The organism is Ruegeria sp. G7 (assembly GCF_056535465.1).
Genome location: NZ_JBQFIL010000001.1, coordinates 1,250,001 through 1,361,612 on the forward strand (window position 1 = coordinate 1,250,001; position 111,612 = coordinate 1,361,612).

A 111,612-nucleotide genomic window follows, 5' to 3' on the forward strand; every position below is an offset into this window, starting at 1 on the left:
AGGGTTCCTGCTTAAAGCTAATCTGAGCAGGGTAAGCCGGCCCCTAAGCCGAGGCCGAAAGGCGTAGGCGATGGGAACCAGGTTAATATTCCTGGGCCAGGAGGATGTGACGGATCACAGGTGTAGTTCAATCTTATCGGATTGATTGGGCTGCTGAGTGGTTCCTGGAAATAGCCCTCCATGAGACCGTACCCTAAACCGACACAGGTGGACTGGTAGAGCATACCAAGGCGCTTGAGAGAACGATGTTGAAGGAACTCGGCAAAATACCTCCGTAAGTTCGCGAGAAGGAGGCCCGGTTCCTAGGCAACTAGGGGCTGGGGGCACAAACCAGGGGGTGGCGACTGTTTATTAAAAACACAGGGCTCTGCGAAGTCGCAAGACGACGTATAGGGTCTGACGCCTGCCCGGTGCCTGAAGGTTAAAAGGAGAGGTGAGAGCCTTGAATTGAAGCCCAGGTAAACGGCGGCCGTAACTATAACGGTCCTAAGGTAGCGAAATTCCTTGTCGGGTAAGTTCCGACCTGCACGAATGGCGTAACGACTTCCCCGCTGTCTCCAACATCGACTCAGCGAAATTGAATTGCCTGTCAAGATGCAGGCTTCCCGCGGTTAGACGGAAAGACCCCGTGCACCTTTACTACAGCTTCGCACTGGCATCAGGATTGTGATGTGCAGGATAGGTGGTAGGCTTTGAAGCGGAAACGCAAGTATCCGTGGAGCCTCCCTTGAGATACCACCCTTCGCACTCTTGATGTCTAACCGCGGTCCGTTATCCGGATCCGGGACCCTGCGTGGCGGGTAGTTTGACTGGGGCGGTCGCCTCCTAAAGCGTAACGGAGGCGCGCGAAGGTTGGCTCAGAGCGGTCGGAAATCGCTCGTTGAGTGCAATGGCAGAAGCCAGCCTGACTGCAAGACTGACAAGTCGAGCAGAGTCGAAAGACGGCCATAGTGATCCGGTGGTCCCGAGTGGAAGGGCCATCGCTCAACGGATAAAAGGTACGCCGGGGATAACAGGCTGATACTGCCCAAGAGTCCATATCGACGGCAGTGTTTGGCACCTCGATGTCGGCTCATCTCATCCTGGGGCTGGAGCAGGTCCCAAGGGTACGGCTGTTCGCCGTTTAAAGAGGTACGTGAGCTGGGTTTAGAACGTCGTGAGACAGTTCGGTCCCTATCTGCCGTGGGTGTAGGAGACTTGAGAGGAGTTGCCCCTAGTACGAGAGGACCGGGGTGAACGATCCACTGGTGGACCAGTTGTCGTGCCAACGGCAGTGCTGGGTAGCTATGATCGGACAGGATAACCGCTGAAGGCATCTAAGCGGGAAGCCCCCCTCAAAACAAGGTCTCCCTGAGGGCCGTGGAAGACCACCACGTCAATAGGCCGGAGATGTAAGCGCAGTAATGCGTTCAGTTGACCGGTACTAATCGCCCGATAGGCTTGATTTGATCCAGTAATGGAAAGACAAATCACCAAAAGCATACACACCTTGAACATGGATGACGTCGCAGCGCCAAGCCGCGATGTTGATTGAAACACAACCGAGTGGCAACGCGTATTCGCAAGCGAATACGCTGCCTGCCACCGTCGCTTTTTGCTCCGCAAAAACAGCGACGTGGGCTTTTCCTCGGTTTGGTGGTCATAGCGCAAGTGAAACACCCGGTCCCATCCCGAACCCGGAAGTTAAGCACTGCCGCGCCAATGGTACTTGGGCTTAAGCCCCGGGAGAGTAGGTCACCGCCAAACCTAGTAAAAGCCCAACAGTCTCTCTAAACGATCAGCAGAATACGACCCGGCCTCAAGTAGCCGAATAGGCGGTAGGCCACAAAAAAGTGTCGCGGGATGGAGCAGCCCGGTAGCTCGTCAGGCTCATAACCTGAAGGTCGTAGGTTCAAATCCTACTCCCGCAACCAAAACTCTCAGAAATATATCAATAACTTAGCGCCCCAATGGGCGCTTCTTGTGTTCGGCGTGTTGGAGCGTTGTGCTAAAGCGGTGCTATGCTGCACATCAAACTATGGCACCCTATTAGAATCGAAACCTGCCGTCAGAATCGCCGCTTCACTTCTTCCTAGACGAAAACCAATCCGCAGTCTCCGTCTGCACCGTCAGCCAAGTGAAACTGCATTGCCCGCAGACCTATAAACAAGGATTTTCTCTCTACCCCAGGGCATACGCGGCCCCGCGTATACCCCGGGTGGGGAAATGCCAAGGCTCAAGATGATATCACGCATGGCGGCTCTGAACCCATTTCCTCACTTTTTGCAAAACAGGATTGCATCGCGGGCTTGATGGCAACGAGTCGCTGGTTGGTCTTGGTCTCTAGGATTGCTATGCAACCAGAAGAGTAAATTTTCGAAAAAGAATTTTGAAGGAGCGTGGCTTTGCGTATCGGAACTCTGTTGATCTTCGCGGTGGTATTGCCTTTGAAAGCATCTGCTCAGACGGCTACTCTTGGCCGCGGGATTTTCACAGTTCCTCCCGATAGCGAAGCTCTAGTTTTTGGCAAGGATGGGGGCACAAAGCGAAAGGTGCGCCCCGGTCGACCTACGTGTGTCCCATTTTTTGAAACCGTTTTGATCGAAAAAACAATACCTGAGAGACCTGAAGATATCGTAAGCCCGCAGTCTATTGACGGTTGCAATGCCACAGTTTCAGTAATCTGGAGGATATCCGATTTGGAATCATACCATATTGAGGGAAGCGAAACTGCCGCTGTCGCAAAAATACAGGGTTTGATACAAGAGACTCTGGGACTTCCAGAAGCAGCAATGATTGACCGGGAGACTATTTCTAGTCGCTTACACTCCGCCTTTCGTGAAAGAAACCAAGCGTTTGAACAAGTTGGGGTAAATTACTTTCGCTCATTCGTGCGCCTTGAAAACTGTGCCCATGAGTAGTTTATTGATATGAGAGAACGACGGCAAAGACCGCATATACGACCCGTTCTTGGATGTTTGGGTCCTCGTCTTTATCGGTAGTATCCAACACAGTTCTGCGCATCACGACTGTATCGTGTCCTAGGAATGATCGTGTTTGCTTGCCCGCTCTAAATGCGGTGCAAAAGCGTGCGACCCTCCCATTTCAGGTATGCTGCAAACACAGGTCAGCGCCTCCGTGATTATGACGTAAAAAGCGATATAATGACGGCGATTTCGACATAACCGTCAAGATACACCCTGCGCCACGAACAAAGCGCCATCCATACTTAGGCAAACTGAGGATGGAGGCATGTTTTGAGCTGGAACATATGCGTTGTTGGAGCAGGGAAGATCGGTCAGATGATTGCGACCCTGCTGAAATCATCGGCCCATTATTCGGTCACGGTTGCGGATCACGACCTGGTTGCTTTGGCGGCCTTCAAAAAGCGGGGCATTCCCACTCGGCAGATCGATGCAACGGACCCAAAAGGGCTTGAGCAAGGGCTTGCCGGGTTCGATGCGGTGATCTCTGCGGCTCCGTTTTTCTGACACCGGCGATTGCCGGGGTGGCTAAGGCCGTCGGGGCGCATTACTTCGATCTGACCGAGGACGTGGCGGCCACCAACGCCGTGCGCGATCTGGCGCAGGACAGCGCGACCGCGTTCATGCCGCAGTGTGGTCTGGCGCCCGGGTTTGTCGGTATTGCCGGTGCGGCTTTGGCGGCTGAGTTCGACGAGATCGACAGCTTGCATATGCGGGTGGGGGCCTTGCCGCTCTATCCGACCAATGCGTTGAAATACAATCTGACATGGTCGACCGATGGTCTGATCAATGAGTATTGCAACCCCTGCGATGCCATCGTGAACGGCGAGCGGATCAAGACCGCGCCTTTGGAAGATTACGAACTGATCGGCCATGACGGGGTGGAGTATGAATGTTTCAACACCTCGGGCGGGTTGGGTACGCTGCCCGAGACGTTGGATGGGAAGGCGCGGGCGGTGTCCTATCGCTCGATCCGGTATCCGGGGCATCGGGATATCCTGCGCCTGCTCTTGAACGATCTGGGGTTGGAACGTCGCCGCGATCTGCTGAAAGAGATTTTCGAGACTGCGTTGCCGCGCACCGATCAGGACGTCGTTCTGGTCTATTGCACCGCCAAAGGCATGGTTGATGGCACGCTGCGCGAGAAATCCCTGATCAACAAATCCTTCGCCCGTACCATCGACGGTCAGGTCTGGAGTGCGATTCAGATCACCACTGCAGCCGGTGTGCTGGGTGTTGTGGATCTGATGCGGACCGGGGCGCTGCCCTCGAAAGGGTTTGTCCGGCAAGAACAGGTGAAGCTTGCGGATTTCCTGAACACCGAATTTGGCCGGCTTTATCGCGCCGGTGACGTAACCGAACAGAACAAGGCGGCCTGAGATATGAAAGACACCGTGATGACTGCAGAAGCAACTCTGGCGAAACTGGACCTGACGGCGGCTGACCTGACCGGAGGCACGCTGTGCGTGACGTCTCCGATCGATGGTGGACTGCTGGCCGAGGTGCATGAGACACCCGTGGCTGAGATGGATGCCGTGTTCGCCCGCGCGCAGTCGGCATTCAAAGCGTGGCGGGTCGTGCCTGCGCCTCAGCGGGGCGAGCTGATCCGTCTGTTGGGCGAAGAACTGCGCGCCGCCAAGGATGAGCTGGGCGCGCTGGTCAGCTGGGAGGCGGGCAAGATCACCTCGGAAGGCCTGGGCGAAGTGCAGGAGATGATCGACATCTGCGACTTTGCCGTGGGTCTGTCGCGGCAATTGTATGGTCTGACCATTGCGTCTGAACGCCCCGGCCACCGGATGATGGAAACCTGGCACCCTGCGGGGCCGGTGGGCGTGATTTCGGCCTTCAACTTCCCCGTGGCGGTCTGGTCGTGGAACGCGGCGCTGGCGCTGGTCTGCGGCGATCCGGTGATCTGGAAGCCGTCCGAGAAGACGCCTCTGACCGCGATGGCTTGCCAGAAGATTTTCGAACGCGCACTGGCCCGGTTCGGCGATGCGCCCGAGGGGCTGCTGCAGACCCTGATCGGCGGCGCTGCGCTCGGTGAGGCGCTGGTCGCCAGCGAGGATGTACCGGTGATCTCGGCCACCGGGTCGACCCGCATGGGCCGCGCGGTTGCGCCGATCGTGGCGCAGCGGTTCGGCAAGTGCATTCTGGAACTGGGCGGCAACAACGCCATGATCGTTGGCCCCTCGGCGGACCTGGAAATGGCGGTGCGGGCGATTGTGTTCTCGGCCGTTGGCACAGCAGGTCAGCGCTGCACCACGCTGCGCCGTCTGATCGTGCATAACTCGATCCGCGAGGAACTGGTGGCGCGTCTGAAGAAGGCCTATGCAGGTCTACCCATCGGTGATCCGCTGGCCGAGGGCACGCTGGTCGGGCCTCTGGTGGATGAAGCCTCGGGCAATGCCATGACCGCCGCGCTTGAGGCGGCGAAGGCCGAGGGTGGCACCGTGTTCGGCGGCAATCGCGTGACCGAAGGCGTGCCGGGCGGTGTCTACATGGAGCCGGCCATCGTCGAGATGCCGGGCCAGACCGCGACCGTGAAGACTGAGACCTTTGCTCCGATCCTCTATGTCATGGGCTATGATGATTTCGCCGAGGCGATCGACATTCAGAATGATGTGCCACAGGGCCTGTCGTCCTGCGTGTTCACGCTGAACATGCGCGAGGCGGAACAGTTCCTGACCGCAGCTGGGTCGGATTGTGGTATTGCCAACGTCAATATTGGCCCCTCGGGGGCCGAGATTGGTGGTGCGTTTGGCGGTGAAAAGGAAACCGGTGGCGGGCGCGAAAGCGGTTCGGACGCATGGAAAGCCTATATGCGGCGTCAGACCAATACGGTGAACTACTCCGCCGAACTGCCGCTGGCGCAGGGTGTGAAATTCGACATCTAAGGCATCCCTCCGGCAGCGCCCAGCGCGCTGCCGGGTTCAATCGGCGAACAGGTAATCCAGTTGCATCACCGCGCGGGCCTGCTCGGCGCTGAGGTCCAGAAATTCAGAAATGGCTGCTTCGTTGTCTGCGCGCTCTGCGGCTTCGCGCAGGTGGAACAGCCCATCATGCCGAGTGCCCCGGATCAGTTCCGAGTCATAGGCCAACGCATTGCGCAGGGTTGGCAACAGCCGCGTGACTGACGCATCCGGGCTGTTTTGCCCCGCCAGCCCCACGCGATGGGCGTGGCCTTTCAGGTAGTCGTCGGAATAGTCGCACTCGATCTCAAGAATACGCGTCTGGGCCTGATCGGCGCAGAAATCCTCGATCACCTCCAGATTGGACGGATCAAGGCACAGCACCAGCCGGTCCGCGCCGAAGTGATCGAACAGCATCCGCACCACTGCGCGCCGGTGGCGCGAGCGTTTCTTCAGCGTGGTCTCGATACCGCCCAGATCGGGCAGGGGCGTGTCCTGTTCGTCAAAGATATATTCGATGCACGGAGTGTCGGTCTCGGACGCGATCTGATCCACCAGCCGCTTGGCCACGTGCCATTTCTTGCAGACGATCAGCAGCACCTGACGGTTCGGGCCCAGCGTATTGCCTGCCTCCCAGAACCGCTGCCCGAAACGCCGCCCGACCCGCCCGCGCCCGGTCAGGAAGTGATAGAGGTTGCGCCCCTCACCCGAGATGTCGAAGCTGACCCCTTCGCTGGCATAAAGTTGCCCCAGCCGTTGCTTTAGCTCATGCGCGCCGGGGCTGATTTTCCGCGCGAACAGGTAATCCTGCCCCAGCAGCATGTCATAGTGATCATTGTAGAAGGTGACCGGCATCCCGTAATCCGAGAACATCAGGAAGGTCAGTGTCCGGTTGTCGATCTCCTGTCTCGGGATCAGGTGGCGGACCAGGGTTTGAAAGAAGGTTTCATCCGGTATCCAAGTGGTCGAGAAGAACCGGATCACATCGCGGCGCTGGCGCAGCAGGTCCAGGATCATCTCGATGGTGCGGCGGCGCAGGCACCACCACTGGCTGCCGATCATGATCTGCAGGTCTGCCGGAATCTCGCGCGTCAGGCCAAAGCGCTTCTGGGCCTCGTAAGAGGTGTAGAACAGCCGCGATTGCGTGCGTTCGTTGAAATAGTGCCGATAGATCAGCCGGTCCTCTTTCATGCCGGTCTTGATCCAGTTGCTTTCAAAGAAGTCATGGCTTTCGATGAAATCCACGTCGTGCTCATCCAGAAAGCGATGCGCATATTCCGCCGTCTTGATCGCCATACAATCGCCTGACAGCATGTAGAAATGGGTGGCGCGCGGAAAGGCCTGAACCGCCGCCTGCAGCGCGTTCAGTGTGGCCTGAACCAGAGACCACTCACCCCAGCCGCATTTGACGCGCTTTTGGGCAAAGGTGACGTTCGGGTTGTCCTTCAAAGCCTCGCGGATGCGCGTATGGGCCGCCGCGCTGGCGCGGGCGTCGAAATGGATCGCCATGCAATCGCCCGCCGCGGTCAGTTGCCCGGCCTGTTCGATGATCGCGTCAGGGTCTTTGTGACACAACAGGATATAGGCAATCTTTGCCATCGGTGTTTCGCAATTTCCGTTTCTGCCCGTTTGCAACCGTGATACTGAGGATGAGCGATTGAATAAACAGAATATTTTTGGTTCTTTGAGCCAATGAGCCGGGGTATCACTCGGATACCGGGCCAAGGAGGCGCAGCAGATGGGTTTTCCCGGAACATGGATGACCGAAAGCGAAAGCATGGTGTACCGCGTGGTGCCGAAATGCGCCTGCTCGACCATTGGTCAGATCATGTATTACTCGGATCATGGCCAGTTTTTCGATGGCGATATTCATGACGCCACGGACGGGATGCACAAATGGGCCTTTGGGGCCAGTCAGGATCCGATCAGCCGCAACGTACGGTCGCATGGCTCGTACACCTTCACCTGTGTGCGCAATCCCTATACGCGGATTCTAAGCTCTTTTTTCGACAAGATCTGCGGCATCCAGCGTAACGGTAAACGCTATCGCGGAAATCTCGTGCCGACGCTGGTTTACAACTACGGGATCGAAGTTGGCGGAGACGACGGCAAGGGTGAGTTCGACCAGATTGCCAGTTTCCGCCGGTTTTTGCTGTTTGCGCGCGATACCATCCGCTGGCGGCGTCCGATGGACCCGGATATTCACTGGTCAGCCATGTCGGGGCATGTCTCGACCCTGATCGCGAATGGTGGCCAGTATGACCACATCTTCTGGACCGAGAAATTCAATGACGGGATGCAAGGTGTTCTGGACAGTCTTGAAACGGCGCATCCGGTGACCTTGTCCGAGATACCGCGGTTTAACGAATCCGAAGGCCACGGGCCAAAACGCGCGCATCCGGTCGAGGATTACTTCGACGATCTGTCGATGCATCTGGTCTATGAAATCTACAAACAGGATTTCGAGCTGTTCAAGTACGATTTCGAGAACCCGGCGAACAAGATGCCGATTGCCGAGATCGATCTGGACGAGATTCACGCCAAGCTGGGCGATTGAACAGGGGGGAGGGGCTCCCGCCCATCGTCAATGTTTCTTACGAAACATCTCCTCTGGTTGGGCCCGGCGCCGCGCTTGCGCGGCGCCGGGCCCAAAGCCGCAAGGGCTATCGGCGGAGCCGATGGCACGTAGCGGGTGCGGGTGTGCCCCGTTTTGGTTTTACACCTGACGAACCGCGCCTTTGGCTGCGCTTGTGGTCAGCTTGGCATAAGCTTTCAGCGCCGTGGACACTTTGCGTTTGCGCGGCGCGGCGGGATGCCAGCCTTTCTCGTCCTGCTCCTCGCGCCGGGCGGCCAGTTCCTCATCCGATACGGCCAGATGGATGGTGCGGTTGGGAATGTCGATCTCGATCCGGTCGCCGGTTTGCACCAGCCCGATCTCGCCACCTTCGGCCGCCTCGGGCGAGACATGGCCGATCGACAGCCCCGAGGTGCCGCCCGAGAACCGCCCATCGGTCAGCAGCGCGCAGGCTTTGCCCAGACCCTTGGATTTCAGATACGAGGTCGGGTAGAGCATTTCCTGCATCCCCGGCCCGCCGCGCGGGCCTTCATAGCGGATCACCACCACGTCGCCCTCTTTCACCTTGCCTGTCAGAATATCGCTGACCGCCTGATCCTGACTTTCGCAGACATAGGCCGAGCCGGTGAATTTCAGGATGTTCTCATCCACGCCTGCCGTTTTCACGATACAGCCGTCGCGCGCGATGTTGCCGAACAGAACCGCCAGACCGCCATCCTGACTGAACGCATGTTCTTTTGAACGGATCACGCCGCCCTTGCGATCCGTGTCCAGCTCTTTGTATCGGTTCGACTGACTAAATGCCTGTGTCGTGCGCACCCCACCCGGAGCGGCCTTAAACAGGTCCTGCGCGCGCGGATTATTGGCAACCTTGATGTCCCAGTTAGCGATCGCCTCGCCCATCGTGGCCGAGTGCACGCTTGCGCAATGGTCATGGAACAGGCCCGCACGGCTGAGTTCGCCCAGAATTGAGAAGATACCACCGGCGCGGTGCACGTCTTCCATATGCACGTTCTCGGTGTTGGGCGCGACCTTGCACAGGCAGGGTACGCGTCGGCTGAGGCGGTCCATGTCGGACATGGTGAAATCAACCTCGCCCTCATGCGCGATGGCCAACAGGTGCAGCACGGTGTTGGTTGAACCGCCCATGGCGATATCCAGTGACATGGCGTTTTCAAAGGCATCAAACGTCGCGATCTCGCGCGGCAGGAAACCTTTTTCGTCCAGATCATAGTGCCGCTTGGTGATCTCGACGATGCGGCGACCGGCCTCAAGGAACAGCTCTTTCCGGTCCGAATGCGTGGCCAAGGTCGAGCCGTTGCCCGGCAGGGCCAGACCCAGCGCCTCGGCCAGACAATTCATCGAGTTTGCGGTGAACATACCCGAACACGACCCGCAGGTGGGGCAGGCGTTTTCTTCGATATGCTGGACCTGTTCGTCGGTGAACTTGTCGTCGGCGGCGGCGACCATGGCGTCCACAAGGTCGATCTTCTTGGCGTCCAGATCGGCGATGTCGATCTTACCGGCCTCCATAGGACCGCCCGAGACAAAGATCGCAGGAATGTTCAGGCGCATGGCGGCCATCAGCATACCCGGCGTGATCTTGTCGCAGTTCGAGATACAGACCATCGCGTCGGCACAGTGCGCATTAACCATGTATTCGACCGAATCCGCGATGACCTCGCGCGAGGGCAGGGAATACAGCATCCCGTCATGGCCCATGGCGATACCGTCATCTACCGCAATGGTGTTAAACTCTTTGGCGACGCCACCAGCCTTTTCAACCTCGCGCGCGACCATCTGGCCAAGGTCCTTCAGGTGGACGTGACCGGGCACGAATTGGGTGAACGAATTGACGATGGCAATGATCGGCTTGCCGAAATCGTCGTCGCCCATACCGGTGGCGCGCCACAGGCCGCGGGCACCGGCCATGTTGCGGCCATGGGTTGAGGTTCTGGAACGGTAAAGTGGCATGATGCTGTTTCCCTTTTGCCCCGGTTGCGATATGCGGGAGATGTGCGTTATAGCGCACGTATCATATGTGCGTTATAACGCACAAGCGGATTCGGAAGATGACGACATGGCACCAGACGACATAACGCTGAAACTCCGGGATGTGCGCGCCGCCTCGGGGCTGAGCTTGTCGAAAGTGGCCGAGATGACCGGCGTCAGCAAAGCCATGCTGGGTCAGATTGAACGCGGCGAATCCAGCCCCACCATCGCCACGCTGTGGAAAATCGCGAAGGGCTTTCAACTGCCGCTTAGCGCGCTGATCGATACAACGTTCGGCGACCCGTCGGTGTTTCAGACGGTGACCTTCCCGGGCAGTATCGAGGTCAAGATCGTCTTTCCCTTCGATCCCGCACTGGGGGCCGAGACCTTTCACGTCAGCCTGCGCCCAAACCAGAGCCACGAGTCACCCGCCCATGCCGCAGGTGTGACCGAAGAGGTTTTCGTGCTGTCCGGAACGCTGGATATTCTGCGAGACGGCGAATGGGTGCCCCTGCAGGCCGGGCAGGGCTTGCGTTTTGCCGCCGACATACCCCATGGGTATCGCGCGGGCGCTCAGGGTGCAGTGTTTCTGAACATGCACCACTATGCCCAGAACAGTGACTACTCTGAAAACGGCACGGGGCATTCATGACGACATTCTTTGACAGCCTCACCATTGCGGACGCCATCGGCTCATTCGGGGCGCTGATTGTGGTTGCGGCCTATTTTGCCACGCAGATGCGGATGATGAATTCGGACGATCTGATTTTTCCGGTGGTGAACCTGCTGGGCTCGGTCCTGATAGTCTATTCTCTGGTGCATAATTTCAATCTGGCCTCGATGTTGATCGAAGGCTTCTGGATAGTGATCAGCATCGTCGGGATCATACAGCATTTCCGCCTGCGCCACAGATCGCAATAGCCGCATCCAGCCTTGAACCCCTATGCTGCCGGGTATAGTGAAAAATCAAGCTCGCTCAGGGGAGGCTTTGATGCAAGACGATCCAAAAACCCTCGTATCCACGGACTGGCTGGCCGCGCATATCAAGGATCCGGATCTGCGGATTCTGGACGGGTCGTGGTATCTGCCGCAGCAAGGGCGCGATGCGAAGTCAGAATATGATGCAGGCCATATCCCCGGTGCGCGGTTCTTTGATATCGATGATATCTCGGACCAACGCTCGGATCTGCCGCACATGGCCCCTCCGGTCGAGAAATTCATGTCACGCCTAAGGGCGATGGGCGTGGGGGATGGCCATCAGGTTGTGATCTATGACGGCGCGGGCCTGATGTCGGCGGCGCGTGTCTGGTGGCTGTTCCGGTTGATGGGGCAAGAGAATGTCGCGGTTCTGGATGGCGGTTTGCCGAAATGGCAGGCCGAAGGCCGCGAGATCGAGGACCTGCCACCAATTATCCGCGACCGCCACATGACCGTTCGGGTCCAGAACCATCTGGTACGCGACGTGACACAGGTGTCCGCCGCTGCCAAGCTGAACGATCATGAGATCATAGATGCGCGTTCCGCCGCGCGCTTTGCCGGAACCGAGGCCGAGCCGCGCGAGGGCTTGCGCTCGGGTCACATTCCGGGATCGCGCAATGTGCCGTTCGGGCAGTTGCTGAACGCCAACGGCACGATGAAATCGCCGGAGGAGTGCCGCGCTGTGTTCGAGGCCGCCGGAGTTGATCTGTCGAAGCCCGCGATCACCTCGTGTGGGTCGGGCGTCACGGCTGCGATCCTCAGCCTTGCGCTGGAACGCATCGGCAAGAAAGACCATTCGCTTTATGACGGCTCCTGGGCGGAATGGGGTGCATTCCCGACCCTGCCCGTCGCAACCGGAGAGACCTGATGTTCGAATTCCTCAAGCCGCAGCCTGCGGATAAAATCCTGATGCTGATGCAAATGTATCGCGAAGACCCGCGCGATCAGAAGATCGATTTGGGTGTTGGCGTCTACAAGAACGCCGAAGGCGTGACTCCGGTGATGCGGGCGGTCAAGACGGCCGAGCGGCGTCTGGTCGACGAGCAGGAGACCAAGGCCTATACCGGTCTGGCCGGTGATCCAGCCTTTGCTGACGCGATGATCGGGCTGATCCTGGGGTCGTCGGTTCCGCGCGCAAATATCGCTGCCGTGGCGACGCCCGGCGGTACCGGCGCATGTCGGCAAGCGTTCGAGATGATCCGCATGGCTAACCCTTCGGCGCGCGTGTTCGTATCGAACCCGACCTGGCCGAACCACCTGTCGATCCTGAACTATCTGGGCATGGAGACGGTCCAGTATCGTTATTTCGACGGCGACACACGCGGCGTTGATTTCGACGGCATGATTGCCGATCTGAAAACCGCCAATGCGGGCGATGTGGTTCTGCTGCATGGCTGCTGTCACAACCCGACTGGGGCCAACATGAACCTCGTGCAGTGGCAGGAGGTCGTGAAAGTGATCAATGACCGCGGCCTCGTGGCGATGATCGACATTGCCTATCAGGGCTTTGGCGACGGTCTTGAGGAAGACGCGCAGGCCACCCGCCTTGTGGCATCGTCCGTCAAGGAATGCCTGATTGCGGCGTCGTGTTCGAAGAATTTCGGGGTTTATCGCGAGCGCACCGGCCTGCTGATGGCGATCAGTGCGGATGCGGGTCAGACGGCGCTGAATCAAGGCACGCTGGCCTTCCTGAACCGCCAGAACTATTCCTTCCCGCCGGACCACGGCGCGCGCGTCGTGACCACGATCCTCAACGACGACGCCCTGCGCGCCGATTGGGCCGCAGAACTGGAAGAGGTCCGCCTGTCGATGCTGGGCTTGCGTCAGCAGCTTGCCGATGAGCTGCAGCGTCTCAGCGGTTCCGACCGGTTCGGCTTTGTCGCGCAGCACCGCGGCATGTTCTCGCGCCTTGGGGCTGCGCCGGAGCTGGTCGAAAAGCTGCGGGTTGATCACGGCATCTACATGGTTGGCGACAGCCGCTTGAATATCGCGGGCCTGAACGCGACCACCGTGCCAATCCTGGCCAAAGCGATTGTCGATGTAGGCGTCTGAGAAAACTGCAATCCGTTCCAAAAGCCGCGCTTTCTTGCGCGGCTTTTTTCTTCGGAGGGCCCGACACGAAAAAGGCCGGACGCGAGCGCCCGGCCTTTGTCTTTTTATCTCAGGCCTTAGCCCTTGGAGAACTCAGGGTACGCTTCCATACCCAGCTCGCCCATATCCAGGCCGTTGATCTCTTCTTCCTCGCCAACCCGCAGGCCGACGGTGGCCTTGAGGATCGAGAACAGGATGAAGCTGACGACGAATACGAAGGCACCGATCGCAGCAAAGCCGATGATCTGAGTGACAAAGGACGCGTCACCGTTGGTCCAGGCCACGATGAAGGTGCCCCAGAAACCGGCGATCAGGTGAACCGGGATCGCACCAACCACGTCGTCGATCTTCATACGGTCCAGCATCGGGACGGTGAACACAACGATCACACCACCGATTGCACCGATGATCAGCGCCTGGAACAGCGACGGAGCCAGCGGTTCAGCGGTGATCGAGACCAGACCGGCCAGCGCACCGTTCAGCACCATGGTCAGGTCGACCTTGCCATACATGACCTGCGTCAGGATCAGCGCGGCGACGGCACCGGCTGCTGCAGCCATGTTGGTGTTGGCAAAGATGCGGCTGATATCGGCCATGTCACCGATGGTGCCCATTGCCAGCTGCGAGCCGCCGTTGAAGCCGAACCAACCAAGCCACAGGATGAATGTACCCAGAGTGGCCAGCGCAAGGTTCGAGCCCGGGATCGGAACAACCTTGCCGTCCTTGTTGTACTTGCCAATACGTGGGCCCAGTACGATCGCACCTGCCAGCGCTGCAAAACCACCAGCGGCGTGGACCAGAGTCGAGCCAGCGAAATCGCTGAAGCCCATCTCGGACAGCCAGCCACCGCCCCACTGCCAGGACGCTTCAATCGGGTAGATCACACCAGTCAGGACGATAACGAAGATGAAGAAGGGCCACAGTTTGATACGCTCGGCGACGGTGCCCGACACGATCGAAGCGGTGGTGGCACAGAACATCAACTGGAAGAAAAAGTCCGACCCGACAGAGGCATAGGACAAATCGGTTTCCACGCCGTCCAGACCCACCGGCTCGAGCGAGGTGGGCGAGAATGCGCCGAGGATGCCGGGGATCGTCCAGCCATCGCCGGGATACATCAGGTTGAAGCCAACCAGCCAGTACATGATGGCGGCGAATGAAAACAGGCCCATGTTCTTGACCAGCTGCATGGCAACGTTCTTGGAACGCACCAGACCGGCTTCGAGCATGGCAAAGCCCGCCGCCATCCAGAACACCAGAAAACCGCCCATCAGGAACAGCAGCGAAGTCAGGATATATTGCGTATGCTGCGCGGTTTCGCCGCCAGCGGCCTCTTGCGCAAGGCCCATCTGCGGCAGCGCAACAAGTGCGGCAGCAGGGATGAGAGATTTCATCAGGTTCATGTGTCTTCCTCGAATTGAGTCTAAGTGGCGGCGCTTACAGCGCTTCCTCGTTGGTTTCCCCGGTCCGCACGCGCAGCGCCTGCTCGACATCGAGGACAAAGATTTTGCCGTCGCCGATCTTGCCGGTCTTGGCGGTGTTGGTAATGGTCTCAACGATCTGGTCGGCCATGGTTGCGGGCACCACGATTTCCAACTTGATCTTGGGTACAAAATTCACGGCATACTCTGCGCCGCGATAAATCTCGGTGTGACCGGATTGCGAGCCGAAGCCCTTGATTTCGGTCACCATCATGCCGCGCACGCCAGCCTGGGTCAGTGCTTCGCGCACCTCCTCGAGCTTGAACGGCTTGATTGTCGCAATGATCAGTTTCACGTCTGTCCCCTCTGTTACCCCGGCGAGGCCGGTATTTTGCACGTGCAGAAAAAAGCGTGACGCCGCTCGTTAGGGAACGATTCCGGGGCTGTCACGCAGCGGAAAAGACCCCGAAGTTGCACATTTTTTGCACAAATAGGGTGTGGTGATTAAAAAATAGGCACAAAAACGAGGGGAAATACCGGTATTTCACACCTCTACAGCGGGCTTTCACCAAGGTATGGTGACGCAAAAGCATAATCGGGCAGAGTTTGAGCATGACTGAGTCCAAGCGCCGCAAACCGACACTGGTCGCGGACAAAAGATACCCGTCCAAAGGGCGCAAACCCACGGCGACCAAACGCTCGGCCAAACCGGCAGGCAAAAAATCGACCGCGCGCAAAACCGCGCCACGCAAGACTGCGCGCAAGAAAACACGCCGCAGTTCGGGCGGTAAGGGCGGGGGTGTTTTCCGCCGTCTGTTCCGGTGGCTCTGGCGGCTGTTCTGGGGGATCACGTGGCGCGTGGGCGCTGTTGCGGGTCTGTTGCTGGCGCTGGCGATTGGTGTTGTCTATACCTCGTTGCCCGATGTCGACGCCCTGCTGGACGGGCGCGCGAAGGGTTCGGTGACGCTGTTGGATCGCGATGGCAAGGTGTTTGCATGGCGCGGCGACCAGTTTGGCGGGGTCATCACGGCGGATACGGTTTCACCCCATCTCAAGAATGCGGTGATCGCGACCGAGGACAAACGGTTCTACCGCCATTTCGGCGTCAGCCCCCGCGGGGTCGCCAGCGCCGTGCGCATCAACCTGAGCGAAGGGCGCGGGCCGTTGTCGGGCCACGGCGGGTCGACCATCACGCAGCAGACCGCAAAGCTGCTGTGTCTGGGTGTGCCTTATGATCCCGCCGCGTGGGAATCGGAGGCGGCATATGAGGCCGATTGCCGTCAGGGCTCGCTGTGGCGGAAAGCGAAAGAAGCGGTCTATGCGATGGCGATGGAGGTGAAATACTCCAAGGATGAAATCCTGACCATCTATCTGAACCGGGCCTTTCTGGGCGCAGGTGCGCGCGGGTTCGAGGCCGCCAGCCAGCGCTATTTCGGCATTTCCGCGGCCGAGGTCAGCCCGGCAGAGGCCGCTATGCTGGCCGGTCTTCTGGTTGCGCCGACGCGCTATGCCCCCACCAATAACCTGCAACGCTCGCAGGATCGGGCGCGCTTGGTCGTCGGTCTGATGGAGGATCAGGGTTATCTGAGTGCAGCGCAGGCCAGCGAGGCCCGCAGCCGTCCGGCAGAGCTGTCCGAGGCGGCAGCGGCACGCGCTGGCGGCTATTTCGCCGATTGGGTCATGGCCAGCGGGCCCGAATTCTTTACGCGCAACACCACCGAGGATGTGGTGATCCGCACAACGCTGGATCAACGGCTGCAGACATCGGCAGAAGAGGCGCTGCAGTATATTTTCCAGGAGAAGGTGCGCGAAGGATCAAAGGCGCAGGCCGCGATTGTGGTGATGTCTGCCGATGGCGCGGTGCGGGCCATGGTTGGCGGGCGCAAGACGCGGGTGTCGGGTGCCTTCAACCGGGCGACGCAGGCGCTGCGCCAGACCGGGTCTTCGTTCAAACCCTTTGTCTATGCCACCGCGCTTGAACTGGGCTATTCACCGCTGGATACGGTGATGGATGAACCCTATTGCGTGGATATACCGGGTTCGGGTCAGTGGTGCCCCAAGAACTATACGAACAAGTTCTATGGCCGGGTGACGCTGGCGGATGCGCTGAAGAACTCTTTGAACATTCCAGCCGTCAAGGTCGCTGAAATCTCGGGGTTGGAGAATGTGCGCACGGTTGCCGCCGGTTTCGGTATCGCCAATGATCTGGCCGAGGGGCCTGCGCTGGCGTTGGGCGCGTCCGAAAGCACATTGATCGAGATGACCGGAGCGTATGCGGGTATCCTGAACGGCGGCTCGTCGGTGGAACCTTATGGCCTGACCGAATTGAAGCTGCTGGGCGAGACTGAGCCGGTGATGGTGACAACAACCGGGATCGGCGAACGCGTGATCAATGACAAGGCCGCCAAGCAGCTGACGTGGATGATGGAACGTGTCGTGTCCGAAGGCACCGGTGGGCGCGCGAAGCTGCCGGGTTGGCAGGTGGCGGGCAAGACCGGTACTACGCAGGCCGCGCGCGATGCGTGGTTTATCGGTTTCACGGCGGATTACGTGGCAGGGGTCTGGATGGGGTATGATGACAATACGCCTCTGTCCGGTGTGACCGGTGGTGGGCTGCCTGCGGAAATCTGGAAAGAAACGATGGTGCGCGTGACCGAGGGAATGACACCAACGCCTCTGCCGATGCTGGCACCGGATCCACCGGTCAGAACCGCGCAACCGCAGCAGCAACGCCGCAAGAAGGAAACCGGTTTGGACCGGGCGATCAACAACCTGCTGAACAACATCTTCGGCAATTGACCCGGCAAAGAAAAAGGCGGTGCGCTGGGCACCGCCTTTGCTATTCCCATGGGCGCCGGATCAGAGGCTGTCGTCCAATGCCACCAGAATCGCGTCACCCATTTCCGCGGTCGAGACCGGCTGAACGCCCTCTTCAGCCAGCAGATCCGCGGTGCGGACACCATCGGCCAGAACCTTTTCGATCGCGGCTTCCAGACGGTCGGCCTCATCCCCCTGATCAAAGCTGTAGCGCAGCGCCATCGCAAAGCTGAGGATACAGGCAATGGGGTTGGCTTTGCCCTGACCTGCGATATCGGGGGCCGAGCCGTGCACCGGTTCATACATCGCCTTTGGACGGCCATTGGCCATTGGGGCACCCAGTGACGCGGACGGCAGCATCCCCAGCGAGCCGGTCAGCATCGCGGCGCAATCCGACAGCAGGTCGCCGAACAGGTTATCGGTGACGATAACATCGAATTGCTTGGGTGCGCGCACCAGCTGCATCGCGCCATTGTCGGCATACATATGGCTCAATTCGACCTCTGGGTAATCCTGCCCGACGCGGTCTACGACCTCGCGCCACAGAATGCCCGATTCCATGACGTTGGCCTTCTCCATCGAGCAAAGTTTCTTGTTCCGGCGCATCGCCAGTTCAAAGGCCGAACGCGCGGCGCGTTCGATCTCGGATTCGGTATAGCGCTGGGTGTTGATCCCGACGCGTTCGTTGCCTTCGTTGAAGATGCCGCGTGGCTCACCGAAATAGACGCCCGAGGTCAGCTCGCGCACAATCATGATGTCCAGCCCGGCCACAACGTCGGGTTTCAGAGACGAGAAATCGGCCAGCGCGTCAAAGCACTGCGCCGGGCGCAGGTTCGAGAACAAGTCCATTTCCTTGCGCAGGCGCAGCAACCCGCGTTCGGGCTTTACGCTGAAATCCAAGTCGTCGTATTTGGGGCCGCCAACAGCGCCCAGCAGAACCGCGTCGACCTCTTGCGCCTTGGCCATGGTTTCATCCGACAGCGGCTTGCCATGCGCGTCATAGGCCGCACCGCCGACCAGATCCTCGCTCACGTCAAAGTGAAGATCACGCTTGGCACCGAACCAATCGATAACTTTGCGCACTTCGGCCATGACTTCGGGGCCAATTCCGTCTCCGGGCAGGATGAGGAGCGAAGGGTTGGACATGAACGATCTCCTTGCGTTTCGTTGCACAGGCCCTAGCGTTTGCGGGACATCGGGTCAATGAGACGTACCCACCAAAACGTGAGGAATAGACATGCTGACACCGGGAAACCCGGCCCCATCGCTCAAAATTGAAACCGTGGGCCACGGTCTTTTCGATATCGAGCGCGACGCAGGCGAGAACGGCACGCTGGTCATCCAGTATCGGGGCCTGCATTGCCCGATCTGCATTCGCCAGATGGGCGAAGTCGAAGCGGCGCTGGATGACTTCGCCGAACTGGGTATCGAGGTGATCATGATCACCACGGATACAGGCGACCGTGCTGCGGAAACGGTCGAGAAAGCGGGGGTTTCGAAGCTGCGCGTCGGGTACGGTCTTGCGATGGCCGAGGCACGTGATCGCTGGGGGCTGAACATCTCGGTGGCACGCGAAGGCAGCGCAGAACCTGCGCTGTTTGCCGAGCCCGGGCATTTCTATATCAAGCCCGATCAGACGCTGCATTATGTCTGGCAGCAGACGACGCCTTTTGCTCGTCCACCAATGTCCGAGATTGTCGGTGGGTTGAAATTCACCCTCGCGAATGATTACCCCGCACGCGGCACATATACAGGCGCGCTTTAGGCGTATTGCAATCTGGCCTTTAACCCGTCGGCTAACAAGTCCCAGACTCTGCGAATGCGCGGGGTCTGGCGCATGGCCTGCGGCGCAGCCAGCCAGACCGGCAGAACCGGTATCTCGACATCAATATCCAGCACCTCAATCCCAGGGTCGGCTTTCGCGATGCTGAGCTGGCCGAAACCGATGCCGCAGCCGGCACGGATCAGCTGCCAATAGGTGGTCTGGTTATCGCACCGGGTGGCAAAGCTGTTACGGCTGGCGGGCCAGCCTTTGTCGCGCATGGCGGTGATGATGTCCTGATTGGCGTCAAATCCCACCAGATCATGCTGCATCAGATCCTCAGGCGTAGACGGAGACCCACGGCGTTGCAGATAGGATCGAGCAGCGCAGAAACATAGAGGAACCTCTCCGATGCGCCTGGCCACGATGTCGATCTGCGCGGGGCGATACATGCGCACGGCGATATCGGCTTCTCGGAACAGCAGGTTCTCGCTGGTGTCCGACGCGACCAGTTCAAGCTGAATCGCCGGTTCTGCCTGACGGATCAGGGCAAGGATCGGGGGCAGCAGATGATGAGATACAAAGACCGAGGCGGTGATGCGAACGGTCCCCTCAAGCCGCTGCGCCTGCCCCGCCGCTGTCAGCCCCAGCGCATTGACGGCGCTGTGCATCTGCTGAGCCATCGGTAATACCTGCTGTCCAACCTCGCTGAGCGTCAGCCCCCGCGCATGCCGCTCGAACAGGGGCACGCCCAGTTCTTCCTCAAGCGCGTGCACTTGCCGTCCCAGTGTCGGCTGGCTGCGCCCCAGCAGCCGGGCTGCCGCTGAAAGCGACCCGGTTTCGGCCACCGCCAGAAAGCTTTGGATCAGGGACCAGTCAGACAGTTGCAGAGGTTTAGTCATTCAAAAATGAATACATGATCTGCATTCTTCAGCAATTCCCCAATGTGTGCGAATGGCTATATTCGCAGATCAGGAGGGACAGATGCAACAGACAGCACTTATTCTTGGGGCCTCGGGGCGTTTTGGCCGCAATGCTGTTCAGGCGTTTTCCGATGCGGGCTGGGACGTGCGGCGTTTCAACCGCGCCGTGGATGATTTGAGAAGCGCGGCCAGCGGCATGGATGTAATCGTGAACGCTTGGAACCCGCCGTATCCGGATTGGGCGCGCCAAGTTCCCGCGCTGCACCGCGACGTGATTGCGGCCGCCGAGGACAGCGGGGCCACCGTTATTGTCCCGGGCAATGTTTACGTATTCAGCCCAGACACAGCGGCCCCGTGGTCCGCTGAAACACCGCAGCTGGCTGAAAACCCGCTGGGCCGTATTCGCATTGCGATGGAGGCGGCCTATCGGGCTTCGTCGGCGCAGACGATCTTGCTGCGGGCGGGGGATTTCATCGACACTGCGGCTTCGGGGAACTGGTTTGATCAGGTTCTGACCAAGCATCTGGACCGCGGTCGTTTGGTTTATCCGGGCAACCCCGATGTTGCACATGCCTGGGCCTATCTGCCTGATCTGACGCGCGCCGCCGTTGCATTGGCCGCGCGGCGGGCCGAGCTGCCGCGCTATAGCGATGTTGCATATGCTGGCTACACGCTGACGGGCAATCAGCTGGCACAGGCTTTGTCCCGTGTGACGGGGCAAACGATCAAGCTGCAGCAGATGGGGTGGTGGCCGCTGCGTCTGGCCCGTCCGTTCTGGCGCATGGCACCGCATTTGCTTGAGATGCGGTACCTTTGGAACACGCCGCACCACCTGGATGGCAGGTGCTTCGACACGCTGCTGCAGGGCTTTGCGCAGACAGACCTGGACACCGCATTGCGACGTGCCATTTCCGGGCGTGATACAGACCCCACCGGATAGGTCGGTGATACGCGAGTTCGATCGCGCGGCCCGGAGACTGGCGTGCTGTCACAAAGTTGCTGTTGAAAGCGGAGCGCACCCACTCAAAGAGTATTCGAATAGGTTTGGAACCCCGGTGTATCGGGGTTGGGGTGGTGATCCCACCGGCAGTTCAGCGGGGCAACAGATCGACCCAAACTAGCCGATGGCGGCTGGCGGCTTCTGCGGTCGCACGCTCTGACGGCGGGGGCCAGTAGACGCCCGATCCCTGGATCGCCCAATCTGCCGAAGGTAGAACATAGTCAACGCGCATTTCGCCAACCCCTTTCCAGAAAACCGTCGCTGACGATCCTGCGGCATCTGTCGGCACCGGGTCTTGCAGCAGAGGGTGGCTCAGCAGGCTATGGATCGCTTCTTTGCGGCCTTCGCCGCGGGATGGGTCGAGATTGGCGTCCCCCGCGATGATAAAGCGGTCTGAAGGGGCGGGCCCGAGGCTCTGGTCGAGCACCGCAGACCACAACCGAATCTCATCCCGGTTGCGCAATCCGTTTCGGTCTTCGGGGCCGTCGAACACCGGCGGGCTGGCATGGAAGGTCATTAAATCGACACGACCGGCAGGGGTGATGATGGGAATGATCCAATGCGCGGTCGAGGACAGGCGCTGTATCTTTTGCGCCCGATCCGAAGGGAAGGCGCCCTCCCGCGAAACAGGAAGTTCCGCGCCCGGTAGATCGCGCCAGAGCAGATCGGAATATGACTGCACCTGATCCGATACGATATCATAGCGCGACAGCACAGCCAGCCCTCCCTGACCTGTGAATCGCCCCCAACCCTGAGCGTCGCCCGGTCCGCCGGTTCGGCCATCTCCGTCCAGATCGATCGCGGTTTCAATCCCCGAATTGGGCTGTGCTGCAAAGCTATGGGTATAGCTCAGCCCGGCATCTCCCAACGCATCCTGTAGAGCCGACAGCGTCAGCCCCTCCAGATCCCAATCGATCCCCTGCAAGGCCACAATGTCCGGTCGCGTTTCAGCAAGCACCTCGATCACCGCATCGACCTGTGCATCGCCGCGCCGGATATCGCGCAGCAACAGGCCGGGGCCGTCTCGGCTGAGTTCCGTGTTGTAGGTGGCTACGCGCAATGGCTCTGCCTGTGCCGCAAGCGGCAGCAACAGCACAAAGAGGGCGCGGATCATGCGATCTGCGTGGTCTCGGACGTGGAGTATGCGCGGCGCTTTTCAACAATCAGGCTGGCGATGCGCAGCGTCGCCATTCCCCGCATAATCATGCTGGCGGGCAAGAACGCCCAGGCGCAAAGAGTCCAGATCAGGGTCTGCGGGTTGCTGAGCGCTATAGGCGTCGCAAAAGTGGCCAGCAGCTTGATCACGCCCGGGATCAGGAAGGGCAACAACGCACCAATGGCGATATTCAGCCGCCCGTCCCGCTGTAGGCGGGCGACAACATCGCCGCCCTTGGTCGGGTCGAACAGGGGCAGGTTGGTCCAGACATTGAATGCCCCGTTTCCGGTCGGCCAGCCCCGCAGTTTCACGGCGTAGGCAAAGCTGGCGATGGTCACCAAAGCGGCCACATAGGCGATGCTGGCAGAGATGCGGACCAGTTCGATCAGAGGCTGGCTGGCATTATCGGGAAGCATCAGAACCACGAGGCGCACGGGCGAGTAGGGGAAATCTGCCACATTCGCGACCATCAGGCCGGTCGAATAGAACAGGCTGGTCATCTGCGTTGGCGCATAGACGTTCTTGCAGATCATGGTCAGGAACGTGACCATCGAAACAAGCCCAACAAAGCGCAGGCGGTTCACGGGCGGGGCGTCACGGAATTCGATAAAGCTGGGAAAGGCCGAGTTGTATTCGGAGAACGTCAAAAGGAATGCTAGAATCGCAAGGAACACCACAATCTCGGTGCCGTTCGATGTCGAAGCTGGCAGGTACAACGCGGGGGTGAGCACCATCAGAGCCACCAAAATTCCACGTATCGCCGCCCCCGTGGTGCGTGCAATCACAATCCGAACCCTTTTTTCCAAACCGGAGCTGCCAATTCTAAAGTCGGCTTCGCTTCCAAGCTTGTGCTCACCGTTCTTTTTACTGACGGTTACCTCGTTATCGCTAAGATTGACGATAAGCGGTATTTCGCTCAAGCCGCTGTGCAGAAAACACGCAATTTCGGGCAAAATGATGGCGCAACTGGTGCGGGATTGCATCATTTTTGACGCAAATCGGGCGTGTATCTCAAAGTGAGACCTAAATCTGGTATGTTCTTAGATTTCAACCCCTAAAAGAAGATGGGGCCGCTCTTGCGACCCCATCAGGTTGAGTATCCACAGATTCGCCCACAAGAATCAGACCCAGGGGCGGGCCTGACTCGCGTGATCTTCGAATCTGTCGATGTGATGATCTTTCTCCATGGTCAGGCCGATATCGTCCAGACCGTTCAGCAGGCAGTGCTTGCGGTGTGGATCGATGTCGAATTCGATGACCACACCATCCGAGGTTGTGATCTGCTGATCTTCCAGATGCACGGTCATCCGGGCGTTCTCGCCCTTGTGCGCGTCTTCCATCAGGATCGCATGATGCTCTTCTTGGACGACAATGGGCAGGATGCCGTTTTTGAAGCAGTTGTTGAAGAAGATGTCGGCAAAGCTGGTCGAGATCACCACCTTGATGCCGAAATCCTTGATCGCCCAGGGCGCATGTTCGCGTGAGGATCCGCAGCCGAAATTGTCACCGGCCACCAAAATCTCGGTGTTGCGATAGGCGGGCTTGTTCAGAACGAAATCCTCGTTCTCGCCGCCATGATCGTGATAGCGCATCTCGTCAAACAGCACGACGCCAAGGCCGGACCGTTTGATGGTTTTTAGGTGCACTTTGGGGATGATCATATCGGTGTCGATATTGATCAGCGGCATCGGGGCGGCCACGCCGTGGACTTTTTCAAACTTTTCCATCTCTACACTCCTGCGGGGTAGGGCCGCGCCCGTGCCCCGCGTTTAAGCTTCTTTCGCTTCTGTTGTTTCGTCTTTGGGTGCGTTCTTGACGAAGAAGGCCATGAAGACCAGGCCGAACCCGTTGAACAGCATCTCGATGCCCAGGAAGATCCCCAGGATGCTCAGCAATGCCTGCGGTTCCTGTCCGACATAGCTCCAGATGATGCCTGCCAGAATGATCGACAGCACGCCCGAGATGATGGTCGGCCAGAAGAACTGTGTGCCCTTCATCTGGAATGACAGGATGATCCGCGCGATGCCGCCTGCCATGAACAGGATCAGCATCACGGTAGCCAGTGTCAGCGTGCCCTGCAGCGGATGATCCAGAAAGGACCAGCCCAGAAACAGCATGACCGCACCCATGATGAGTGACAGGATCTTGTTGCCAACGCCTTCGACGGTAAAGCCGCCGACGACCTGCAAGACGCCCGAGATCAGTAGCAACACACCAGTCACGACCGTGACGGCTACGGATGCCACCACAGGCGCGCCCAGCACAAAGATGCCGAACGCTATGGACAGAAGCCCCAGCAGGAGCCATTTGATCCAGTCACTCATTTGTTCAATCCCTCAAATATCTAGATATGAGCGGACCTTACATCAATTCACGAACGTCTGTAAGACGTCCCGTGATCGCCGCTGCGGCGGCCATCGCGGGGCTTAGCAGGTGGGTCCGTCCACCCCGTCCTTGACGCCCTTCGAAGTTGCGGTTCGAGGTCGCGGCGCAGCGCTCGCCCGGTTGCAACTGGTCGGGGTTCATCGCCAGACACATGGAACATCCAGCAAGACGCCATTCGAAACCGGCCTCTTTGAAGATGTCGGCCAGACCTTCTTCTTCGGCCTGAGCCCGAACAAGACCCGAACCGGGTACGACCATGGCCCGCATGCCTTCCTTGATCTTCTTGCCCTTCAGGATTTCAGCCGCAGCGCGCAGATCTTCGATCCGTCCATTGGTGCACGATCCGATGAAGACGGTGTCGACCTCAACTTCGCTCAGCTTCTGACCCGCTTCCAGACCCATATACTCAATCGAGCGACGGGCCGCATCGACCTTGCCACCTTCGAAATCTTCGGGGTGCGGCACGGTTGCGGTGATCGGCAGCACATCCTCGGGGCTGGTACCCCACGTGACAACAGGCGCAATGTCTTCACCGCGCAGGGTCACGACCTTGTCGAAATGCGCGCCTTCGTCGGTGTAAAGCGTTTTCCACCAATCCATCGCTGCTTCCCACTGGGCGCCTTTCGGGGCATGGGGGCGGCCTTTGACATATTCGAACGTGGTCTCATCCGGCGCGATCAGGCCCGCGCGTGCGCCGCCTTCGATGGCCATGTTGCAGACGGTCATACGACCTTCCATCGAAAGGTCGCGGATTGCTTCGCCGCAATATTCGATGACATAGCCAGTGCCGCCAGCGGTTCCGGTCTCACCGATCACGGCCAGAGTGATGTCTTTGGCGGTCACGCCCGGCTGCAGTTTGCCGGTGATCTCGACCTTCATGTTCTTGGACTTCTTCTGGATCAGGGTCTGGGTGGCCAGAACGTGCTCAACCTCGGACGTCCCGATGCCGTGGGCCAGAGCACCAAACGCGCCGTGGGTAGCGGTGTGGCTGTCGCCGCAAACAACGGTCATGCCGGGCAGGGTCCAGCCTTGCTCGGGGCCGACGATGTGAACGATACCCTGACGGACGTCGTGCACAGGATAGTAGTGGATGCCGAAATCTTTGGCGTTCTTGTCCAGCGCTTCGACCTGAATGCGCGATTCGGGGTTTTCGATCCCGTTCACGCGGTCCGGTGTGGTCGGCACGTTATGGTCCGGCACGGCGATGGTCTTTTCCGGCGCGCGTACCTTGCGGCCCGCCATGCGCAGGCCTTCGAACGCCTGCGGACTGGTCACTTCGTGCACCAGATGGCGGTCGATATACAGCAGGCAGGTGCCATCATCGGCTTCGTGCGCGACATGGGCATCCCAGATCTTGTCATAGAGTGTTTTGGGGGACATCTGTCCTCTCCCCGTATGTAAATGAGAAATAGCTGGCGAGGTGGCTTAGGCCGCGGATAGCCGGGCCAGAACCGTGCGGGCAGCCCCAAAGAACCGTTCGCGCAGGCGCGCGCGATCTTCCAGGTTCTGCTGTTGGGCCACATTGAGTCTCATGCGCACCAGATATAACGGGGTTTGCCGTCAATCAAGGTTCAATCCGGGTACGGGCTTGCATCCCCTCACACGGATGGCCAAGCTGATGGCCATGAACCAGGATCTGTTACCGGAAACGCTGTCCGAGCTTTTTGCCAATATGACGGCGGCCTTCTCAGCACAATTCTCAAATCTGATCGAACTGGTCGTTACGCCGGGGTGGCGGCAATACCAGCTGGTCATTATCCTGTTCCTCTGGCTGCTGGCTTTCTTGCTGAGGCTTCTGACCCAAAACCGGTGGGAGGCATGGGCCCGCGCCCGCATCGGCTGGCCGAAATGGCGGCTGCGCATTCTTATCCAACTGATGCGACGCCTGACGCTGGTCTATTTCGTGATGCTGTCCTGGGGTCTTTATTGGGTGATGCAGCAGACGACATGGCCCTCGCGCAGCTACATCATCGGTGTTTTCGCCACGCTGGCTGCGGCCTGGCTGGCGATTGCGCTGGTCTCGCGATTAGTCCGCAACCGCACGCTGAGGCAGATCTTCAAGTGGTCGATGTGGGTCTATGCCACGCTGATTGCGCTGAACCTGACCGATGACGTGGCCGGGTTTCTGGATGGTGTCGCGATTTCCATCGGGGATTTGCACATCTCGGCGCTGGGCATTCTCAAGGCGATTTTGCTGATCGGTATTCTGCTGACGCTGGCGCGGCTTGGAACGCGCGCCGCCGAGCGGGGTCTGAAAAACAATGACGACATCACGCCTTCGATGCAGGTGCTGTTGGCCAAAGGCATCCAGGTGCTGCTGTATGGCGCGGTTTTCATGGCCGCGATCCGAACGCTTGGGTTTGACCTGACCGGCATTGCACTGCTGTCCGGTGCGATAGGTGTGGGGATCGGGTTCGGGCTGCAGAAGGTGGTCTCGAACCTAATTTCTGGCATCATCATTCTGATGGACCGGTCGATCAAGCCCGGCGATGTGATCTCGCTGGGGGATACGTTCGGCTGGATCAACTCACTGGGCGCGCGCTATGTCTCGGTGGTGACGCGGGATGGGCGGGAATATCTGATCCCGAACGAAGACCTGATCACCAATCAGGTGGTGAACTGGTCGCATTCGGACAAGTTCGTGCGGCTGGATCTGAATTTCGGCACCAGTTACGGCGATGACCCGCACAAGGTTCGTGCCACGGCCATCCGGTCGGTGAAAACCGTGGGTCGGGTGCTGAGCGGAGGGTCACATGAGCCGGTCTGCCATATCATCGGGTTCGGCGACAGCAGCGTGGACTATGTCCTGCGGTTCTGGATCAGCGACCCGACCAAGGGGCTGACCAATATCCGGGGCAATGTCTACCTGGCCCTTTGGGATGCGTTTCAGGCCGAAAACATTTCGTTGCCGTTCCCGCAGCGCGAGGTGCGGCTGCTGCCGGACGACGCAGACGCGCAACAGCTCGCCAAAGAGTGAGGGGGCGTCACGGCCCAGCGCCGCCTGTTCATTGAAATGTTGCATTCCCCTTGTTACCTTAATAGGACCCCAGCGCCGGGGATTTGGCGGCGCGCAGCAAAGGAGGACTATGTCCTGTCTCTACATACACAGGCGGGTTTGCCCGCCGATGACGGGGCCAGTGTGATGGCCCACTCTCAGTCAATCAGCGACAAGCTGCTTGAACGTATCCTTTCCTCACTTTCCGATGACAAGGCCGAAGACGTTGTGCAGATCAACCTGCAGGGCAAGTCTTCTGTTGCGGATCACATGGTGATTGCCTCGGGTCGGTCGACCCGTCAGGTCGCAGCCATGGCGGAAAAGCTAACGGATCGCATCAAGCAGGAATTCGGTTTCACCTCGAAGGTCGAAGGCAAGGATGCCGGCGACTGGGTGTTGATCGATACGGGCGATGTCATCGTCCATATCTTCCGCCCCGAAGTGCGTGAATTCTATCAGCTGGAAAAGATGTGGCAGCCTCAGGGCGGCAGCGCCTCGGCGAACTGAGGCGCCATCCCGGTCCGTATTGAGGGGCCGGAGGCGAGAGAGATATGCGGATCAGCATAGTTGCGGTCGGGCGATTGCGCGCCGGACCGGAGAAGTCCCTGCTTGATGATTACCTGACCCGATTTGACCGGACCGGCCGCGGTCTGGGCCTTGGTCCCGCGCGGATGATTGAGGTCGAGGACAAGAAAAACGCAGGTATGGGGGCCGAGGCTGCGTTATTGCGCAAGGCGCTGCCCAAAGGAGCTGTGATCTGTACGCTGGACGAGCGCGGGCGGGTGCTGTCTTCGCCAGACTTTGCGAACAAGCTGGGCAAATGGCGCGACGCCGGTCGGCAGGATCTGGCGCTGATCATTGGCGGAGCAGACGGAATCGATCCCTCACTGCGCGCCGAGGCAGATTTTTCGATCTCGTTCGGGTCGATGGTCTGGCCCCATATGCTGGTCCGTGTGATGCTGGCCGAGCAACTGTATCGGGCTGCAACCATCCTCTCGGGCGGCCCTTATCACCGGGTCTGAGACATGGCGCAGCTTCTGATCGTTTACCATTCGCGCACGGGCGGGGCCCGGCAGATGGCCGAGGCCGCAGCCGAGGCCGCGCGAGATGAGGCCGATACGATCTTGAAAACCGCCGATCAAGCGAGGCCGGAGGATCTACTGGCCGCCGACGGCTATATCTTCTGCGCCCCCGAAAACCTCGCTGCGATTTCGGGCCTTATGAAAGAGTTCTTCGATCGCAGCTATTACCCCGTGCTGGGCAAGATCGAAGGTCGCCCCTATGCCCAGATGATCTGCGCCGGGTCCGACGGGCAGAACGCAGCCCGTCAGATCGCCCGCATCGCAACCGGCTGGCGGCTAAAAGAGGTGCAGCCGCCGCTGATCCTGTGCACCCACGCGCAAACGCCCGAGGCGATTCTGGCTGAAAAGACCATTCCGCAGCATCAACTGGATCAATGCCGCGAGATCGGCGCGGCGCTGGGCGCGGGTCTGACGATGGGCGTGTTCTAGTTCAAATCAACCACAAAGGTCTCTTTCGCCCAGCCATCCACATTGGTCCGGGCCTGAACCTGTACCTGAGACGTGCCTGCCGGGATCGCGACACCGCTGAGTGACCGGGTGAAGGGCTGTTCGTTCTCATGCGGGTGATGCAGCACGCGCATCCCCAGCTCGGTCCCCTCCATATCCAACACGCGCCAGCCGTCGGCATAGTCGTCCCAGCCGGTTTCGGGGTGTGACACGGTCACGTCGAATCGCCAGGTATCGCCGCTCTGGCTGGCGGTGACGTTCTCGATGACGGGATCATCGGCAAGGGCGGGGCTGGCCAGAAGGGCGGCAAGAATCACATATCGCATAGCGTGAATGTACGGGTTTGCAGGCCGAATTGGGATCACGACTGTGTGTGGGTGCCCTGTTTCATCAGGATCGACCGCGATTGCGAGGCAAATTCGCGGCGATAGAGAACACCAAAGGTGATCGCCGCGCCGATCATCAGGGCGACCGGGCCAAGGATCCACGCGAGCGAGGCCAGCGCGAAATAGGTCGCCCGCAAGGCGCGGTTGAAGCTGCGGGCGGCAGTGACGCAGATTTCGGCCGCCTGTGCGGCACGCGGATAAGCGGCGGGGTCTTCGGGTTCATTGGGCACCGCTGCCATCAGGATCGCGCAATATCCGAATAAACGATGGGCCCAGACATATTTGAGGAAGGCATTCGCGAGAAAAAGGATTACAATCAATATCTTGATCTCCCATACCACAGCGGGTGCGCTGCCGATGGCCAGATCGTTCGCGACACCGGCCAGACGTTCGGTGTTGCCCAACAGCGCCAAACCGCCCCCTATCGCGATCATGGTCGTCGAGGCGAAAAACGTGCTGCCCTGTCGCATCGCCGCAACGACCTGCGCGTCGAACATGCGGGGCTGCCGCGTTACCATTTCCCGCATCCAGCCACGCCGAAAATCATCCATCATCATCGCGACGGATTGTTTGTGGGGCGATGGGTTCTCGATCCGCCAACCGATCCCCAGCCACGCGCCAAGCAGCAGGGCGATGGCCAGGTAATCCAGCGGTGAGAACAGGGCTGCGCGGTCGATCCAGGTCATGGCGCGACAGTAGGCGGGCGGATGCGAACTTGCCAGATGGATAAATTGGTAATATTATTTTACCAAATTGGAGGTCAGCCATGGAAATGCCCACCCCAAACCCCGCCGTTTTGCGCCGCAAAGCCCAGCTTGTCACGCGTCTGTCGCGGGTTTTGCCCAAGGATGCGATCATTCATGATCCGGCCGAGACCCGTGCCTATGAGTGTGACGCTCTGACCGCCTATCGCTGCCCGCCGATGCTGGCTGTGCTGCCGTCGAATACGCAGGAGGTCTCGGACGTTCTGCGCATCTGTCATGACGAAGGGGTGCCGGTGGTGCCACGCGGGTCGGGCACCTCGCTGGCTGGGGGGGCCTTGCCCACCGCCGATTGCGTCATTCTGGGCGTGGCGCGGATGAATGAGGTGCTGGAGGTCGATTATGACAATCGCTTCATCAAGGTGCAGACCGGCCGGACCAACCTGAGCGTCACCGGCGCGGTGGAGGAACAGGATTTCTTTTACGCGCCCGACCCGTCCTCGCAACTCGCCTGCGCGATTGCAGGCAATATCGCAATGAACTCGGGCGGGGCGCATTGTCTGAAATACGGCGTGACGACGAACAACCTGCTGGGCGTGACTATGGTGATGATGGATGGTCGCGTGGTCGAGATCGGCGGTGCCCATCTGGATGCCCCGGGGCTGGACCTTCTGGGCGTGATCTGCGGGTCGGAAGGGCAACTGGGTGTCGTGACCGAGGCCACGCTGCGTATCCTGCGCAAGCCCGAGGGGGCGCGGCCCGTCCTGATGGGGTTTGATGACAATGAGGTCGCGGGGCAATGTGTCTCTGATATCATCAAATCGGGCATTCTGCCGGTCGCGATCGAGTTCATGGACCGGTTGTGCATTCAGGCCTGCGAAAACTTTGCCCATGCCGGATATCCTGATTGCGAGGCGTTGCTGATTGTCGAAGTCGAGGGGTCAGAGGCCGAGATCGACTATCAGTTGTCAAAGATCATCGAGATCGCGAAGCGGCACAATCCGGTGGAACTGCGCGAAAGCCAATCCGCTGAGGAGAGTGCGAAGATCTGGCTTGGCCGAAAATCGGCTTTTGGCGCGATGGGGCAGATGAACGATTACATGTGTCTGGACGGAACGATTCCCGTGTCCGCCCTGCCCGCCGTGCTGCGCCGGATCGGTGAGTTGAGCGAAGATTACGGTTTGCCTGTTGGCAATGTGTTCCATGCGGGCGACGGGAACATGCATCCTCTGATCCTGTTTGACGCCAACAAGCCCGGTGATCTTGAGAAATGCGAGGCGTTTGGGGCGGAGATTCTGAAACTCTGTGTGGATGAAGGCGGGTGTCTGACCGGCGAGCATGGGGTGGGGATCGAAAAGCGCGACCTGATGCATCATCAATATGCGCCCGCCGATCTTGAGGCGCAAATGGCGGTCAAGGATGTGTTCGATCCCGCATGGCTGCTGAACCCTGCGAAGGTGTTCCCGCTGGACGTTTCCGAAGGTCGACGGATGGCCGCAGAGTAGAGGGCCCTGCCTCTGTCGCACAGGCGCGGCTTCCCCCGAAGTAATCTTGAACAGAAGAAATGATATGGCACCAGAGACAGAAGCGGAACTGGCTGAACTTGTAACGGGCTTGAAGGCGCCTGTTTGCATTGTCGGGGGCGGGACACGCGGCGTAACCGGAGCAGCGCCATCGCTGAGCACTGCTGGCCTGAGTGGCATCACGCTTTATGAGCCGGGTGCATTGACGCTGGTGGCGCGGGCGGGCACGCCGCTGGCCGAGATCGAGGCTGCGTTGGAAGCGGAAGGTCAGCAATTGGCCTTTGAGCCGATGGACCATCGTGGCTTGCTGGGCTGCACGGGCGTGCCGACCATTGGCGGGGTTGTCGCGGCGAATGTTTCGGGGCCCCGGCGCATTCAGGCCGGGGCATGCCGGGATTTTCTGCTGGGTGTGCGCTTTGTTGATGGGCGCGGGCAGGTGGTCAAGAACGGTGGTCGCGTGATGAAGAACGTCACCGGCTACGATCTGGTCAAGCTGATGGCCGGGTCATGGGGCACGTTGGGCGTTTTGACCGAGGTTTCGTTGAAAGTGCTTCCCAAGCCTGATCGGGTTGCGACGCTGTCGCTTGCGGTGGGGGATGCCGAGACTGCGGTGCGTGTGCTCTCGCAGGCGTTGAAATCGCCGTTTGAGGTAAGCGGCGCAGCATATGACCCAGGTGATCAAAGGGCCTTTGTCAGAGTCGAGGGCTTTGCCGACTCGGTTGAATATCGATGTAGCAAACTGGCCGCTGACCTGCAGCAGTTCGGCCCGGTCTCGGAAGAGGCTGATCCCGCAGCGGTTTGGAACGCCATACGTGACGTGCGCGCCTTTCATGGCTCGCAAGGAGATATCTGGCGCGTGTCGGTCAAGCCAAGTGATGCGCCAGAGATTGCAACGCGCGCTCGTGCCGAGCAGCTGTTGTTCGACTGGGGGGGCGGATTGATCTGGATGCGTGTTGCAGCCGGTACGGATTTGAGGAACCGGCTGGGCGAATTCTCGGGTCACGCCACACTGGTGCGCGCAGAGCGTCAGACCTTCGAAACCCTGAGCCGCTTTCAGCCCGAGGCCCCGACAGTCTCGGCTCTGGCACAGGCTCTGCGCGCGAAATTCGATCCGCGCGGTTTGTTTAATCCGGGCCTGATGGGGTAGGCGATGCAAACAAGTTTTACGGAAGAGCAACTGCAGAATCCGGCAATCCAGCGCTCGAACGAGATTCTGAGGAGCTGCGTTCATTGCGGGTTTTGCACCGCGACCTGCCCCACCTATCAGGTGTTGGGCGACGAGTTGGATAGCCCGCGCGGGCGCATTTATCTGATCAAGGACATGCTGGAGAATGAGCGTGTTCCGGACGAAAAAACGGTCAAACATATCGACCGGTGTCTCTCGTGCCTGGCGTGCATGACAACCTGCCCTTCGGGCGTGCACTACATGCATCTGGTTGATCATGCGCGAGAATACATCGAAGCAAACTACAGGCGACCGCTGACAGATCGTATGCTGCGCTGGGTTCTGGCCCGGATATTGCCTTATCCGATGCGTTTCCGCTGGGCGCTGATCGGGGCTAAGCTTGGCCGTCCTTTCCGGTTTCTCATGCCGGACGCCAGGTTAAAAGCGATGTTGGACATGGCGCCGAAGCATATCCCGCCGGTCAGCCGCAACGATGATCCGCAGAGCTTTTTGCCCAAGGGACCCCGAAAGAAGCGTGTGGCCCTGATGACGGGGTGTGCGCAGAAGGCACTGAATACCGATATCAATGATGCCACGATTCGCCTGCTGACGCGTCTGGGATGTGAGGTCGTGATTGCTGACGGGGCAGGGTGCTGTGGCGCGCTGACCCATCACATGGGTAAGACCGTGGAAAGTCACCACGCGGCTGCCGCCAATATCAGGGCCTGGGTTGCCGAGATGGATGCGGACGGGCTGGACGCGATTGTCATAAACACATCCGGATGCGGTACGACGGTGAAAGACTATGGCCACATGTTCCGCAACGATCCTCTGGCGGCGGATGCCGCGCGTGTTGCAGGGATCGCGATGGATATCAGCGAGCTGCTGATGCAACTCGATCTGCCCGAACAGATGGATCAGAATTTGGTCGTCGCATATCATGCGGCCTGCTCTTTGCAACATGGCCAACAGATCAAGTCGCATCCCAAGACCCTGCTGAAAAAGGCCGGATTCACCGTAGTAGAGCCTGCTGACAGCCATCTGTGTTGTGGAAGTGCCGGGACATACAACCTGATGCAGCCCGAAATCTCGGCCAAGCTGAAACAGCGCAAGCTGCAGACGCTTGAGGCCAAGAAACCAGATGTGATTGCAGCCGGAAACATCGGCTGCATGATGCAGATCGGTTCCGGCACTGCGATACCTGTTGTGCATACGGTGGAATTGCTGGATTGGGCGACCGGCGGGCCACGCCCGCGCGCCATGGCTGCGGGGCAACCGGTGGTGCCTGTTCTGCGCTGATCTTTGAGACATCACAGGGTGCTGCGCATTTCTGATATTGCCCTAATTTTGCCGCACCTCACGCGTACGACTCGGCGCTGGACCCAATGACCGGAGGCCCCCGTGCGCAATTGGATTGCGGCTTTTGTAATCAGCCTGCTGCCCTTGGTCGTGCAGGCGCAGGATACCAGACTGGAGCGCCTCGAGACCTCGCATGCCGGGCGCGCTTGGATGGCGGTTGGCCGTCTGGATATCGACGGTACAGGCTTCTGCACGGGTGCCTTGATCTCTCCCACATTGGTGCTGACGGCGGCGCATTGTCTGTTCGATAAGGTCACCAAGCAGCCCATCGACCCCGCACGGATCGAGTTTCTGGCCGGCTGGCGATTGGGGCATGCGCTGGCGTATCGGGCCGCGCTGCGCACCGTGGTGCATCCTGATTATGAATTTGATGGCGGGGCGTCGGTCACGCGTGTACGCCACGACATCGCGTTGATCGAGCTCCGACAGCCGATCCGCATCACGTCGGTCGTCCCGTTCGAAACCGGCCACCGCCCCGCGCATGGGGAAGACGTGGGCGTTGTTTCTTACGCGCACGACCGGGCCGAGGCACCCTCGCTGCAAGAGGTGTGTTCGGTGATGGCGCGGCAGGCAGGCGTTCTGGTGATGTCCTGCGATGTTGATTTCGGCGCCTCGGGCGCACCTGTCTTTTCGTTTGAAGGGGACCGCCCGCGTATCGTTTCGGTCGTCGCCGCCAAGGCTGAAATGGACGGGCGTCGCGTCGCACTGGGAACGGCGCTTGAGCAATCGTTGGAATTGCTGCAGGCCGAGTTGTCGCAAGGGCGTGGATTGCGCGCGTCGACGGGCCCGGGGTCTACAAATCTGGGGGCGAAATTTCTGAAACCATGAGCCGCATATTCCTATCCATAGTCTTGCTTGTTTCCATTTGTCTTACCGCAGCGCAGGCGCAGAACAGCGGCAAACGCCGTCTGACCGATCGCGACGATCTGTATGGCTGGGAGGCGGTCGGACGATTGGATATCGGGAATGACGGTTTCTGCACCGGCACCCTGATCGCGAAGGATTTGGTGCTGACCGCTGCCCATTGCGCCTTGGATCGCGCGACCGGAAAACCATATGCGCCGGGGAAGGTGACCTTTCGCGCTGGCCTAAGCGATGGCCAAGCTTTGGCAGAGCGCAAGGTGATCCAGATTGCGGCCCATCAGGACTATGTCGCCAACGCGCCGGTTTCGGCCGAGAACGTCCGCGTTGATGTGGCTCTGATGCGTCTGGAAGAGCCTATTCCCTATGCCATTGCAAACCCGTTCGCTTTGTATTCCGGACGTGTTCTCAATAACGAGATCAGCGTCGCCTCTTATGGGCGTGGCCGCGCCGAGGCGATTACGCGTCAGCGGTCGTGCAACATCGTTGAACGTGGTCAGGGGCTGATCGCGTTCAATTGCGATGTGACCTTCGGGTCGTCAGGGTCTGCGATACTGGCCAGAAACGGGCCGCGCTGGCAGATCCTTTCGGTTGTCTCGGCCGTTGCCTGGAACGGACCACAGAAGGTGGGCTACGGGATGGAACTCGCGGGCATTGTGGCCGAGCTGAAGGGCGCCATGCGCCGGGATGCCCCGCGCCCGACGGCGACGATACGACGGCTGCAACCGGGCTCTGACAAGTCCAGTTCAGGTGCGAAGTTCATCAGCGCAGGCGGGTCTTGAACCCTGTCAACTCTCTTCCCATCTGAGGTGTATCGGGTCGCCTGAACAGGGGCCCGCGTAACCCAGTGCCCGTCCGTGACGGAGGGCCGTTTTGCACATCGCTCAGGAAAGAGGATATGACATATGCGTACATTTGATTTTGCACCGCTGCACCGCGCTACCATCGGGTTTGACCGCGTCGCAGACATGATGGATCGGGTTCTGACCAATGACGTGGCCCAGCCAAGCTATCCGCCATACAACATCGAAAAGACCGAGGCCGACACCTATCGCATCTCGGTAGCCGTCGCCGGTTTTTCCGAGGCCGATCTGTCGGTCGAAGTTAAGGAAAGCGCACTGATCGTTGCGGGCAAGAAAGCCGCCGACCAACCCGAGCGCAACTATTTGCATCGCGGTATCGCCACGCGCGCGTTCGAGCGTCGCTTTGCCCTTGCCGACCATGTTCGCGTCACCGGCGCAAGCCATGAGGATGGCATGTTGAACATCGATCTGAAGCGCGAAGTGCCCGAAGCGCTGAAACCGCGCCGGATCGAGATTTCGAATGGCAAAGCCATCGAAAAAGATGTGGTCGATGCCAAAGCCGTGAACTGAGGCACTTGATCACTTTGCGACGGCCCTGCCTCTGTGGCCTGTCGCAGACTGCACGCCCCGCGTACCTCCAGGCGCGGGGCGTTGTGTTTTAGCCAACAAAGCACTTTCTTGTTCTACCTGGCGCTTAGTAACCTCGTGAAATGCACGCTCTGGTTTCATGTCCCCTTGTTTCTTCCACACGGCCCTGCCAGATTTGAGGGATTGGCTGTCTCAGGTTGTTGATGTTTCGACATTTTGTTCCGCTCTTGCTTTTGTCCCTACCGGCTCTGAGCTCGGCTGAAGTTTTGCCTCCGGCCATGGCTGAAGACTATTCTGGCATGGTCGGTGATGGTCCAACGCTGAATATGGGGTTGGTAAGAAACGGAAATTCTGCAGACAATGATCTCGGGGGCACCAATCTGCGAGATGCGTTTCGGGGCGCGAAAGGGAACGACGTTCTGGTCGGATACGACTCTTACGACACCTATACTTTTGAGCTGGGTGATGGAGCGGACACTATTGTCGATCACAGTACCTCGGGCAATCGGATTAGATTTCGCGATGTGCCAGAGGAAATGGTTGAAAGGACAGAGGTACCCGGCTTCAACGGAGAAACGGATCTGCTACTCATTTACGGAGAAACAGATGCAATTCGTATCGTAGGGTGGTCTGAACTATCTGATGAGACGAAATCTGCTTGGACAATCGAACATGTTTTTGTTCCAAAAGCAGAACCTGCTTCGGAAAGGCCAAATCCCATAGTAAATCTACTAAATGATCCCCGGGCAGTGGGTATGATACTGCTTTTTTTGTTTATCAGTTGTTTCCCATTGGCACGGCTGCTTTGGCTTCGTTGGCGTAACCAATAGCGATCTGGACTGGATCTTCTAACCTGCATCACTTCCAATCCTGAATCGAAAAACCCTGCACAATTGCTGCGCAGGGTAGGTTTGGTATTCGGGAATGATCGTCAGTTCCCGGCGGTCACTGACCCAATCGACCAGAACATGGTCTCGCCTGAGGCATCGTCGACGCCGTCATTGTCAGTCATCACAAACGCCTCGCCCGAAGGCAGGATGGCCAGACCTTCGATCTTGTCCAGAACGTAGCCTCCGGTCGAGGTCAGGTCGGGCAGCAGGTCGCGGACCTCTTGCTTGCTGACCACGGGCAGGGGGCCGCCCAGCGGGGCCGGGGTCATTTCGGACAGCGGGATGCGGTAGACCTTTTTGGTCACGGCGCGGTGGTCATGCTGGTTGTCGCGTTCGATGACATAGATATGATCGCCGAAGGCTGCGATTTCCGACAGTCCGACCCAGCCGGTTTCGGGCTGGGCTTTGGGATAGTGCACGGCACCCCACTCGCCGCTTTCCAGATTGTAAGCCACCAGTTTGACATGGTTTGCCGGGTCGTCCTTCCATTCGCGCTGTACGGCCATCCACAAGGTGTCACCGACTTTGGTGATGCCTTCAAAGCCAAAGCGTTTCTCGACAGCCATCAACTCGGCAGGCAGGCCGATCTCGCCCTTGCGGTCCTTGATCAGACCATCCGCGCTGACATGGTAGATCGCATGCGGGATGACCCGGTCGGTGCGGCCTTCGGAGGCGACATAGAAGCCACCGTTGCCATCCAGCGTGATGCCCTCAAGGTCCAGCTTTTGTGCCGGGTTGCCGTCCTGGCGGTGGATGCGGATCACGTCCACGATGCGAGCGGGCTGCTGGCTTGGGTCGATCTTGAAGATCGAGGGCTGGAAACCGTAAAAGCTGTCATTGACCGCATAGATCATGCCGTCCGCGTCTGCCACCAGACCGGACAGAGCACCCCATCCGATCAGCTCATCCGCGCCCTCTGACGTGAGATGGGGATAGGTTGCGGGCGCATCCTGATATTCGAAAATCGAGATATGGGCGCGCGGGCCGCCATCTTCGATCAGGTCTTTTTCGTTGGCCGAGATCAGCAAGTTACGCTCGGGGATCGCTACATAGCCTTCAGGGCCGACGCCCGAGGGCAGCAGCTGTTTCAGCACCGGGTTTGCCGGATCGGTGGCGTCGTAGACACCCACGACCGAGGCACGCTCGGCCCCCACAAAGATCATCGGTGTACCGCCGAAGGTGGCTGCGGTCACGCTTTCGGGCTCGACCCCTTTGCTGTCCGAGCGTTTGTCGGGGTAGTGACCGATCTGGATAATGGCTTTCTCGAAATCGGTGCCGTTCTCGTAAACGACGGTGCCGTCCTTGTGGAAGATCGTCCAGCCGCGTGAGCCGCCCTCATAGTCGCCTTCATTGGCGGTGGCGAAGTGGTTATCGTCGATCCATTTCACCGCATCGGGTTCACGCAGGCGACCCGGTTGGTTTTCGGTGAAGATCAGTGCGCCGCGCTCATCGGTGGCGTCAATGCCCTCCAGATCCACGCTTCCGGCCGAGAAATGGCTTATCACGGTGCCATCCTTGCCCACAACTGCGATGTGGTTGTTTTCCTGCAGGGTGACGACGGTTTCACCAAGGCTGTTGATGTCTACGAATTCAGGTTCGGGGTCGGTCGGAGCAACCTCGGCCAGACCGGTTAGTGAGGCCATCTTCATACCCGCGCAATCCAGCGCGCCGTCTTTCAGCGGAACAAGTGCCAGCTCACCTGCGGGAAGCTGCGGGATGATGCCATCGTTCAGATCTTCGTCGCGCTCATTCTCGATCGCCACGGCGACAAAGCTGGCATCGGGCGAGATGGCGACGCTGTCGGGCTGACCGCCCAGATCACAGGCACCGGTTTCGGTCTTGCCCGCGATATCGACTGCGATCAGCTTGCCCGACGGCGCGGTATAGCTTTCCGAAGTGTTGACACCCACAAAGGCCGTTGCGCCAACGATCCCAACGGATGTCGGCTCGCCGCCCACCTCCATCGCACCCAAAGGCGCGGGTTTTGCAGGATCGGTGATGTCGACCATGCCGATCACGCCAAGCGGGCTGTCAGTATAGACCAATGTCATGCCATCTGCAGTGGCCGCGATAATTTCGGGCGAGGTTTCGCGGTTGGTATCCGCGCCCTCGGCCATGTTTTTTACGACGGGGAAAGACGCAATTCGGTTGAAATTCATCTCTGCCGCAGCCTGACCAGCAGTCAGGGCAAGGGCAGATGTCAGGCAGACAAAGCGCAACGACATCGGTTGGTATCCTCTCTCACTTGGGCCCAAGTGGGATGGACGCACATTGTTGCGCGATCGTGACGGTTTTGATTCAGTTTGATGACAAGTTGCACAGCTGCCGCGCCGGTTCTTTTACCTGTGCCGTTCGATTGACCCGCCTATCTTTTTGTCCCCGAGTTTGCCAATCTTTCACTGATTTTAGAGCCCGAGGGGATGTAAATAGGCGTAACATTCCCTATCTTATTGGGTATATAAGAAAAACAAGGATAGGACAGATGTCGAACCAGCAATTCGAAGCGCTCATTCAGGAAACTCAAGCCAAGGTGCGCGAAAGCCAATCGCAGATCGAAGGGCTGACCTCGCGGATCGAGGCCGCGCGCGCCAAGATCGGGACCGCCGAGGCGGATATCGACATCGAAAACGCCACGCTTGAGGATGTTCACGCCCATACCGAGGTGATGAATGCCAATATTGCCGAGCTGATCATGGGGTTGGACGATGTCACCAACGCGTTTTCCAAGGATTTTGACGAGATGCGGTCGAAAACCGGGTGGGAGTCGTTTGTGGGCATCTTCGCCAAGGCCAAATCCGAGTCCATGCGGCAGGAACGGATGCGCACGGCCAATATCGACGACAAGCTGCAGGACCTGATCGCTAAGTCCGACGTGATCGTCAAACTGCTGGAAGGTCAGTTGGCCGTGCTGGAGGAACAGCGCGTCAAGGTCGAGGACAACCTGACCGTCACGCTGGACGACCGTGAGGCGACCGTTGCAGAGCTTGAGGCCTTGCGCACCGAGATTCAGGGCATGGACCCGACGATCATCACGCTGGAAAACAAGATCAGCGTCGAACAGGATGCCGCTGCGCGCACCCAGCTGGAAACCGAACTGGCCGAATTGAACAAGCAATACAACGCCAAAGTTCAGGAGGAACAGGTCAAGCTGGCCAAAAGCCAGACGCTGGAGCGTTATATCGAAAAGGGCAAGACCTGGGTCGATTCACTGCAAAACCAGGCGGCGACGCAGATGGTGCTGATCAACAAGCTGCAGACAGACACGCAACAGCGCGTGGTGCTGTATGACGCCCTGACCAAATCGCTGAAAACCGCGCAGCAGCAGGACGTGGCCCACCGCATCAACGAGATCGGCGTGCAGACCGACCAAGAAGCGCAATCCGCCATGGCCGCCATCGGCACCGCGACCAACCAGAAAATGGCCGACATGCTTGAGGCGCATGAGGACCACATGGTCTTTGCTCGCGACGTGCTGGAGAAAAAGGCCAAAGCGGACGAACGCTTTGCTCGCCGCTTTGCCTCGATTGTCGAGAAGCATGATAAGAATTTGTATGGCGGATGAAGTGGTTTAGCCAAAAAGACTTTAGGCTGCTCAGAATTGGCCTCTTTCTCGTGGTTTGGCCGTTCCCTGTCTATGGCCTAACGGCCCTTCTGCATGAAATCGGTGTCGATGGCGGAGCTTATAAGCTGCTCGGCTTCCTCACTCTATATGTCGGGCCGGGTAGTGTAATCTTCGGGCTTATCATCTTCGCATTGTACCTGATCTCGGAAGTTCTTCTTTTGCCTTGGCGGCTTCATCAATGCCGCACAAACGGGTGTAATAAATCTGCCAATGACTAACCCCACCCAAGATCATGTCGGCCTGACCGACACTTTCGCCTCGCGTCGATACTTCCGCAAATTCGAGGTGATCACCGTCCACCTCCTGCGCGTGGCCGCGACGATGGAGGCTGAGGGCGCGATCAGCAAGCAAGAGGTGCGAATCGTGTCGCGCTACCTCTCGGGGTTGCTCTACACGTTCCGAGCGCTCAGCATGAAATATCTGCTGGTCGGGCGCGATACGGGGCGGTTCTTTGGTAGCCTTGCCATGGACAAGCGCGACAGCGGGTTTCCGGTGGCGGCCGAGCTGCTGACTATGGCCAATGACGCACAGCAGGCGCAGGTGCATCTGGCGAATATGCCCTCTGAAGATGATCTGAAAACCGACATGGTGCGGACGATCATCGGAGACCAGGAAATCCCCACCAAGCTGCAATTCGCGCTGTCCCAAAGGCTCTACTACGAGGAATTGCTGAAAGGACAGCTGTTCTGGGCCCGCAACGATCCAGAATGCCACTGGATCGGGAATGAGGGCGAGCGGCGCAAGTTCCTGATCCACTGGGCGGTCTATGACAGCCAGATCAATCTGCCGGTCATCTACCTGATGCAGTTGGAGGACAGCGGTCGGACGGCATTGCCCAAGGACCAGCGCCGCTGGCCCGAAGTGCAGGCGCATCTGATGGCGCAATCCTTGGGTGGTTTGAAGCTGGTGACTATCGCCAAGGGGTTCGATCAGGATTTCGACGACCTGCATCCCAAACATCTGCGACGTATTCATGTGGGTCCGATGTATTCCTCGGCCTTTACCGAGCAATCCGGCCCCTTGCGGCAGGTGCTGGAGGACGCGCAGGCCCCTCAGGGGCAGGATTGGGCGCTGGCCTGGACGACCGAAGAGTTGGAGAGCGAAGAGGTGATCGAGGAACGCGCCGGGTGGTTCTCGACGGTTGAGCGCGAGGTCTTCGCGCTGGATCCGTTTGGCGGGCAAGGGGCTGAAACCGGAGCGACGCGCACGCAGCGTTCAATCATTCTGCCTCAGCGTCCGTTTCAGGTGCTGGCCGAGCGCAACCCGCCGGGCTTTGCCGATGTGCGCAAGTTTGTGGTCAGCAATACGGGGCAGGTGTTGCGCTATTAGTTTCGCCTTTGGCGAGAGTATTTTTGAAAAGATGAAGCATGGGCGGTTTTTGAGATGAGTTTGACGTCAGATCAGATGGAATTGCGCGAAGACGATGTTCGCAAGCATTACCCGGCGGCGACGGCCCTGTTGAACGGGTTCGAACATGCGCCGCGGATTGCGAAACCGGTTGATGTGGCGGTTGAGCGGTCCCCGGGCGTGTCGACGGGGCGGCGGTTTCGATCCACCACGCCGGGATTGGTGACGCGGCGGAGCGTGCGAGCCGATGGAGTGCATCTGGTTGAGCGGATCGAGGCGTCGGACGATGGCGATACGCTGGTCTCACCCTCTCAGGCCGCGGCGCAGCAGGCCATTCGGCGCGCAATTGCCATCGCTTTGGCGGTGGCCGAGGCATATGCGGAGCGGACTCCGTTGGCCGATTTGAAGCGGGCCAATCTGGCGGGGGATTTGCCTGTTGCGCGCAAGACCGAGTTTTCGGAATTGCTGACGGCTGAGGCTTTGATCACATCTCATGTGCTGGGCAATGCGCTGGCTTATCTGATGTCGTCTCATCTGGGCGAAACCACGGTTGATCTGGGTGAGATCGAAGAGGTGTTGACGGACAATGGCCAGCTTGCCCTGCACGGCACCTTGTGGGAGCTGGATCAGGTGCTGGCGAAACATGCCCCCGACGATGCCCATCTGATCGCGGCGATCAGTGCCTATGCCGAGCAGTTGATGGACAAGGTCGCCCTGCGCGCGCAATCGGCTGACCATTTGGCCGCGTTCCAGAACGCCGCCTGGCATATTGAGGCCGACGATCTGACGATCCGGGGGTTTGCACCGGCCTCCAAAGCCAAATCCACCACCCTCACCATGACCTTCAAGAAACCGAATGAGGTCGTGGGCAACCATATCGCCAAGTATCAGGCAATGAAGCTGGCCAAGATGCTGATGGCCTATGACTTCGACCGCCGCCTGAACCCGTTCGCGGAACTCGGCGGGTTCATCTTTACCTTCATGGGCGACGGGAAGCCGGGCACCGGCAAGACCACTCTGATCCAGATGATGGCCGGGCTGATCAACGATTATTGCCAGAACGCGGGCTACCCGTTCCGCTATCAGAACCTGAGCACCGACAATATCGACAGCTATCAGGGCAAATCCGGCCAGAACGCCAAGGCGTTTATCAACACGATCATCGACCCCTCGGTCATCGGTTTTGGCACCGTCGACGATATCGACCAGCTGGCAGGCAAGCGCGGCGACCGGCAATCGTCAGCCGGGCAGTTGGAAATCACCGCCGTGCTGATGGAGAGCTTTGCGGGTGCCAACACCGTTGTGCGCGGCAACTGCACCTTTGGCATGTTCTCGAATTATCCCGAGAACGTGGACGACGCCCTGCGCCAGCGGGCGGGGGCGCGGTTCCTGGTCGACGGGCCGCAAACGCGCGAGGATTACATCGACATCCTGCACCTGCTGATGGGCCGCAACCACGACATCCCGCTGGGCGAGCACGACGCCTATGCCGCGCAGGAGATCAAAAAGGCCGTCGCCGCCAGTTTCGAAAGCCACTCCCGCCCGCATGAGGACGCGCTGTTGCAGGTCTATGACCGGGTCTCCGGCGAGGTCGGCCAGATGGACACGATCGCCAAGCTGGGCACCTACCTCAAGGCGATCCAGCAGGCGGATGAGCGGTTTACCGGTCGCGCGATCAAGAACATCACCGACGCGGTCAAGGTCCGCGCGATGGACTTCGAACTGCCCGACGAGTGGATGGAAAACCCAGACCTGTTCCTGTTCCGCGACTACGACACCAAGAAAGCGATGATCGAGGACCTGCGCCAGCCGATCACCGTTGAGATGGTGATGCAGGAAATCAACCGCTACGCCGACAGCGAGTTCCGCTATGCCGACAAGAGCGACGAGGTTGCCATCGAAAACGCCGTGCGTGAGATGGGCCGGATGGAAGAGGCCAAACGACGGTATCTGGAGGGCAAGGGGTGACAGGCGGCCCAATCCTGATCTTTGCAAGCCTGATCGGCGCTTGCATCTTCTTCGGCAGAGCCGCCGCGCGCCGTCGCCCGCCATCCGGTTGGGCCTTTGCCATGCTCACGCTGATCATCTTTGCGGTCACCTATATCTGGAGTTCCCTGTTCGAGATCTGGATGAACGGCGCATCCATCTTGCGCCCGGTCTCGCTGCTCCACGCCTTTGGTCCCGGTGAAATGCCTTCACATTTCCTTGGTCGCGCGTTGTTCTGGTTTGTCCCCGCAATGATCTTGGCCGGAGGCGCGTATGCAACAACGCGCCATTGGTCAAAGGAGGCAATGACATGACGTTGACACTTGCGATCACCGGTTTAGCACTCGTTCTGGGTTTCATCTTGCCCGTGCGCTGGGGCGTATTCGGCTTTCTGGGCGCAGTGGCGGTGCTGTTTCTGACCCAGTTCGGCGTGAACACAGGCGGTGGGTTTGAGGGCACGACATGGGAGGAAACGCTGATCCTGTTCGAAGGCAGTGTGGTATCTTACGTCGGGTTCAACTTGCAGATCACAGCGCGGGCGTTTGCGTTGCCGTTGTTTGTTTTGGCGACGATTGTTGTGCGTCGTGCAGCAGCGGGGCTTGTATAGTGGGTGTCAACTAAACCAGTGAGAAAGGAATAAGTCATTTGAAATCTAAGGGACTAAAAAGGGCCATTTACATTCTGGCGCTACCCTTGTTGGGCGCTTGGCTCATTACCTTTGTCGAGTTCGGAGAGATATCGCCGTTCTTTAACAATCCAACTACGGAGGGAGGTGAAACGCCCTGGATTTTATTCAAAAGGAACTTTTTGGGGCTGGCTGCTGTCGCGTTCACCATTGTGGATATACCGGACATACTAGGTTGGAATACCCGCCAAAAGCGACTGAACTCTTACTCAAATGACGACACGAAAAATGGCTGATTTTCTAGATAGCGGTTTTGAACTTGGAGAGCGCATTCAACATGCGAGAGCGTTCCCATGATCCGCCTCATCGAAAAAGGCCTTATGTTCGGCAATCTAGTCCACATCTCCAGCCCGGCTCTGGTCGAGCGCTATAACCGCGCATTGCAGCATCTGGCGGGCAAGGCCACTCAGCTTGCGGATTTCCATGTGGACATCTCGGGCTATTCCCCCGAGATCGGGCAGGAGTTTGACGATCCGCTCTACCTCAACCCCAATGGGGTCAACCGGCAGTTTATCCTGCTGACGACCGAGCAGAAACGCGCGCCTCTGCTGAACGTCAAGTTCTCGACCTCGCGCGAGATCCTGCGGGAATTCATCGAAATGAACGAGGCACAGCTGTTTGCCCTAACCGCCACCGACGCGGTGGCCGGAGAGCTGGTGAACTCGGTTTTCAAACTCAGCACGCCTGCCGACTTGCTGAACCTGCGCAAGATCGAGATCGAGGCAGACACGACCGGGGGTACCCTGCGCAAGGCGCAACAACTCGCAGGCATGGTGGAACGGTTCAAGACCGAAGAGGACGCCTGGTTTGACGATGTGCTGATCGCCGAGATGATCGAAACCGCCAGGGATACCGGAGACGTCACCCGCAACCCCGTCCGCCTGCGTCACACCGCGTTCGAGCAACGCAATTTCTGGACAGCGCATTTCGGCGGGCTCTATCTGTTCCCTGATCTGGACCATCCGGCGGCGATCTGTATGGGTGAAAAACCCGATGACCTGCCCGTCAAATTTGTGTTTGACCAGTCGCAGCGCAACCAGATCGCCAAGTTTCTTGACTACAACGATCTGGTCGAAACCATCATCGAGGCGCGCGGCTTGGACTCGGCCGCAATCCTGCAGCAAAAGATGGATTTTCTGACCATCGCCGCCGCTGCAGATGCCCAGGTCGATCTGACCGGTCTGGATCGTAGCGATATGCGCCGCCTTGCGCGCAGGCATTCAGATCGGCTGCCCGAGGCTTATCACGGGCTGGCCCAACTTTTGCGCTGGGCGACGGATGGCGGGCCGTGGCCTCGGATCACCTCGGATCACCCGGCCTATTTCTACACTCTGCGCGCCGCCGATACGCCACAGCGCGATTTGGTCAACATGCTGCTGGCCGAGCTTGCTCCGCTGGATCCGCGCCAGCTGTTTATCTGCCATAAAGAGCTGTTCTACAGCACTTACCGGACCTGGCCTGAGGCCAAGAAGGCCTATGTTGCCGACTTCCTTGCGCGCGAGTATCAGGTGGATAAATCCGGAGCCCGGGCCGCATTGTTTGGCCACGAGCCTGACATGAGCGGCAATGACCGCGTCAGCGACGCCGTGATCGCACGAGTCGGCCCCTGGGGTGCGGTGAGGAGGGACTGAAATGTTCGGAGCAATGCGCCTGTTCCTGATCCTGCTGGTTCTTCAGACGATTGCCTATTTTGCGCTGTCGCTGTACTCGCGTGGTGTGCGGCGGCGCAAGCTGGAAAGCTGGTGGGACGAAAAGGGTAAAACCGGCAACAAAGAGGCATTTGTGGCCCGCGGCCTGCATGTCTACGACAATTCGTTCCGGCGTAAATTGATTTTGGGCGTCTATATTGTGCCTTGGGTGGCAATTGGTGCGCTGATCTATATCGTGAATTATATGTGAGGTTACGGCATGGCCTATGTGAAATGGGCGTTCATCATCATCTTCTGGGTCACGATCGGAACGATCCTGCAATACGCGCTGCCGCAACAAGATGTCGTGCGGATTGTGAATACCTATGAAGAACGCCAGGATCTGACCGACTGGACGCGCATCTTCTGGTCCGAGCCAGAGGACCAATCGACCAGCCTGTCGAACCGCGATGTGCAGTTCATTCAGGCGGTTCGTGCCAATGGCAAACCGATTGTCTACCGAAATGAAGACACCGGCTGGGGCTGGCCGCCCTATTTCAAGTTCGACACCGCTAATCTGTATACCGAGGCGAATGATGCCAAATCGACCAAGGACAACCCGGATTGGGTGGTCGTCACCCACTATGGCTGGCGGAACGAGTTCATGTCGATCTTTCCAAACGCCGTGTTCATCCGGCATGTCGACGGACCGGACGTACGCATCATCCCATGGTTCAACATCATCTTCCTGACGGTGTTCGCTGCCTTGGTATGGGCGATCTGGGTTCGTTGGCGTCGCTTTCGGCAAAAACGTATCGATCCCGTGTTGGAGAACATGGAGGATGGCCTCTACGCTGCGGGCGATGCGATTGATGAAAAGCGCAAAGGTTTCCGTCGCTGGCTGGACAGTTGGAAGTCCAAATAGCGACGGCTGCCATTCACAGGTGCACATCTATCTGACGATGAATTCAGCATGAAGCGCCCCTGCGGCTTTGATGGTTTTCAGAATGTCGATCATATCGCGGGGCGAAACGCCCAAAGCATTCAGGCCCGCAACCACTTCGGACAGGGTCGTCGCCTCGGGGATTTCGGCCAGCCCGGTGCCCTCGTCTTCTTCGATCCCGGCGAAGGTGCGGGGAACCACCACTGTTTCTCCGCGTGCAAAAGGGTTGGGCTGTACGGCGATGGGCGCTTCCTCGACCGTCAGCGTCAGGTTGCCCTGCGACACCGCCACCCGAGAGATTCTGACATCCCGGCCCATAACGATGGTGCCGGACCGCTGATCCACGACGACCCGGGCCTTGCTTTCGGGTTCGACCAAAATGTTCTCGATCCGGCCAATCGCGTGCGCGGTCGAGACCGCCTGCGTCGCCGTAATACTCAACTCTACGGTCCCTGAATCCCGCATCAGCGCAACGGCGCGGTTGAACTCGGTATTGATAGCGGCCTCGATCCGCCCGGCGGTCGTGAAATCCGGTTCTCGCAATGCCAATCTAAGCTGCGTCAGATCCGCCAGCTCAAAGTCGATCTCTCGCTCTACCCGCGCGCCCGACGGGATAACGCCCGAGGTCGGGACCCCGCGCGTGACCGTGGCCGCCTCGCCCTCGGCCACCGCGCCACCCGCCAAAACGGTACCCTGCGCGACGGCATAAATCTGACCATCCGCCGCGTTGAGCGGCGTCATAACCAGTGTCCCACCCAGCAGGCTTTTCGAATCCCCGATGGCCGAGACCGTCACATCAATCTGCCCCCCAACCCGCGCAAAGGGCGGTAGAGTGGCTGTGACCAGCACAGCAGCCACGTTCTTGGGTCGAAAGTCCTCTCCATTCACGTTGACGCCCAGCCGTTCCAGGATGTTCGACATGATCTCTTCTGTGAATGGGGAATTGCGCAGGCCATCGCCGGTGCCGTTTAATCCGACGACAAGGCCATAGCCCACCAGATCATTGCCCCGCACGCCGTCGAAATCCACCAGATCCTTAAGGCGGATCGCCCCCGCAGAGACGAGGCCGGGCAGCAACATCAATATGAAAGCAAGAATCTTCATCTCAGGAAATTCACCAGCGACAGGTTGGCGTTGCGCACGGTTACCGAATAGAGGCTTTCCAGCTGGAACTGCACGGTCTGCAGGCGCGCGGCGGTCTCGTAGGGGTCCGCAGAAATCAGAGTGTTCCGTGCGCTTTCGGCGCTGGTTTTCGCGGCGGCGTTGCGTGTCGCGGCTTGCTCCACGCGCGCCTCTGCGGCGCCAACCTCGGCGCGCAGCTTGACGGTGGCATCCTGCGCATTGGCAAGATCAACGCCAAGCTGTGTAAACAATGCGGTCCGCAGCGTCGGGGCCCAGTTCAGCGCGTCCTCTGACGCCAGCGCGGCGACGGCAACATCGCGCAGCGCGGCTTTTAACGCCGGATCGGTTGCCGTGATCGGGATGTCGATCCGCTCGGTTTCCGAAATTTGCATCGGCGACAAAGGGGTTGCATTGCCGCGATAGATCACCGCGTCAAACCCGGTTGGATCGTTGAACCAATCTTCGGCCGCCTGTCTGATATCCGTTGCGGTGATCAGACCGGTCAGCTCTGTTTGTAACGCGGCCAGCAGCGTATCGGCGTCGAGCAAGGGCGAGACATCGGTCGCGGTGCCCGAAAACAGGCTACGCCCACCCGTCCGTCCGTTCAGCGCCGAGATCATGGTATCCAGCTCATTGCGCGCCTGAACCGAGGCTTGCTCATGCGTTACTGTCTGATTGGCGGTGCCGAAAGACAGCAACGACGACGAGATCTCGCTCACGGAGTCGCCAAAGGTTTTCAGGCTAAACTGCATTGCATCTGTGAACAAACCGGCCTCGGCCGTGGCGACAGAAAAAGCCTGCAGCCGTTCGAGATTTCGTTCCAGATCCAGCAGATGCGAATAATCGCCCGCCAATCGGCCCGAGATATCCTGCACCTTTCCTGAGGACATTTCATAGGACAGGGTTTCGATTTGCGATTTGATCTCGGTGCTGCGGGTGCGCAGGGTCAGGCCGCGTGCCAGATCGCCGATAGAATTCAGGGTCATGTTCAAAGCCTCAGCAGGGTATCCATCAGTTCGTCGACCACTGCGACGATACGGGCGTTGGCGGCATAGGCCTGTTCAATCTGCATCAGGTTCTGCAACTCGGTGTCGCTGTCGACCCCTTGTTCTGCCACCAGTTGCTCCATCTTCTGGTGCGCGCTCGCGGCGAAGGTGTTGCGTGTTTCTGCGGCATAGGCGTTCGCCCCTGCCTTCGAGATCAAGGTCTCGGTCAGTTCGGCAGCGCGCAGATCGCCGGTGCCCAGAGTTGACCCCGCTACCGATCGTGCCTGATTCAGTGCCGCACCAAACGCTTGCAATTGGCGCGCCTCTCCCGGAGCGCCAGGTGCCGTTGCGCCAAGGCCCGCGCGCAACTTCCAGCTGTCGCCTCCCGCGTCCGGGTCCACGATCGGATTGACCGCAATGCGCGAGGCCAGCCCGGTCTGCGCGGCTGGGTCAAACCGGTTGCCTGCATCGGTGAACAAGCCCGGATCGACCGCGGTGGTGGTTGGATCAAGGCCCGCAGCCTCGAACCGTTCGATAAGATCTCGGGCGACGGTGTCCAGATCGGCCTGCGCCTCGACCGCCAGGTTGTCGCGAATCTCGAATTGCGCGGTCAGCGCCCCACCGCGAATCTGGGCGAAATCCCCGGTGATGCGCACGGGCTGCCCGTTGGCCTCAAGCCCCGACAGCAGTCCGTTTCCAATCGTCATATGCGGCGCGGTCTCGCCGGTGATCGAGAACGCGAATTCAGCCGCAGAACCTTCCAGCAGGATCAGACCGCCATGCGCATAAAGCGAGACCTGATCGTTGTCGCGGGCTATCAGATTCACCGGCACCAGTGCGTTGACCTGATCAATCAGAACCTGCCGCTGATCCAGTAACGCACCGGTGTCACCGCCAGAATTGCGAATGGCCGGGATGCGGGCGTTCAGTTTTTCGATGTCCTTCAGGGTCCGGTTCAGGGTTTCGACCTGCTCGCCAATGGTCCGATCCGCATCCGAGCGCATTTTGCGCACACCCTCGGATGCCTGGTTGATTGCTGTGCTCAGCGCGCGGGCTGATCGGGCCACCTGATCCAGCCGCTGAGCCGAGCCGGGCAGGCTGGACGCTGTGGTCAAGCTGTTCTCGAACTCCGTTAACCGCGCCGCGATCGAGGTCGCATCATCGGCGGTGCCCACCAGCTTTTCAAAGCCAGCGTGGAAGGCCGATAGAGTCGTGGTGGTGGCCAAATCTGCATTGGTTGCGCGGCGATTGGCCAGCAAGACAGGGTCCTGATGACGGGTAACCCCAACGACCCGCACACCATTGCCCGAGATCGTGCTGGTCGCCAGTTCCAGTGATCGGCGGGCGTATCCCGGCGTCAGGGCGTTGGCGATGTTGCCTGAGATCACGGCCGCACCACGACTGGCGGCGTTCAGCCCGCCCAGGGCGTTGTTCAATGCTGTCGACATATTCATCGGACACCTCCTTTTTGGTGGTCAGCCGTTGGATCAGCGTTTGATATTGGTGGTTTCCTGCAGCATCTCATCGACGGTCTGAATGACTTTGGCGCTTGAGGAATAGGCTCGCTGTGTTTGGATCATCGAGGTCAGCTCGGTCGCGACATCTGTGGTCGATTCCTCGCGCGCGAAAGAGACCAGATCGCCGGTCGGCCCTTCACCTGCGTTCCACAAAAAGAACGTGCCGCTTTCACGAGAAGGGGCGTAGGTCTGGCTGTCCAACGCAGTCAGGCCATTTGGATTGGGCACGTCGGCCAGTGGAATCTGAAACACCCGGCGACTGACCCCGGTATCGTAGAACGCGTAGACATACCCGTTCTCATCCACCTGAACGCTGGTCATCGTACCCACTGCCGAGCCATCGCGCGTGATCGAAACCGGCGCAAAGGTATCGGACAACTGGGTTATCCCGTCAGAATCGCCGATCAGGCCGATGTTAATCTCCATCGGTCCGCCGGCCACATTGACCACGAAGCTGCCGGTTGCCGGGTCATAGGCACCCCCGGACACCGTCGCGACACTGGCCAGGGTACCCCCTGCGGATCGGCTGTCAGTAAAGGTCAGTGTGTATTCTCCGATCACTGCGCCACCCGATGCGGAATCGCGCAGGGTCAATGTCCATTCATTACTGGACCCCGCCGCCGGGACGGTGGGCACCAGTTCGATATCGACGCTTTCGGATTTGCCCAGATTGTCGAAGTACTCGACCGAGAGGGGCTGTGTATCACCCGGCGCGCCTGCGTCCGTTGCAGTTGCGGGCAGGTTCATACGCAAATTCATCGAGGTAGTCGGCGCGCCGGACAGTTGATTGACGCTTAGCTGGATGGGTTCCAGCGCCGCAGGCGTGTCGCGCGGCACGCTGGGGATGGACCCGTCCGCCGCAGCGCGCCAGCCTAGCAGGACAAGGCCGGATTCGGTGACCAGATACCCTTCCTCGTTGGTGCGGAATGATCCGGTGGTGGTCAGCAACATCTCATTCGAGCCAGACGCGATCTGAGAGCTGGGCCGCACTGGTAGCATGCCCCGTCCGCGCACCGCCAGATCGGTCGAGTTGTTGGTCGTCACCAGCGATCCACGCTGATCGATCAGGCGCTGGCTGGTGGTTCTGACGCCACCCGCCGAATAGCTGCCGCCCTGACCCGAAGTGACCATCGAATGAAAATCGGTCTCGACCCGCTTATAGCCGAATGTCGATGAATTCGCGATGTTGTCAGAGATTGTGGCCAGCCTGTTGGCGTTGGCCTTCAACGCCGCCACACCGGCATTCAGCGAAGAGGAAATGGTCATCGGCACGCCCTTTTATTGCTTCGGTCCTTGATGCAACACATACCGCACGGCCTCTTAACAGCGCGCTAACAGCTAAAATGCGTCCTAACTTTGCAAATCAGCCAGAGCGCAGGAAGATGATCTCGATCCGGTTGTTACGTCGTGCCATCGGATTTTCGACCGCCAGATGCCGGTCCGCATGACCGGTCACCCGATCCAGCCGCAGCGGCCCGACGCCTTTGTCCTGCAGCAATTGACGGATGGTCTGTGCCCGCGCAGTCGACAGGTCCCAGACCGGATTGTCTGCCAGCACGATGGGGGCAGAGCGGACATGCCCCTCGACCGCGATAGCGTTGGTCACCAGATCAGACGCGCGCGCAACCAGCAGCGTCAGTGCCCGCATCATCGGGGTCGGCTTGTCCGTGCCCGATTCGAACAAGGGCTGATCTTCGGTCGCAAACAGTTCCACCACCAGACCTTCATCGGTGACCCGAGTCACGATGTGCTTGAGCATCTTGTCCGACATCAGGCTTTCGCCGCTACGGCCCAATAGCTGGGCTTCCAGGGACGAGAAATCCTCAAACGCGCCCTTGCCGCCGCCTCGCGCGTCAACCCCGGTGGACCCGCGCGCCTGTTGCGCTTCGGTCGGGTTGCGGTTGCTGGCCCCGGTACCATCCATCACCAGCGTCTTTTCCGAGAACATGCTGTTGCCGCCAAAGGCCCCGTCACCCCCGCCCGAGACCGGATTGACCGGAATCGTCGGCGAGAAGTAATCCGCCAGCCCTTTGCGTTGTTTCTCGGTCGTTGCATTCAGCAGCCACATCAACATGAAGAAGGCCATCATGGCCGTGACGAAGTCCGCATACGCGACCTTCCACGCGCCGCCATGGTGGCCATCGCCGCCTGACACACGCTTCTTCTTGATGATGATTGGCGCCGCATTGGTTTGCGCACCCATCTCCACCACCTTTTATATCACCCGTCTATCGGGGTAGCAGCGCAGGTCTTAAGGCGGGCTTAACACTTAAAACTGTCTTGAATTCCTCAGCGGGGCAGGTTCGCCCCGGCCCTGCGCAGGATCAGTTGCAAATGGTTGAAACTGTTGGCGATACTGTCGGTCTCGCGCCTGGCAAAGAACCCGTCCAGTTCGTCATGAACGCGCACGGCCTGATCCAAAAGAGGGTCAGAACCCTCTGCATAAAGCCCCGCCTTGATCATGACTTCGGACTGTTCATAGCTGCCGACCAGTTTTCGGGTCTCGGCGATCAGCTGATTCTCGTCGGCACTGGCTGCTCCGGGCAGGCTGCGTGACACTGAGCGGCTGAGGTCAATGGCCGGAAAACGCCCGCGTTCGGCGATCTCGCGGCTCAGCACGATGTGACCGTCTAGCACTCCACGTAGGATGTCAGCCACGGGCTCGTCCATATCCGAGCCTGCGACCAGCACGCTGAAGACTGCCGTAATATCACCCTGTTCAGCCGTTCCGGGTCCCGCCCGTTCGCAGAGGTTGGCGATCATCGGAGTGACCGACGGTGGGAAGCCGCGCAGCGAGGCTGCCTCGCCCATGGCGACTGCGATCTCACGATGGGCCTCGGCAAAACGCGTGACCGAGTCGGCCAGAAACAGCACGTTCATCCCTTCGTCGCGCAGATGTTCGGCCACGGTCATCGCCGACCACGCGCACCGCCTGCGGGCCAACGCCGACTGGTCCGAGGTCGCCGCGACCACGACCGACCGCTTTATCCCCTCGGCACCAAGAGCGTTCTCGACGAACTCATTCACTTCGCGCCCGCGCTCACCAATCAGCGCAACCACTACCGCATCGGCCTGCATCGACCGCGCAAGCGTAGCCAGCAGGGTCGATTTGCCGACGCCTGAACCTGCAAACAGCCCCACACGCTGGCCCTGCACGATGGGCAGAACTGTGTTCAACATGGCCAACCCCGTCTCCATCCGCTCGCCCAGCGGCTTGCGTGTAACGGCGGCGGGTGGGGCCTGCATCAGATCCCGCGTGTGCGCCCCGGGCAGCAATGGTTTGCCGTCCAAAGGGTTTCCGAACGGGTCAATCACCCGGCCCAGCCAATGCTGGCCGGGGGCAAAGACCGGCGTGTGTTCCAGAATCACCTGATCGCCCAGACACACGCCGTCGGGGGCTGCGGCGGGCAGCATGTGGATCAGGTCTGCTTCCACATGCAGGACCTCTCCGGCCAGATCAGGGCCGGAACGGCGGCGCAGGGTCAGGTGATCTCCGATTCGGGCGCGCCCGGCCAGGCCATCAATCTCAATCACACCGCGCGCAACGCTGGTGACGCGGCCCATATGCCGTGTGGCAGACAGCCTGTCGAATGCGCCCTTCAAACGCGCCAGATCAAGATCGGTCATCGCGGATCCTCCAAAACTCTTTGCTGAAAACGGTTTCTAAAGGAATCGGGGTTAAGCCTTGATTGAAATCGATCGAGGGAGAAGCCCCGATGTTCTATGACCTGAACGTCTTTAAGACAGCGTACGCAATGGCAACCCATGCCGGTCAACGGCAGGCGGTTATCTCGCGCAATATGGCAAACGCGGATACGCCGGGCTATCAGCCCCGCGATATCGAGGCCTTCAAGACCGCTTTTGAGAAAACTAGGGGCACGGTAGCGATGGCCGCCACCCGCGCCGGCCACCTGCATGGCGGTTCGGGCGCTCAGCACTGGGCGGAATATACGGCCGATCCGTCTGGGGATCCCAACGGCAACGGCGTTTCGCTGGAAGAAGAGATGCTGAAAGCGGTCGATGTCAAACGGCAGCATGATCGCGCGCTTGCGATCTATCGTTCTTCGATTGGCATTCTACGCACCTCTCTGGGTCGGGCCTGAGGAGGATAGGATATGAGCGATTTTTCCCATTCCCTTACCGCCTCGGCCAGCGCCTTGCGTGCTCAGGCGGCTCGGCTACGGCATGTGTCCGAGAATATCTCGAACGCGGATACGCCGGGGTATCGGCGCAAGACGGTGCCGTTTGAAACCGTCGAGAAAGGCGGCCAGCAGATGGTGCAGGCCGGGCGGGTCAAACTGGATCGCCGGGACCTGACCCGTATCTACGATCCGGGCCATCCCATGGCGGATGCAACCGGGCATTACCGCGGCTCGAATGTCGATTTGATGATTGAAATCGCCGACGCCCGCGAGGCGCAGCGCAGCTATGAAGCCAACCTCAAAATGTTTGATCAGACCCGGCAAATGTCGTCGAGCCTGATGGATTTGCTCAGAAAATAAAGGAAAGCCAGAATGGATATCCGATCTTTGACCGCCGCGCAGAGCTATGCCGGTGCCCGCCCCGCAACACAGGCTGATCCCGATCATCAGGGCATTGGGCAGGGGCTGCAATCCACCTTTCGCGACTTCGCCGCGACGCTGAAACACAGTGAACAGGTCGCGCAATCGTCGATGGTGGGGCAAGCCGACCCGCATGCGCTGGTGCAGGCGCTGGCGCAGACCGAGCTTGCGGTTGAGACGGCGGTGATCGTCCGCAACAAGGTGGTCGAGGCCTATCAGGAAATCCTGCGGATGCCGGTCTGACCCGATGCTGAGCGAAGGTCTGTTCTATGACATCGTCCGTCAGGCGCTGTGGGTCGCGGTGATCACCTCGGTCCCGATTCTGGCGGTGGCGCTGATCTCGGGTCTGGCGGTCGGTCTGTTTCAGGCGCTGACCTCGGTGCAGGAGATGACGCTGACCTTCGTGCCCAAGCTGATCGCTATTGTCATCGTGTTCTGGATATCGATGGGGTTCATGACCCAGACCCTCGTTACCTTTTTCACCGGGACGCTGATCCCGCTTATTGCAGGAGGCCGCTGATGGACACAGCCTATGTCACTCTTTCTCGCCAATCCGGTCTGATGACTGAGATGCGGTTGGTTGCCAACAATATCGCCAATGCCAATACGACGGGCTATCGCCAGCAGGGCTTAGTGTTCTCAGAATTCGTTCGGGACATGCCGGGAAACCCGTCGCTATCGCTCAGTCGGGCGCAGGTGCGCAACACCTCTCTGCAACAGGGCGTGTTGACCGAGACTGGTGGGTCGTTTGACTTTGCTATCGAAGGCGATGGGTTCTTCATGATCGAGACCCCTGCAGGCAACCGCCTGACCCGCGCGGGCAGCTTTTCACCGAGTGCTGAAGGCGACCTGGTCACCATGGACGGGCACCGCGTTCTGGACAGCAATGGCGCACCGGTTTTTGTTCCTCCCGATGCAACGACAATTGATGTGGGCAGCGACGGTACGCTCAGTATCAACGGCCAGCTTCTGGGTCAGATTGGCATCTATTCCGTGGCGGACCCGGAAAATCTCGTCCGCGAGGGCAGCACCCATTTCCGCGCCGGCGGACAGGTCGACCCGGTGGATGAACCGGTCGTGCTGCATCGCTTCCTCGAAGGCTCGAATGTCAACGCCATCGGGCAGGTCACGCGAATGATCGAGATTCAGCGCGCCTATGAACTGGGCCAGAGTTTTCTGGAGGCCGAGGATGAACGGGTGCGCGGTGCCCTGAAGGCGCTGATGCGCTGATCTGACAAAGGAGATACCAATATGCGGGCTTTGAAAATTGCTGCGACGGGCATGACCGCGCAGCAGATGCGGGTTGAGACGATCTCGAACAACCTCGCGAATATGAACACCACCGGCTACAACGCGCGGCGGGCAGAATTCGCCGATCTGCATTATCAGCAGATGGCGCGGGCGGGGGCGGTGAATGCCTCGGACGGGACCGTGCTGCCGACCGGCATTCAGCTGGGTCTTGGCGTGCGGCCTTCGGCCGTAACGGTGCAGCTGGAACAGGGCGGTCTGTCGGCCACAGGCAGCGATCTGGACGTGGCCATCGAAGGGCGCGGTTATCTTGAGGTGACCTTGCCCAACGGCCAATCCGCCTTTACCCGTGATGGCAGTCTGAAACGCTCTGCCGAGGGGCTGATTGTCACCTCGGACGGGTTTGCCGTCGCGCCGGAAATCACCATCCCGGATGATGCAAGATCGATCTCGATCAATGCTGCGGGCGAGGTTTATGCCTATTTCGACGACACGGCCGAGGGGCAGTTGCTTGGCGAATTCACACTGGCCAGTTTCTCGAATGCCAAGGGGCTTGAGGCGGTGGGCAGCAACTTGTTCAAGGAAACCGAAGCCTCGGGCCCGCCGGTGGTCGGCACCCCGGGCGAGGATGGGTTGGGCACGCTGCGGCAGGGTTATCTCGAAGACAGCTCGGTCGATGCGGTGCGCGAGGTGACCGAACTGATCGAGGCGCAACGCGGTTATGAGATGAACGCCAAGGTTATTTCCGCCGTGGACCAGATGATGGGCGCCACCACACAGGTGCGGTGATGCGATTTCTCATTTGCCTTCTTGCCCTGACCCCCCTTGCGGCTTTGGCCGAGATCGTTGTCCCCACCCGAACGATCCGCGCGAAAGAGGTCATCGCCGCCTCGGATGTCGAGGTCAAAGCGATCGATGCAGCGGGTGCTGTGCAACAGCTTTCGGACCTGATCGGGCAAGAGGCCCGCGTCGTGCTCTATCCGGGCCGACCGATCCGCCCGTCCGATATCGGCCCGCCTGCAATTGTCGACCGCAATGATCTGGTGACGCTGATCTTTGATCGCACCGCGCTGTCGATCACCGCGGAGGGTCGCGCGCTGGGGCGTGGCGCCGCGGGAGAGCGTATCCGGGTGATGAACCTGTCGTCGCGCACAACGGTAACGGGCGTGGTCCGCGCCGATGGTCAAATCGAGGTCAAGTGATGTCAAACCTAACGAAATGCCTGCTTCTCTCTGTTCTGGGTATTGCCGCGTGCGGTCGGCTGGACCATCTGGGCAAACCGCCCAGCCTAACGCCCAATACGGAGTCGCCAGAGCATGTCGCGATGCTCTGGCCCGGTCTGCCCCTGCACAGTCAACCACAGCGCACCGTGGATCGTGCCTCACTCTGGAGCGGCGGCCAGCATTCGTTGCTGGGGGATCAGAGGGCAATGAAAAAGGGTGACATTCTGACCGTGGTGATTGAGCTAGATGAAAAGGCCGAGATTTCTAACGATACCAACCGCTCTCGGGCCGGGTCCGAAAGCCTGTCGGTGCCGGGCCTTTTCGGCTTGCCGCAACGGGCGGCGGAACGCCTGCCTGCGGGGGCCTCTCTGGATGAGGCTGTATCGATAGATTCGGCCTCGGTCAGCAAGGGCAAGGGGTCGGTCAAACGCAAAGAGAAACTGACGCTGCGCGTGGCCGCCACGGTTGTCGACGTGTTGCCCAATGGTGTGCTGTCGATCACCGGCTCTCAGGAGTTGAGGGTGAATTTCGAACTGCGCGAGCTGTTGGTCGCGGGCTATGTCCGCCCCGAGGATATCTCACGTCAGAACGAAATCACCTATGACAAGATCGCGTCTGCGCGTGTGTCCTACGGCGGTCGCGGTCAGATCACTGATGTGCAGCAACCGCGATACGGGCAGCAGGTTCTTGATACCGTTTTGCCGTTTTAAAGCGAGGATGTGATGGGAAAGCTGTTGCCAATCATTTGCCTGGTGGTGGGTCTTGCCGCAGGTGTTGGCGCCGGCGTTATGCTGGCGCCATCTGGGAGATCTGAGCAAACCGGGGACCAGGCCGAGACCAAGCCCGCCAAACCCAAACCTGAGAAGGGTAAGGAAAAGGCCAAGGAATCCGGCAAAAAGGATGAAGAGAAGACTCAGGAGTATCTGAAGCTTACCAAGCAATTTGTGGTGCCGGTGGTGTCTGAGGATGAGATTTCTGCGCTGGTGACCATGTCCCTCAGCCTCGAAGTGCGACCGGGCATCGAGGATATTTTCTATGAGATCGAACCCAAGCTGAGAGACCGGTTTCTGCAGGTCCTGTTCGATCACGCCAACAGTGGCGGTTTTGACGGGGCGTTTACCCGGTCGGACAATTTGGCGGTCCTGCGCAAGGCGCTGCTTGAGGTTGCGCAGAAGGATCTGGGGAAGGATGTCACAAAGGTTCTGATCATGGGCGTCAGTCGTCAGGATACCTGACCCGCTGTCTACTCAATTCACGTGCAGCGCTTGCTTTGCCGCAGGCGCTGCGTCAGCTCTGTGACGGCCTGTTTGCGCCCGAAGGCTTGACGTAGCTCGTCCATCGCGACCAGCTTTTGCGACCGCAACCGCGCCAGCTCGGTGTTCAACTGCCGCCGCGTGGCCGATTCCCAGCCCTGCCATAGCAGATCGGTGCCGGTGATCCGGTACCCTTCGGTCCGTGCAGATTGTGACTTGACCTCGGCCAGCTGGCTATCCAGTCGGGTCAGTTGCTGTAGCAGTTTTGCTTCTTGCTGCAGCAAGGGGCGCAGCTTGTGGTACTCGTGCTGATAAGCGGCTTCGGTCACGGTTTGCAGGTCTTTCAGCCGGTTACGCATCAGGTGACCTGTCCCTTAGCGCGCTTGCGCATGGCTTCGGCAAAGCGGATCGCGGCGGCGACCGGGCGGTAATACTCTTCGGCGATTTCGTGGCCGATCTCGACCGTGGCATGCAACGCCCGCGCGGTCGGTGGGTCTGAGTGGATGGGCACCCCGGCCTCGCCCGCCGCTGTGCGGATCGTTGCTGCCACCTCGTCGACCCCTTTGGCGACGCAGACCGGAGCGGTGCCGCTGGTGCGCGACCATTTCAGAGCAACCGCGTAATGGGTTGGGTTGACGATCACCACATCGGCCTTGGGCACATCCGCCATCATCTGGTTGGTGGCAATGTCCTGCGCGCGCTGGCGGCGCTGCTGTTTGACATGCGGGTCGCCTTCGGAGTCCTTGGTTTCATCCTGAATTTCCTTGCGGGACATGCGGTTCTTGCGCAGATGCTCGGCATGTTGCCACAGATAGTCGATCACACCGATGGCCAGCGCGATGGTGATGACGATGAACAGGAACCGAAGCAACAGGTTCATCATCAGCAGGATGGACGCGCGCGCGGGTGCCGCGCTGGCCGAGAGGATCTCGGGCAGGTTCGCGTGCAGAAACAGGGCCAGGCAGGCCCCGTAGATCAGCAGTTTCACAAAGCTCTTTGCGAATTCGAACAGGCCGCCCCGCCCAAATTTGTTCTTTGCATTCGAGGGGATCGAGATACGTGAGGTTTTGGGTTTTAGTTTGTCCGGGGCAAATATCAGGGCGCGTTGTGCGATCAGGCTGAGCACCACCGCGACCGCCGGCACCACGAACAGGGCAGCAACCGGCACCAGCGTAGAGCGCAGTATGCCAGCCACCGGGGCCGTCACCGGGCCTGTTGTCAGCAGGTCCGCCAGCCGATCCGATTGGTCGATCAGAACCACAAACAGGGTGCCAAGCCGTTCCGCCGTATACTGCCCAGCCAGCAGCAGCGCGATGAGCAGTCCGGAATAGGCGGCCACCACCGACAGATCGTTGGATTTGGCGACCTCGCCCTTCTTGCGGGCTTTCTCAAGCTTCTGCGGTGTCGCCTCGAAAGACTTGTCGCTGTCATCGTCCTGCCCGCTCATCTTGCGCTCTCAATCGGGTTCTGCAGAAACGCAAACAGTGCGTCGGACCAGACGGACAGGATCAGCGGCGTACCTGCGAACAGCAGAAACAGACCGGCGAAGGTGATCGCGGGGGCGCCCACAAACGCGACCATCAGCTGCGGCATGGCGCGGTTGATGACGCCCAGCGCCAGATTGTAGATCAGCGAGGCGATGACGAAGGGCATGGCTAGTGCGAACGCCAGCCCAAAGCTGCGTGAAACCTGCGTAACGACCCATTGTGTCAGGTCCGGGGCCAGCGGCAGCGTGCCGATCGGGAACAGCATATAGCTGTGGATCATGAATTGCGCGGCACGGACATGCAGGCCCAGCAAGGCCGCCAGCGCCAGCCCGGCCAGCGTCAGCATGTAGCCCATCGCGGGCACGGGCTCAGCTGCAGCGCCGCCCAGAATTTGCGATAGGGATGTCGCCTGCGCGGCGATGGAACCGGCGGTTTGTAGCGCCAGTACAAACATGCGCAGGCCGATGCCCAGCGCTATTCCGATCGCTATCTCGGTGCCGGTCAGAGCCACCATGCGCCCGAACCCGGGCACGGCTTCGGCATCTGGCACCGCAGGGGCCACGATCAGTGAAAACGCTACAGCCAAACCCAACTTGACGCGCACCGGGATGCTGCGCTCGCCAAAGGCGGGCAGCAGCGATACCATGGTCGAGACGCGCAGGAAAATGGCGAAGAGATGCCACAGGGTCTGCCCCAGATGGGGCAACAGCTCGGGCGGCAGGGTGATCACGCGGGCACCGTTCCCACCAGCGCTGGGCGCGCCTCGAGCCCAATTTCCTCGAAGGACAGAACCGGGTTGGCGATGCCGCGGGCGTGCATGATAGTGCGCAGCAACCGCCGCCGCCGGGTCGAGGTCACCACCGCCGGAAACAACCCGTGGTCGGCGGATTTGGCGACGCTTTCATTCACCCCGTCGGCAAGCTTGTTGAACAGGTTCGGCGGCAGCGCCACGTCCAGACCGGCATTGGGGGCGTCGATCTGATAGCTGGCAAAGGTGTCTTCCCATTCCGGGGCCAGCTGGATCAGCGGGATCGATCCGTCCTCGCGCTTCATCTCGGCCACCAGTTGAAAACCCAGCCGCTGGCGGACCAGTTCGCAGATGCCTTCGGGCTGGGTTGTGGTCAACCGCGCCTCGGCCACGCTTTCCAGTATCAGCGCCAAGTTGCGGATTGAGACCCGTTCGTCGAGCAGTAGGCGCAGCACCGCATGCAAGGTGTCGATTGGTACCTTGTCGGGGATCAGTTCATCGAGCAGCTTGCGATTGGCTTCGGCTCGGACCGGATCACTGAGGCGGGTCATCTCGGACAGCAGGCGGCGCAGGGATTTCAGCGTCAGCAGGCGCGAGAAATTCTGTTTGATGATCTCAAGCAAATGCGTAGCCAGAATCTCGGGCGGGGTTACGATGGTGGCCCCGTTCATGGCGGCAGCTTCCTGATCCTTGGGCAGAATCCAGCGGGCGGGGGCGCCATATACCGGTTCGGTCACGTCGGTGCCATCGGGCAGCAGGTCCTGCCCGTCCTGCACCAGAGCCAGCACCAGTTCTGAATTCAGCACCCCGCGCGCCTGCTCGACCCCCTGTACCTTGATGACGTAGGTGCCGGTGGGGAGGTCGGCGCGGTCGGTCAGGCGGATCTCTGGCAGGATCAGGCCGTAGCTTGAGGCGACATAGGTGCGCATGTTCGCAATCCGTGCATCCAGCCCGGTGCCGGGGTTCAGCACCATGCTGACCAGATCGGGGGCGAACTCCAGATGCACGTCATCCAGATCCAGCACGTCGCCGATGGCTTGCGAGACGGGGGTGTCGGCCTCGGGTGTGGTATCTTCGGGGATGTCTTCGGTGTTCCGTTTCTTTAGGCCAGCATAGGCGGCATAGCCCAGCGCTGCCGCGCCGAGCATGAAGGGCAGAAATGGCAATCCGGGCACCAGCGCAAACAGCGCCATGAGCACCGCAACCGTGGCCAGCGCCGCCGGGTGTCGCCCGAGCTGCGAGAAAATCGCGCTGTCCGTGGCCCCTTGCGTACCGCCCCGGGCCAGCAGCAGGGCCGAGGCGATTGAGATGATCACTGCCGGGATTTGCGATACCAATCCGTCGCCGACGGTCAGGATCGCATAAGTCTCAAACGCGGATGAGACCGGCATGCCATGCACGATCACACCCATCACCAGACCCATCACCAGGTTCAGCAGGGTGATCAGCAGCCCGGCGATGGCATCGCCCTTGACGAATTTCGACGCGCCGTCGAGCGAGCCAAAAAACGTGGTCTCCTGCTGTTCACGCTCGCGCCGTTCCTTGGCCTGTTGGTGGTCGATGGCCCCGGCGGACATATCGCTGTCGATGGCCAGCTGTTTGCCGGGCATCCCGTCCAGCGCAAAACGCGCCCCAACCTCGGCCATACGGGCAGCGCCTTTGGTGATGACCATGAAATTGACGATCAGCAGTACGCCGAACACCACGAGGCCCAGAAAGATGCTGCCGCTCATGACGAATTGCGCGAAGCCTTCGATCACGTCGCCCGCCGCGTTTGTGCCGGTGTGCCCCTGTCCGATGATCAGCTTGGTCGACGAGACGTTCAGCGACAGCCGCAACATCAGCGAGGCCAGCAGGATCGTCGGGAAGGACGAGAAATCCAGCGGCCGTTCGATGAACAGGGTCAGGGTGAAGATCAGGATCGCCAGCGCAAACGAGGCCGCAAGCCCCACGTCCAGCACCCATGCGGGCATCGGCAGGATCATCATCACGATCACCGTCATCAGCGCCAGCGCCAGCAGGACGGTCGGGGAAAACAGGGTGCGGATGTCGATCCGGGGCACGGGGACCTCTTAGTTGAAGGGGATGAACGCGGTTGCGGCGGCGGTTGGGGGCACCAGCGAGCCCAGAGCGGTGCGGCTGGCGGGCTTGGGCGACAGGGGGATCAACGGGGCGGCAGACATGGTAAACGGGTCGCCGGTCGCGCGCGGCCCTTCCAGTTGCGCCAGCACCGCCTGAAAGCGGTTGGAGTAAGAGGTCGCAAGATGCTCGGTCCGGGAATGATAGGCCCCGGCAGCGGCGGGCCATGATCCGAGCTCGGCGTAGAGTTCGTTCAGGAAGCGGGCGGCGTAGGTGGCGTTTTCATCCGGGTCGAACATGGCGTCGATCGAGCGGAAGGCCTTGCCGTGCCAGCGATAGTTGATCTGGAAACAACCCACATCAAAGCTGCGGGCACCGGATTTGAAGATGTTGAAGACATAGGCTTTGGCCTCAGCCGCCGAGGCGAACCAATATCCCTGCCCCTCGCGGTTCACGGCCCAGGGCCAGGGGTGCAGCGCACCATCAACCGTTCGGCCTGTTTCAACCCGCGTGATGGCGCGCAGAATGTCCAGAGGCACGCCTTCCGCCCGTGCAGCCCGTTGCGCGGCCTGATCGCACAAAGCCGCCGTTTCACCGCCGGGCGCTGCGTGGCCGGGCGTCACCAGCGCAAGATGCGCCACAAACAGCGCAAACAGGATTTCACGATAGGGCATTCTGCCGGTCCGGGATTCTGATCAATCCTGGCCAAGCTAGCCACGTATGGGTTTACAGAGAGTTAGCGCCCCTCAGGTCCGGTCGATTTTGCGGCCAAAAACCACACTGGTGTTGGTGCGCAAGACGCCGGGTATGCGGGCCAGTTCATCAACGAGGACATCGAGATCCTCGATCCTCGGGGCCTCGGCGGACAGAAGCAGGTCGAATTCGCCGTTGATCGACAGGCACAGCCTGACCTCCGGGTAAGCCTCAAGCCGCTTGATGATCCGTGTGGTTTCCTTTTGCTGCACCTCCAGCAGGACAACGACCTGAACGCGGGGGGTATCCTCGGTTTCGCGCAGGACGACGGAATAACCTGCGATGATGCCGCGTTCTTCCATGCGGTTGATCCGCTCATGGACCGTGGTTCGGGCGACCCCAAGCGTTGCGGCGATGCGCGTGGTGGAATCGCGCGCGTTGTGCTGCAGGGCGGCGATGATGCGGCGGTCAAGCTGATCCATGCGGGCTCCGGGCGTCTTTTGGGTGTGCCCCGGTGTACGGCAGTTTATGGGGCGGGCTCAAGGCTGGCGCGGGATACGTGGGTGCAACTCGTCAATCACGATGGGGTGGGCGTGTGGTCCCGGCCCGGCCAGATGCGGATGATCTGCGGGCAGGTCGGGGTGGCTGTGCGCGACCGCCGAGCGGCTGTCACGAGGCCAGACCCGTATCGCCAGCGCAACGCCCAGCACTGCAGCCGTCGCCATTGCGGCCATCACGACCGTGGCCCCGAAGCGGGTCATCAGCCACCCGGCCAAGGGATACAGCACCAGCCAGCAGGCATGCGATAGCGTGAACTGCGCAGCAAAGAGGGCGGGGCGGTCCTCAGGGTGGGCTGACCGTGTCAGCAAGCGGCCCGACGGCGTCAGTGTGGCCGAGTAGCCAAAGCCAACGGCGGCCCAGATCAGTGTCAGCAGCATGAGAGTCATCGGTAAGGTAGCGGACAGCAGGGCGGCGGTGGCCATGGCTCCGGTCGCGAGAGCTGCGCCGCTCAGCATCACCTGACGGTCGGGGATATGTTCCAACAAACGGGGCAGCGTGAAGGCGGCCAGCATGGACCCGCCGCCGAACCCGGCCAGTGCGACCGCCACGGCGCTTTCGGACAGGCCCAGATCGGCGCGCACGATCACCACCGTGTTGACGATCACCATCGCGCTGAGCGCCGCCGCGCTCCAACTCAGCGCCAGCAGCCCATGCAGGCGGGGGGTCTTCAGATAGATGCGGATGCCGCGCGTGGTCCGGTCATAGATGCCGCGCCGCGCGGTGGGTTTGGGCGAGGGCAGAGCGACGGAGACCACCAGTAGGGCCGAGGCCACAAACCCAAGGCTGGTGCCCAGAAACAGGCTGTCGAAGCTGACCAGCAGCAAGAGGACAGCCGCCAGCATCGGGCTCAGCAGGCTTTCCAGATCATAGGCCAGCCGCGACAGGGACAGGGCCTTGGTATAGTCCTGCTCGTCGGTCAGCACGTCGGGGATGGTGGCCTGAAAGGTCGGGGTGAACCCGGCCGAGGCAGATTGCAGCACAAAGATCAGCACATAGACCTGCCAGATCTCACTCACGAACGGCAGGCACAGCGCCACCGCCGCCCGGATCAGATCCAGTGCCACCAGCATCTTCCGACGGTCCAGCCGCTCGGCAAAGGCAGCGGCCAGAGGCGCGACGGTGACATAGGCTACCATCTTGATGGTCAGCGCGGTGCCCAACACCAGCCCGGCGGCCTCGCCTGCCAGATCAAAGGCCAGCAGACCCAGCGCAACGGTGGCCAACCCGGTGCCGGACAACGCAACGATCTGCGCGGCCAGCAGGTGCCGATAGGTGCGGTTTTTCAGGACGCTGAGCATCACGCGCTTTCTTGAGGGCAGTTGTTGCCGCTCCATAGTTCCAGTGTGACGCGCAAGGTCAAGCCACATTGCCCGGTTCGGGCTTTTCCAACGACGGCGTTGAGTTCGGAAGCCAAACCGCCTATCTCGGGGCCGAAAGCGCACAAAGGACAATTCCGTGGCGAACCATCTTTATAAGAATGACCTGCCGGACGGGCTGGATCTGGGCCCGGTCGTGGCCATTGACTGTGAAACCATGGGGCTCAACCCGCATCGGGACCGCCTGTGCGTGATCCAGATGTCCGGCGGCGACGGCAACAGCCATATCGTGCAGGTCGAGAAGGGGCAGACGCAGGCTCCGAACCTGTGTGCGATGCTGGAAAATCCGAATGTTCTGAAGCTGTTCCATTTTGGCCGCTTTGACATTGCCGCGATGTACCACACGTTTGGCGCGCTGGCCGCACCGGTCTATTGCACCAAGATCGCCAGCCGTCTTGTGCGCACCTATACCGACCGGCACGGGCTGAAGAACCTGTGTCAGGAACTGATCGGCGTCGATATCTCGAAGCAACAGCAGATGAGCGATTGGGGCGCGGAAACCCTCACCGATGCGCAGCTTGAATACGCCGCATCGGACGTTTTGTACCTGCATCGCCTGCGCGATGCTCTGGACGGGCGGCTGGCCCGCGAAGGTCGCACCGAGATGGCGCAGGCCTGTTTTGACTTCCTGCCGATGCGTGCGAAGCTGGACCTCGCCGGTTGGCCCGAAACGGATATTTTTGCGCACTCATGACCGATACCGAAGCATTTCTGAGAACCGCCCGACAGGTTGTCACCGATGAAGCCCGCGCGCTGGACGTGCTGGCCGAAGGGCTGGACGAACATTTTGCCGAGGCCGTGCAACTGATCCTGCAGGCCACGGGCCGCATCATCGTCAGTGGTATCGGCAAGTCGGGCCATATCGGCCACAAGATCGCGGCGACGCTCGCCAGCACCGGGACACCTGCCTATTTCGTGCACCCCGCTGAGGCGAGCCATGGCGATCTGGGCATGGTGTCCAAGGGTGACGTGGTTCTGGCGATCTCGAACTCGGGCGAGGCGCCGGAACTGGCCAATCTTCTGGCTTTTACCCGCCGCTTTGGCATCCCGCTGATTGGCCTGTCCAGCAAACCCGAAAGCACGTTGATGAAGCAGGCTGACGTGCATCTGCTGATCCCGTCTTTGGGTGAGGCTTGCGGGTTCGGCATGGTGCCCTCGATCTCGACCACGCTGACGCTGGCGATGGGCGACGCGCTGGCGATTGCGCTGATGAAGTATCGGGACTTCAAACCCGAAGATTTCCGCGCCTATCACCCCGGCGGCAAGCTTGGGGCGCAACTTTCCACTGTGCGCGATCTAATGCACGAGGATTTGCCGCTGGTTTCTGCCGGGACACCCATGAGCGATGCGCTGCTGGTCATGAGCCAGAAAAGCTTTGGCGTGGTTGGCGTGACTGACGCAGCGGGCCGCCTGCTGGGCATCGTTACCGATGGCGACCTGCGCCGGAACATGGACGGTTTGCTGGATAAAACCACCGAAGAAGTGATGACCGAAAACCCACTGACCATTGCGCCAAATGCTATGGCAGAAGAGGCGGTTGCGGTCATGAACGACCGTAAGATCACGTCGCTGTTCGTCGTAGACCCCGAAGCGCCGGGCCCGGTACAGGGGCTGTTGCACATCCACGACTGCCTGCGCGTCGGGCTGGGCTGAGGGGGCACGCCGGTGGACCGCCATTCCCGATGGGTACAGTTTCTGAAGGTGGTTCTGCCTTTGGCCGCTATCCTGCTGCTGTCCACCGTGTTCCTTTTGTCGCGCAGCATCGACACCAATGTCTCTGTCCCGTTCACCGGTCAGGAAATTGACGAACGATTGACCGATCAGGTGATCACTCGGCCCGACTATAGGGGCGTCACCCGCAAAGGCGAGGAAATTCGCGTCGAAGCGCGCCGCGCCAGTCAGGTCGGTCAGGGCGATAACCCGACCGCCGCCGATGTTCACGGTCGCTTTGGCCTGAGCAACGGGGGAGAGATTACGCTGGAATCCAACACTGGTATGGTCCGGCCCGACAAGGGCACCGCAACGTTCTCTGGTAATGTGGTCATCACCACCACGGACGGCATTCAGGTCACCACCGATCTGTTGAACACATCGCTGGACGAAATACGCGGTGATAGCCCGGGAAAGATTGACGGCACCGGCCCGATTGGTGACTTTACGGCAGGGCGCATGACGTTCGGAACGGAAAAAAAGGACGGCCCGGTCCATATTCTTTTTACAGATGGCGTGAAGCTGATATACGAGCCGCAAAAAGCTGAAAGATAACCCGTGTTTGATTTTCGTGCCGCCTCTTTGTGTTTCGCTCTGACCCTCACGATTGCGCCCGCTTCGGCGCAAGAGGCGCAGGTTGCCTTCGGAGCCGTCAAAGCCGACCCGACCTTGCCGGTCGAGGTGACGTCGGAGACGCTGAACGTAAATCAGGAAAATGGCTCGGCCGAGTTTCTGGGTGATGTGATCGTCATCCAGGGTGAGATGCGCCTGACCGCCGAGCGTGTTTTGGTGATCTATAATGAGGAGCGGTCGGCCATAGAACGGCTGGAAGCCACGGAAAATGTGGTTCTGATCAGCCCACCGGACGCAGCCGAAGGTGATTGGGCCGAATATACGATCGAGTCCGGTGTGATTGAGATGCGCGGCAACGTATTGTTGACCCAAGGCCCCAGTATCATCAGCGGGGACCAGATGATTGCGAACCTGACCACTGGCACCGCGACCATGTCGGGGGGCGTCAAAACCATCCTGCAGCAGGGTCAGAACTGATGAACCGCCCGAACCTGTCTGTCGCCCAAGGGATGTCTGGCCTGAAGATCGAAAAGCTGCGGAAATCCTATCGCAAGAAAACCGTGATCCGCGACGTTTCGATGACGCTGGACCGGTCTGAGGTGGTGGCGCTGCTGGGTCCGAACGGGTCGGGCAAGACCACGACTTTCTATTCGGTTGCCGGGCTGGTGTTTCCTGAGGCCGGGACAGTGACCATCGACGGGCAGAATGTGACCACCCTGCCGATGTATCGCCGCGCCCGTCTTGGCATCGGCTATCTGCCGCAGGAAATGTCGATCTTCCGCGGTATGAGCGTCGAGGACAACATCGCCTCGGTGCTGGACATCACCGTCAAACACGCCCACCGCCGCAAAGAGCGGCTGGAGGAGCTGCTGTCGGATTTCTCGATCGAACACCTGCGCCGCGCGCCTGCGCTGGCCTTGTCGGGCGGTGAACGCCGCCGGGTCGAGATCGCGCGCTGTTTGGCAGCTGATCCGAAATATCTGTTGCTGGATGAGCCCTTCGCGGGCGTTGATCCGATCAGCGTCGGTGACATTCGCCTGCTGGTGGCAGACCTCAAAAAGCGCGGAATCGGAGTTCTGATCACCGACCACAACGTGCGCGAAACGCTCGAGATCGTGGACCGCGCCTATATCCTGCATGACGGTCAGGTTCTGATGTCGGGCACCCCCGACGAGGTGGTGGAAAACGAAAATGTGCGCCGGGTGTATCTGGGCGAAAATTTCCGTATTTCATAGGTTTACGCGGAATTGCGCCGGGTGCATGGCGGAAATCTGGTATATACACACCTGTTTTGATTGACTCTTCCGTCGCCTCTTGGCTCAATTGGGTTATGGCACATCTTCGGTTCCAGTCTGGATCGCGATGCCCCTTCATCGAAGGGCAGGATCAGCGGCAACCGCACAGAGTGCTGCGCCCCCCGATAAAAACAAGTCAGCCGCGTACCGTGGCGTCAGAATGGGTGTGAATTGTGAAGGAGATCACATGCGTTACCAAATCAGCGGAAAACAGATCGACATCGGTGCGGCCCTGCAGACCCATGTGCAGACCGAACTGGGCGAGGTTGTAGGCAAATACGCCCAGCGACCGACGGACGCCAACGTCGTCTTTTCCCGTTCGGCGCATGAATATGTATGCGAAACCACTGTGCATCTGTCGACTGGACTGACGGCTCAGGCCAAGGCCCACGCGACCGAGATTTATGCGGCGTTCGAGGGCTGCTGTGACAAGATGGAAACACAATTACGGCGGTATAAGCGCCGTTTGAAGGACCACCACAAGGATCGCTCTGAGCCGGTTGAACTCTTTGGCGCGTCCTCTTATATCCTCGCTTCTGAAGAATCGGAGACGGCCGACGAACCCGAATCGCTGCAGCCAATGATTGTGGCTGAGATGGAAACAAAGATCCCATCGCTGAGTGTTGGTGAAGCCGTTATGCAGATGGAACTGGCCGGTGCCCCGGTGCTGGTGTTCCGGAATGAGAATAAGGACGGATTGAATGTCGTTTATCGTCGAGAGGACGGTAATATCGGGTGGATTGATCCGTAACAGGCAAGAACTATTGGCCTGCCCCCGGCTGCGGGGGCATGGCCCAGGAGCAAAATGATGGAGCTTTCGAGCATTCTGAAGCCCGAAGCCGTGCGCGTGCTATCCGCCGCGTCCAGCAAAAAGCGGTTGTTTCAGGAAATCGGCGATGTCGCCGCCGCGACGCTGGGACTGGATGCGCAAGCCGTCGTCGATAGCTTGCTTGAACGCGAGAGTCTGGGGCCCACAGGTGTTGGCCACGGTGTGGCGTTGCCGCATGCCAGATTGTCCGAACTTGAGGCGGTGTCAGGCGTATTCGTGATGTTGGAAAAACCTATCGATTTCGGATCGGTCGATCGGCAGCCGGTAGATCTGGCCTTTTCGCTTTTTGCCCCCGAAGAGGCGGGCGTTGAGCATCTCAAGGCGCTGGCCTTGGTGTCGCGCACGCTGCGCGAACAGACTGTCTGCGCCAAGCTGCGAGCCAACCCAGATCCGGTGAAACTCTATGCGATTCTGACCGAAGCACAGTCCATGCAGGCTGCCTAAACGCAGGCTGCAGGACGAAAAAAAGCCCCCGGATCGTCGGGGGCTTTGTCATTTTCTGCTGCGGGTCTTCAGCCACCGGTGCCCATCTCAAGGGTCCACCAGATTTTGCCGCCGCTCTCTTGATGCCAGGCAAATCCCATCTGAGTGGCTTTTGGGTCCATGATGACCGATCGCGGTCCGGGCTCTTGCATCCAGGCTGCCAGTGTTTCGGTCTCGGTTTCAAAGGTTTCCGAGATCGCCTCGCCCAGGAAGGTTCCGAAATAGCCCACGCGCGCGGCACGATCGATGGGTGATGACCCGTCCGACCCGAAATGCCAAGGGCGGTTCTGACGCGCCATATCCTTGGAATGGGTGGCCGCCGCCGCATTCAACTGTGCGTTCAACTGTACAGGTTGCAGCCCCGAGGCCTGCCGCAGTGCGTTTACCGAGTCCAACATGCGGAACTGCAGTTTCTCGGGGTTTCCGCGAATTTTATAGACGGATGGAAGCGGTCTGCCATCCGCGCCAATCGCGGTCGTGCTCGAATCGGTACAAGCGGCCAAAGCGAGGATGCAAATCGTCAGAAGAGAAAGAATACGTGTCATGATCGGCCTGAATTCTGTGTTTCAAGGGAAATACCGCGCTTACAGGCCGGGGGCAAATGCACAATCGCCTCAGCTTGCGTGAATCTGCCGGTTTGATTTGCGACTGAAGCATTCTGGCCATAAAATGTGCCAGAATTTGCATTTGACCTTAGCAAAGGACCGTTCGACATGGTCAAGAAACCGATTGTGACCCCGACCCGCCGCGTATTCCTGGCGGCAGCTTCGGCCAGCCTCGCGTCACCTGCGCTGGCACAGTACATACCCGGCGACCCGCTACGCCCCGCCCCCGAGCCTGAGCCGCCCGTACGCCGCAACGTCTCGGGTTTTCGCGCTTTGGACTGGCAACCCTATTTCTCGAATACCAGGAATGGCGCCATTCTGGTCGATACCGTTTCGCGGGCGCTGCATTATTGGTCAGAAGACCAAACAGTGTACAAACTCTACCCCTCTTCGGTTCCACTGACCGAAGAACTGACCCGCCGTGGACGCACAAGCGTCATCCGCAAGGTCGAAGGGCCAAGCTGGTCGCCCACGCCGTCGATGAAAAAACGCAACCCCGAATGGCCGGACTACATTCCTCCGGGGCCGGATAACCCATTGGGAACGCACGCTTTGTACTTAAGCTGGAAGTATTATCGCATTCACGGCACGCATGATACGCGCAAAATCGGGCGTCGATCGTCAAACGGGTGCATCGGGCTGTTCAACGAAGATATCGCCGAGCTGTTCGGAATGGCCAATGTTGGCACGCAAGTGTTGCTAATTTGACGACATTTTCGCGCACGAACCCGCTTGTGGCGCAAGTTACAATTGCAATCCATGGGGATAGCTGATTAGAAAAACTCACGAGGTAAGTCTTAGATGTGCGGTTTCGCTATTTGGAATCGTGCAAATTCTGGAGGTTAATATGAAGAAACTCGTTCTCGCCGCTGCTCTGACTGCTGCTGCTTCGACCGCATATGCTGGCAACCTGGAAGAGCCGGTTGTTGAAGCACCTGTTGTCGTCGAAGAAACCCAAGGTTCGTCGCAGGGCATCATCCTGCCGCTGATCCTGCTGGTTATCGTTGCTGCAGCTGTTGCCGCAAGCTAATTGACGAGCATTATACCAGAGAAAAGGCGGTGGAGCTTTCCACCGCCTTTTTTCATGTCCGCATAACACATCGCGGAACGCGTCAGTCGAGCCATCCGCGCAGGTTATCCTCGATCACCTTACCCAGTGCCGCGATATGCGTGTCGTCGTCGTTGAGGCAGGGAATATAGGTGAACGATTCGCCGCCCGCTTCTTCGAAGCTTTCTTTGATCTCTTCGTTGATCTCTTCCAGCGTCTCGATGCAATCGGCGGAAAACGCAGGGGCAATGACCGCAATGTTCTTCTTCCCCTGTCGCGCCAGATCGGCCACGTGATCGACGGTATAGGGTTTTAGCCATTCCTCGGGTCCGAACCGCGACTGGAAGGTCGAGATCAACTGATCATCCGACCATCCCAACCGTTCCTTCAGCAGCCGCGAGGTTTTCACGCATTGGCAGTGATAGGGGTCGCCCTGTTTCAGATAGCGCTCGGGCATTCCGTGATAGGAACACACCAGGATATCCGGCTTTGTTTCCATCTTTGCATATGCGCGCTCGACCGAGCCTGCGAGCGCGTCGATATAGGCCGGTTCGCTGAAATAGGCAGGAACCGTTCGGCTGGCCGGTTGCCATGGTTCAGCCATCAGGGCGCGAAAGAACTGATCATTGGCCGTCGCTGTCGTGGCCCCGGCATATTGCGGGTAGAGCGGGAAGAACAGGATGCGGTCGCAGCCTTCGGCCACCATCTCGCGCACTTTCGAAGGGGTCGAAGGGTTGCCGTAGCGCATACAGAAATCGACCATGACCTGATCTCCGAACCGCTCCTGCATGGCGTGACGCAGCTTGGCGGTCTGGTCTTTGGTGATCGTCATCAACGGGCTTTCGCCCTTGTCGTGGTTCCAGATCGACTTGTAGGCGGCGCCTGAACTGAACGGCCGTTTGGTCAGGATGATCCCCTGCAGGATCGGTTGCCACTTCCAGGCGGGATAGTCGATCACCCGCCTGTCCGAAAGAAACTCGTTCAGATACCGGCGCATGGGCCAATAGGTGTAATCGTCCGGCGTGCCCAGGTTGGCCAGTAGAATGCCGACGCGCCCCATCTTGACCTTTGGGTGGTCGGTCGGTGCATGCATCGGGCGAGTGGCGTCAAACATATGAAGCTTCCTGAATTTTCGTGTTCCGGGCTGAGATAACGGGAAATGTCCGGTCGTCAATCGGGCAGTTTGCCTTCTTCGGTTTTCAGTGCATCCGCCAGACGCATCTGGGCCGATCCGGGGCGCAGGGGTTTGGGTTGGCTGTCATCGGGGGACCAGCCGGTCAGGCAGATCATCTCGAATGTAGCGGTCAGCCGCCCCGAGGGCGCGGTGAAGTGATCGGCATAGATGCGCTGAGCTGTGTCGAAGACCGCGCGCCGTGTCGGCTTTTTCAGCCGGCCTGACAGGGCGTTGGTTTCTGCCATGGCGCGCAGGTCGTGCATCAGGTGCCAGAGATCGCGGTATTCCGCCGTCAGGGGGACGGCATCTGCCACCGGCAGCGCCAGCCCGGCCCGCTGAAGAAGAGCCCCAAGATCGCGAAGCTCTCCCATGGGTGCGATTCGAGGGCTCAGGCCACCGGACACCTCGATCTCGGCCTGTCCCAGCGCGGCGCGCAACTCGTGCAGGGTCTCTCCGCCCAGGCACAGGACCAGCAACAGGCCGTCGGGTTTCAGGGCGCGGTGGCATTGGATGATCTGCCCCACTGGATCATTGGCACTGTGCAGCGCCATCGCGTGGATCACCAGATCATGTGTGCCGGGGTGCAGGGCCAGAACATCTTCATCCTCGACATTCACCGCATCGGGAAAAACACCGGACCAGACCTGCGGAAAAGGACTCACGATCGCAGGGGCCATAAACACTTTGTTAACCATGGAGAGCCGATCCTGCACCTCATCGACGGCGGCGCGGTGCAGGAACAAGGCTTCGTCGCGCGCGCGCGCGGCGCAGCCGAATGGCGGCGCGGTCAAACAACGAGGGTGCAGTGGGTTCGGGCAGTTTCATAGCTCGCAAGTATCGCATGGCGCGGCGGATTCAAACCGCTATCCAGCTTATCTACCCACCCCGATGCATGGGGTGCGGTGCGCTGACGGGTACCGATTTCGGTCTCTGCGGACCTTGCTGGCGCGATACGCCGTTTATTGGCGGCACAGTTTGCGAAAGCTGTGGTGTACCGGTTATTGGGGAACGGGACGGGTTTCGGATCGACTGCGATGATTGCATCGGGGCATCCCGGCCATGGCGCGCGGGGCGGGCGGCACTGCTGTACAAAGGCAAGGCGCGGTCCCTGATACTGGCGCTGAAGCATGGTGACCGGCCCGAACTGGCGCGCCCCGCCGCGCGGTGGCTGGCGCATGCAGGACAGGCGTTGCTGCGCCCCGATATGCTGATCGCTCCGGTTCCGCTGCATTGGTCGCGTCTGCTGAAAAGGCGTTACAACCAATCGGCTCTGCTGGCGCAGCATCTTGCGCAAGAGGTCGCGCTGGACTGTATACCTGACCTTCTGCAGCGTACCCGTCGTACGCCGGTTTTGGACGGAAAAACCGCGCAAGAGCGGGCGGCGATCCTGCAGGATGCCATTTCCATCCACCCGCGACGAACACACCACATCAGGGGGCGGGATGTTTTGCTGGTCGATGACGTGATGACCTCGGGTGCGACTTTGGCGGCATGCACCCGTGTGTGTCAGGCCGCAGGGGCAAATCATATTTTCGTGTTGGCTCTGGCGCGCGTTGCCAAGGATGCCTAATTCGCCCAAGATTGTGTGAAACGCAAAGGGACGGAATATGAAACCCGTAGAAATCTATACCTCGCCGCTATGTGGCTTTTGCCACGCGGCCAAGCGCCTGCTGAAGCAGAAAGGCGTCGAGTTCAAGGAAGTCGATGTGCTGATGCATCCCAAGCGTAAGCCCGAGATGATCCAGCGCGCGGGTGGCAAACGCACCGTGCCGCAGATCTTCATCGGTACGCAGCACGTAGGCGGCTGCGATGACCTTTATGAGCTTGAGCGTCAGGGCAAACTGGATCGTTTGCTGGCGGCCTGATGAAGACCGCTCTGCTGCAGATCACCTCGTCGGACGACCCGGTTGAAAATCTGGATACGGTGCGCGCCCTTATGGCCGAGGCGGCCGGTCGGGGCGCGCGCTTTATCCTGACGCCCGAAGTAACGAACTGCGTCTCGACCAGCACCACGCGGCAGCGCGCGGTTTTGCAGCACGAAGAAGATGACATCACGCTGGTGGGCCTGTGTCAGCAGGCCGCTGCGCTCGGCGTTTGGTTGCTGATCGGGTCTCTGGGCATCAAAACGCACGATTCCGATGGGCGCTTTGCCAACCGCTCTTTCATGATCGACCCGCGGGGGCAGATCGTGGCGCGGTATGACAAAATCCATATGTTCGACGTGCAGGTCACGGAAACCGAGACCTTCCGCGAGTCAAAAAACTATCGCCCCGGCGCGAAAGCGGTGATTGCCGAGACCGATTTCGGCAAGGTCGGTCTGACCATCTGCTACGACATCCGTTTTCCGCATCTCTATGCCGTTTTGGCGCAGGCGGGTGCGCGAATTTTGACGGTTCCGGCGGCGTTTTCGCCCGTGACAGGTGCAGCACACTGGCAATCACTGCTACGAGCGCGCGCGATTGAGACTGGCTGCTGGGTGCTGGCCCCCGCGCAGACCGGAGAGCACCCCAAGACGCGCGGCAAAACACGCTACACCCACGGTCACAGCATGGTTGTCGCCCCGTGGGGAGAGGTGCTGATCGACGCAGGCACCGATCCGGGCATTCACATTTTCGATTTGGATGATAGTTCTGTGACAGAGGCGCGCCGCCGCGTGCCCTCATTGCAGCACGTGCGGCCCTTTGACGGGCCCTGATCCAGAACCGGACTAATGACGGACGAGAAAAACGCCCTTGCGGTCACGCTGTTCAGCGAGATTCTGACTGCAGACCAATTGTTGCGCAACCGGCTGAGCCGGGTGCTGCCCAAGGGCATGGAAATCTCGCATTTCTCGGTGTTGAACCATCTTGTGTATGTCGGCGACGAGCGGACGCCTGCACAACTGGCCAGCACCTTCCACGTCACGCGCGGAGCGATGACCAACACTTTGGCCAAGCTGGAATGGGCCGGATACATCCACATCCGCCCCGACTGGGACGACGCCCGCCGCAAGATGGTGGCGATCAGCCCCGCTGGCCGCCGCGCACGCGATCAGGCAATTTCCTCGATTGCCCCACTGATCAACCGCGTGGTCGGAGAGCTGGGGCTGGAGCGGGTGCGCAGCACGCTGCCCGTGCTGCGGGATTTGCGGTTGCAGTTGGAGGGGGAGTAGTCTCAGCCCGGCTTCACACTCGCCGTCACGTAATTCACGCTCAAATCCCGGTCCGAGATCGACCAACTCCACAGGATCGGGTTGAAGACGAACCCCTTGCGGTCCACCGGCTCCAGCCCGGCTTGGCGCAGCAGGTCGAACAGCTCATCCGGCGTGATGAACTTGTTCCATTCATGTGTGCCGCGGGGTAGCCATCGCATGACGACCTCGGCTCCGAAAATGGCCATGGCATAGGATTTCGGGTTGCGGTTGATGGTCGAGCACACCTGCAACCCGCCGGGTTTTAGCAACTGTTGCGTGGCTCTGAGATAACCAAGTGGATCGGCCACATGCTCGACCACCTCCATGTTCAGCACCACATCAAACTGTTCACCCGCGGCGGCCATGTCCTCGGCGGTGGTGTGGCGATAGTCGATCTGCAAGCCCGATTGCTCGGCATGGATGCGGGCGACGGGCAGGTTGCGCTCGGCGGCGTCGGCGCCCACGACCGTGGCACCCAGACGCGCCATCGGTTCGCTTAGCAGCCCGCCGCCGCAACCGATATCCAGCAAGCGCAGGCCGTCAAATGGCTTGGTTGCCTTCAGATCGCGGTCAAACTCCCCCGCGATTTGCTGGGTGATATAGTCCAGACGGCACGGATTCAGCATGTGCAGCGGCTTGAATTTCCCGTGAGGATCCCACCATTCAGCCGCCATCGCCTCAAATTTTGCGATCTCGGACGGGTCTACCGTGTTCGGATGCGCTTGCATTCCTGTCTCCGTGTGCTCTTTTACGTCTAAGGACTATATAGGGCCATAATGGACAAGTACCCGGACCAAAAGCGCGCAGTTCAATATCTGTACCCGCCGATCGATCCTTTCGATCAGCGCATGGTCGATATGGGCGATGGGCACCGTATTTACGTGGAACAATGCGGCAATCCCGACGGGATTCCGGTGGTCATCCTGCACGGTGGCCCCGGCGGTGGCTGCAGCCCTGCGATGCGGCGGTATTTCGATCCCAAAGCCTATCGGGTGATTCTGTTTGATCAACGCGGGTGTGGCCGGTCGCGCCCTACGGCTTCGGTCGAGAACAACACGACCTGGCATCTGGTGGCGGATATCGAGCGTCTGCGTAAGCTGTTCGACATCGAGGACTGGATCGTGTTCGGCGGCAGTTGGGGGGCGACTCTGGCGCTGGTCTATGCGCAGACCCATCCTGACCGGGTCAACCGTCTGGTGCTGCGCGGTGTGTTTCTGGCCACGCAGGCCGAGCTTGACTGGTTCTATGGCGGCGGTGCGGGCAAGTTCTGGCCCGAACAATGGGCCAAGTTCACCTCGCTGCTACCCGAGCATGAGGTGAGCAATGCGATCGCCGCTTACAACAAACGCCTGTTCTCGGGGGATCGCGCGACCGAAATCCTCTATGCCCGGGCGTGGTCACATTGGGAAAACGCGCTGGCCTCGATCCACACCAACGGGTCGGTTGGAGAAAGCCCTGGGGAATATGCGCGCACCTTTGCGCGGCTTGAGAATCACTATTTCACGAATACCGCCTTTCTTGAATACGATGGCCAGATTCTGGATCAGATGGACCGTATCGCCGATATCCCCGGCCATATCGTGCAGGGGCGCTATGACATGATTTGCCCGCCGCAGGCCGCGTGGAACCTGTCGCAGCGCTGGCCCAATGCCGAGCTGAAGATGGTACGCCATGCTGGCCACGCCCTGTCTGAACCCGGCATCAGCGCCGAGCTGGTCCGGATCATGGATCGCGTGGCCGAGGGGGTGACATGACCCGGATCGACCGTCGTGCCTTGTTTGCCTCGGGTGCTGCCGCTGCGCTGCTGGCGGCCACAGGGGCGTCTTTGGCTGATACGCCGAAACAGGGCGGCACGCTGCGTCTGGCGGTGCCGCGTGACAACAGTCTGGAACGCGTGGCGCGGGGTGCGGCCTTTGACACGCTGACCGAGATTGCACCTGACGGCACGTTGCGCGGAGAGCTTGCGACGGGTTGGCAAACCGACGCTGACGCCCGGGTCTGGAGTTTTGATCTGCGCGACGATGTCATGTTCCATGATGGCACCAAGCTGGATATCACAGATGTTCTGGCCGTTCTGGGTGAGGTTGGCCGCGCCGAGGCCATAGCCCCGCACCAAGTGCGGCTGCAATTGGCCGAAAGCAATCCGGGCCTGCCATTCCTGTTGTCAGAGGCTCAGTTCGTCATTGCGCGCGATGGCGTGACGCCGCTGGCGCAAGCCAACGGTACTGGCTGTTACCGGGTCGAGCGGGCCGAGGATGAGCGTCATTTCCGCGCGCGGCGCGTGGCCGATCACTACAAGGCCGGATCGGCGGGCTGGGCCGATACGATCGAGATCATCGTGATCCCGGACGCCAAGGTGCGGGCCGAGGCGTTGCGCGATGGCTACGTGGATATCGCGGCACTGCCTGCTGGCGAGGACCTGATTGCGCAGCGGGGCCTGCGGTATCATCCATCGCAGGCCGACATGGCACTGGCTGTGGCCGCCCATGTCGGGATGCCGCGCCAGATTGGTAAGGCTGCGCTGGACGATGGGCGCATCGCCGAACGGTGGTGGCTGGCGTAAATCCGATCACGTTTTACGCCGGGGGTTGCAGACTCGGGAACTCCTGCGTATATGCATCTTTAACAGCGGCGCGTTGGACTTCTGGTCCAAGGCTCCACCGGAAAATACGACGGGCCGCGCGCCCGTTTTTTTGTGCCCGACGACAGGGTAGAGACCCGAATGACAAATGACCTGATAGCCAAAGCTGCCATCGACCGGCGACTGGCCGAGATCATCACCCCCGTGATCGAGGACCTGGGGTATGAGCTTGTGCGTATCCGCCTGATGAGCGGCAAGCAGACCACGCTGCAGATCATGGCCGACAAGCCCGATGGCGGCATCGAAGTGGATGACTGCGCCGAGATTTCCAACGCCGTCAGCGCTACGCTGGATGTCGAGGACCCGATTTTGGATGCCTATACGCTTGAGGTCTCCAGCCCCGGCATCGACCGCCCTCTAACCCGTCTCAAGGACTTTGAGACCTTCGAAGGGTATGAGGCCAAGATCGAAACCGCCGAGCTGATCGACGGCCGCCGTCGCTTTAAGGGCGAATTGGCCGGGATCGAAGGGGATGAGGTTCTGATCAACATCCCCGAGGGGGATGAGACGATCACCATCGGTCTGCAATTTGACTGGCTGAGCGACGCCAAGCTGGTTCTGACCGATGATCTGATCAAGGAAATGCTGCGCCAGCGTAAAGATGCTGGTGCCTTGAACGAAAACGCTTTCGACGAGATTGAGACCGAAGGGTCCGAAGAGGAGACGAACTGATGGCAATCACCTCAGCCAACCAGCTGGAGCTGCTGCAGACCGCCGAGGCTGTGGCCCGCGAAAAGATGATCGACCCCGGTCTGGTTGTCGAAGCGATGGAGGAATCGCTCGCCCGTGCCGCCAAGAGCCGCTACGGGGCCGAGATGGACATCCGCGTGTCCATCGACCGCAAGACCGGCAAAGCGACATTCACCCGCGTCCGCACCGTGGTCGAGGATGAAGAGCTTGAGAACTACCAGTCCGAGTTCACCGTCGAACAGGCCAAGCAGTACATGGAAAACCCTGAGGTCGGCGACGTCTTCGTGGAAGAAGTTCCTCCCGTCGAAATGGGTCGTATTGCGGCGCAATCCGCCAAGCAGGTGATCCTGCAGAAGGTGCGCGAAGCGGAACGTGACCGTCAGTACGAAGAATTCAAAGATCGCGCAGGCACCATCATCAACGGTGCGGTCAAACGCGAAGAGTTTGGCAATGTCATCGTCGATCTGGGCGGTGCCGAGGCCGTTCTGCGCCGCAACGACAAGATCGGTCGCGAAAGCTATCGCCCCAACGACCGCGTGCGCGCCTACATCAAAGAGGTGCGCCGCGAGGTTCGTGGGCACCAGATTTTCCTGTCGCGCACCGCGCCGGAATTCATGGCCGAGCTGTTCAAGATGGAAGTGCCGGAAATCTATGACGGCATCATCGAGGTCAAGGCCGTGGCCCGTGACCCTGGCTCGCGCGCCAAGATCGCCGTGATTTCCTATGATGGGTCGATCGACCCTGTCGGTGCCTGCGTTGGTATGCGCGGCAGCCGCGTGCAGGCCGTTGTGAACGAGCTGCAGGGCGAAAAGATCGACATCATCCCGTGGAACGAAGATCAGCCGACCTTCCTGGTGAACGCGCTGCAGCCCGCCGAGGTCTCTAAGGTGGTTCTGGACGAAGAAGCGGGCAAGATCGAAGTTGTGGTGCCCGAAGAGCAGCTGAGCCTCGCCATCGGTCGCCGTGGTCAGAACGTGCGCCTGGCCAGCCAACTGACCGGTCTCGACATCGACATTATGACCGAAGCCGAAGAATCGGCGCGTCGCCAGAAGGAATTCGAAGCCCGCACCCAGTTGTTCATGGAAACGCTGGATCTGGACGAATTCTTTGCCCAGCTGCTGGTCTCGGAAGGTTTCACCAACCTCGAAGAGGTGGCCTATGTTGAGATCGACGAACTGCTGGTCATCGACGGTGTGGACGAAGGCACCGCGCAGGAATTGCAGACCCGCGCGCGCGAATTCCTGGAAGCACAGGCCAAGGCGGCGCTTGATGCGGCGCGTGCATTGGGTGCCGAAGACAGCCTTATTGACTTTGAAGGCCTGACGCCCCAGATGGTAGAAGCGCTGGCCAAGGACGACGTGAAGACGCTGGAAGACTTCGCAACCTGTGCCGACTGGGAACTGGCCGGTGGCTGGACCACAGTTGATGGCGAGCGCATCAAGGATGATGGTGTTCTGGAACCTTTCGGCGTGACGCTGGAAGAAGCTCAGGACTTGGTCATGACGGCGCGCATCATGTTGGGCTGGGTCGATCCGGCTGAACTGGAGCAGGCCGAAGAAGACGGCGAAGCAACAGACGAGGAGGTCGAGGCCTGATCGCAGGCCTCGGGTGGCGCACATGGGTCGCGGTGGCGTCCATAAGGATCGGTCGGAAGGCCCCGAGCGCAAGTGCATCGCCACGGGCGAGGTTCAGCCCAAATACGGGCTGATCCGCTTTGTGACGGGGCCGGATGGTCAGGTCTATCCGGATGTCGCGGCGAAACTGCCGGGGCGCGGGGTTTATGTGGCGGCGGATCGCGCCGCGCTGGATAAGGCCGTCGGCAAGAAACTGTTCTCGCGCGGGTTCAAGGCGCAGGTCAGCGCGTCGAAGGACCTGACGGATGAGGTCGAAAAACAGATCGCGCGCCGTGTGGTTGAACTGCTCAGCCTGGCGCGCAAATCCGGTGACGCGGTCGCCGGGTATGAAAAGGTCAAGACGTGGCTGGACCGGGAAGAGGCAAGCGTGCTGATTCAGGCCAGCGATGGATCGGGGCGCGGCAAGTCGAAACTCAGCACGCCGCACTTCGGCAAATACATCGGCTGGCTGACCGCGGATGAGCTGGGGGCGGCATTTGGGCGCCAAACCGTGATTCATGCGGCGTTGGCCTCTGGCGGACTCGCCAAACGTGTTGTAGAGGAAGCGCAGCGCCTGCGTGGCTTGCGCGAAACGGATGACGGCGGCAAGGGCCGCGCGGAAGGGTAAGAAGCTTTATGAGCGATAGTGACGGCAAAAAGACATTGGGTCTTCGTGGCGGGGCACGCCCCGGAAATGTGAAACAGAGTTTCAGCCACGGACGCACCAAGAATGTCGTGGTGGAAACCAAGCGCAAACGCGTGGTGGTCCCCAAGCCGGGTGCCGGAAAGCCGAGCGGCGGTGCAACGCCTTCGGGTGATCCGTCGCGCCGTCCTGCCGGGATTTCCGACGCCGAGATGAACCGCCGCCTGAAGGCGCTGCAGGCCGCCAAGGCCCGTGAGGCCGAAGAGGCCGCCGCCCGCGAGGCTGAAGAAAAGGCGCGTGAAGAAGAACGCGCCCGCCGCCGGGCCGAGCAAGAGGCCAAAGAGCGCGAGCAGCGCGAGGCTGAAGAAAAAGCCCGCGCCAAGGCCGAAGAAGAAGAACGTAAGCGCGTTGAGGCAGAAGAAGCTGCCAAACGTGCTGCTGCGGCCCCTGCGCCGGAAGAGCCCAAAGCCGCACGCGCGCCGGCCAATAAGCCGGCCCCCGCAGCGACTCCGCGCAAGCAGGATCGCGAGCGTGAGCAGCGTGGCCGTGGCAAGGGCCGTGACGACAACCGCCGCTCGGGCAAGCTGACACTTGGTCAGGCCACCGGCGGCGAAGGCAACCGCCAACGCTCGATGGCTGCGATGAAGCGCAAGCAGGAGCGTGCGCGTCAGAAAGCCATGGGCGGCACGGTCGAGCGGGAAAAGGTGATCCGCGACGTGCAGCTGCCCGAGGCGATCATGGTCTCGGAACTGGCCAACCGTATGGCCGAGCGTGTCGCTGACGTTGTCAAATCGCTGATGCAGATGGGGATGATGGTCACGCAGAACCAGACCATCGACGCTGACACCGCCGAGCTGATCATCGAAGAATTTGGCCACAAGGTCACCCGCGTCTCTGATTCGGACGTGGAAGACGTCATCAAAGAGGTCGAGGACAAGGACGAGGACCTTCAGCCGCGTCCGCCGGTCATCACCATCATGGGCCACGTTGACCACGGTAAAACCTCGCTGCTGGATGCAATCCGCGACGCGCGCGTTGTGGCTGGTGAAGCGGGTGGCATCACCCAGCACATTGGCGCCTATCAGGTGAAAACCGATGGCGGCACCACGCTGACCTTCCTGGATACGCCGGGCCACGCGGCCTTTACCTCGATGCGGTCGCGCGGTGCTCAGGTCACGGATATCGTGGTTCTGGTTGTTGCGGCTGACGACGCGGTGATGCCGCAGACGATCGAGGCAATCAACCACGCCAAAGCGGCCGGAGTGCCGATGATCGTGGCGATCAACAAAGTTGATAAGCCGGACGCGAATCCGGACAAGGTGCGTACCGATCTGCTTCAGCATGAAGTCATCGTCGAGAAAATGTCGGGTGAGGTTCAGGACGTCGAAGTCTCTGCCATCACCGGTCAGGGTCTGGATGAACTGCTGGAAGCCATCGCGCTGCAGGCCGAGATTCTGGAACTGAAAGCAAACCCCGACCGCGCCGCCCAGGGTGCCGTGATCGAGGCTCAGCTGGATGTGGGTCGTGGCCCCGTGGCCACCGTTCTGGTTCAGAACGGCACGCTGCGTCAGGGCGATATCTTTGTCGTCGGTGAGCAGTACGGTAAGGTCCGTGCTCTGATCAACGACAAGGGCGACCGCGTGAAGGAAGCTGGCCCCTCGGTTCCGGTAGAGGTTCTGGGTCTCAACGGCACACCCGAAGCGGGCGACGTTCTGAACGTGACCGAAACCGAAGCGCAGGCCCGTGAGATTGCCGCGTATCGTGAGCAAGCCGCCAAGGACAAACGCGCCGCCGCCGGTGCCGCGACCACCCTTGAGCAGTTGATGCAGAAGGCCAAGGAAGACGAAAACGTCACCGAGCTGCCGATTCTGATGAAGGCCGACGTACAAGGTTCTGCCGAAGCCATCGTTCAGGCGATGGAAAAGATCGGCAACGACGAAGTGCGCGTGCGCGTGCTGCATTCGGGCGTTGGTGCAATCACCGAAACCGACGTGGGTCTGGCCGAAGCTTCGGGCGCGCCGATCTTCGGGTTCAACGTCCGTGCCAACGCATCGGCACGGAACACCGCGAACCAGAAAGGTGTCGAGATCCGCTATTACTCGGTGATCTATGACCTCGTGGATGACGTGAAAGCGGCCGCATCCGGCCTGCTGAGCGCGGAGATCCGCGAAAAGTTCATCGGTTACGCGGAGATCCGCGAAGTCTTCAAGGTCACCGGCGTCGGCAAGGTTGCTGGTTGTCTGGTCACCGAAGGCGTTGCCCGCCGCTCGGCTGGCGTCCGTCTGTTGCGCGACAACGTGGTGATCCACGAAGGCACGCTGAAAACGCTCAAACGCTTCAAAGACGAAGTGAACGAGGTTCAGTCGGGTCAGGAATGCGGTATGGCGTTCGAGAACTACGATGATATCCGCGCGGGCGACGTGATCGAGATTTTCGAGCGCGAAGAAGTCACCCGGACGCTCGACTAAGCTCTGGTAAAATCGAACATAGAAACAGCGGCTTATCGGGCCGCTGTTTTCATTTGATGGGGTCTATTCGCTGGGCGACGACAGAAACGTGCCCGAGGGCATGATGATGTCGAAATGATGCTTGCCCCGCTGCAGATCGAAGCTGACCGAATGCCCGGCCTTGCGCAGCAACTCCGCATAGTCGCGGCTTTGACGGATGAACTCGGGCGTGTCGCGTTCGGCCACCGTCACCCGGTAACGTGGCCCCGGCGCGGGCAGGTGCAGGCAGGGCGAAAGGTCGTGAATTTCGACCTTCGTCAGTTGTAAGGGATCATTCACCGGGGTCAGGCTGATCGGTTCAAGGTCGAACACGCCGCTGATGAGGATCACATTGCGCACCCGCAGCCCGGCCTGTGCCAGCGCGTTCGATGAGGTCGCCATCACCATCGCCGCCAGATGCGCCCCGGCGCTGTGGCCCGAAAGCGTGACATGCGACGGGTCAAATCCCAACGTTTCGGCCTGCGATGCCAGCCACAGCAGGGCGGCGCGGCATTCCTCGATCATCTGGCCCAGACGGGCGTTCGGCGCGAGCGTATAGTTCAGCGTGGCAAAGGCCTGCCCATTCTCGTGTAGCACCGGGGCCATCAGGGCCGAATCGCGCTGGCTGAGCGCCTGCCAATAGCCGCCATGAATGAACACATGCAGCGGGGCCTTGGTGCCTGTGGCAGGGAAATAGTCCAGAACCTGCGCCGGGCTGTCCCCATAGGCGAGGTTTTCCTGCACCTCCAGATCGGCTCGCGCCTGCGCGCTAAGGGCCGCATAGCTGGCCAGATAAGGCGTCAGATCGCCGCCGACCATCGAACTGGGCGCATATTCCTGCTCCAGTTCGCCTTGTGAAAATCCGCGATACAGCATCAGTCCCCCGCATACATCAGTTCGGTGCGCATGTCGTAAAGGTCGTGGAAGAACCGCAACTCCAGCGCCTTGCGCAGAAAGGCCACACCGCTGGAGCCGCCGGTGCCGGGCTGCATCCCGATCACTCGTTCCACGGCGGTGGCATGGTCGAACCGCCAGCGCTGGAACAGCGATTCCACATCCATCAGTTTTTCGGCCAGCGCGTAGAGGTCCCAGTATTTGTCAGTGTTACGGAACACCTCGGTCCAGATTTTCACGATGCGCGGGTCGCCGGAATAGGGCTGGGCATAGTCCCGGTCGATCAGGTCCTGCGGCACGTCGAACCCCTGGCGGGCCAGCATGTGCAGCACCTCGTCATACAGCGAGGGCTTGGTGAGCGCGGCGTTCAGCATCTCCATCACTTCCGCGTCGTGTTCGTGGACCTTCAGGGTCGAGACATCCTTGTTGCCCAGAATGAACTCGATCTGGCGGTAGCCATAGCTTTGAAAGCCCGAAGAATTGCCCAACGCCTGCCGAAAGGTCATGTAATCGGCGGGGGTCATGGTCAGCAGCGTCTCCCACGCTGCGATCAGTTGCCGTTGGATCGCCTTGATCCGGTCGAGGTTCTTCATCGCCGGGCCAAAATCGTCCTGCTGCAGAAAGCGGCGCACCTCGACCAGCTGGTGATGCATCAGTTTCAGCCACAGCTCGCTGACCTGATGGATGATGATGAACAGCATCTCGTCCGGCTGGGCGGGGTCCTGAAAGGTCTTTTGCAGGTTCAGCAGCGTCTTGAGCTGCAGGAAATCGCCATAGCTTTTGCGGTGGGTTTCCGCGAAATCCGTAACCAGCGTGTCTTCGATCCCGCGTTCCAGAAAGCGGTCGTCCTTGTCGCTCATGAGGTCCCTCTCAGGTGGTGTGCTGCCCCTGTTTAGGACCTCATTTTGCAACTTTCCAGAGCGTCAGGTCCAATCCAGAACGACTTTGCCCGAGAGGCCCGATTTCATCGCGGCGAAGCCTTCGGCAAAGTCATCGACCCCGAACCGGTGCGTGATGACGCGGCTGACATCCAGGCCATTCTGCAGCATGGCGATCATCTTGTACCAGGTCTCGAACATCTCGCGCCCGTAGACGCCCTTGATGGTGATGGCCTTGAACACGATGCGCGACCAGTCGACGGGGGATTTGCCGGGCGGAATGCCCAGCAGCGCGATCTTGCCGCCCATCACCAGCGCCTCGACCATCTGGTCCAGCGCGGCCTGCGAGCCCGACATCTCGAGCCCCACGTCAAAGCCCTGCGACATGCCGAGTTCGGATATGACATCCTGCAGATCCTCGGTGGTGACGTCGACGGTGCGTACCGTGGGCACCACATGGGTTGCCAGTTTCAGGCGGTCGGTGTTGATGTCGGTGATGACCACGTGCCGGGCGCCTGCGTGGCGTGCGACGGCGGCGGCCATGATGCCGATGGGGCCTGCACCGGTGATCAGCACGTCCTCGCCCAGCAGATCAAAGCTGAGCGCGGTATGTACGGCATTGCCCAGCGGGTCGAGGATTGCGCCGATTTCATCGGGGACATCATCCGGCAGGGGGACGACGTTGAAGGCGGGCAGCTTCAGGTATTGCGCAAAAGCCCCATGTTCGTTGACGCCGATACCACGCGTGCCGGGATCCAGATGGAACTTGCCGGCTCGGCTTTGGCGGCTGTCGGGTGTGATCAGGTGCCCTTCGCCTGAACAGCGCTGGCCAATTTCCAGACCGGTTACATTGCGCCCGACCTCGACAATCTCACCGGCGAACTCGTGGCCCGTGATCATTGGCACCGGAACCGTATGGGCCGCCCATTCGTCCCAGTTCCAGATATGTATATCGGTACCGCAGATGCCCGTCTTGTTGATGCGAATCAGAACCTCATCCGGGCCGATTTCCGGGACAGGTGCCTGCACCATCCACAGGCCCTTTTCGGGTTTCGTCTTTTCGAGCGCTTTCATGGTATTGGGTCGCATCGGATCACTCCCACAAATTGGTGGACAGGTATTTGAGACCGCTGTCACACATCACAATCGCCACGCAGCCGCCTTTTTCCGGACCACGCAACAGCTCAATCGCGCCAGCAAGGTTCGCGCCCGCCGAGTAGCCGGCGAAAATGCCTTCGGTCCGGGCCAGCAGGCGCGCGCCATCCCGCGCGGCGTCGCCCGAGACCGACAGATGCCCGGCCAGTGAGGTGTCGATAAGATGGACCAGATCGCTCATCGCGTAGCCACCACCTTGAATTGGGTGATCCGGGGTGCTGATAGCTTCTCCGGCGATGGCCCGCGCGCCTTCGGGTTCCACCGCATAGCAGCGCACTCCGAGCGGTGTCAGATAGGCTGCGGCCCCGGCCAAGGTGCCGCCGGAGCCTGCAAAATCGCAAAAGGCCGTGACGGTGCCGCCGGATTGTTCCCAGATTTCCGGGCCGGTACCGGTGGCATGGGCTTGGGGATTGCCGGAATGGCCGAACTGATCGGCCCGAAAGGCCTTGCGCTCGGCGGTGATACGTTTCGCGGCTTCGTCCACCAACGCCAGATCCGCGCCCGAAACCTCACCGGGTTTGCTGCCCTCGGCTTGCGGGACAATGACAACCTCCGCGCCCAGCGCGCGCATCATCCGCGCACGTTCGATCGAGTTTCCGGCGCTCATCACGGCGACGAACGGATGGCCAAGAATACCGCAGACAATCGCCAGACCGGTGCCCATATTGCCCGAAGTCAGCTCGACGACTGTCTGGCCCGGCGACAATGTGCCGTCGGCGCGCGCCAGCTCGACTATGGACTTTGCTGCCCGATCCTTTTTCGAGAATCCAGGCAGCAGGTAATCCAGTTTGGCCAGAATGCGCCCGTCCAGGTCCAGTCGCTGACAAATGCGCGATAGGTCAACAAGCGGCGTGTTTCCAATTGCATCGATAGCAGAGGGCAGAATCACGAAATCACCCCGAGTTCTTTACCGACCTTGCCAAAGGCCACCAGCGCGCGGTCCAGTTCATCACGGGTCAGGGCCGCGTTCATCTGCGTTCTTATCCGCGCTTGACCGCGCGGAACGACGGGGAAGAAAAAGCCCGAGACATAGACGCCCTCGTCGAACAGTTTGGCGGCCATGTCCTGTGCCAGTTGCGCCTCGCCCAGCATCACCGGGATGATCGGGTGCTCGCCCGGCAGGAGGTCAAAGCCCAGCTTTTCCAGCCCCGCACGCCAGTATTTTGCGTTGCCAAACAGCTGCGCGCGCAGCATGTCGCCCTGTTCGACCAGCCGGATGGCTTCCAATCCGGCGGCGACGATGGAGGGCGGCAGCGAGTTCGAGAACAGATAGGGCCGCGCCCGCTGCCGCAGCAGATCGATCACTGGCTGCGGCCCGGCGATATAGCCGCCGATTGCCCCCCCAAGTGCCTTGCCCAAGGTTCCCGTCAGAATGTCCACATCGACGCCGAAATGGTCCGGCGTGCCCGCGCCGCGCGGACCCATGAAGCCGGTGGCGTGGCAGTCATCCACCATGACGATGGCGTCGTATTTGTCGGCCAGTTCACGGATCTTTGGCAGGTTGGCCAGATAGCCATCCATCGAAAACACGCCGTCGGTGGCGATCATGATGTGCCGTGCCCCGTCCTCGCGCGCCTGTTTCAGCCAGGCCTCGAGGTCGTTCATGTCGTTGTTCAGATAGCGGTAGCGCTTGGCCTTGCATAGCCGCACCCCATCGATGATCGAGGCGTGGTTCAGACTGTCCGAGATGATGGCGTCTTCGGGTCCCAGCAGAGGCTCGAACAATCCACCATTGGCGTCAAAACAGGCGGCGAACAGGATCGAGTCGTCCTTGTTCAGGAACTGCGCCAGCTTCTGCTCCAACTCGCGGTGAATATCCTGCGTCCCGCAAATGAACCGGACCGAGGCCATGCCGAACCCTTTGGGCTCCATCGCGGCCTTGGCGGCGTCGATCAGCGCGGGGTGATCGGCCAGACCCAGATAATTGTTGGCGCACAGGTTGATGACCTGTTTGTCGCCCACCGTGATCTCGCCGCCCTGAGGCGAGGTGATCATGCGTTCGCGTTTATACAAACCTTCCGATTCGATCTGCGCGAGCGTGTCAGAAATTTGGGACAGGAATGCATCTGCCATGGCGACCTCCGTTCATCTGAGTCGCGTGTCTAACATAGCGGATGAAATTCCCAAATAGGAGAAATACAAGATGAAGGAAAAAATCCGTGAAGGCGGAAGTTCGCCGGATCAGGCGTTCTTGACGATCAGGAAGACCCGGGCTGGTTCATCAGCAGAGATGGAATGCACGATATCGGCGGCATAGCGCGCGGTGTCCCCCTGTTGCAGGTTGCTGACGGCTGTCCCCGAGGTGACGCGGACGGCGCCATGCAACACGGTCAGTTGCTCACGCGCGCCTCGTGCGTGGGGTTGGCTGTTCAGGCTTCCACCTGCCTGAAGTCTGATGTCATAGACTTCGTGCCCGCCTGCTTCTTCGGGGGGGGAAAGGATACGGATCCGGCATTTTTCGCCCATGTTGTCGATGCTGGGCACTTCCGATTTCCGCAGGGTCTCGATTTGATCGGTTGTCGTGGTGTCTTCAAGAAGACCGGCAAAATCGACCTGCAAAGCACGGGTGAGATTCCAAAGCGTCGAGATGGTTGGGCTGCTTTCGCCACGCTCGATCTGGCTGACCATGGAACGGGATACCCCGCTGAGATTTGCCACGGCCTCCAAGGACAGCCCTTTGGCCCGGCGTGCCTCTTTCAGGCGCGAAGGCAGGCGGTTCAGGATATCGTCTGTATCTTCCGTCATGACGGAATCCATGCGTGTTGCGCTACGTAATGTCAATTCCGCACGTGACAGAGAGTCTAATATGAAGATCATGCCGCAAGCGCATAATGGGCATGAATTTGGAGGAGAGAACATGACTGACGTAGTGATTCTGGATGGTGCGCGCACGGCCATAGGCACTTTTGGCGGCGCTTTGGCCTCAACCGCGCCGATTGATTTGGCGACAGTTGCCACAGAAGCGGCGCTGGAGCGTTCGGGTGTGGAAGGTGCTCAGGTAGGTCATGTGGTTTTTGGCCATGTCATCAACACCGAACCCCGCGACATGTACCTGTCCCGCGTGGCTGCAATACAGGCGGGGATTCCTAATGGTACGCCAGCGATGAACGTGAATCGGCTTTGCGGTTCCGGGGCGCAGGCGATTGTGTCGGCTGTGCAGTCGTTGATGTTGGGTGACGCTGATTTTGCCATCGCGGGCGGCGCCGAGAGCATGTCGCGCAGCCCCTATATCGTTCCGCAGGCGCGTTGGGGGGCGAAGATGGGTGACATCACTTCGCTGGACATGATGCTCGGTGCGCTGAACTGCCCTTTCGGAACCGGGCATATGGGTGTGACCGCAGAAAACGTGGCCGACGAACACCAGATCACGCGTGAACAGATGGACGACTTTGCCGTGACCAGCCAGGGCCGTGCTGCGGCCGCGATCGAGGCCGGACATTTTGAAACTCAGATCGCGCCGGTTCAGGTGAAGGTCAAGCGGGACATGGTGGACTTCAAGGTCGATGAGCATCCCAAGGCGACCACAGCCGAGGTTCTGGCTGGGCTGCGACCGGTGTTCAAGAAAGAAGGCCGTGTGACGGCGGGGAATGCCTCGGGCATCAATGACGGTGCGGCTGCGATGGTGCTTGCAACGGCAGATGCGGCCGAGAAAGCCGGTCTGAAACCGAAGGCGCGGGTTCTGGGGTACGCGCATGCCGGTGTCCGGCCCGAGGTCATGGGGATCGGTCCTGTCCCGGCAGTGCAGAACCTGCTGGCCAAAACCGGATTGTCAGTGAACGATTTTGACGTGATCGAAAGCAACGAGGCTTTTGCGGCGCAGGCGCTTGCTGTGAACAAAGAGCTGGGTCTGGATGCGTCCAAGGTCAATCCCAACGGCGGAGCAATCGCCCTGGGTCATCCGGTGGGTGCGACCGGCGCGATCATCACGCTGAAGGCCTTGTACGAACTTGAGCGCACGGGCGGATCGAAAGGTCTGATTACCATGTGCATTGGCGGCGGTCAGGGGATTGCGATCGCCATAGAACGGCTCTGATTCCGAGCCTGGGTAGGGGGGCTGTCTGCCCCCCATCGCGCCTGAGGCGCGATTCCCCCGAGGATATTTGTAGCCAGATGAAGCGGGCGGGTTGGTGTCAGCCGAGCGCCATAACCAGAAGCGTTAGAGCAACTCCTGCAGCTGCACCCACGGCCGCCGGAATAAGGTGTGCGCTGACGCTGTGGGCTTTTGGGTCGTCCTTTTGCGTTTGGGCGATCAGGGCGTCTTCGACCAGCGCTGGCAGGCGTGGACCGAAGCGGGCCAGCACGAGGGCTGTTTTCCCGAAATCGCGCAACGCGGCACGAGGGCCGATGGATTTCTTGATGTAGTCTTCAACGACCGGGCGGGCGACTTCCCAGATGTTCATATGCGGGTCAAGCGACCGGGCGACGCCTTCGACCACCACCATGGTGCGTTGCAGCAGGATCAGCTCGGTGCGGGTTTCCATGCCGAAACGCTCGGTGACTTCGAACAGGTAGTTCAGCAGGCGGCCCATCGAGATATGTGAGGCGTCCATGCCAAAGATAGGTTCCCCGACTGCGCGCAGGGCGCGGGCGAATTCGTCGACGTCTTGATTGGCGGGGACGTAACCGGCCTCGAAATGCACCTCGGCCACGCGTTTATAGTCGCGGCGGATGAAGCCAAAGAGGATCTCGGCATAGACCCGGCGGGTGTATTCGTCGATATGGCCCATGATGCCGTAGTCATAGGCGATGATATCGCTGTTGGCCGCGACCTTGAGGTTACCCTGATGCATGTCGGCGTGGAAATATCCGTCGCGCAGGGCGTGTAGCAGGAACAGGCGCAGGACGCGCTCGGCCAGATCGCGGCGGTTGTGGCCTGCGGCGTCCAGCGCGTCATTGTTGCCGAGTGGGATGCCGTCCGCCCAGCTGAGGGTCATCACCCGGCGCGCGGACAGGGACCAGACAACGGGCGGCAGCCAGAAGCCTGCGTCGTCCTTGGTGTTTGCGGCGTATTCGGAGGCGGCGGCGCTTTCGAGGCGCAGGTCAAGCTCGCCGCGCACTACGCCGTCGAAATGTTCGATCACCTCCATCGGCCTAAGGCGGCGCGCACCGGGGGCGCAGAGCGCGACGATGCGGGCGGCAAAATAGAAGGCGTCGACGTCCTTGCGGAAGGCACGTTCGATGCCGGGACGCAGGACTTTGACGGCAACATCCTCGCCAGTGCTGCTCAGTTTGGCCTTGTGAACCTGCGCGATCGAGGCGGCGGCGATGGGTTCGCTGAAATCGCTGAAAATCTCCGAGACGGGCTGGCCCAGTTCCCGTTCGACCTCGGCCATGGCTTCGGCTTTTGAGAAGGGGGGCAGCTTGTCCTGCAGCACCCGCAATTGCGCAGCCAGCTCGTCGCCGACCACATCGGGGCGGGTCGAGAGGACCTGACCGAACTTGATATACGCAGGACCCAGTGCTGTCAGTGCGCGGGTCGCGGGCGGCATTTCAGGGTCGCCTTTATAACCCAGCCATTGGAAGGGTTTGCCGAGGGTATGCGCCACGATGCGCAGGGCGCGCGGCGCTTCGAACGCGTCCAGTACTACGTTCATGGCGCCGGTGCGCTCCAAAGTGGCGCCCGTGCGGATCAGGCGGATGATGTTGTGGGGGCCGCGCATCTAGATTTTCCAGCCGGAATGCAGCGCGGCGATGCCCATGCTCAGGTTGCGGTATTTGGCGTTTTCGAATCCGGCGGTGCGGACCATGTTCAGGAAGGTCTCCTGATCCGGGAATTTGCGGATCGATTCCACCAGATACTGGTAGCTGTCGTAATCATTGGCGATCAGTTTACCCATGCGTGGGATGACGTTGAAGCTGTAGAGATCATAGAGCTTTTGCAACCCGTCATTGGGCAATTGGCTGAACTCAAGCACCATCAGGCGACCACCGGGTTTCAACACGCGGTAGGCTTCGTTCAACGCCTCTTGCGGGCGGGTGACGTTCCGGATGCCGAAGGAGATGGTGTAGACGTCGAACGTGTTGTCCTCAAACGGCAGGGACATCGCATCGCCCACGACCCAGTTAAGACTGTCGGCCATCTGGTCGGCCTCGGCGCGCTGGCGACCTTCGACCAGCATCGGCTCGGTCAGGTCCAGAACGGTGGCATGGCCGTGCCCCGCGCGTTTGAGGAAACGGAAGGAAATGTCTCCGGTCCCGCCTGCGACGTCCAGCAGCCGCTGACCGGGGCGCGGGGCCAGCCAGTCCATCATCGCGTCTTTCCAGACCCGGTGGATGCCCATCGACATGACATCGTTCATCACGTCATATTTCGAGGCCACCGAGTTGAACACGCCCTGCACGCGCCCGGCCTTTTCAGCCTCGCGCACGGTTTCGAACCCGAAATGAGTGGTCTTGTCGCTGTTGTCGGACATTTGCCTTGCCGTTCGTCGAATTTCGCCTCTGTTATAGGGCCATAAGAGGCGGGCACAATGCGGCCCTTTGGAATAGGAGCCAACTAATGCCCGAATTGCCCGAGGTCGAGACAGTAAGACGCGGCCTGTCCCCGGCGATGGAAGGGGTGGTGATCGAACGGGCAGACGTGAACCGGCCCGATCTGCGCTGGCCTTTTCCTGAGCGGATGGCCGAGCGGCTGACCGGGCAGAGGGTTCAGCGCCTGCGGCGGCGGTCAAAATACATCTTGGCTGATCTCAGCAGCGGAGAGACCCTGTTGATCCATCTGGGCATGTCGGGGCGGATGACGGTGTCCGGAGATCCATTGGGGCAGTTCGTGCATGACCATCCGGCGGTGCAAAAGCATGACCATGTGGTATTCCATATGGCCAACGGCGCACGGATTACCTTCAATGATCCGCGCCGGTTTGGTGCGATGGATCTGCTGCCGACGGCATCGGCGGAGCAGCACAAGCTGCTCTCGGTTCTGGGACCCGAGCCCTTGGGCAATGACTTTCACGAACAGCACCTGATTGAAGCGTTCAAAGGCAAGAACACCCCGGTCAAATCGGCGCTTCTGGATCAGGGAATCGTTGCGGGATTGGGCAATATCTACGTCTGCGAGGCGCTTTTTCGCGGCAAGGTGTCGCCACGTCGCAAGGCCGGACAGATTTCTGCACCGCGTGTCGCGGCGCTGGTGCCGATCATCAGACAGGTGCTGCAGGATGCCATCGAGGCCGGAGGATCGTCGCTGCGGGATTTCCGTCAAGCCGATGGAGAACTTGGATATTTTCAGCACAGCTTTGATGTCTACGGGCGCGAAGGCGAACCCTGCCGGACCGAAGGCTGCGGCGCATCGATCAAGAGAATCACCCAGTCCGGTCGCTCATCCTTCTACTGTGCGCAATGCCAAAGATAGCTTGATCCAGCTTTTGCGCGTGATAATGAATCGTATCTGAACGGAACAACCGGAAGCTTACACCTCATGGCTTTTGAGACGATCATCGTCGAAATCGAAGACCACGTCGCCCTTATCAAACTCGACCGCCCCGACGCGATGAACGCGCTCAACACCCAGTTGCTGGAAGAGTTGGGTGCCGCGCTGGAGGATGCGGACAGCAACGACAAGGTGCGCTGCATCGTCATCACCGGCTCGGACAAGGCTTTTGCCGCCGGCGCGGATATCAAAGAGATGTCCGAGATGAGCTTTGTCGACGTCTTCAACGTAAACCTGTTCGCCGAAGCCAACGATCGCATCTCGGGCATTCGAAAGCCGATCATCGCTGCCGTGGCAGGCTATGCGCTGGGCGGTGGCTGTGAGCTGGCGATGTTGTGCGACTTCATCATCGCGGCGGACACCGCCAAGTTTGGTCAGCCCGAAATCAATCTGGGTGTCATTGCCGGTCTGGGCGGTACGCAGCGCCTGACGCGCTTTGTTGGCAAATCCAAAGCGATGGACATGAACCTGACCGGCCGGTTCATGGACGCCGAAGAGGCCGAGCGCGCAGGGCTTGTCAGCCGTGTGGTCCCCGCCAAGAAGCTGGTGGAAGAGGCTGTGAGCGCAGCACAGAAGATTGCCGAGAAGTCGCAATTGACGGCAATCGCCGCCAAAGAAGCGGTGAACCGTAGCTATGAGATGCCGCTGAGCGAAGGGATGCTGTTTGAACGGCGCGTGTTCCATTCGATGTTTGCCACTGAGGACCAGAAAGAGGGCATGGCAGCATTTCTGGAAAAACGGGCCGCTCAGTTCCGCGACAAGTAAGCTGCTCTAAACAGGGGCGATCTGGCGGGCTTTTGCCCGCCTTTCTCATGCCTGCGCCGCGCGCTCAAGAATCCGCTTGGCAAAGTCGGGCAACTTGGATAGTAAGCGCCGCTATACATGCGCGTGCGGCCCGCCTGGCCCGACTCACACTCGTGATTTCTGATCCGGTGCGGATATGTCCGTGGCGCGCAACCCTAGATAACCGTACCGAACAAAGGTCAAAGTCACATGGCAAATTCGCCCCAGGCAAAGAAACGCGCCCGTCAGAACGAAAAGCGTTTCGCCGTAAACAAAGCGCGCCGTTCGCGCATCCGCACCTATCTGCGTAAAGTCGAAGAAGCGATCGCATCCGGCGACAAGGATGCGGCCACCGCAGCCCTGCGCGCAGCCCAGCCCGAGCTGATGCGCGGCGTCACCAAAGGCGTCTTCCACAAGAACACCGCATCGCGCAAGATGTCCCGCCTGTCGGCCCGCGTCAAAGCGCTGGGCTGATTCTGTGGGAAAGCGCGTCAAGCGTTGATCTGTAAAAAAGGCGTCGCCAAGTGCGGCGCCTTTTTCATTGTTGCGCGAAAGCCGCGTCTTCACGAAGCCGAGAGATTCTTTCGCCAAGAACGCCGAGTCAATATCAGAGTTTCGTTGCCCGGCAGGGCGGCCTGTTGTTACCACTGTATCAGCGATTCACTCGCTTGGGGGGACAGGCTGTTCCAGCGATCTGACTGACGGGCATCAGAACGATCAAAGGAACGAATGTTCGAAAACCGGCTTCGGTCGGATGGACAATCTGCTCTGGGTTTCGGTTTATCCGATAACCTCGGCCCTGTCGAAAATTGGAATGTCACGCGCATCCCGAGTGCTCGGGTGTGCCCCCTTTATGGGGTATGGCTTTGTCGGCCTGCGCTGATCTTCGATAGCACCCGCCAGACCATGTGGTCTGGTGTAGGTACCCTTGTGTGTGAACGTCATACGACCCGGAAACCGGGACAGATTAATAAGGCTGCTGGGCCAATAAAGATGGGATGCGTGAGGCGCGAATGACACAAGAGAAATGGGGACAATTGCGAAACAAGTTGATGAAGGCTGTTGGTAAGAACAACTTCACCACCTGGATCGAACCATTGAAATTCGAAGAGCTGCAGGACGGAGTGGCGGTGTTTTCTGCGCCGACCAATTTCATGGGCAACTATGTCAGTCAGAATTTCGCGGACCGCATTCTTTACGAGCTGAACACGTCGGGCGAGAATGTTCAGCGGCTGGCCTTCAGAACGGCAGCGAATTCCCCAGCGCGTCCAACGCAGCAAGCAGACCTGCCCGCCGCCGAGGTTGCGCCGCAGCCTCCCGTCGTTGAGGTCGCCAATTCTACCCTTGAGGCGCTTCAGGCGGCCCCGCTGGATGCGCGTTTCACGTTTGACAGTTTCGTCGTCGGCAAGCCCAACGAGTTGGCCCATGCCGCCGCGCGCCGCGTGTCCGAGGGTGGTCCGGTTACCTTCAACCCGCTGGTTCTGTACGGCGGCGTCGGCCTTGGTAAGACCCACCTCATGCACGCCATCGCGTGGGAGCTGAAAACCAAACACCCCGAGCTGAACGTGCTGTACCTGTCGGCGGAACAGTTCATGTACCGCTTTGTTCAGGCCCTGCGTGAGCGTCGGATGATGGATTTCAAACATCTGTTCCGCTCGGTCGACGTGCTGATGGTGGATGACGTCCAGTTCATCGCCGGTAAGGATTCCACACAGGAAGAGTTCTTTCACACTTTCAACGCGCTGGTCGATCAGAACAAACAGATCATCATCTCGGCCGACCGCGCACCCGGTGAGATCAAGGATCTTGAGGACCGCGTGAAGTCGCGCCTGCAATGCGGTCTGGTCGTTGATCTGCACCCGACCGACTACGAATTGCGTCTGGGCATCCTGCAGAACAAGGTGCAGCAATACGCCACCACCTATCCCGATCTGACCATTGCGGATGGGGTGCTGGAATTCCTCGCCCAGCGGATCTCGACCAATGTGCGCGTGCTGGAAGGGGCTTTGACCCGCCTCTTTGCCTTCGCCTCGCTGGTGGGCCGCGAGATCGACATGGACCTGACGCAGGATTGTCTGGCCGATGTGCTGCGCATGTCCGAGCGCAAGATCACCGTCGAGGAGATTCAGCGCAAGGTATCCGAGTACTACAACATCCGCCTCAGCGATATCATCGGCCCCAAGCGCCTGCGCTCATACGCGCGTCCGCGTCAGGTGGCGATGTATCTGTGCAAGCAACTGACCAGCCGGTCGCTGCCCGAGATTGGTCGCCGTTTCGGTGGCCGTGACCACACCACGGTGATGCATGGCGTCAAGCGGATTGAAGAACTGAAAACAACCGATGGCCAGATCGCCGAAGATGTCGAGATGCTGCGCCGGTCGCTCGAGGCCTGAGATCTGACTAACTTCCCCAAAAACGCCCCGGATCCTCACGCCGGGGCGTTTTCTTGTGCGCATTAGTCCACGGTCGGACGGGAACTGAGCCCTGCCGGACATGCACCTCTTGACGCTTGGGGTATTCCGACCCAGAAATCCATAAAAAATCCTTGTGCCTCAGGGCTGAGACGCTAACGTGCCAGTCCCGCCCATTTTCGGCACGCAAGTCAAAGGAACAGAGGGTATGAAGATCAGCATCGAACGCGGCACCCTTCTCAAGGCCGTTTCGCAGGCCCAATCCGTGGTTGAGCGCCGGAACACCATTCCGATCCTGGCCAATGTGTTGATCGAGGCCGAAGGCGATCAGGTGCAGTTCCGCGCCACCGATCTGGATATCGAGGTGGTCGACAAGGCCCCTGCGCAGGTCGAGAAGGCCGGGGCGACAACCGTGGCGGCAACCACCCTGCACGAGATTGTCCGCAAGCTGCCCGATGGCGCGTTGGTGACGCTGACCGCCGATAGTGCTGCGGGGCGTCTGACGGTCGAGGCGGGTCGGTCGAATTTCTCGCTGGCGACGCTGCCGAAAGAGGATTTCCCGGTCATGGCATCCTCGGAATATGCGTCGAACTTTACCGCCTCGGCGGCGCTGCTGCGGCGGTTGTTCGACAAGTCGAAATTTGCGATTTCCACTGAAGAGACGCGGTATTATCTGAACGGCGTCTACATGCACGTCGCGGATGGGTCCGATGGCGGCAAGGTTTTGCGTTGCGTGGCCACCGATGGCCATCGTCTGGCGCGGATCGATGCGGATCTGCCGGATGGCGCGGCGGACATGCCGGGCGTGATTGTGCCGCGCAAAACCGTGGGTGAGCTGCGCAAGCTGCTGGAAGATGACGAAATGGATATCGCGGTATCGGTCAGCGAGACCAAGGTGCGGTTTGCGACACCCGATATCACCCTGACCTCGAAAGTCATCGATGGCACGTTCCCGGACTACACGCGCGTGATCCCGCAGGGCAACACCCGCAAGCTTGAGGTGGACGCCGCCGAGTTCGCGCAGGCCGTGGACCGGGTGGCGACTGTTTCGTCCGAACGCTCGCGCGCGGTCAAGCTGCAGTTGGACGGTGATAAGCTGGTGCTGTCGGTGAACGCGCCGGACAGCGGTGCGGCTGAGGAAGAACTGGCCGTGGCCTATGGCGATGAGCGGTTGGAGATCGGCTTCAACGCCAAGTATCTGTTGGAGATTGCGTCTCAGGTGGATCGCGAGAATGCGGTGTTCATGTTCAACTCGGCCGGTGATCCAACGCTGATGCGCGAAGGCAATGATCAGAGCGCAGTCTATGTGGTCATGCCGATGCGCGTCTGATCGCGCTGGCGCGCGATGCCTCCGGCGGGAGTATTTTTGAAAAGATGAAGGGAGGGGTCATGGGATTGGCCCTGACCGAGCTTACGGTCTCGCATTTTCGGTCTCATAAGCTGGCGCGGTTGTCCTTGGATGGGCGACCGGTGGCGATACATGGGCCAAACGGGGCCGGGAAGACCAATATTCTTGAAGCGGTGTCTTTGTTTTCGCCGGGGCGTGGGATGCGGCGGGCGAGTGCGGCTGAGATGACGCGGCGACCCGAGGCGCTGGGGTGGAAGCTGTCGGGACTGTTGCAGGTGCAGGGGCAGGCCTATGAGATCGAGACCTGGTCCGAAGGCGGCGCGGCGCGGCAGGTTCGGATTGATGAGAAGTCTGCGACACAGATTGATCTGGGGCGGCTGGCGCGGGTTGTTTGGTTAATCCCGTCGATGGACCGGCTCTGGATCGAGGGGGCCGAGGGGCGGCGGCGGTTTCTGGACCGCATCGCGCTGAGCTTTGATCCTTCGCACGCCGATGCATCTCTGACCTATGAAAAAGCCATGCGGGAACGCAATCGCCTGCTGAAAGAGCAGGTGCGGGACGCGCATTGGTATGCGGCGCTAGAGGGGCAGATGGCCGAGACTGGACACCGCATTCATGCGTCCCGCCTGACGGCATTGGAGCACTTGCGCGGGGCGCAGGATCAGGCGGAAACCGCGTTTCCTTCTGCTGATCTGGAGTTGGTGCAGACCGAGGGTGCGATGCCCGAGACCGAGGACGACCTGCGCGAGGCGTTGAATGAAAGCCGGTTTCGGGACCTGGCGGCGGGCCGGACCTTGGTGGGGCCGCATCGGTCGGATCTGTATGGCGTGTTCGCGGCCAAGGGCGTTCCGGCCAAGGATTGTTCGACCGGGGAACAGAAGGCGCTGTTGGTCTCGCTGATCCTGTCGAATGCCCGGGCTTTGGCGGGGATGGTCGGCGCGCCGCCGATCGTGTTGCTCGATGAGGTGGCCGCCCATCTGGATGCGGGGCGGCGGGCGGCGCTGTATGATGAGATTTGCGCGCTGGGCGCTCAGGCCTGGATGACGGGCACCGGGCCTGAGCTGTTTACGGAATTGGGAGACCGCGCCCAGACGCTGATCGTCAGCGATGGCGACGAAGGCTCGGTCGTGGCTTAGGCGGGTTCGCTGACTTTGCGTTCCCACAGGAAGCCGCGCATGACTTCGTCGACCGGGGTATGGGCCATGTGGTTGACGTAGTTCGACATGGTTTTCTGCGCCAGACCCAGCACAACGTCCAGAACCGCGCGGTGCGAGTAACCAGCGTCGAAGAAGGCTTGAAGCTGTTCCTCGGTCGGGTTGCCGCGGGTTTCCATCACCTGCAGTGTGAAGGTGCGCAGCGCCTCAAGCTTGGCCGAGGGCAGCGGGGTTTCGTTGCGTAGAGCGTCGGTGATGTCGTCCGAGACCTTCATCATCTTGGCGATGCCGGTATGGGCGGGCACACAGTAGTGGCACTCGTTTTCCACGTTGATGGTCTGCCAGACGACGGTTTTCTCGTCATTGTCGAAATCGGTTTGCAGGAAGAGGCCGTGCAGAACCTGGTAGCCTTCCAGATGTTGCGGGCTTTCCGCCATCACCTTGTGCAGGCCGGGCAGGCGGCCAAAGGCGGCTTGCGATTTCTCAAGCAGCGGCTTGGACCCTTCGGGGGCGGAATCAAGGTCGTGGGACGGGAAATTAGCCATGTCAAAACTCCTGTTTCTGGCGCGATGAGTCGTATTTAGGGTTTATTGAGCGATCACTCAAGTATATATTTGAGCGAACGCTCAAAAAATTGGTGAATACGATGCCTCGCAAACCTTCTTACGACCGTGACGCGCTTATCGGGCAGGCCAGAGATATCTTTTGGCGGCAGGGTTGGGCGGGAACGTCGCTGAAAGACCTTGAGCGTGAGTTGAACTTGAAACCCGGAAGCTTCTACGCCGCGTTTGGATCCAAGGATGCGCTGTATGCGTTGACGTTGGAGCGATATGCGAATGACGGCGTGGCGCGATTAATGGCAATGGCCGAGGAAATGGGGCCGTTGCGGGCGCTCAAGGCGCAGCCGCACGTTGTGATTGACGAACGCGAGACGCCAGCACGGGCGTGTATGTTAGCCAAAACCTACGCCGAATTGCAATCCAAGGGGCATGAGCTGGCCGGCAAAGCGGGGCATCATATGGCCGAGATGAAAAGGTGTTTTGCGACGCTGTTCCGCCGTGCGCAGCAGGCCGGAGAGATTGGTCCTGACCATGATCCCGACCGGCTGGCGGCGCGCTATCAGTCTGACATCCTGGGGCTGCGCCTTTCGGCAGAACGCGATGATGTGGATGCGACAGAAATCGCAGCGGATATCGCAGCGGATTTGGATCGACTCTGATCCACCACAAGCGACGGCTGATAGCACAAAATGTTGGGGGAGCGCGTGACAATCCCCACCAGAAAACGTATAAGTTACCAAAATAATATAGGTACTAACGGCATGTCCGAAGACGCACAGGCACCCCAGGAATACGGCGCAGATTCCATCAAAGTTCTCAAAGGCTTAGAAGCAGTTCGCAAACGCCCCGGTATGTATATCGGGGATACTGACGATGGCTCGGGTCTGCACCACATGGTGTATGAGGTTGTGGACAACGGAATTGACGAGGCTCTGGCTGGTCATGCCGACCATGTGACTGTGAAAATTCACGCCGATTCCAGTGTTTCAGTCAGTGACAACGGCCGTGGCATCCCGGTGGATATTCACCCCGAAGAGGGCGTCTCGGCGGCCGAGGTCATCATGACTCAGCTGCACGCTGGCGGTAAGTTCGACAGCAACTCGTACAAGGTGTCGGGTGGTCTGCACGGTGTGGGCGTGTCGGTTGTGAATGCGCTGTCCGATTGGCTTGAGTTGCGCATCTGGCGTGCAGGTAAAGAGCACGTTGCGCGTTTTGAGGGTGGCGAGACTGCTGAGCACCTGAAAGTCGTGGGCGAGTGCGGCGACCGCACCGGGACCGAGGTGCGCTTTCTGGCCTCGACCGATACGTTCTCGAACCTTGAATACTCGTTTGAGACGCTGGAAAAGCGCCTGCGTGAGCTGGCCTTCCTCAACTCGGGCGTGCGGATCATCCTGATTGATGAACGCCCTGCCGAACGGCTGGAGACCGAGTTGTTCTACGAGGGCGGTGTCAAGGAATTCGTCAAATACCTCGATCGGTCGAAGACCCCGGCGATGCCAGAGCCGATCTATATCAAGGGCGAGCGGGACGACATTGGTGTCGAAATCGCGATGTGGTGGAATGACAGCTATCACGAGACGGTTCTGCCCTTTACCAATAACATCCCGCAGCGGGATGGTGGCACCCATGTGGCCGGTTTCCGGGGCGCTCTGACCCGGACAATCAACAACTACGCGCAGTCAAGCGGGATCGCGAAGAAGGAAAAGGTCAGCTTTACCGGCGACGACGCGCGTGAGGGGCTGACTTGTGTGTTGTCGGTCAAAGTGCCTGACCCGAAATTCTCGTCTCAGACCAAAGACAAGCTGGTGTCGTCCGAAGTGCGTCCGGCGGTCGAAGGTCTGATGAATGAAAAGCTGGCTGAGTGGTTCGAAGAAAACCCCAATGAAGCCAAGGGGATCGTCGGAAAGATCATCGAGGCCGCATTGGCCCGTGAGGCTGCGCGGAAAGCCCGCGAACTTACCCGCCGAAAGACGGCGATGGATGTGAACTATCTGGCCGGGAAGCTGAAAGACTGTTCCGAGAAAGACCCGTCCAAAACCGAAGTCTTCCTTGTCGAGGGTGACTCGGCGGGCGGCTCTGCCCAGACGGGCCGCGATCGTCTGACTCAGGCCGTTCTACCCCTGCGCGGGAAGATCCTGAACGTCGAACGCGCTCGGTTCGACCGGATGCTGTCGAGCCAGGAGATCGGCAACCTTGTGATGGCGCTGGGTACGGGAATTGGCCGCGATGAATTCAACATCGAAAAGCTGCGCTACCACAAGATTGTCATCATGACCGATGCTGATGTCGATGGCGCGCACATCAGAACCCTGCTGTTGACCTTCTTCTACCGCCAGATGCCGGAACTGATCGAGGGCGGATACCTCTACATCGCGCAGCCGCCTCTGTACAAAGTTTCGCGCGGTAAATCAGAGGTTTATCTTAAGGATCAGACCGCCTTGGATGACTACCTGATCAATCAGGGTGTCGAAGGCGCGGTGCTGAAACTGGGCTCGGGCGAGGAGATCGTCGGGCAGGACCTGACCCGCGTGGTGGATGAGGCCCGGCAGTTGAAACGAGTTCTGGACGCGTTCCCGACGCATTACCCGCGCCACATTCTGGAACAGGCTGCAGTCGCGGGGGCTTTCGTGCCCGGTGCGGTTGATGCCGATCTGCAGGGGGTGGCCGACAAGGTCGCAGCGCGTCTGGACCTGATCGCACTCGAATACGAGCGCGGCTGGCAGGGCCGGATCACGCAGGATCACGGCATCCGCCTCGCTCGCATCCTGCGCGGTGTTGAAGAGGTTCGCACACTGGATGGCCCCATGTTGCGTTCGGGCGAGGCCCGCAAAACGGGCAGCTTCACCCAAAGCCTGCAAGAGGTTTACAACACCCCCGCCACCCTGATCCGTCGCGACCGGATTCAGGCCATACATGGCCCGCTGGACCTGCTGCGTGCCATTCTGGAAGAGGGTGAAAAGGGCCTGTCTCTGCAGCGCTACAAAGGTCTGGGCGAGATGAACCCCGACCAGCTTTGGGAAACCACGCTTGATCCGGATGCGCGCACGCTGCTGCAGGTGCGCGTCGATGATATGGTCGAGGCGGACGATCTGTTCACCAAGCTTATGGGCGATGTGGTCGAACCACGCCGAGAGTTCATCCAGCAGAATGCGCTGAGCGTTGAGAATTTGGATTTCTAAGGCGATCGCAGCGGGTTTCAGACCGTCCGTTTGTGTGCTGCAGACACACTGACCAGACGCCTGCAGTCAACGTATTTGGTATCAACCCGCTTCAGCGGCTGATTTATCCAGCACGGTGGCCGCCGCGACCGCGCTGGATGTAAGGGTTCATGCGCCTCTGGGCGATCACTCGGCCGCGATGGCTTGTTCGTCGGTTTGCGGGTCGTTGAAGCGGCTCCACGTCAGATCGCCGTCGTAGCGCCACGCAAGCCGACCATTGTCATCCATGGCGATCAGATGCAGCCATCCATTGTCGAACAACTCGCGTACATGCGCATGGCGTGCAAGGATATCCGTCATTGCCTCGCGCGGGGCTTCGATGACCACGGACAAGCGCAGCGGATCATGCTGCAGGCTGGTGCCGTCATGGACCGACTGCCACGGCAGACCGGCGCGTGGCGCGCCGTTGTTGCCTTCCAGCACACCGATACCACCTACAACATTATGCAGCAGCTTGTTGCCGCCGCCGAAAAGATCGGGTGCAACGGTCGAGCCGTAATACTGCAGGCTGATCCAGCTGGCGACCACCACCGGGGCGGTCATGATCAGTTCCAGCACGCCGAACCCGTCGTCCCGACGCCAGTCATAATTGTGCAGAAACGCCTGTCCCGCCAAATCGGCGCCATCTGTGCGACCGCGCGGCGCGGCAATAAAGGCACGGCATCCAGCAAGGCCCCATTCCGGGCGCGTTTCGGCCCAATCGCGCGATCTGCGCAGTACATCCTGCGCGCCATCCGCTCGCGGCAACCTTTGCCCACGCTCAGCGCGGGCCAGATCGCCAGCGGCTGCAAGCCAGCTTTTGATCTGTTTCAAGCTTGCCAAAGATGTACCGGCCGGCAGGTCCTGATCAAACAGGGTAACCTTGTCGGTTGTGGTGTGATGCAGCGCCGCAAGGAAAACGGTGTCGGACGGCACCTCGATCCCTGCGCTGCGCAAGCCTTGGCGAACCTCTTGATCGTTCAGAAGACCGGCCAGAAGCCGCGCGTTGACGTCACCCGCGTATCCGCCGCAGGCGCCGCATTGCAATGCGCTTTCATGCGGGTTGTTGGTCACATCCGCACCATGACCCGCCAGCAGAACGACGGGCGCAAAGTCGCGAGTCAGTGACATCGCCGACAACACGGACTTTGCCATTCCGACCCGGGTGTCGAGGTCGAGCGCCGGATCAAATCTTGGCGCGGGCTCGGCCGATGCCGCGCCGCTCAGCCCCAGAGAATCCCGGACCAGTTTCCCGGCATAGAGCGGCCCGGTCGCTTCGACAAAGGCGAACGAGGATACGGCAGCCAGTTTGAACCGGCCCCAAGCGCGTTTGGCGCGCGCGGTGTAGCGGCGGCTCAGATCGGCCTGTTCGGGTTCACTGGCGTGCGAATGCACACCGGCCTGCAGCAGCACGGGGCCGCGCAATTCGGTCACATCTGATCCCGCAGCCTTGTGCGCGCTGGCGAGGCCGAAAAAGCCCGCAAAGCCAACGGTTTCAATTCCGGCGTCTTGTGCTTCCAGTGCGCGGCGAAATACCTCGGACCGAACGTCGATGCAGAAAGCTGCCTGAACGATGGGGCGGCCTTGCGCAGGACGTTGCTGTCCGTTCAGCAGATTATCGGCCAAGTGCCGCTGCTGCGCACGCTCGCCTGCATCCTGCAGGATCGCGTCGATCACAAGGTCTGTGTCCGGGGTAACCGGAGCGCGGTGCGCCGCGACCACCTCGGCCCAACGCGCTGCAATCTGCGTTTCGTAAAGCGCGTACAAGGCTTCATCGAACACCATACGTATCGCCAACAGTTCGACCACGGTGCTGTCTTGTGCGCCTTCCAGTTCGGCCTGCCACAAATGATAGCGCGCATATTGTGCCCAGCCGCCCAGTGTTGTCAGCCAGCGGTGGAACGCAGTTTCCGCTGCTGCGGTATCGACACCCAGCCGTTCGGACGCGCGACCCAATGCGCGCCAGTGCGAGCGGTTGGTCTCGGCCACAAAGGCGCAAAAGCCCTTGAGCCCCTGAATTTCGGGCGTCAGGTCGCGGGCTGCAAAATCGCGCCAGGACTGGAAAGCACCGTTGGCGCCGGATTGCTGCCAAAGTGCCTGACCCTGATCGAAATGCCCGGCGGCCCAGGCTCCGATGCGGTCTTCGATCAGGCCGGGCCAGTCGATCCCCGATACATCTGCCGCCAGTTCCGCCACTGTTGGCAAAGCCTGGGGCGCGGGCGTTTCAACCTCGATTGCCGCCTTGATATCCTGCAGTCCGGGCGCGCCGAAGCGCCCTTCGGTTGCCGACAGGGCATCCAGCAGATCCGCTTCTGTAACCTCGCCCGACTTTATCTTAGCGGCCCAGTGCGCGCGCCGCGGCGTGATCCGGGTGCCGCCGACACGACCCAAACGGGCGGCAGTCACAGCAAGGGGTTCTGCGGTCTGACCCAGAAAAGGGTTTACTGCAACGCTTGATGACAGCGGAAACAGCGGCGGGATCGCTTTGGCAGAGGCATTGGCCTCAGCAACCAGTTCCAGCAGTGCGGCGGGGTAGGCTTCGAGTTTGGCAAACATCAGATCCGTTCCTTTCAAGCGACAGACCGTCTGGACCAGCCGTCCAGAAGCTTGTCAAAGATTGCATTGGCATAAAGGCCGTTGGTCAGGTGGACGCGCAGGCCCGCAGCGGCCGGGTGCGATGCCCAAAGTGGGAACGTCGCCTGTGCCACCGCCACGCAGCCAAAACTCACCAGCGCCAGCACGATCAACGCCCATTCAAGCGGCCCGGGTGCGGGTGTTGCAGGCAGCGCTCCGGCGGTCAGTTCTTGGGCGACGACCTGCAGCGCGAAGTAGCTGACCGAGGTCACAAGCGCGTACATTACGGTGCGCTGCATCAGTGCTCGTGGTGCTGCATCCGCAAAGCCCTGCGCCAGCAGATAGGCGACGCCGAAAATCAGGATCACACCCAGGGCAATGGCCTGAATTGACTTGCCATCGAACCCGATGATCGTGCCTACAAGGCCATAAATGACGATACCGATCACGAAAGACTGCAGCACATTCCGCGCGCTGGGCACCGCGATAGGCCCCGGGCGTTTGATTGCAGCCACATTTCGAACGGCCTCGCCGGCGCTGAGGAACGCGTGCGCCTTGTAAAGTGAGTGGGCAACAATATGCAGCAGTGCCAGTGGGAACAACGCCAGACCACACTGCATGACCATGAACCCCATCTGCGCAATCGTCGACCACGCGAGTGATGTCTTCACGGCAGATTGGGTCAGCATGACCAGCCCGCCAAACAAAGCGGTAAAGCCGCCCAGCATGACAAGCAGCGCCATTACCCCTGGCGCAGCAAGCATCACGTCTGCAAACCGGATCAGCAGGAACCCGCCCGCGTTGATCACACCTGCATGCAGCAGCGCCGACACGGGCGTCGGAGCCTCCATCACCTCGGTCAGCCAGCCGTGCAGCGGGAACTGCGCCGAGGCGAGCACTGCCGCGATGGCGATCAACAAGGCAGCGGCCATCACCAGCCATGTGGGCTGTGCGGTGGCAAGGATCGACTGTATGTCGGTGGTCCCTGTCGCGATGATCAGCAAAACAAAGGCTCCGGCCAGAGCGACTTCGCTCAGACGGGCGACGATCGCTTTCTTATGGGCCGCGCGCTGCGCCGTGGCGCGTTCGGAATAAAACAGAAGCAAGCGGTTCAGGGACAGGCTGGTAAGCGTCCAGGCGACAAAAAGCTGAACGAGATTGCCCGACATGACCAGCAACAGAACCGCCGCTAGCGTCGCCGCCATCCAGCTTGTGAACATGGCCTGCCGGGGCTCTCCGTCCATATAAGTCTTGGAATAACGCAGCACGACCCAGCCGATGAAGCTGACCAGAACCAGCATGATCGCGCTGACAGCATCAAGGCGCACCGACAGGCCCACGCCAAACAGCCCGATCAGAGCGGACGTCCCGGACCCGTTGATCACAAGTAACGCCGCTGCCAGCGCCGAAACCAGGAACGCACCAAACGCTGCGGCCTCAGCCAGCGCGGGGGCAGACCCGAAGTGTTGCCCGGGTCGTTGGCGCGCCAGCTGCGCTGCTGCGACTAGGATCAGCGGAGCAATTAAGGGAAGAAAGAGATATGCCATATCGGTGTCCTTCAGTTTCAAAGCCAACGGCTCTGCATCGGAACTAGGGCAGAAGCTGTGACAATAAAAATTCATTGTTTTGGACTTTACGTTCTAATAAAGAGAACGATATGCCATTGAACTATCATCACCTGAGATACTTTTGGGCTGTCGCGCATGATGGAAATCTGACGCGAACCGCGCAGCGGCTGAACCTGTCTCAGTCGGCCCTTTCGGTTCAAATCAAGCAGCTTGAAGAAAGACTTGGCCACGATCTGTTCGAACGCCGCGGTCGGCAACTGCATCTGACCGAAGCGGGACGTATCGCCCTGGATCATGCCGATGCGATTTTCTCGACAGGGCAAGAGCTTGTCGCGACGCTGACCGGCACGGTCCAGACCCGCAAAGCGTTGCGCGTGGGCGCTTTGGCGACGCTATCGCGCAACTTTCAGATCGGTTTTCTCAGGCCGATCCTGTCGCGCATTGATGTCGAGGTCATCCTGCGATCCGGCAGCCCAACTGAGTTGCTGGAGGGGCTGGAGGCGCTTAACCTTGATCTGGTTCTGATGAACCGTCCACCACCCGATGACAGTCTGACGCCCTACGAAACCCATCAGATCGGCGAACAGGAGGTCAGCATCGTCGGCACTCCGGAACGTCTGAAGAACGAGCGTTCGATCCAGCAGCTTCTGACAGAACAGCCTTTTATCCTGCCGACAACAGACAGCAGTGTCCGCACGGCTTTCGATGCGATGGCCAGCCGCTATTCGGTCCGCCCCCAGATCGCCGCCGAGGTCGATGACATGGCGATGATGCGGCTGCTGGCACGTGAAGATATCGGCCTCGCCCTTGTTGCGCCGATTGTTGTGACAGATGAGTTGAACTCTGGCCGGCTAAAGGAAGCGAACGAGCATCCGCGGATAAAGGAGACATTTTTCGCGATCACACTGCGACGCCGTTTTCCCAATCCTTTGGTGCAGGAAATCCTAGAACAAAACGCTGGCCCAGCGTTTTTGTCATAACGTCCGGCGAAGGCTGTATTGAAAAGTGGGTGGCGGAGACGAAGGCAGCAGTTTTGCCGGCGCATCGGATATCAAGTGTTGTCATAACATATTAATAATAAACAAACTTACTGAAAATAGCGCTGTAATCCACTGCACCTCGCCGCAACTACTATCAGTAGTTTTGGCGGGGAAGTTGCGGGGTGGGAATGCCGAAAGTAGCGAAAGAACTGTCTGCGCTTGATGTGAAGAGGTTGAAGCATCTGGGCAGCGCCGGAAACTCCACTTTCGCAGTGGGCGGAGTTTCATGTCTCTTGATGCAAATCACCTCCAATGGCGGACGCACATGGCTTTTACGTGTATCTGCAGCGGGTAAACGACGAGAAATTGGATTAGGCGGCTATCCTGATACTTCACTATCCCAAGCAAGAGTACGTGCACGGGAAGCGAAGGATCAAATCAGGCGAGGGATTGACCCTGTAGAAGAACGCAAGTCAGCAAAAAAAGCACTCGTCATGGCCCAAAGACGAGGGTTGTTTTTTGCCGAAGCAACCGAGAGATGCCTCGTGGCAAAACTGGATGCATTCAAAAACGAAAAGCACCGCGATCAATGGCGCAACACCATCAACACCTAACCCCAGGGTGAACATCTTTTATGGAGTTATTCGATTTCGTTGTTTCAATGAGGGTTACATAGCGGATTGTTCAGGAGGTTTGCGCAAGTTGAAATGGATAGGATGTTTGAAGTATTCAGGCAGCTCGAGATGTTTCCTGATGACTACTTTACTGATTTACTTGTTGCACCAGTCCTTCACAAACTCTGTAAAGTGCTGCTCTTTGGCTGAAAGATGTCTCGACGGCGGATAAATCACCTGTAGGACGCGCGGCGGCAAATGATAATC

113 protein-coding genes, 1 tRNA gene, 2 rRNA genes and 1 pseudogene (2 of these 117 running past the window's edge) are annotated in these 111,612 nt (G+C 59.9%); 73 read left to right on the forward strand and 44 right to left on the reverse strand.

What is annotated here, in order from left to right; genetic code table 11:
- From ACR3EN_RS06225 to amaB, 7 genes are all read left to right on the forward strand, one after another.
- A 23S ribosomal RNA gene (locus ACR3EN_RS06225) occupies nt 1–1,448 on the forward strand; it begins 1,377 nt to the left of the window's first position.
- A 183-nt stretch (nt 1,449–1,631) separates the two neighbouring features.
- Nucleotides 1,632–1,746, forward strand: a 5S ribosomal RNA gene (rrf, locus tag ACR3EN_RS06230).
- A 90-nt stretch (nt 1,747–1,836) separates the two neighbouring features.
- Nucleotides 1,837–1,913, forward strand: a tRNA-Met gene (locus ACR3EN_RS06235).
- Between the two features lie 465 nt (nt 1,914–2,378).
- Nucleotides 2,379–2,900: an SPFH domain-containing protein gene (locus ACR3EN_RS06240; protein WP_480823136.1), complete on the forward strand. Its 522-nt coding sequence runs from the start codon at nt 2,379–2,381 to the stop codon at nt 2,898–2,900.
- A 336-nt stretch (nt 2,901–3,236) separates the two neighbouring features.
- Nucleotides 3,237–3,470 carry a saccharopine dehydrogenase NADP-binding domain-containing protein gene (locus ACR3EN_RS06245; RefSeq protein ID WP_480918403.1) on the forward strand — a complete coding sequence of 78 codons (234 nt, stop codon included), beginning with the start codon at nt 3,237–3,239 and terminating at the stop codon, nt 3,468–3,470.
- Between the two features lie 17 nt (nt 3,471–3,487).
- A complete protein-coding gene (locus ACR3EN_RS06250; protein ID WP_480918404.1) occupies nt 3,488–4,342 on the forward strand; it encodes a saccharopine dehydrogenase family protein in 855 nt (284 codons plus the stop codon).
- A gap of 18 nt (nt 4,343–4,360) precedes the next feature.
- Nucleotides 4,361–5,857, forward strand: coding sequence for an L-piperidine-6-carboxylate dehydrogenase (gene amaB, locus ACR3EN_RS06255; RefSeq protein ID WP_480823674.1), 1,497 nt, complete (start codon nt 4,361–4,363; stop codon nt 5,855–5,857).
- A 36-nt stretch (nt 5,858–5,893) separates the two neighbouring features.
- Here the strand turns inward: amaB and ACR3EN_RS06260 are convergent, their stop codons facing one another.
- On the reverse strand, nt 5,894–7,471 hold the full coding sequence (locus ACR3EN_RS06260) for a DUF5928 domain-containing protein (RefSeq protein WP_480823140.1): 1,578 nt from the start codon (nt 7,469–7,471) through the stop codon (nt 5,894–5,896).
- A gap of 139 nt (nt 7,472–7,610) precedes the next feature.
- On the opposite strand from ACR3EN_RS06260, the gene ACR3EN_RS06265 reads away from it, so the two are divergent.
- The gene (locus ACR3EN_RS06265) at nt 7,611–8,429 is read left to right on the forward strand and encodes a sulfotransferase family protein (protein WP_480823142.1); all 819 of its coding nucleotides are present in this window, start codon (nt 7,611–7,613) and stop codon (nt 8,427–8,429) included.
- 159 nt (nt 8,430–8,588) lie between these two features.
- On the opposite strand, the gene ilvD is transcribed toward ACR3EN_RS06265, so the two are convergent.
- A complete protein-coding gene (ilvD, locus tag ACR3EN_RS06270) occupies nt 8,589–10,421 on the reverse strand; it encodes a dihydroxy-acid dehydratase (protein WP_480823144.1) in 1,833 nt (610 codons plus the stop codon).
- 106 nt (nt 10,422–10,527) lie between these two features.
- On the opposite strand from ilvD, the gene ACR3EN_RS06275 reads away from it, so the two are divergent.
- The 4 genes from ACR3EN_RS06275 (at nt 10,528) to ACR3EN_RS06290 (ending at nt 13,469) form a co-directional block, all read left to right on the forward strand.
- Nucleotides 10,528–11,091 carry a helix-turn-helix domain-containing protein gene (locus tag ACR3EN_RS06275; RefSeq protein ID WP_480823146.1) on the forward strand — a complete coding sequence of 188 codons (564 nt, stop codon included), beginning with the start codon at nt 10,528–10,530 and terminating at the stop codon, nt 11,089–11,091.
- On the forward strand, nt 11,088–11,360 hold the full coding sequence (locus tag ACR3EN_RS06280; protein ID WP_480823148.1) for a CBU_0592 family membrane protein: 273 nt from the start codon (nt 11,088–11,090) through the stop codon (nt 11,358–11,360). Before ACR3EN_RS06275 ends, ACR3EN_RS06280 begins: the two co-directional genes overlap by 4 nt.
- A 70-nt stretch (nt 11,361–11,430) precedes the next feature.
- Nucleotides 11,431–12,285: a 3-mercaptopyruvate sulfurtransferase gene (gene sseA, locus ACR3EN_RS06285; RefSeq protein WP_480823150.1), complete on the forward strand. Its 855-nt coding sequence runs from the start codon at nt 11,431–11,433 to the stop codon at nt 12,283–12,285.
- Nucleotides 12,285–13,469 (forward strand): amino acid aminotransferase, encoded by a 1,185-nt coding sequence (locus ACR3EN_RS06290; RefSeq protein WP_480823152.1) that lies wholly within the window; start codon nt 12,285–12,287, stop codon nt 13,467–13,469. The genes sseA and ACR3EN_RS06290 overlap by 1 nt, the downstream gene beginning before the upstream one ends.
- 116 nt (nt 13,470–13,585) lie before the next feature.
- Here the strand turns inward: ACR3EN_RS06290 and ACR3EN_RS06295 are convergent, their stop codons facing one another.
- Together ACR3EN_RS06295 and ACR3EN_RS06300 are read right to left on the reverse strand one after the other, a co-directional pair.
- Nucleotides 13,586–14,911 (reverse strand): ammonium transporter, encoded by a 1,326-nt coding sequence (locus tag ACR3EN_RS06295; RefSeq protein WP_480823154.1) that lies wholly within the window; start codon nt 14,909–14,911, stop codon nt 13,586–13,588.
- Nucleotides 14,912–14,945: 34 nt separating this feature from the next.
- Nucleotides 14,946–15,284, reverse strand: coding sequence for a P-II family nitrogen regulator (locus tag ACR3EN_RS06300; RefSeq protein WP_170537262.1), 339 nt, complete (start codon nt 15,282–15,284; stop codon nt 14,946–14,948).
- Between the two features lie 257 nt (nt 15,285–15,541).
- Here ACR3EN_RS06300 and ACR3EN_RS06305 point away from each other — a divergent pair, with 257 nt between their 5' ends.
- The gene (locus ACR3EN_RS06305; protein ID WP_480823156.1) at nt 15,542–17,728 is read left to right on the forward strand and encodes a transglycosylase domain-containing protein; all 2,187 of its coding nucleotides are present in this window, start codon (nt 15,542–15,544) and stop codon (nt 17,726–17,728) included.
- A gap of 60 nt (nt 17,729–17,788) precedes the next feature.
- On the opposite strand, the gene leuB is transcribed toward ACR3EN_RS06305, so the two are convergent.
- Nucleotides 17,789–18,892 carry a 3-isopropylmalate dehydrogenase gene (leuB, locus tag ACR3EN_RS06310; protein WP_480823158.1) on the reverse strand — a complete coding sequence of 368 codons (1,104 nt, stop codon included), beginning with the start codon at nt 18,890–18,892 and terminating at the stop codon, nt 17,789–17,791.
- Nucleotides 18,893–18,983: 91 nt separating this feature from the next.
- Here leuB and ACR3EN_RS06315 point away from each other — a divergent pair, with 91 nt between their 5' ends.
- Complete coding sequence (locus ACR3EN_RS06315; protein ID WP_480823160.1) at nt 18,984–19,511, forward strand: redoxin domain-containing protein; 528 nt, start codon at nt 18,984–18,986, stop codon at nt 19,509–19,511.
- Here the strand turns inward: ACR3EN_RS06315 and ACR3EN_RS06320 are convergent.
- Entirely contained in the window at nt 19,508–20,410 is a 903-nt protein-coding gene (locus tag ACR3EN_RS06320; protein ID WP_480823162.1) for a LysR family transcriptional regulator, read from the reverse strand. The two genes, ACR3EN_RS06315 and ACR3EN_RS06320, sit on opposite strands and share 4 nt — an antisense overlap.
- 82 nt (nt 20,411–20,492) lie before the next feature.
- Here ACR3EN_RS06320 and ACR3EN_RS06325 point away from each other — a divergent pair, with 82 nt between their 5' ends.
- A complete protein-coding gene (locus tag ACR3EN_RS06325; RefSeq protein ID WP_480823164.1) occupies nt 20,493–21,371 on the forward strand; it encodes a Rossmann-fold NAD(P)-binding domain-containing protein in 879 nt (292 codons plus the stop codon).
- A 151-nt stretch (nt 21,372–21,522) separates the two neighbouring features.
- Here the strand turns inward: ACR3EN_RS06325 and ACR3EN_RS06330 are convergent, their stop codons facing one another.
- The 6 genes from ACR3EN_RS06330 to ACR3EN_RS06355 all read right to left on the reverse strand — a co-directional run bounded on the left by ACR3EN_RS06330 (nt 21,523) and on the right by ACR3EN_RS06355 (nt 26,505).
- Nucleotides 21,523–22,545 carry an endonuclease/exonuclease/phosphatase family protein gene (locus tag ACR3EN_RS06330; protein WP_480823166.1) on the reverse strand — a complete coding sequence of 341 codons (1,023 nt, stop codon included), beginning with the start codon at nt 22,543–22,545 and terminating at the stop codon, nt 21,523–21,525.
- The gene (locus ACR3EN_RS06335; RefSeq protein WP_480843500.1) at nt 22,542–23,372 is read right to left on the reverse strand and encodes a hypothetical protein; all 831 of its coding nucleotides are present in this window, start codon (nt 23,370–23,372) and stop codon (nt 22,542–22,544) included. The genes ACR3EN_RS06330 and ACR3EN_RS06335 overlap by 4 nt, the downstream gene beginning before the upstream one ends.
- 336 nt (nt 23,373–23,708) lie before the next feature.
- Entirely contained in the window at nt 23,709–24,314 is a 606-nt protein-coding gene (gene leuD / locus ACR3EN_RS06340; protein ID WP_480823170.1) for a 3-isopropylmalate dehydratase small subunit, read from the reverse strand.
- Between the two features lie 42 nt (nt 24,315–24,356).
- Complete coding sequence (locus ACR3EN_RS06345) at nt 24,357–24,911, reverse strand: HdeD family acid-resistance protein (RefSeq protein ID WP_480823172.1); 555 nt, start codon at nt 24,909–24,911, stop codon at nt 24,357–24,359.
- Between the two features lie 37 nt (nt 24,912–24,948).
- Nucleotides 24,949–26,352: a 3-isopropylmalate dehydratase large subunit gene (leuC, locus tag ACR3EN_RS06350; RefSeq protein WP_480823174.1), complete on the reverse strand. Its 1,404-nt coding sequence runs from the start codon at nt 26,350–26,352 to the stop codon at nt 24,949–24,951.
- A 45-nt stretch (nt 26,353–26,397) separates the two neighbouring features.
- Nucleotides 26,398–26,505, reverse strand: a complete 108-nt coding sequence (locus tag ACR3EN_RS06355) for an isopropylmalate isomerase (protein WP_170334591.1) — start codon at nt 26,503–26,505, stop codon at nt 26,398–26,400.
- A gap of 91 nt (nt 26,506–26,596) precedes the next feature.
- Here ACR3EN_RS06355 and ACR3EN_RS06360 point away from each other — a divergent pair, with 91 nt between their 5' ends.
- From ACR3EN_RS06360 to ACR3EN_RS06375, 4 genes are all read left to right on the forward strand, one after another.
- Nucleotides 26,597–27,949: a mechanosensitive ion channel family protein gene (locus tag ACR3EN_RS06360; protein ID WP_480823176.1), complete on the forward strand. Its 1,353-nt coding sequence runs from the start codon at nt 26,597–26,599 to the stop codon at nt 27,947–27,949.
- Nucleotides 27,950–28,114: 165 nt separating this feature from the next.
- On the forward strand, nt 28,115–28,474 hold the full coding sequence (gene rsfS, locus ACR3EN_RS06365) for a ribosome silencing factor (RefSeq protein ID WP_480823178.1): 360 nt from the start codon (nt 28,115–28,117) through the stop codon (nt 28,472–28,474).
- Between the two features lie 44 nt (nt 28,475–28,518).
- Nucleotides 28,519–28,989 carry a 23S rRNA (pseudouridine(1915)-N(3))-methyltransferase RlmH gene (gene rlmH, locus ACR3EN_RS06370; RefSeq protein WP_480823180.1) on the forward strand — a complete coding sequence of 157 codons (471 nt, stop codon included), beginning with the start codon at nt 28,519–28,521 and terminating at the stop codon, nt 28,987–28,989.
- 3 nt (nt 28,990–28,992) lie between these two features.
- Nucleotides 28,993–29,478 (forward strand): flavodoxin family protein, encoded by a 486-nt coding sequence (locus ACR3EN_RS06375; RefSeq protein ID WP_480823182.1) that lies wholly within the window; start codon nt 28,993–28,995, stop codon nt 29,476–29,478.
- Here ACR3EN_RS06375 and ACR3EN_RS06380 read toward each other — a convergent pair.
- Together ACR3EN_RS06380 and ACR3EN_RS06385 are read right to left on the reverse strand one after the other, a co-directional pair.
- Nucleotides 29,475–29,822, reverse strand: coding sequence for a hypothetical protein (locus tag ACR3EN_RS06380; protein WP_480823184.1), 348 nt, complete (start codon nt 29,820–29,822; stop codon nt 29,475–29,477). The two genes, ACR3EN_RS06375 and ACR3EN_RS06380, sit on opposite strands and share 4 nt — an antisense overlap.
- A 35-nt stretch (nt 29,823–29,857) precedes the next feature.
- Nucleotides 29,858–30,568, reverse strand: a complete 711-nt coding sequence (locus tag ACR3EN_RS06385; protein ID WP_480823186.1) for a DUF599 domain-containing protein — start codon at nt 30,566–30,568, stop codon at nt 29,858–29,860.
- Between the two features lie 80 nt (nt 30,569–30,648).
- Here ACR3EN_RS06385 and ACR3EN_RS06390 point away from each other — a divergent pair, with 80 nt between their 5' ends.
- From ACR3EN_RS06390 to ACR3EN_RS06420, 7 genes are all read left to right on the forward strand, one after another.
- Nucleotides 30,649–32,088, forward strand: coding sequence for an FAD-linked oxidase C-terminal domain-containing protein (locus ACR3EN_RS06390; protein WP_480823188.1), 1,440 nt, complete (start codon nt 30,649–30,651; stop codon nt 32,086–32,088).
- A 64-nt stretch (nt 32,089–32,152) separates the two neighbouring features.
- On the forward strand, nt 32,153–33,253 hold the full coding sequence (gene glcE, locus ACR3EN_RS06395; RefSeq protein WP_480823190.1) for a glycolate oxidase subunit GlcE: 1,101 nt from the start codon (nt 32,153–32,155) through the stop codon (nt 33,251–33,253).
- Between the two features lie 3 nt (nt 33,254–33,256).
- Nucleotides 33,257–34,570 (forward strand): glycolate oxidase subunit GlcF, encoded by a 1,314-nt coding sequence (gene glcF, locus ACR3EN_RS06400; protein WP_480823192.1) that lies wholly within the window; start codon nt 33,257–33,259, stop codon nt 34,568–34,570.
- Between the two features lie 102 nt (nt 34,571–34,672).
- Nucleotides 34,673–35,458 carry a trypsin-like serine peptidase gene (locus ACR3EN_RS06405; RefSeq protein WP_480823194.1) on the forward strand — a complete coding sequence of 262 codons (786 nt, stop codon included), beginning with the start codon at nt 34,673–34,675 and terminating at the stop codon, nt 35,456–35,458.
- 23 nt (nt 35,459–35,481) lie between these two features.
- A complete protein-coding gene (locus ACR3EN_RS06410) occupies nt 35,482–36,273 on the forward strand; it encodes a trypsin-like serine peptidase (protein ID WP_480843502.1) in 792 nt (263 codons plus the stop codon).
- Nucleotides 36,274–36,396: 123 nt separating this feature from the next.
- Nucleotides 36,397–36,864, forward strand: coding sequence for an Hsp20 family protein (locus ACR3EN_RS06415; RefSeq protein ID WP_480823198.1), 468 nt, complete (start codon nt 36,397–36,399; stop codon nt 36,862–36,864).
- Nucleotides 36,865–37,160: 296 nt separating this feature from the next.
- A complete protein-coding gene (locus tag ACR3EN_RS06420) occupies nt 37,161–37,712 on the forward strand; it encodes a hypothetical protein (RefSeq protein WP_480823200.1) in 552 nt (183 codons plus the stop codon).
- Between the two features lie 101 nt (nt 37,713–37,813).
- On the opposite strand, the gene ACR3EN_RS06425 is transcribed toward ACR3EN_RS06420, so the two are convergent.
- Nucleotides 37,814–39,997, reverse strand: coding sequence for an esterase-like activity of phytase family protein (locus ACR3EN_RS06425; protein WP_480823202.1), 2,184 nt, complete (start codon nt 39,995–39,997; stop codon nt 37,814–37,816).
- Between the two features lie 257 nt (nt 39,998–40,254).
- On the opposite strand from ACR3EN_RS06425, the gene ACR3EN_RS06430 reads away from it, so the two are divergent.
- The 8 genes from ACR3EN_RS06430 to ACR3EN_RS06465 all read left to right on the forward strand — a co-directional run bounded on the left by ACR3EN_RS06430 (nt 40,255) and on the right by ACR3EN_RS06465 (nt 47,965).
- Nucleotides 40,255–41,334, forward strand: coding sequence for a hypothetical protein (locus ACR3EN_RS06430; protein ID WP_480823204.1), 1,080 nt, complete (start codon nt 40,255–40,257; stop codon nt 41,332–41,334).
- A 270-nt stretch (nt 41,335–41,604) separates the two neighbouring features.
- A complete protein-coding gene (locus ACR3EN_RS06435; RefSeq protein WP_480870838.1) occupies nt 41,605–42,723 on the forward strand; it encodes a hypothetical protein in 1,119 nt (372 codons plus the stop codon).
- A gap of 54 nt (nt 42,724–42,777) precedes the next feature.
- Nucleotides 42,778–44,709: an AAA family ATPase gene (locus tag ACR3EN_RS06440; RefSeq protein WP_480823208.1), complete on the forward strand. Its 1,932-nt coding sequence runs from the start codon at nt 42,778–42,780 to the stop codon at nt 44,707–44,709.
- Nucleotides 44,706–45,041 carry a hypothetical protein gene (locus ACR3EN_RS06445; protein WP_480870836.1) on the forward strand — a complete coding sequence of 112 codons (336 nt, stop codon included), beginning with the start codon at nt 44,706–44,708 and terminating at the stop codon, nt 45,039–45,041. The genes ACR3EN_RS06440 and ACR3EN_RS06445 overlap by 4 nt, the downstream gene beginning before the upstream one ends.
- Entirely contained in the window at nt 45,038–45,334 is a 297-nt protein-coding gene (locus ACR3EN_RS06450) for a hypothetical protein (protein WP_480823212.1), read from the forward strand. Before ACR3EN_RS06445 ends, ACR3EN_RS06450 begins: the two co-directional genes overlap by 4 nt.
- Nucleotides 45,335–45,705: 371 nt before the next feature.
- Nucleotides 45,706–47,043, forward strand: a complete 1,338-nt coding sequence (locus ACR3EN_RS06455) for a DUF6638 family protein (protein WP_480823214.1) — start codon at nt 45,706–45,708, stop codon at nt 47,041–47,043.
- Nucleotide 47,044: 1 nt separating this feature from the next.
- Nucleotides 47,045–47,311: a hypothetical protein gene (locus tag ACR3EN_RS06460; RefSeq protein WP_480823216.1), complete on the forward strand. Its 267-nt coding sequence runs from the start codon at nt 47,045–47,047 to the stop codon at nt 47,309–47,311.
- Nucleotides 47,312–47,320: 9 nt separating this feature from the next.
- A complete protein-coding gene (locus ACR3EN_RS06465; RefSeq protein ID WP_480823218.1) occupies nt 47,321–47,965 on the forward strand; it encodes a DUF1523 family protein in 645 nt (214 codons plus the stop codon).
- Between the two features lie 27 nt (nt 47,966–47,992).
- On the opposite strand, the gene ACR3EN_RS06470 is transcribed toward ACR3EN_RS06465, so the two are convergent.
- The 6 genes from ACR3EN_RS06470 to ACR3EN_RS06495 all read right to left on the reverse strand — a co-directional run bounded on the left by ACR3EN_RS06470 (nt 47,993) and on the right by ACR3EN_RS06495 (nt 55,235).
- On the reverse strand, nt 47,993–49,087 hold the full coding sequence (locus ACR3EN_RS06470) for a flagellar basal body P-ring protein FlgI (protein ID WP_480823220.1): 1,095 nt from the start codon (nt 49,085–49,087) through the stop codon (nt 47,993–47,995).
- Nucleotides 49,084–50,091: a flagellin gene (locus ACR3EN_RS06475; RefSeq protein ID WP_480823222.1), complete on the reverse strand. Its 1,008-nt coding sequence runs from the start codon at nt 50,089–50,091 to the stop codon at nt 49,084–49,086. Before ACR3EN_RS06475 ends, ACR3EN_RS06470 begins: the two co-directional genes overlap by 4 nt.
- A 2-nt stretch (nt 50,092–50,093) precedes the next feature.
- Nucleotides 50,094–51,545, reverse strand: a complete 1,452-nt coding sequence (gene flgK, locus ACR3EN_RS06480) for a flagellar hook-associated protein FlgK (RefSeq protein WP_480823224.1) — start codon at nt 51,543–51,545, stop codon at nt 50,094–50,096.
- Nucleotides 51,546–51,578: 33 nt separating this feature from the next.
- A complete protein-coding gene (locus ACR3EN_RS06485) occupies nt 51,579–52,874 on the reverse strand; it encodes a flagellar hook protein FlgE (RefSeq protein WP_480823226.1) in 1,296 nt (431 codons plus the stop codon).
- Between the two features lie 97 nt (nt 52,875–52,971).
- Nucleotides 52,972–53,811: a flagellar motor protein MotB gene (locus ACR3EN_RS06490; protein ID WP_480823228.1), complete on the reverse strand. Its 840-nt coding sequence runs from the start codon at nt 53,809–53,811 to the stop codon at nt 52,972–52,974.
- 86 nt (nt 53,812–53,897) lie between these two features.
- Nucleotides 53,898–55,235, reverse strand: coding sequence for a FliI/YscN family ATPase (locus tag ACR3EN_RS06495; protein ID WP_480823230.1), 1,338 nt, complete (start codon nt 55,233–55,235; stop codon nt 53,898–53,900).
- Between the two features lie 89 nt (nt 55,236–55,324).
- On the opposite strand from ACR3EN_RS06495, the gene ACR3EN_RS06500 reads away from it, so the two are divergent.
- From ACR3EN_RS06500 to ACR3EN_RS06540, 9 genes are read left to right on the forward strand one after another with little or no spacing between them, the layout of a single operon-like run.
- The gene (locus ACR3EN_RS06500) at nt 55,325–55,711 is read left to right on the forward strand and encodes a FlgB family protein (RefSeq protein WP_480823232.1); all 387 of its coding nucleotides are present in this window, start codon (nt 55,325–55,327) and stop codon (nt 55,709–55,711) included.
- 12 nt (nt 55,712–55,723) lie between these two features.
- Nucleotides 55,724–56,110 (forward strand): flagellar basal body rod protein FlgC, encoded by a 387-nt coding sequence (gene flgC, locus ACR3EN_RS06505; protein ID WP_480823234.1) that lies wholly within the window; start codon nt 55,724–55,726, stop codon nt 56,108–56,110.
- A gap of 12 nt (nt 56,111–56,122) precedes the next feature.
- Nucleotides 56,123–56,413, forward strand: a complete 291-nt coding sequence (gene fliE, locus ACR3EN_RS06510) for a flagellar hook-basal body complex protein FliE (RefSeq protein ID WP_480823236.1) — start codon at nt 56,123–56,125, stop codon at nt 56,411–56,413.
- 4 nt (nt 56,414–56,417) lie between these two features.
- Complete coding sequence (locus ACR3EN_RS06515; RefSeq protein ID WP_170675403.1) at nt 56,418–56,690, forward strand: flagellar biosynthetic protein FliQ; 273 nt, start codon at nt 56,418–56,420, stop codon at nt 56,688–56,690.
- Nucleotides 56,690–57,400, forward strand: coding sequence for a flagellar hook-basal body complex protein (locus ACR3EN_RS06520; protein ID WP_480823238.1), 711 nt, complete (start codon nt 56,690–56,692; stop codon nt 57,398–57,400). The genes ACR3EN_RS06515 and ACR3EN_RS06520 overlap by 1 nt, the downstream gene beginning before the upstream one ends.
- Nucleotides 57,401–57,421: 21 nt before the next feature.
- Nucleotides 57,422–58,207: a flagellar basal-body rod protein FlgG gene (flgG, locus tag ACR3EN_RS06525; protein ID WP_480823240.1), complete on the forward strand. Its 786-nt coding sequence runs from the start codon at nt 57,422–57,424 to the stop codon at nt 58,205–58,207.
- Entirely contained in the window at nt 58,207–58,620 is a 414-nt protein-coding gene (flgA, locus tag ACR3EN_RS06530) for a flagellar basal body P-ring formation chaperone FlgA (RefSeq protein ID WP_480823242.1), read from the forward strand. The genes flgG and flgA overlap by 1 nt, the downstream gene beginning before the upstream one ends.
- Nucleotides 58,620–59,351 (forward strand): flagellar basal body L-ring protein FlgH, encoded by a 732-nt coding sequence (flgH, locus tag ACR3EN_RS06535; protein WP_480823244.1) that lies wholly within the window; start codon nt 58,620–58,622, stop codon nt 59,349–59,351. The genes flgA and flgH overlap by 1 nt, the downstream gene beginning before the upstream one ends.
- 9 nt (nt 59,352–59,360) lie before the next feature.
- The gene (locus tag ACR3EN_RS06540; protein WP_480823246.1) at nt 59,361–59,876 is read left to right on the forward strand and encodes a flagellar basal body-associated FliL family protein; all 516 of its coding nucleotides are present in this window, start codon (nt 59,361–59,363) and stop codon (nt 59,874–59,876) included.
- Nucleotides 59,877–59,893: 17 nt separating this feature from the next.
- On the opposite strand, the gene ACR3EN_RS06545 is transcribed toward ACR3EN_RS06540, so the two are convergent.
- The 7 genes from ACR3EN_RS06545 to ACR3EN_RS06575 all read right to left on the reverse strand — a co-directional run bounded on the left by ACR3EN_RS06545 (nt 59,894) and on the right by ACR3EN_RS06575 (nt 66,760).
- A complete protein-coding gene (locus tag ACR3EN_RS06545) occupies nt 59,894–60,253 on the reverse strand; it encodes a hypothetical protein (RefSeq protein ID WP_480823248.1) in 360 nt (119 codons plus the stop codon).
- The gene (gene flhB, locus ACR3EN_RS06550; RefSeq protein ID WP_480823250.1) at nt 60,253–61,341 is read right to left on the reverse strand and encodes a flagellar type III secretion system protein FlhB; all 1,089 of its coding nucleotides are present in this window, start codon (nt 61,339–61,341) and stop codon (nt 60,253–60,255) included. Before flhB ends, ACR3EN_RS06545 begins: the two co-directional genes overlap by 1 nt.
- Nucleotides 61,338–62,111 carry a flagellar biosynthetic protein FliR gene (locus tag ACR3EN_RS06555; RefSeq protein WP_480823252.1) on the reverse strand — a complete coding sequence of 258 codons (774 nt, stop codon included), beginning with the start codon at nt 62,109–62,111 and terminating at the stop codon, nt 61,338–61,340. The genes flhB and ACR3EN_RS06555 overlap by 4 nt, the downstream gene beginning before the upstream one ends.
- Complete coding sequence (flhA, locus tag ACR3EN_RS06560) at nt 62,108–64,192, reverse strand: flagellar biosynthesis protein FlhA (protein WP_480823254.1); 2,085 nt, start codon at nt 64,190–64,192, stop codon at nt 62,108–62,110. The genes ACR3EN_RS06555 and flhA overlap by 4 nt, the downstream gene beginning before the upstream one ends.
- 9 nt (nt 64,193–64,201) lie before the next feature.
- Nucleotides 64,202–64,882 (reverse strand): transglycosylase SLT domain-containing protein, encoded by a 681-nt coding sequence (locus ACR3EN_RS06565; RefSeq protein WP_480823256.1) that lies wholly within the window; start codon nt 64,880–64,882, stop codon nt 64,202–64,204.
- Nucleotides 64,883–64,954: 72 nt separating this feature from the next.
- Complete coding sequence (locus ACR3EN_RS06570) at nt 64,955–65,383, reverse strand: Lrp/AsnC family transcriptional regulator (RefSeq protein WP_480823258.1); 429 nt, start codon at nt 65,381–65,383, stop codon at nt 64,955–64,957.
- A 57-nt stretch (nt 65,384–65,440) separates the two neighbouring features.
- Nucleotides 65,441–66,760: an MFS transporter gene (locus ACR3EN_RS06575; protein ID WP_480823260.1), complete on the reverse strand. Its 1,320-nt coding sequence runs from the start codon at nt 66,758–66,760 to the stop codon at nt 65,441–65,443.
- Between the two features lie 157 nt (nt 66,761–66,917).
- Between ACR3EN_RS06575 and ACR3EN_RS06580 the strand changes: the two genes are divergently transcribed.
- The 7 genes from ACR3EN_RS06580 (at nt 66,918) to ACR3EN_RS06610 (ending at nt 71,689) form a co-directional block, all read left to right on the forward strand.
- Nucleotides 66,918–67,532: a ribonuclease D gene (locus tag ACR3EN_RS06580; protein ID WP_480531610.1), complete on the forward strand. Its 615-nt coding sequence runs from the start codon at nt 66,918–66,920 to the stop codon at nt 67,530–67,532.
- Nucleotides 67,529–68,491 (forward strand): KpsF/GutQ family sugar-phosphate isomerase, encoded by a 963-nt coding sequence (locus ACR3EN_RS06585; protein ID WP_480823262.1) that lies wholly within the window; start codon nt 67,529–67,531, stop codon nt 68,489–68,491. Before ACR3EN_RS06580 ends, ACR3EN_RS06585 begins: the two co-directional genes overlap by 4 nt.
- A 12-nt stretch (nt 68,492–68,503) precedes the next feature.
- Nucleotides 68,504–69,103, forward strand: a complete 600-nt coding sequence (gene lptC, locus ACR3EN_RS06590; protein WP_480823264.1) for an LPS export ABC transporter periplasmic protein LptC — start codon at nt 68,504–68,506, stop codon at nt 69,101–69,103.
- Nucleotides 69,104–69,106: 3 nt separating this feature from the next.
- Nucleotides 69,107–69,598: an LptA/OstA family protein gene (locus tag ACR3EN_RS06595; protein ID WP_480823266.1), complete on the forward strand. Its 492-nt coding sequence runs from the start codon at nt 69,107–69,109 to the stop codon at nt 69,596–69,598.
- Entirely contained in the window at nt 69,598–70,356 is a 759-nt protein-coding gene (gene lptB, locus ACR3EN_RS06600; protein WP_480823268.1) for an LPS export ABC transporter ATP-binding protein, read from the forward strand. Before ACR3EN_RS06595 ends, lptB begins: the two co-directional genes overlap by 1 nt.
- Before the next feature lie 247 nt (nt 70,357–70,603).
- The gene (gene hpf / locus ACR3EN_RS06605; protein WP_480823270.1) at nt 70,604–71,167 is read left to right on the forward strand and encodes a ribosome hibernation-promoting factor, HPF/YfiA family; all 564 of its coding nucleotides are present in this window, start codon (nt 70,604–70,606) and stop codon (nt 71,165–71,167) included.
- Between the two features lie 57 nt (nt 71,168–71,224).
- The gene (locus ACR3EN_RS06610; RefSeq protein WP_480823272.1) at nt 71,225–71,689 is read left to right on the forward strand and encodes a PTS sugar transporter subunit IIA; all 465 of its coding nucleotides are present in this window, start codon (nt 71,225–71,227) and stop codon (nt 71,687–71,689) included.
- Between the two features lie 68 nt (nt 71,690–71,757).
- Here the strand turns inward: ACR3EN_RS06610 and dalA are convergent, their stop codons facing one another.
- A complete protein-coding gene (dalA, locus tag ACR3EN_RS06615) occupies nt 71,758–72,273 on the reverse strand; it encodes a divisome-associated lipoprotein DalA (RefSeq protein WP_480823274.1) in 516 nt (171 codons plus the stop codon).
- Nucleotides 72,274–72,441: 168 nt separating this feature from the next.
- On the opposite strand from dalA, the gene ACR3EN_RS06620 reads away from it, so the two are divergent.
- Both ACR3EN_RS06620 and ACR3EN_RS06625 read left to right on the forward strand, forming a co-directional pair.
- Complete coding sequence (locus ACR3EN_RS06620; protein WP_480823276.1) at nt 72,442–73,041, forward strand: L,D-transpeptidase; 600 nt, start codon at nt 72,442–72,444, stop codon at nt 73,039–73,041.
- Nucleotides 73,042–73,180: 139 nt separating this feature from the next.
- The gene (locus tag ACR3EN_RS06625; RefSeq protein ID WP_480823278.1) at nt 73,181–73,363 is read left to right on the forward strand and encodes a hypothetical protein; all 183 of its coding nucleotides are present in this window, start codon (nt 73,181–73,183) and stop codon (nt 73,361–73,363) included.
- Between the two features lie 82 nt (nt 73,364–73,445).
- Here the strand turns inward: ACR3EN_RS06625 and hemH are convergent, their stop codons facing one another.
- Both hemH and ACR3EN_RS06635 read right to left on the reverse strand, forming a co-directional pair.
- Nucleotides 73,446–74,495, reverse strand: a complete 1,050-nt coding sequence (gene hemH / locus ACR3EN_RS06630) for a ferrochelatase (protein ID WP_480823280.1) — start codon at nt 74,493–74,495, stop codon at nt 73,446–73,448.
- Between the two features lie 56 nt (nt 74,496–74,551).
- Nucleotides 74,552–75,380 (reverse strand): annotated as a pseudogene (locus ACR3EN_RS06635) (methyltransferase domain-containing protein).
- Nucleotides 75,381–75,396: 16 nt separating this feature from the next.
- Here ACR3EN_RS06635 and ACR3EN_RS06640 point away from each other — a divergent pair.
- From ACR3EN_RS06640 to ACR3EN_RS06655, 4 genes are read left to right on the forward strand one after another with little or no spacing between them, the layout of a single operon-like run.
- On the forward strand, nt 75,397–76,125 hold the full coding sequence (locus ACR3EN_RS06640) for a ComF family protein (protein WP_480823284.1): 729 nt from the start codon (nt 75,397–75,399) through the stop codon (nt 76,123–76,125).
- A gap of 37 nt (nt 76,126–76,162) precedes the next feature.
- Entirely contained in the window at nt 76,163–76,420 is a 258-nt protein-coding gene (gene grxC / locus ACR3EN_RS06645) for a glutaredoxin 3 (RefSeq protein ID WP_050605571.1), read from the forward strand.
- Complete coding sequence (locus tag ACR3EN_RS06650; protein ID WP_480823287.1) at nt 76,420–77,250, forward strand: carbon-nitrogen hydrolase family protein; 831 nt, start codon at nt 76,420–76,422, stop codon at nt 77,248–77,250. Before grxC ends, ACR3EN_RS06650 begins: the two co-directional genes overlap by 1 nt.
- Nucleotides 77,251–77,265: 15 nt before the next feature.
- Nucleotides 77,266–77,706, forward strand: a complete 441-nt coding sequence (locus ACR3EN_RS06655) for a MarR family winged helix-turn-helix transcriptional regulator (RefSeq protein ID WP_480732813.1) — start codon at nt 77,266–77,268, stop codon at nt 77,704–77,706.
- Between the two features lie 2 nt (nt 77,707–77,708).
- Here the strand turns inward: ACR3EN_RS06655 and ubiG are convergent, their stop codons facing one another.
- A complete protein-coding gene (gene ubiG / locus ACR3EN_RS06660) occupies nt 77,709–78,455 on the reverse strand; it encodes a bifunctional 2-polyprenyl-6-hydroxyphenol methylase/3-demethylubiquinol 3-O-methyltransferase UbiG (protein WP_480823289.1) in 747 nt (248 codons plus the stop codon).
- A 48-nt stretch (nt 78,456–78,503) separates the two neighbouring features.
- On the opposite strand from ubiG, the gene pip reads away from it, so the two are divergent.
- The 6 genes from pip to infB all read left to right on the forward strand — a co-directional run bounded on the left by pip (nt 78,504) and on the right by infB (nt 85,782).
- Complete coding sequence (pip, locus tag ACR3EN_RS06665; protein ID WP_480870833.1) at nt 78,504–79,481, forward strand: prolyl aminopeptidase; 978 nt, start codon at nt 78,504–78,506, stop codon at nt 79,479–79,481.
- Nucleotides 79,478–80,290, forward strand: a complete 813-nt coding sequence (locus ACR3EN_RS06670) for an ABC transporter substrate-binding protein (protein ID WP_480870831.1) — start codon at nt 79,478–79,480, stop codon at nt 80,288–80,290. Before pip ends, ACR3EN_RS06670 begins: the two co-directional genes overlap by 4 nt.
- Before the next feature lie 159 nt (nt 80,291–80,449).
- Nucleotides 80,450–81,040: a ribosome maturation factor RimP gene (gene rimP / locus ACR3EN_RS06675; RefSeq protein ID WP_152459779.1), complete on the forward strand. Its 591-nt coding sequence runs from the start codon at nt 80,450–80,452 to the stop codon at nt 81,038–81,040.
- Nucleotides 81,040–82,653 carry a transcription termination factor NusA gene (nusA, locus tag ACR3EN_RS06680; protein ID WP_480521730.1) on the forward strand — a complete coding sequence of 538 codons (1,614 nt, stop codon included), beginning with the start codon at nt 81,040–81,042 and terminating at the stop codon, nt 82,651–82,653. Before rimP ends, nusA begins: the two co-directional genes overlap by 1 nt.
- 22 nt (nt 82,654–82,675) lie before the next feature.
- Nucleotides 82,676–83,299: an RNA-binding protein gene (locus tag ACR3EN_RS06685; protein ID WP_480823297.1), complete on the forward strand. Its 624-nt coding sequence runs from the start codon at nt 82,676–82,678 to the stop codon at nt 83,297–83,299.
- 8 nt (nt 83,300–83,307) lie between these two features.
- Nucleotides 83,308–85,782, forward strand: coding sequence for a translation initiation factor IF-2 (gene infB / locus ACR3EN_RS06690; protein ID WP_480823299.1), 2,475 nt, complete (start codon nt 83,308–83,310; stop codon nt 85,780–85,782).
- Between the two features lie 63 nt (nt 85,783–85,845).
- Here the strand turns inward: infB and ACR3EN_RS06695 are convergent, their stop codons facing one another.
- The 6 genes from ACR3EN_RS06695 to ACR3EN_RS06720 form a co-directional block, all read right to left on the reverse strand.
- Nucleotides 85,846–86,676: an alpha/beta hydrolase gene (locus ACR3EN_RS06695; protein WP_480823301.1), complete on the reverse strand. Its 831-nt coding sequence runs from the start codon at nt 86,674–86,676 to the stop codon at nt 85,846–85,848.
- Nucleotides 86,676–87,554, reverse strand: a complete 879-nt coding sequence (locus ACR3EN_RS06700) for a tryptophan 2,3-dioxygenase (protein ID WP_480531654.1) — start codon at nt 87,552–87,554, stop codon at nt 86,676–86,678. Before ACR3EN_RS06700 ends, ACR3EN_RS06695 begins: the two co-directional genes overlap by 1 nt.
- Nucleotides 87,555–87,617: 63 nt before the next feature.
- Nucleotides 87,618–88,646 carry an L-threonine 3-dehydrogenase gene (gene tdh, locus ACR3EN_RS06705; RefSeq protein ID WP_480823676.1) on the reverse strand — a complete coding sequence of 343 codons (1,029 nt, stop codon included), beginning with the start codon at nt 88,644–88,646 and terminating at the stop codon, nt 87,618–87,620.
- Between the two features lie 19 nt (nt 88,647–88,665).
- Complete coding sequence (locus ACR3EN_RS06710) at nt 88,666–89,616, reverse strand: PLP-dependent cysteine synthase family protein (protein WP_480823303.1); 951 nt, start codon at nt 89,614–89,616, stop codon at nt 88,666–88,668.
- Nucleotides 89,613–90,800: a glycine C-acetyltransferase gene (locus ACR3EN_RS06715; protein WP_480823305.1), complete on the reverse strand. Its 1,188-nt coding sequence runs from the start codon at nt 90,798–90,800 to the stop codon at nt 89,613–89,615. The genes ACR3EN_RS06710 and ACR3EN_RS06715 overlap by 4 nt, the downstream gene beginning before the upstream one ends.
- Before the next feature lie 108 nt (nt 90,801–90,908).
- The gene (locus ACR3EN_RS06720) at nt 90,909–91,472 is read right to left on the reverse strand and encodes a helix-turn-helix domain-containing protein (RefSeq protein ID WP_480823307.1); all 564 of its coding nucleotides are present in this window, start codon (nt 91,470–91,472) and stop codon (nt 90,909–90,911) included.
- Nucleotides 91,473–91,584: 112 nt separating this feature from the next.
- On the opposite strand from ACR3EN_RS06720, the gene ACR3EN_RS06725 reads away from it, so the two are divergent.
- Nucleotides 91,585–92,760 carry an acetyl-CoA C-acyltransferase family protein gene (locus tag ACR3EN_RS06725; protein WP_480823309.1) on the forward strand — a complete coding sequence of 392 codons (1,176 nt, stop codon included), beginning with the start codon at nt 91,585–91,587 and terminating at the stop codon, nt 92,758–92,760.
- A gap of 97 nt (nt 92,761–92,857) precedes the next feature.
- Here the strand turns inward: ACR3EN_RS06725 and ubiB are convergent, their stop codons facing one another.
- The gene (gene ubiB / locus ACR3EN_RS06730) at nt 92,858–94,387 is read right to left on the reverse strand and encodes a 2-polyprenylphenol 6-hydroxylase (RefSeq protein WP_480870828.1); all 1,530 of its coding nucleotides are present in this window, start codon (nt 94,385–94,387) and stop codon (nt 92,858–92,860) included.
- The gene (ubiE, locus tag ACR3EN_RS06735) at nt 94,388–95,140 is read right to left on the reverse strand and encodes a bifunctional demethylmenaquinone methyltransferase/2-methoxy-6-polyprenyl-1,4-benzoquinol methylase UbiE (protein ID WP_480823313.1); all 753 of its coding nucleotides are present in this window, start codon (nt 95,138–95,140) and stop codon (nt 94,388–94,390) included.
- An 86-nt stretch (nt 95,141–95,226) separates the two neighbouring features.
- Here ubiE and mutM point away from each other — a divergent pair, with 86 nt between their 5' ends.
- From mutM to recF, 6 genes are all read left to right on the forward strand, one after another.
- Complete coding sequence (gene mutM / locus ACR3EN_RS06740) at nt 95,227–96,078, forward strand: bifunctional DNA-formamidopyrimidine glycosylase/DNA-(apurinic or apyrimidinic site) lyase (protein WP_480823315.1); 852 nt, start codon at nt 95,227–95,229, stop codon at nt 96,076–96,078.
- Nucleotides 96,079–96,144: 66 nt separating this feature from the next.
- Nucleotides 96,145–96,921 carry an enoyl-CoA hydratase gene (locus ACR3EN_RS06745; RefSeq protein ID WP_480823317.1) on the forward strand — a complete coding sequence of 259 codons (777 nt, stop codon included), beginning with the start codon at nt 96,145–96,147 and terminating at the stop codon, nt 96,919–96,921.
- Nucleotides 96,922–97,149: 228 nt separating this feature from the next.
- On the forward strand, nt 97,150–97,413 hold the full coding sequence (gene rpsT / locus ACR3EN_RS06750) for a 30S ribosomal protein S20 (protein ID WP_142638226.1): 264 nt from the start codon (nt 97,150–97,152) through the stop codon (nt 97,411–97,413).
- A gap of 539 nt (nt 97,414–97,952) precedes the next feature.
- Nucleotides 97,953–99,332 (forward strand): chromosomal replication initiator protein DnaA, encoded by a 1,380-nt coding sequence (gene dnaA, locus ACR3EN_RS06755; RefSeq protein ID WP_480823319.1) that lies wholly within the window; start codon nt 97,953–97,955, stop codon nt 99,330–99,332.
- A gap of 226 nt (nt 99,333–99,558) precedes the next feature.
- Complete coding sequence (gene dnaN / locus ACR3EN_RS06760; RefSeq protein WP_480823321.1) at nt 99,559–100,680, forward strand: DNA polymerase III subunit beta; 1,122 nt, start codon at nt 99,559–99,561, stop codon at nt 100,678–100,680.
- 59 nt (nt 100,681–100,739) lie between these two features.
- The gene (gene recF / locus ACR3EN_RS06765) at nt 100,740–101,834 is read left to right on the forward strand and encodes a DNA replication/repair protein RecF (RefSeq protein WP_480823323.1); all 1,095 of its coding nucleotides are present in this window, start codon (nt 100,740–100,742) and stop codon (nt 101,832–101,834) included.
- Here the strand turns inward: recF and ACR3EN_RS06770 are convergent.
- The gene (locus ACR3EN_RS06770; RefSeq protein ID WP_480823325.1) at nt 101,831–102,397 is read right to left on the reverse strand and encodes a carboxymuconolactone decarboxylase family protein; all 567 of its coding nucleotides are present in this window, start codon (nt 102,395–102,397) and stop codon (nt 101,831–101,833) included. The two genes, recF and ACR3EN_RS06770, sit on opposite strands and share 4 nt — an antisense overlap.
- A gap of 101 nt (nt 102,398–102,498) precedes the next feature.
- On the opposite strand from ACR3EN_RS06770, the gene ACR3EN_RS06775 reads away from it, so the two are divergent.
- Entirely contained in the window at nt 102,499–103,071 is a 573-nt protein-coding gene (locus ACR3EN_RS06775; RefSeq protein WP_480823327.1) for a TetR/AcrR family transcriptional regulator, read from the forward strand.
- Nucleotides 103,072–103,173: 102 nt separating this feature from the next.
- The gene (gene gyrB, locus ACR3EN_RS06780) at nt 103,174–105,591 is read left to right on the forward strand and encodes a DNA topoisomerase (ATP-hydrolyzing) subunit B (protein ID WP_480823329.1); all 2,418 of its coding nucleotides are present in this window, start codon (nt 103,174–103,176) and stop codon (nt 105,589–105,591) included.
- Between the two features lie 165 nt (nt 105,592–105,756).
- Here gyrB and ACR3EN_RS06785 read toward each other — a convergent pair whose 3' ends face one another.
- Together ACR3EN_RS06785 and ACR3EN_RS06790 are read right to left on the reverse strand one after the other, a co-directional pair.
- Nucleotides 105,757–108,165 (reverse strand): YbcC family protein, encoded by a 2,409-nt coding sequence (locus ACR3EN_RS06785; RefSeq protein WP_480823331.1) that lies wholly within the window; start codon nt 108,163–108,165, stop codon nt 105,757–105,759.
- 14 nt (nt 108,166–108,179) lie between these two features.
- Nucleotides 108,180–109,730, reverse strand: coding sequence for a proton-conducting transporter transmembrane domain-containing protein (locus tag ACR3EN_RS06790; RefSeq protein WP_480823333.1), 1,551 nt, complete (start codon nt 109,728–109,730; stop codon nt 108,180–108,182).
- A 110-nt stretch (nt 109,731–109,840) separates the two neighbouring features.
- On the opposite strand from ACR3EN_RS06790, the gene ACR3EN_RS06795 reads away from it, so the two are divergent.
- Together ACR3EN_RS06795 and ACR3EN_RS06800 are read left to right on the forward strand one after the other, a co-directional pair.
- The gene (locus ACR3EN_RS06795) at nt 109,841–110,731 is read left to right on the forward strand and encodes a LysR family transcriptional regulator (RefSeq protein ID WP_480823335.1); all 891 of its coding nucleotides are present in this window, start codon (nt 109,841–109,843) and stop codon (nt 110,729–110,731) included.
- A gap of 188 nt (nt 110,732–110,919) precedes the next feature.
- A complete protein-coding gene (locus ACR3EN_RS06800; protein ID WP_480870826.1) occupies nt 110,920–111,345 on the forward strand; it encodes an Arm DNA-binding domain-containing protein in 426 nt (141 codons plus the stop codon).
- Between the two features lie 156 nt (nt 111,346–111,501).
- On the opposite strand, the gene ACR3EN_RS06805 is transcribed toward ACR3EN_RS06800, so the two are convergent.
- A protein-coding gene (locus tag ACR3EN_RS06805; RefSeq protein WP_480870824.1) for a LysR family transcriptional regulator crosses the window boundary here: on the reverse strand, nt 111,502–111,612 show its 3' end. Its footprint extends 777 nt past the window's final position; only the last 111 of its 888 coding nucleotides appear in the window; its start codon lies off the right edge, out of view; it ends in the stop codon at nt 111,502–111,504.

Excerpts from the sequence above, each read along its gene's own strand:
- ACR3EN_RS06575 (WP_480823260.1), bottom strand. The coding sequence starts at position 66,760 with ATGCTCAGCGTCCTGAAAAACCGCACCTATCGGCACCTGCTGGCCGCG.
- ACR3EN_RS06545 (WP_480823248.1), bottom strand. The coding sequence starts at position 60,253 with ATGCGTAACCGGCTGAAAGACCTGCAAACCGTGACCGAAGCCGCTTAT.
- ACR3EN_RS06795 (WP_480823335.1), top strand. The coding sequence starts at position 109,841 with ATGCCATTGAACTATCATCACCTGAGATACTTTTGGGCTGTCGCGCAT.
- ACR3EN_RS06275 (WP_480823146.1), top strand. The coding sequence starts at position 10,528 with ATGGCACCAGACGACATAACGCTGAAACTCCGGGATGTGCGCGCCGCC.
- flgC (WP_480823234.1), top strand. The coding sequence starts at position 55,724 with ATGAGCGATTTTTCCCATTCCCTTACCGCCTCGGCCAGCGCCTTGCGT.
- ACR3EN_RS06415 (WP_480823198.1), top strand. The coding sequence starts at position 36,397 with ATGCGTACATTTGATTTTGCACCGCTGCACCGCGCTACCATCGGGTTT.
- tdh (WP_480823676.1), bottom strand. The coding sequence starts at position 88,646 with ATGAAAGCGCTCGAAAAGACGAAACCCGAAAAGGGCCTGTGGATGGTG.
- ACR3EN_RS06745 (WP_480823317.1), top strand. The coding sequence starts at position 96,145 with ATGGCTTTTGAGACGATCATCGTCGAAATCGAAGACCACGTCGCCCTT.
- mutM (WP_480823315.1), top strand. The coding sequence starts at position 95,227 with ATGCCCGAATTGCCCGAGGTCGAGACAGTAAGACGCGGCCTGTCCCCG.
- ACR3EN_RS06655 (WP_480732813.1), top strand. The coding sequence starts at position 77,266 with ATGACGGACGAGAAAAACGCCCTTGCGGTCACGCTGTTCAGCGAGATT.
- ACR3EN_RS06610 (WP_480823272.1), top strand. The coding sequence starts at position 71,225 with ATGGAGCTTTCGAGCATTCTGAAGCCCGAAGCCGTGCGCGTGCTATCC.
- ACR3EN_RS06455 (WP_480823214.1), top strand. The coding sequence starts at position 45,706 with ATGATCCGCCTCATCGAAAAAGGCCTTATGTTCGGCAATCTAGTCCAC.
- glcE (WP_480823190.1), top strand. The coding sequence starts at position 32,153 with ATGGCACCAGAGACAGAAGCGGAACTGGCTGAACTTGTAACGGGCTTG.
- ACR3EN_RS06770 (WP_480823325.1), bottom strand. The coding sequence starts at position 102,397 with ATGGCTAATTTCCCGTCCCACGACCTTGATTCCGCCCCCGAAGGGTCC.
- ACR3EN_RS06790 (WP_480823333.1), bottom strand. The coding sequence starts at position 109,730 with ATGGCATATCTCTTTCTTCCCTTAATTGCTCCGCTGATCCTAGTCGCA.
- ACR3EN_RS06800 (WP_480870826.1), top strand. The coding sequence starts at position 110,920 with ATGCCGAAAGTAGCGAAAGAACTGTCTGCGCTTGATGTGAAGAGGTTG.
- flgG (WP_480823240.1), top strand. The coding sequence starts at position 57,422 with ATGCGGGCTTTGAAAATTGCTGCGACGGGCATGACCGCGCAGCAGATG.
- gyrB (WP_480823329.1), top strand. The coding sequence starts at position 103,174 with ATGTCCGAAGACGCACAGGCACCCCAGGAATACGGCGCAGATTCCATC.
- ACR3EN_RS06330 (WP_480823166.1), bottom strand. The coding sequence starts at position 22,545 with ATGATCCGCGCCCTCTTTGTGCTGTTGCTGCCGCTTGCGGCACAGGCA.
- ACR3EN_RS06450 (WP_480823212.1), top strand. The coding sequence starts at position 45,038 with ATGACGTTGACACTTGCGATCACCGGTTTAGCACTCGTTCTGGGTTTC.
- ACR3EN_RS06725 (WP_480823309.1), top strand. The coding sequence starts at position 91,585 with ATGACTGACGTAGTGATTCTGGATGGTGCGCGCACGGCCATAGGCACT.
- ACR3EN_RS06785 (WP_480823331.1), bottom strand. The coding sequence starts at position 108,165 with ATGTTTGCCAAACTCGAAGCCTACCCCGCCGCACTGCTGGAACTGGTT.
- dnaA (WP_480823319.1), top strand. The coding sequence starts at position 97,953 with ATGACACAAGAGAAATGGGGACAATTGCGAAACAAGTTGATGAAGGCT.
- flhB (WP_480823250.1), bottom strand. The coding sequence starts at position 61,341 with ATGAGCGGGCAGGACGATGACAGCGACAAGTCTTTCGAGGCGACACCG.
- rsfS (WP_480823178.1), top strand. The coding sequence starts at position 28,115 with ATGGCCCACTCTCAGTCAATCAGCGACAAGCTGCTTGAACGTATCCTT.
- ACR3EN_RS06375 (WP_480823182.1), top strand. The coding sequence starts at position 28,993 with ATGGCGCAGCTTCTGATCGTTTACCATTCGCGCACGGGCGGGGCCCGG.
- ilvD (WP_480823144.1), bottom strand. The coding sequence starts at position 10,421 with ATGCCACTTTACCGTTCCAGAACCTCAACCCATGGCCGCAACATGGCC.
- rimP (WP_152459779.1), top strand. The coding sequence starts at position 80,450 with ATGACAAATGACCTGATAGCCAAAGCTGCCATCGACCGGCGACTGGCC.
- ACR3EN_RS06355 (WP_170334591.1), bottom strand. The coding sequence starts at position 26,505 with ATGAGACTCAATGTGGCCCAACAGCAGAACCTGGAAGATCGCGCGCGC.
- pip (WP_480870833.1), top strand. The coding sequence starts at position 78,504 with ATGGACAAGTACCCGGACCAAAAGCGCGCAGTTCAATATCTGTACCCG.
- ACR3EN_RS06570 (WP_480823258.1), bottom strand. The coding sequence starts at position 65,383 with ATGGATCAGCTTGACCGCCGCATCATCGCCGCCCTGCAGCACAACGCG.
- ACR3EN_RS06420 (WP_480823200.1), top strand. The coding sequence starts at position 37,161 with ATGGCTGAAGACTATTCTGGCATGGTCGGTGATGGTCCAACGCTGAAT.
- ACR3EN_RS06440 (WP_480823208.1), top strand. The coding sequence starts at position 42,778 with ATGAGTTTGACGTCAGATCAGATGGAATTGCGCGAAGACGATGTTCGC.
- ACR3EN_RS06305 (WP_480823156.1), top strand. The coding sequence starts at position 15,542 with ATGACTGAGTCCAAGCGCCGCAAACCGACACTGGTCGCGGACAAAAGA.
- nusA (WP_480521730.1), top strand. The coding sequence starts at position 81,040 with ATGGCAATCACCTCAGCCAACCAGCTGGAGCTGCTGCAGACCGCCGAG.
- flgK (WP_480823224.1), bottom strand. The coding sequence starts at position 51,545 with ATGAATATGTCGACAGCATTGAACAACGCCCTGGGCGGGCTGAACGCC.
- ACR3EN_RS06720 (WP_480823307.1), bottom strand. The coding sequence starts at position 91,472 with ATGACGGAAGATACAGACGATATCCTGAACCGCCTGCCTTCGCGCCTG.
- ACR3EN_RS06260 (WP_480823140.1), bottom strand. The coding sequence starts at position 7,471 with ATGGCAAAGATTGCCTATATCCTGTTGTGTCACAAAGACCCTGACGCG.
- recF (WP_480823323.1), top strand. The coding sequence starts at position 100,740 with ATGGGATTGGCCCTGACCGAGCTTACGGTCTCGCATTTTCGGTCTCAT.
- ACR3EN_RS06520 (WP_480823238.1), top strand. The coding sequence starts at position 56,690 with ATGGACACAGCCTATGTCACTCTTTCTCGCCAATCCGGTCTGATGACT.
- rlmH (WP_480823180.1), top strand. The coding sequence starts at position 28,519 with ATGCGGATCAGCATAGTTGCGGTCGGGCGATTGCGCGCCGGACCGGAG.
- ACR3EN_RS06640 (WP_480823284.1), top strand. The coding sequence starts at position 75,397 with ATGGCGCGGCGGATTCAAACCGCTATCCAGCTTATCTACCCACCCCGA.
- flgA (WP_480823242.1), top strand. The coding sequence starts at position 58,207 with ATGCGATTTCTCATTTGCCTTCTTGCCCTGACCCCCCTTGCGGCTTTG.
- ubiE (WP_480823313.1), bottom strand. The coding sequence starts at position 95,140 with ATGTCCGACAACAGCGACAAGACCACTCATTTCGGGTTCGAAACCGTG.
- ACR3EN_RS06470 (WP_480823220.1), bottom strand. The coding sequence starts at position 49,087 with ATGAAGATTCTTGCTTTCATATTGATGTTGCTGCCCGGCCTCGTCTCT.
- dnaN (WP_480823321.1), top strand. The coding sequence starts at position 99,559 with ATGAAGATCAGCATCGAACGCGGCACCCTTCTCAAGGCCGTTTCGCAG.
- ACR3EN_RS06280 (WP_480823148.1), top strand. The coding sequence starts at position 11,088 with ATGACGACATTCTTTGACAGCCTCACCATTGCGGACGCCATCGGCTCA.
- ACR3EN_RS06345 (WP_480823172.1), bottom strand. The coding sequence starts at position 24,911 with ATGAGTGACTGGATCAAATGGCTCCTGCTGGGGCTTCTGTCCATAGCG.
- ACR3EN_RS06465 (WP_480823218.1), top strand. The coding sequence starts at position 47,321 with ATGGCCTATGTGAAATGGGCGTTCATCATCATCTTCTGGGTCACGATC.
- ACR3EN_RS06695 (WP_480823301.1), bottom strand. The coding sequence starts at position 86,676 with ATGCTGTATCGCGGATTTTCACAAGGCGAACTGGAGCAGGAATATGCG.
- ACR3EN_RS06320 (WP_480823162.1), bottom strand. The coding sequence starts at position 20,410 with ATGACTAAACCTCTGCAACTGTCTGACTGGTCCCTGATCCAAAGCTTT.
- ACR3EN_RS06430 (WP_480823204.1), top strand. The coding sequence starts at position 40,255 with ATGTCGAACCAGCAATTCGAAGCGCTCATTCAGGAAACTCAAGCCAAG.
- ACR3EN_RS06670 (WP_480870831.1), top strand. The coding sequence starts at position 79,478 with ATGACCCGGATCGACCGTCGTGCCTTGTTTGCCTCGGGTGCTGCCGCT.
- ACR3EN_RS06390 (WP_480823188.1), top strand. The coding sequence starts at position 30,649 with ATGGAAATGCCCACCCCAAACCCCGCCGTTTTGCGCCGCAAAGCCCAG.
- grxC (WP_050605571.1), top strand. The coding sequence starts at position 76,163 with ATGAAACCCGTAGAAATCTATACCTCGCCGCTATGTGGCTTTTGCCAC.
- ACR3EN_RS06685 (WP_480823297.1), top strand. The coding sequence starts at position 82,676 with ATGGGTCGCGGTGGCGTCCATAAGGATCGGTCGGAAGGCCCCGAGCGC.
- ACR3EN_RS06460 (WP_480823216.1), top strand. The coding sequence starts at position 47,045 with ATGTTCGGAGCAATGCGCCTGTTCCTGATCCTGCTGGTTCTTCAGACG.
- ACR3EN_RS06325 (WP_480823164.1), top strand. The coding sequence starts at position 20,493 with ATGCAACAGACAGCACTTATTCTTGGGGCCTCGGGGCGTTTTGGCCGC.
- ACR3EN_RS06425 (WP_480823202.1), bottom strand. The coding sequence starts at position 39,997 with ATGTCGTTGCGCTTTGTCTGCCTGACATCTGCCCTTGCCCTGACTGCT.
- leuD (WP_480823170.1), bottom strand. The coding sequence starts at position 24,314 with ATGGAAAAGTTTGAAAAAGTCCACGGCGTGGCCGCCCCGATGCCGCTG.
- ACR3EN_RS06495 (WP_480823230.1), bottom strand. The coding sequence starts at position 55,235 with ATGACCGATCTTGATCTGGCGCGTTTGAAGGGCGCATTCGACAGGCTG.
- flgH (WP_480823244.1), top strand. The coding sequence starts at position 58,620 with ATGTCAAACCTAACGAAATGCCTGCTTCTCTCTGTTCTGGGTATTGCC.
- fliE (WP_480823236.1), top strand. The coding sequence starts at position 56,123 with ATGGATATCCGATCTTTGACCGCCGCGCAGAGCTATGCCGGTGCCCGC.
- ACR3EN_RS06650 (WP_480823287.1), top strand. The coding sequence starts at position 76,420 with ATGAAGACCGCTCTGCTGCAGATCACCTCGTCGGACGACCCGGTTGAA.
- ACR3EN_RS06500 (WP_480823232.1), top strand. The coding sequence starts at position 55,325 with ATGTTCTATGACCTGAACGTCTTTAAGACAGCGTACGCAATGGCAACC.
- ACR3EN_RS06620 (WP_480823276.1), top strand. The coding sequence starts at position 72,442 with ATGGTCAAGAAACCGATTGTGACCCCGACCCGCCGCGTATTCCTGGCG.
- ACR3EN_RS06585 (WP_480823262.1), top strand. The coding sequence starts at position 67,529 with ATGACCGATACCGAAGCATTTCTGAGAACCGCCCGACAGGTTGTCACC.
- infB (WP_480823299.1), top strand. The coding sequence starts at position 83,308 with ATGAGCGATAGTGACGGCAAAAAGACATTGGGTCTTCGTGGCGGGGCA.
- ACR3EN_RS06565 (WP_480823256.1), bottom strand. The coding sequence starts at position 64,882 with ATGCCCTATCGTGAAATCCTGTTTGCGCTGTTTGTGGCGCATCTTGCG.
- ACR3EN_RS06475 (WP_480823222.1), bottom strand. The coding sequence starts at position 50,091 with ATGACCCTGAATTCTATCGGCGATCTGGCACGCGGCCTGACCCTGCGC.
- ACR3EN_RS06290 (WP_480823152.1), top strand. The coding sequence starts at position 12,285 with ATGTTCGAATTCCTCAAGCCGCAGCCTGCGGATAAAATCCTGATGCTG.
- ubiG (WP_480823289.1), bottom strand. The coding sequence starts at position 78,455 with ATGCAAGCGCATCCGAACACGGTAGACCCGTCCGAGATCGCAAAATTT.
- ACR3EN_RS06625 (WP_480823278.1), top strand. The coding sequence starts at position 73,181 with ATGAAGAAACTCGTTCTCGCCGCTGCTCTGACTGCTGCTGCTTCGACC.
- ACR3EN_RS06485 (WP_480823226.1), bottom strand. The coding sequence starts at position 52,874 with ATGACCATTTCCTCTTCGCTGAATGCCGGTGTGGCGGCGTTGAAGGCC.
- hemH (WP_480823280.1), bottom strand. The coding sequence starts at position 74,495 with ATGTTTGACGCCACTCGCCCGATGCATGCACCGACCGACCACCCAAAG.
- ACR3EN_RS06385 (WP_480823186.1), bottom strand. The coding sequence starts at position 30,568 with ATGACCTGGATCGACCGCGCAGCCCTGTTCTCACCGCTGGATTACCTG.
- lptB (WP_480823268.1), top strand. The coding sequence starts at position 69,598 with ATGAACCGCCCGAACCTGTCTGTCGCCCAAGGGATGTCTGGCCTGAAG.
- ACR3EN_RS06700 (WP_480531654.1), bottom strand. The coding sequence starts at position 87,554 with ATGAGCGACAAGGACGACCGCTTTCTGGAACGCGGGATCGAAGACACG.
- sseA (WP_480823150.1), top strand. The coding sequence starts at position 11,431 with ATGCAAGACGATCCAAAAACCCTCGTATCCACGGACTGGCTGGCCGCG.
- ACR3EN_RS06515 (WP_170675403.1), top strand. The coding sequence starts at position 56,418 with ATGCTGAGCGAAGGTCTGTTCTATGACATCGTCCGTCAGGCGCTGTGG.
- ACR3EN_RS06435 (WP_480870838.1), top strand. The coding sequence starts at position 41,605 with ATGACTAACCCCACCCAAGATCATGTCGGCCTGACCGACACTTTCGCC.
- amaB (WP_480823674.1), top strand. The coding sequence starts at position 4,361 with ATGACTGCAGAAGCAACTCTGGCGAAACTGGACCTGACGGCGGCTGAC.
- ACR3EN_RS06360 (WP_480823176.1), top strand. The coding sequence starts at position 26,597 with ATGAACCAGGATCTGTTACCGGAAACGCTGTCCGAGCTTTTTGCCAAT.
- ACR3EN_RS06490 (WP_480823228.1), bottom strand. The coding sequence starts at position 53,811 with ATGGGTGCGCAAACCAATGCGGCGCCAATCATCATCAAGAAGAAGCGT.
- ubiB (WP_480870828.1), bottom strand. The coding sequence starts at position 94,387 with ATGCGCGGCCCCCACAACATCATCCGCCTGATCCGCACGGGCGCCACT.
- ACR3EN_RS06315 (WP_480823160.1), top strand. The coding sequence starts at position 18,984 with ATGCTGACACCGGGAAACCCGGCCCCATCGCTCAAAATTGAAACCGTG.
- ACR3EN_RS06295 (WP_480823154.1), bottom strand. The coding sequence starts at position 14,911 with ATGAACCTGATGAAATCTCTCATCCCTGCTGCCGCACTTGTTGCGCTG.
- leuB (WP_480823158.1), bottom strand. The coding sequence starts at position 18,892 with ATGTCCAACCCTTCGCTCCTCATCCTGCCCGGAGACGGAATTGGCCCC.
- hpf (WP_480823270.1), top strand. The coding sequence starts at position 70,604 with ATGCGTTACCAAATCAGCGGAAAACAGATCGACATCGGTGCGGCCCTG.
- ACR3EN_RS06380 (WP_480823184.1), bottom strand. The coding sequence starts at position 29,822 with ATGCGATATGTGATTCTTGCCGCCCTTCTGGCCAGCCCCGCCCTTGCC.
- leuC (WP_480823174.1), bottom strand. The coding sequence starts at position 26,352 with ATGTCCCCCAAAACACTCTATGACAAGATCTGGGATGCCCATGTCGCG.
- ACR3EN_RS06715 (WP_480823305.1), bottom strand. The coding sequence starts at position 90,800 with ATGGCAGATGCATTCCTGTCCCAAATTTCTGACACGCTCGCGCAGATC.
- rpsT (WP_142638226.1), top strand. The coding sequence starts at position 97,150 with ATGGCAAATTCGCCCCAGGCAAAGAAACGCGCCCGTCAGAACGAAAAG.
- ACR3EN_RS06775 (WP_480823327.1), top strand. The coding sequence starts at position 102,499 with ATGCCTCGCAAACCTTCTTACGACCGTGACGCGCTTATCGGGCAGGCC.
- dalA (WP_480823274.1), bottom strand. The coding sequence starts at position 72,273 with ATGACACGTATTCTTTCTCTTCTGACGATTTGCATCCTCGCTTTGGCC.
- glcF (WP_480823192.1), top strand. The coding sequence starts at position 33,257 with ATGCAAACAAGTTTTACGGAAGAGCAACTGCAGAATCCGGCAATCCAG.
- ACR3EN_RS06265 (WP_480823142.1), top strand. The coding sequence starts at position 7,611 with ATGGGTTTTCCCGGAACATGGATGACCGAAAGCGAAAGCATGGTGTAC.